Origin of the sequence: Escherichia sp. E4742 (assembly GCF_005843885.1) — a bacterium.
Taxonomy (GTDB): Bacteria; Pseudomonadota; Gammaproteobacteria; order Enterobacterales; family Enterobacteriaceae; genus Escherichia.
Map to the genome: position 1 here is coordinate 1,667,381 of NZ_CP040443.1, position 115,343 is coordinate 1,782,723.

Consider the following 115,343-nt stretch of genomic DNA (forward strand, 5'->3'; position numbering starts at 1 on the left):
TCTGAACATACATGTAAAACCTGCATTATCGCTCCTGTTTATACCCTAACTTCCGTAGCATTTCGCGCGTAACCAGCACAATGCCTTCTTCTGAACGATAGAAACGACGTGCATCCTCTTCTGCATCCTCACCAATCACCATTCCTTCCGGAATGACACAAGCGCGGTCAATGACGCAGCGACGCAGACGGCACGAGCGACCTACCCACACTTCCGGTAGCAATACGGCGGAATCAATGTTGCAGAATGAATTCACGCGAACGCGTGAGAACAGAACGGACTGCACCACCACCGAACCAGAGATCACACAACCGCCGGAAACCAGTGAGTTAAGGGTCATCCCGTGGCTACCGGAGCGATCCTGAACGAATTTCGCTGGCGGCAATGATTCATTGTAGGTGCGAATCGGCCAGTTGCGATCGTACATATCCAGTTCCGGCACGACAGAAGCCAGATCCAGGTTCGCTTTCCAGTAAGCCTCCAGTGTCCCGACATCACGCCAGTACGGCTCGGCGTCCGGGTCGGACTGTACACAAGAGAGCGGGAATGGATGCGCGTAGGCGAGGCCTGCTTCGGTAATTTTTGGAATCAAATCCTTACCAAAGTCGTGGCTGGAGTTTTCATCACGATCGTCTTCTTCCAGCAGTTCATACAGGTACTCTGCGTCAAAGACGTAGATCCCCATACTCGCTAAAGATTTGCTCGGATCGTTTGGCATTGACGGCGGGTTAGCTGGTTTTTCAACAAATTCGATAATTTTATCGTTCTCATCAACCGCCATAACGCCAAATGCAGAGGCTTCTTCAATCGGTACAGGCATACAAGCAACGGTACAGCGCGCACCTTTTTCGACGTGGTCGATAAGCATTCGCGAATAGTCTTGCTTGTAGATATGGTCACCGGCCAGGATCACCACATACTCCGCTTTATAGCGGCGGATGATATCGAGGTTTTGAGTGACCGCATCTGCGGTACCACGATACCAGTTCTCCCCTTTCATTCTCTGCTGCGCAGGCAGCAGATCGACAAACTCGTTCATTTCTTCATTGAAGAACGACCAGCCGCGCTGAATATGCTGCACCAGAGTGTGAGACTGGTACTGGGTGATCACGCCCATACGACGGATCCCAGAGTTGATGCAGTTGGACAGCGCAAAGTCGATAATGCGGAACTTACCGCCGAAGTGTACGGCAGGCTTTGCTCTCTTATTGGTTAAATCCTTCAGGCGGGTACCACGTCCTCCCGCCAGTATCAGGGCAACAGATTTCAATGGCAGCTGGCGCGCCAACATTAAGTGATCGTTCTTCTCTAAACTAATCATGACTAACTCCTTTTTTATCATCTCTGGAACACACACAGTCCGTGTGCAGGTCCCGGCCAGACAGCCGTAATCACTGGGTTATCCTCTCCAGCGAATGGGGGAATGGCACGCCACTCCCCAGCAGGTAAAACAATCTCTGTTACCTCAAGCGTGGCGTTTATTGCGATCAAAAAACGATCCGAAAGCAAAATTTGCAGCTGCTTTGGCCCGTTTTGCCACTCATCCGAGCTTAAAGGTTGAGCATATCGATTCAGCCAACGGACGTTGCCATCGCCTTCTTCCCACCAGCGATCCTCTACCAAAGCAGGAATGCGCTTGCGCAGATGGATTAACGCGGCGGTAAACGCGGTTAAACCACTACTTGCTTGCGACCAGTCTAACCACGTTAGTTGGTTATCCTGACAGTAAGCATTGTTATTGCCATGCTGGCTGTGACCGTGTTCGTCACCGGCCAGTAACATCGGCGTACCCTGGGAGAGCAACAACGTTGTTAACAGGGCGTGAATGCTGTCGCGCCGCCGTTCAACCAGATCAAGAGTTCCGCCTAACCCTTCTTTACCATGATTGTTACTGTAATTGTTGTTGGTCCCGTCGCGATTTTCTTCTCCGTTTGCTTCATTGTGTTTATGGTTAAAACAAACGCAGTCGCGAAGCGTAAAACCGTCATGCGCTGTGACCAGATTAATCGCGGCACTCGGCTGACGGCCATTACGTTTAAAAACATCGCTGGAGGCGGCAAAGCGTCCGGCAAACTCTCCCAGAGGCAAATCATAATGCAGCCAGAAACGGCGGGCGGCGTCGCGGAAATGATCATTCCACTCGGCAAACAGCGGCGGGAAATTCCCCACCTGATAGCCACCGGGCGCGATATCCCACGGTTCAGCAATCAGCTTCACCTGCGAAAGCACCGGGCAATTCTGGATAGCCGTAAACAGCGGCGCATCCTGACGAAACTCCGGTGTTCGTCCCATGACTGCTGCGAGATCGAAGCGGAAGCCATCAACGTGGCAGGTTTCTACCCAGTAGCGTAGACAGGCGCTGGCGTACTCCACCACAGCTGGATGACTCAAATTGAGCGTATTGCCGCAACCGGTCCAGTTGTGATAATCGCCGTCTTCTCTTATCCAATAATAGCTACGGTTGTCGATCCCGCGCAGTGAGAATAGCGGGCCGTCGAGATCCAGTTCCGCACTGTGGTTGAGCACGATGTCAAGAATGACTTCAATGCCCGCTTTGTGCAGGGCTTTGATTACATCGCGGAACTCATCCAACGCCGTTTCGGGTGAGCATGCATACGCTGGGTGCAGCGCAAACAGCGCCACCGGGTTGTAACCCCAGTAGTTGCTCAACCCCATGCGTTGCAGGCGCGGTTCACTGGCAAACTGCGCCACTGGCAACAGTTCCAGTGCGGTAATGCCCAACTGTTTTAAATAGTTGATCATCACCGGATGACCGAGCGCTTTATAGGTCCCACGGATCTCGACCGGGATCTCCGGGTGCAAGTAGGTTAAGCCTTTGACATGGGCTTCATAAATGATGGTACTGCCCCACGACGTGCGCGGCGGGGCATCATCTTCCCAGTCATAGTGATCCACGACCACTACGCATTTCGGCGCAATAGCAGCGTTGTCGCGATAGTCAGGTTCACTATGCCCGGCGTGCAGCAGCGGGTTATCTTTAAATTCCCCGACAATTTGCCGCGCGCAAGGATCAATCAACAACTTCGCCGGATTAAAGCGATGTCCCATGGCGGGTTGCCATGGGCCATGAACGCGATAACCATAATGCAACCCCGGGCGCGCATCCGGTAGATAACCGTGCCAGATGTCACCGCTTCGTCCTGGCAAATCATACCGATGTTCGATGCCCTGGGCGTCAAACACACACAGCTCTACCCGTTCGGCATGAGCGGAGAAGAGCGTGAAGTTAACGCCCTGGCCGTCGTAATGCGCGCCAAGAGGAGCGGGATTGCCAATGGCAAGTTGTGTCATTATCCCTCCCGGACCAGCCAGATAGTGGCCAGCGGCGGTAGCGTAAGGCTTAATGAATGCTGGCGACCGTGGCTGGCGATCTCATCACTGTGTACCGCGCCGCCATTACCGGTATTGCTACCGTGATAGTGCATGGAATCAGTGTTGAGGATTTCTCGCCATTTACCCGGCTGATTAATGCCAAAGCGATAATCATGACGCGGCACCGGCGTAAAGTTACTGGCAACGATAATTTCATTACCCTCTTTATCACGGCGAACAAAAATCAGCACCGAACGCTCATGATCATCCACCACCAGCCATTCAAAGCCGTAGCCGTCGAAATCCAGCTCATGCAGAGCTTTGTGGTGACGATAAGTATGGTTCAGATCGCGTACCAGTCGCTGGACACCGTGATGCCAGTTGTCGCCACCTTCCAGCAGATGCCAGTCGAGGCTGGCATCGTGGTTCCACTCACGCCCTTGGGCAAATTCGTTACCCATGAACAACAGTTTCTTGCCCGGGAACGCCCACATCCAGGCATAGTAGGCTCGCAGATTGGCAAACTTCTGCCATGCATCGCCTGGCATCCTGTCGAGAATCGATTTTTTGCCGTGCACCACTTCGTCATGAGACAGCGGCAGGACGAAGTTTTCAGTGTAGTTGTAGAGCATCCCGAAGGTGAGTTTATTGTGGTGGTATTGACGATAAACCGGGTCGAGCTTCATGTAATCCAGAGTGTCGTGCATCCAGCCGAGGTTCCACTTGTACCAGAAGCCCAGACCACCAATATCCTGCGGGCGGGAAACGTTCGGGAAGTCGGTAGACTCTTCCGCCATCGTCACCGCGCCCGGTACTTGCTCACCGATAATACGGTTGGTATTGCGTAAAAATTCAATCGCTTCCAGATTCTCGCGCCCACCAAACTCGTTCGGGATCCACTCGCCCTCTTTACGGCTGTAATCACGATAAATCATCGAAGCAACCGCATCGACGCGCAGCGCATCGATACCAAAACGCTCGATCCAGTACAGCGCGTTACCAACGAGGAAGTTACTGACTTCACGGCGGCCATAGTTGTAAATCAGGGTGTTCCAGTCCTGATGGTAGCCTTCACGCGGATCGCTGTGTTCATACAGATTTGTGCCGTCAAATTCGGCAAGTGCAAAGTCATCTGTCGGGAAGTGGCCCGGCACCCAGTCGAGAATCACGTTCAAACCTGCTGCGTGGGCGGCATCAATGAAATAGCGGAAATCATCGCGAGTGCCAAAACGGCGAGTTGGCGCATACAAACCTGTCGGCTGATAGCCCCAACTGCCATCGAATGGATGTTCGTTAATTGGCAGCAGTTCGAGGTGGGTAAAGCCCATCCATTTAGCGTAAGGCACCAACTGATCGGCAAGTTCGCGGTAGCTTAACCAGAAGTTGTTGTCGGCGTGACGACGCCATGACCCCAGGTGAACTTCATAGATAGAAATTGGCGCATCAAACTGATTCGCTTTTTTGCGCTCTTCGGTCTGCACGACCTTTTCAGGCAGTCCGCAAATAAGAGAAGCGGTTTCCGGGCGCATCTGCGCTTCGAAGGCATAAGGATCAGACTTCAAACGCAGATTGCCATTGGCATCAATCATTTCGTATTTATAGAGCTGACCGTTATGCGCGCCAGGGATAAACAGTTCCCAGATGCCGCTCTCTTTACGCAGGCGCATCGGGTGACGACGACCATCCCAGTAGTTGAATTGCCCAACAACCGAGACACGGCGGGCATTTGGCGCCCAGACAGAAAAACGCGTGCCGGTAACGCCATCCATAGTATCTGCGTGCGCACCTAAGGTTTCATATGGGCGCAGGTGGGTACCTTCAGATAACAGCCAGGCGTCCATTTCCTGGATTAAAGGGCCAAAACGGTAAGGATCATCAATCAGATTCTGCTGGCCATGCCAGACAACCGCCAACTGATAGCGGAAAAAATTTTTACGCCGAGGAACGACGCCGCTGAAGAATCCACGAGAGTCGAGACACTCCAGTTTAGCGACTTTGCGTCCAGTTTTTGGTTCAATTACCCACACATCTGTGGCGTCAGGTAAAAGGGCACGGACTTCCAGTCCCGCTGTGGTTTTATGCATTCCAAGTACGGAAAAAGGATCCGCAAAATGACCTGCAATTAGCGCGTTAATCACGTCTCTATCGATACGATCGGACATGCTTGTCTTCCTGTTTTATTGTGTCACCCCATCCAACTAATTTTTGACATCTGGTTGTGACATTTTTTTGACCTGAACGGCGCAGCACTCTGTGCATCCTCTCTACGCCGTCCTCACTTCAGGTAAGGCATTGAATACGTATGTATCCCGCCACCCTTAAAGAATAGCCAATGCTCTATTTAACTCCCGGTAAATCATGAAACATCTGCGCTTACTCCTGTACTACGCACTAAAAGGGGCAGCATTACGCCCCAAATTTAATGAATAAACATTACGCCAGTTGACGAAGCATCCGGCGTAGCGGCTCCGCGGCCCCCCACAGCAGCTGGTCGCCCACGGTAAAGGCTGACAGGAACTCAGGTCCCATATTCAGCTTACGCAGACGGCCTACCGGCGTGGTCAGCGTACCGGTGACGGCAGCTGGGGTTAGCTCACGCATAGTGATTTCGCGATCGTTTGGAACCACTTTTGCCCACGGGTTATGGGCCGCCAACAGTTCTTCCACGGTCGGAATAGACACATCTTTTTTCAGTTTGATGGTGAATGCCTGGCTGTGGCAGCGCAACGCCCCGACACGCACACACAAACCATCTACCGGAATAACGGAAGATGTGTTGAGAATCTTGTTGGTTTCCGCCTGCCCTTTCCATTCTTCGCGGCTCTGACCGTTATCAAGCTGTTTGTCGATCCACGGAATCAGGCTGCCCGCCAGCGGCACGCCAAAGTTATCCACTGACAACTCGCCGCTGCGGGTTAAGGTCGTGACTTTGCGTTCAATATCGAGAATAGCAGAGGACGGTGTCGCGAGTTCATCCGCCACATGGCCATACAGTTGGCCCATCTGGGTTAACAACTCACGCATATGTCGCGCACCACCGCCGGAAGCCGCCTGGTAGGTTGCAACGGAAACCCAATCAACAAGATCATTGGCGAATAAACCGCCCAACGACATCAACATCAGGCTTACGGTACAGTTACCGCCAACAAAAGTCCTGATGCCTTTATTTAATCCATCAGTAATGACGTCCTGATTGACTGGGTCAAGAATGATGATGGCGTCATCTTTCATGCGCAGAGACGATGCTGCGTCAATCCAGTAACCTTGCCATCCGCTCTCACGGAGCTTTGGATAGATTTCGTTGGTATAATCGCCGCCCTGACAGGTTACGATGATATCGAGAGCCTTCAGCGCCTCCAGATCAAAGGCATCCTGAAGTGTGCCAGAAGCACCGCCGAAGGAAGGCGCAGCCTGACCAGACTGTGAAGTCGAAAAGAAGACAGGGCGAATGGCGTCGAAGTCGCGCTCTTCAACCATGCGTTGCATGAGAACGGAGCCGACCATACCGCGCCAGCCGATAAAACCAACATTTTTCATAAGCGTTTTTTTCCTGCAAAGATGTGTGCTGTATATATGTGCCGGTGTCCTCATGGCACATCTTTCACCATACAAAAAGCAGCCAAAGTCGCAAGTGAAATTAATCAATGATAGCGAAGCCATCAGTAATGCGACTTATCCTGCTTTCGTAGCACGCAGAAAGTCCACGGCAATTATCAGGGAACTTGAGTTATGAATGAAATCATTTCTGCAGCAGTTTTATTGATCTTGATTATGGATCCGCTCGGAAACCTACCTATTTTTATGTCCGTACTGAAACATACAGAACCGAAAAGACGTCGGGCAATCATGGTGCGAGAGTTGCTTATTGCTCTCATGGTGATGCTGGTGTTCCTGTTTGCGGGTGAGAAAATTCTGGCATTTCTTAGCCTGCGGGCGGAAACCGTCTCCATTTCTGGCGGCATCATTCTATTTCTGATCGCCATTAAGATGATTTTCCCCAGTGCTTCAGGCAATAGCAGTGGGCTTCCGGCAGGTGAAGAGCCGTTTATTGTGCCGCTGGCAATCCCATTAGTTGCAGGGCCGACTATTCTCGCCACATTAATGTTGCTGTCTCACCAGTACCCGAATCAGATGGGGCATCTGGTGATTGCGCTGCTGCTGGCCTGGGGCGGCACCTTTGTCATCCTGCTACAGTCATCGCTATTTTTACGTCTGCTGGGCGAGAAAGGAGTGAATGCGCTGGAACGCCTGATGGGATTGATTCTGGTGATGATGGCAACCCAGATGTTCCTCGACGGCATTCGAATGTGGATGAAGGGGTAACGAGGAGAGTTTTTCGAAAAGAGCCCGGTAGCGTCAGAACTACCGGGCGAACAAACTTAACTCAACAGCTGGAACGCAATCATCCCAACGATGGCACCGACAGTGCCGAGGATGGTTTCCATCATGGTCCAGGTTTTCAGCGTTTCGGCTTCGGTCGCGCCGGTAAATTTACCGAACAACCAGAAGCCAGCGTCGTTAACGTGGCTGACGACAATCGAACCACCGGCGATACAAATCGACAGCGCCGCCATTTGCGCACCGGAATAATTCAGCTGTTCAATAACCGGCATCACCAGTCCTACCGCCGTTAAACAAGCAACGGTGGCAGACCCCTGAATGATGCGCACTGCAGCTGCCAGCACGAAGCAGGTGATGGCAATCGGCAGCCCCATCCCGGTTAACGCTTCGCCCAATGCCGGACCTACGCCAGAGTCAACCAGCACCTGTTTGAACACGCCGCCTGCACCAATCACCAGCAGAATGATCCCCGCCGGTTGCAGCGCGTGACCGCAAATCTCCATCACTTTGTCTTTTGGCATGCCCTGACGCATTGCCAGGCCGTAAATTGCCACCAGGCAAGCAACCAGAATCGCAGTAAACGGATGACCGATGAACTCAAACCATTCGTAAGCAGTTGATCCTTCTGGTACAAAACGCGCAGCAATGGTTTTAAGACCTACCAGCACCAGCGGCAGCAGGATCAGCGACAGGCTGAATCCGAAGGATGGCATTTTGCCTTCACCGAGATGCGGTTCGCTGATGTCGTCAGGAATGTGCAGCTCAACGTAACGACTGATGAAGTTACCCCACAGCGGCCCGGCAATAATCATCCCCGGAATTGCCGCACACAGGCCAATCAGGATCATCCAGCCAAAGTCGGCATTCATCTGCGATGCCAGCAGCATCGGCGCTGGTCCAGGCACCAGAAATGCCGCCGCTGCCGCCACGCCTGCGAACAACGGGATCACCAGTTTCACCAGATTCGTGCCGGTATGGCGCGCCATCGAGAAGGCAACGCTAATCAGCAGAACAATCGCCACTTCAAAGAACAGCGGCAGCGCACAAACCAGACCCGCAAGGCCAATGGCATAATGCGCGCGGCTGTGACCGAAGGATTTGAGCATTTTGACGGCAATCTGATCGACTGCGCCGGTTTCATGTAAGATCTTGCCAAACATGGCTCCCAGGGCGACAACCACCGCCAGGAAGCCGAGGGTGCCTCCCATCCCTTTTTCCATCGTCGCTGCGATTTTATCGAGCGGCATACCGGAAAAAAGGCCAGCCCCCATAGACACCACCATCAAAGCCAGGAAAGCGTGCATACGCGCCTTCATGACTAAAAACAGCAGCAGTAAAACAGACCCTACTGCTGTTAAAACAAGCGTTAATGTAGTCACTACTTATTTGCCTTTTTTTATAACCTCAATGGTGCTTGCCACAACACCTTCCAGCGGTTGATCGATATCCACCACCAGTACATCGGTTTCGTCCGCACCCGGCTCCTGCAGCGTTTCAAACTGCGTCACCAACATTTGGGTCTTAAAGAAATGGCCTTTGCGCGCTTTCAGGCGGCTTTCAATCACATCAAAATCGCCTTTCAGGTAGATGAAAGAGAGATTCGGATTACCTTCACGCAGCAGGTCGCGATAGTGTTTTTTCAGTGCAGAGCAGACGATCAGCGACACTTTATTGGTACGCTGCATAGCAAACGCGGCGTCGTTCAGCGCCTGCAACCACGGTTTGCGATCGTCATCATTCAACGGTTCGCCAGACGCCATTTTTTCGATATTGCGGCGCGGATGGAGGAAATCGCCATCAAGAAACGCGGCATGAAGTTGATGCGCCACTTCACTGGCGACCGCAGATTTGCCGCTGCCCGATACGCCCATTAAGACGTAAATGTGGTGATCATGATTAGTCGTGCTCAAAGTGGTGCCCCCACAGTACAAGAATTAAGAATGTTACGGGTAACTGTTATCGGTAACATTCTCCAGCCGGACAAAAACAGAAGCAATATCCATCCGTGCCTTAAGTGTATAAGTGTGAGCTACTTCAAATTTGTAGGCTTAAATAGATCCACCTGGTGACAAGGTGAAACCTAAATCTAACATTTTCGGCGTCACCGCTTCGCCACGAATACGCGCCAGCAGGCGTTCAGCGCCAATGCTGCCCATCCGCTCACGCGGCGTCAGCACACTTGCCAGCCGTGGCTCCATCACCTGACCAATGTCATGACCGTGGAAACCGGCAATCGCCATATCGTCAGGAACTTTCAACCCCAGACGCTGACATTCAAACGCCGCGCCGACCGCCAGGTCATCGTTGGTACAGAACACGCCATCCAGTTGCGGATATTCCCGCCGCGCCTGACGAATCAGTTCAATACCGGAAGAGTAAGAAGAAGATTGTTCAACCATCACGCTATATGGCACCAGGCCTGCATCCAGCATCGCCTGCTCATATCCCTTCTGTTTGATGATAGTACGTTCGTCGAGACGTGCGCCGAGATAAGCAATGTGTCGATGCCCGCGAGCAATAATGGCAGCAGTCATCTGGCGTGCCGCTTCAAAGTTATTAAAACCGACAGCGATATCGAGGCACGGCGACTGGCTGTCCATCAGCTCCACCACCGGAATACCCGCCACTTCAATCATCTTTAAGGTGCGTGGCGTGTGGGTGCGTTCGGTAAGGATCAGGCCATCGATATTCCATGAGAGCATCGATTCAAGGCGTTCTTGCTCCATTTCCGGCTTATAACCGTAGTGCGCCAGCATCGTCTGATAACCGTGCGCGTCGGTGACGCTTTCGATACCGCGTAAAACCTCAGCGAAAACCTGGTTGGTGAGAGAAGGTAACAGGACGCCAATCGCCCGGCTGGTGGCGTTAGAGAGGATATCGGGCGCACGATTGGGAATATAACCCAGTTCATCAAGAGCGGCGGCAATCTTGCCACGTAGAGCGACGGAAACCTGCTCCGGGTTACGCAAAAAACGGCTGACCGTCATCTTGGTCACGCCTACACGGTCAGCCACATCCTGAAGTACGGGTCTTTTCTTTTTCATCGTCCTGAAAGGTACAAAAGGGATAGATTCCTTTAGTTTACCACGGACGCATCACAACCTTCCTGATTCCTCAGGAAGGTTTGTGAGATAAATTTAGACTGGCGGTAAATCGAACAGCAGGATTTCACTGTCGCTATCAGCGTGGACGGAAATCGCCTGCTCATCCCAAATCGCCAGACCATCGCTGGTCGAGGCTTTTACGCCGTTAATAGTGACATTACCTTTCACCACCTGGATCCAGATGCGGCGTTCAGCGGCAATCTGATGTATCGACTGCTCATCTTTTACCAGCGCCCAGCGGTACAGTTCCATATCCTGATACACTTTCAGCGAACCGTCACGCGCATCCGGCGAGAGCACCAGTTGTTTGCCCTGCACGGCATCGAAGCGACGCTGTTCATAACGCGGCGTAATACCGTTTTCTTCTGGCATGATCCAGATCTGATACAGATGCAGACGCTCGGTGCTGCTTGGGTTGTACTCTGAGTGGCGAATCCCCGTACCCGCACTCATAATCTGAAACTCGCCCGCCGGAACCTGCTCTTTATTGCCCATGCTGTCCTGGTGCTCAACAGTACCTTCCAGCACGTAGGTCAAAATTTCCATATCTTTATGCGGGTGAGTGCCGAAGCCCTGCCCTGCTTCAATCACGTCGTCGTTAATCACGCGCAGCGCGGAGAAGCCCATAAAGTTCGGATCGTAATAATTGGCAAAAGAGAAAGTATGCCAGGAGTCCAGCCAGCCATGATTAGCATGACCGCGTTCATTTGCTTTGCGTAAGTAGATCATTTGTATTCGCCCCCTGAATGATTTCGATGGGCTTAGTGTGGACCCGATCTGCCTGGGATGATAGAGGGTGAAAATTGACCCCTCTGTTCAAAAAAATTGAACTATTCGAGGGGCCATCAAACTTACTTCGCGAGAGTCACTGTGGAGGGAGAAGCTTGTTCAAAACCGCGCTCAAGGATTTCCAGATTAGTAAGAACTTCAGATTCCTTGACGTAATTTGGCACCCCGCTGGTGATGGTTTTGTACAACGCATCATACACATGTCCATAGTCGCCCATCTCCGGCTTCATCTCTTCTCTGACCGTAACGCCCTCGTCATTGACATACTCCAGCACACCGACCGAATCATCCGCTGCGAATCCCGGTTCGCCCGGCATAATATTAGCCTTCAGGCTGGTTTCCTGCTGGTCGATGCCGTATTTAATAAATGTACCTTTCTTACCGTGAACGATAAATTTCGGATAATCGATTTTCACCAGATGACTGGTTTTAACGATGGCTTTCAAATCGCCATAAAACAGCTGCGCTTCAAAGGTGTCGTCCGGATTGGCTTTATTACGCAGGCTGCGAATGTCGTAAGCCACATGATCCGGGCGACCGAACAGCGAGATAATCTGGTCGAGGGTATGCACGCCAAGGCCATAAAATGCACCATCTTGCGGCAGCCCCGGTTTAGTTTCTGCCACCGGGCGGTAGTAGTCAAAATGGCTCTCCACTTCGACAATCTCTCCTAGCTTGCCGCTTTCAATCGCTTTTTTCGCTGTCAGGAAGCAGGAGTCAAAGCGACGATTCTGATACGGCGTGACGGTCAGCCCTTTACTTTTCGCCAGCGCAAACAGCTCTTTCGCCTGCGCAAGCGTCGGGGTGAACGGTTTTTCGACCAGTACATTTTTCCCGGCTTCCAGCGCGCGCTTCGCGTACTCGAAGTGGCTGTCCGCATGGGTGCAGACAACAACCAGCTTAACATCGGGATCGTTTAACACTTCGTCGAGATCGCTGGTGAAATGGATATGAGAGTAAATGGGGGCCTGTTCTTCCGGCTTCGCATGGCGGCGAAAAATATGCGCGACATGCCAGCTATCCTTGCGGTTAAGTACATACGGCAGATGGTAACGGGTGGTGCTTTTGCCGAAGCCAATAAAGGCGCAGTTGATGACCATGATTTCATCCTTTTTAAGGTGGTTATTTACACCTTAGCGCAAAGCGGACGCGGTTCCTATGCCTGGGCTTCAGTACGTCAGATTGTTGGCAAAGTGCACTTTGATCATGCCGGATGCGGCGTGAACGCCTTATCTGACCTACGGTTCAGGACTATTTGTAGGCCTGATAAGCGTAGCGCATCAGGCGATTTTGCATTTGTCTCAACACGAGGAACACTTCCCGTGGACAAAATGACAAGCAAAAAAAAGCCAGCACCCGGCTGGCTAAGTAATACTGGAAGCAATGTGAGCAATGTCGTGCTTTCAGGTTCTCCGCGAGGGTCTTCCTGATCGCGAGACAATAATAATCATTCTCATTCGCACTTGTCCAACACTTTTTGCAAAAAAATGCATTTGACTCGTATTTGAAAGTCAATGATGTTGAAAGGGACATTTACCCTAAAGAGGACAGAGGAATGAGTGAGATAGTGATACGCCACGCTGAAACGCGCGATTACGAGGCCATTCGGCATATCCACGCCCAGCCGGAGGTGTATTACAACACGCTACAGGTGCCTCATCCGTCAGAGCCAATGTGGCAGGAGCGACTCGCCGATCGTCCCGGCATCAAGCAACTCGTCGCCTGTATTGATGGAACTGTAGTAGGCCATCTCACCATTGATGTACAGCAACGCCCACGCCGCAGTCATGTTGCCGATTTTGGTATCTGTGTCGACGCCCGCTGGAAGAATCGCGGTGTCGCCAGCGCCCTGATGCGAGAGATGATTGAAATGTGCGACAACTGGCTGCGGGTAGATCGTATTGAGCTAACGGTGTTCGTCGATAACGCGCCAGCAATTAAGGTCTATAAAAAATTTGGCTTTGAGATTGAAGGGACTGGCAAGAAGTACGCGCTGCGTAATGGTGAATATGTCGATGCGTATTATATGGCGCGGGTGAAGTAAGATAGTGCCCTTTTTCTGAGATGGAAAAAGGGTGTCATTCAAAATCGGCATACCTTCCTTTAATGTATTTATTTTCCCAATAAATATATGAGATTTACCTCATAATTACTTCCTAAAGTGTAATATTTTATTTTTTAATATATACGCCTACAATTTCCTGGAGTAAATAAATAACAATTAACAAGCATAATAGTGCCATTGATAAAATAGCATGCCATAAAAGGACTTTTCAGGGATGAGTAATATTGTTTATCTGACAGTAACGGGAGAACAACAAGGAAGCATCTCCGCAGGTTGTGGGACTACTGAATCTATAGGTAATCGCTGGCAGAGCGGGCATGAGGATGAAATATTTACATTCTCACTCTTAAATAGTATTACTAATACGGGGCTTGGTTCACAGTTCCATGGTATAACATTTTGTAAATTAATTGATAAAAGCACTCCATTATTTATTAATTCCATTAACAATAATGAACAATTATTTATGGAATTTGACTTCTATCGAATAAATAGATTTGGTAGATGGGAAAAGTATTATTATATACAACTAAGAGGCGCTTTTTTATCGGCTATTCATCACCAGATCTTTGAAAACCAACTGGATACAGAAACAATAACTGTTAGTTATGAATTTATCCTCTGCCAACATCTTATCACTAACACCGAGTTCAGCTATTTGGCACTCCCTGAAAATTATAACCGCTTGTTTTTACCAAATTCAAAAAACAAAACAAATAATGGTTTAAAAACGTTAAACAGCGAAGCTGTTGGCAGGCTACTTGCTGCTGGTGGCGTATACAATGGGAACATTGAAGGATTCAGAGATACTGCGGAAAAACTGGGTGGAGATGCAATCAAAGGCTATGATCAAATACTAAATGAAAAAACAGCGGGCATAGCGATAGCAACAGCATCTATTCTTTTAACAAAGCGTTCTAATGTTGATACATATACAGAAATAAATAGTTACTTAGGCAAACTTAGAGGTCAACAAAAACTTCTTGATGGTATAGACATAATAGAAATAATATACATTAAGAGACCTTCAAAAGACTTAGCTAACTTACGAAAGGAGTTTAATAAAACTGTAAGAAAAAATTTTCTTATCAAACTTGCAAAAACCTCCGAAGCATCTGGAAGATTCAACGCCGAAGACCTTTTAAGAATGAGAAAGGGCAATGTTCCTCTAAATTATAATGTTCACCATAAACTATCTCTAGATGATGGTGGTACTAATGATTTCGAAAATTTAGTATTAATCGAAAACGAACCATATCATAAAGTTTTTACTAACATGCAATCACGAATAGCTAAGGGAATATTAGTAGGTGAAAGCAAAATCACTCCTTGGGCCATTCCATCTGGCTCAATTTATCCTCCCATGAAAAATATTATGGAACCCACAAAATGATGACTAAAACCCAAATAAATAAATTAAAAAAAATGATGAATGATTTAGACTATCCATTTGAAGCACCGCTCAAGGAATCATTTATTGAAAGTATAATCCAAATAGAATTTAATTCTAATTCAACTAATTGCCTGGAGAAGTTATGTAATGAAGTTAGTATTCTCTTTAATAATCAACCTGATTATCTTACTTTTTTAAGAGCAATGGATGGATTCGAAGTTAATGGATTACGATTATTTAGCCTTTCGATTCCAGAACCTTCAGTTAAAAACCTTTTTGCCGTAAATGAATTTTATAGAGATAATGATGATTTCATAAATCCTGACTTACAAGAACGGTTAGTGATCGGGGATGATAGCATTTCAATATTTACTTATGACATTAAAAGTAACTTTTTTGAAATTAGAGATAATATTGGCACAGAAAATATATTCAGTTCGTTTAGTGATTTCTCTTCATTCTTAAACGAAATCATGGACAGTTGTTCATAATAATAAAAAGGTAACCAAAATCATTGTAAACCATGCCATCTTTTTAGAGTTTACCAGCAGTAAATTTCTTGATCGAAATTTATCAATACAAGCTATGGAAAAACTTACAACGGAACTACACTCCTTAAGTGAGATGGACCGAAGACATGTAGTCGCTATTTAAACTGAAATAGCTAATGGCGATGATGATCTTAGTGACATGTTGATTTGGTTAGAATTTTACCAGAATCATAAGATTCTGATATCTTAAATGAGCAAATCCGGTTCGACGTTCTGGAAAATAAATCACAAAATATTAGCAGATACTTATTTTGTGACTATACCTTATCCGATGAACTCTTTTCAAAACCAGCATTTAATAATATCTTTGACGAAGATGAACGCGTCTTTGCTCAATGTATAACGCAGGAATAATAATATAACGCTCAACAATAATATTTATTATAATTATGATTACTTATCACGACGCATTCGCGAAAGCGAACAATTACCTTGATGATGCAAATCTCCCGGTCGTCATTACTCTACATGGACGCTTTAGCCAGGGCTGGTATTTCTGTTTCGAAGCACAAGAATTTCTTGAATCTGGTGATGAGGCCGCGCGTTTAGCTGGTAACGCGCCTTTTATTATTGATAAAGACAGTGGTGAAATTCATTCTCTGGGAACGGCAAAGCCGCTGGAAGAATATCTACAGGATTATGAAATAAAAAAGGCTACCTTCGGCTTGCCTTGACAATACGGCCCTCTTCCCACGAAGAGGGCCGCTAACCTTAATACCCCGCAGTTAAATCATCCACCGAGCGCGGGTCGGATGCGCCGTACAACTCGCCGTCCGGCGCAACCATAATGCTTTGTGTACTGCCCATCGCCTCTTTCAGCGCCACTTTCTGACCTTTTGCTTCCAGCAGCTTGAGCGTATCCGGGCTAAACCCCTTCTCGACTCGCAGCTCGTCCGGCAACCACTGATGGTGGAAACGCGGCGCATTGGTCGCTTCGGCAACGTTCATTCCATAATCGATGCTATTCACCACCATTTGCAGCACGGTGGTGATAATCCGGCTCCCGCCAGGGCTTCCGGTGACCAACCAGGTTTTACCGTCTTTCACCACAATAGTTGGTGACATCGACGACAGCGGACGTTTGTTCGGCCCGACGGCGTTAGCATCACCGCCCACCAGCCCGTAAACGTTCGGCACGCCCGGTTTGGCGGAAAAATCATCCATCTGGTTATTAAGCAGAATACCGCTCTCGCCCGCGACAATACCCGTACCGAAGGTGGTGTTCAACGTATAGGTCACCGCTACCGCGTTACCGTCTTTATCCACCACTGAGTAATGGGTAGTTTGATTACTCTCATAAGGCGCAAGTTTGCCTGGGCGGATTTCGCTGGACGGCTTCGCTTTGTTGATATCAATTTGGTCAGCAATGGATTTGGCATAGGCTTTATTGGTCAGCGCCTGCCACGGGACTTTGACAAAATCCGGGTCACCAAGATATTCCGAGCGGTCGGCGTAGGCGTATTTCTCAGCTTCTGCCATGATTTGCATCGCATCAGCACTACCAAAGCCGTATTTCTGCATATCGAAGTTTTCCAGAATATTGAGGATCTGTACGATATGGATCCCGCCGGAAGATGGCGGTGGCATGGAGTAAACCTGATACCCGCGATAATCGCCGCTTATCGGCGTGCGTTCGACCGCTTTATACGCTGCTAAATCTTCTTTCGTGATCAAGCCGCCGTTTTTCTGCATCTCCTGGGCAATCTGCTCCGCTATCGTGCCTTTATAGAATTCATCCGGGCCGTTTTCAGCAATCATCTCCAGGCTCTTTGCCAGGTTCGCCTGCACCAGTTTGTCGCCCTTTTTCAGCGGCTCGCCCTCTTTCCAGAAGATAGCTTTGCTGTTTTCGTGATTCGGCAACACTTCGCTACCGTAGGTTTTGAGATCGTCTGCCAAAGCGTCGTTAACGATAAAACCATCGCGTGCCAGTTTAAACGCCGGTTGCACCACTTTGTTCAGCGGCATGGTGCCGTATTTATCCAACGCCAGCGAGAAACCTGCTACCGTACCGGGCGTGCCGGAAGCCAGATGCGAAGTGAGTGATTTTTTGCTGTCCGGGTTGCCCTGATCATCAAGGAACATATCGCGGGTCGCTTTGGCGGGCGCCATTTCGCGGAAATCGATAGCCGTGGTATTGCCATTTTTCGAGCGGATTAACATAAAACCACCGCCGCCCAGATTCCCCGCCTGCGGATGCGTTACCGCCAGCGCGTAGCCCACCGCCACAGCAGCATCAACGGCATTACCACCTTCTTTAAGGATATCCACTCCCACCTGAGTGGCAGTAGCATCCACAGAAGCCACCATCCCCTGCTTTGCGCGTACCGGATGGAAGACATCTTCCTCCACACCATAAGAAACAGGTGGCGCGGCTGCCGCACTAAAACAACATCCTGAAAGCAAAGCTGTAATCGCCGCCCGGCGTAAAAACGTCGGTTTTATCATCGTTATTCTCCAGTTATGTGTGGGGCAACCCCAGCTAAGCCTGGTATATAACTCTGAATTAATCATCGTTTTGCTGGGAAGCGAGTAAACTTAAAGGATATCTTCAGAGGAGGATACGCGATGAAACGACTTCTGCTTTTGACGGCACTCCTGCCGTTTGTCGGCTTTGCACAGCCCATTAATACTCTGAACAACCCTAACCAGCCTGGGTATCAGATCCCCAGTCAGCAGCGGATGCAAACCCAGATGCAGACTCAGCAAATCCAGCAAAAAGGGATGCTGAATCAGCAACTGAAAACACAGACGCAATTGCAGCAGCAGCATCTAGAGAATCAGATTAACAGCAACTCGCAGCGGGTATTGCAGTCGCAGCCGGGGGAGCTAAATCCCGCCCGGCAGCAAATGCTGCCCAACACCAACGGCGGGATGTTAAACGGCAGCCGTAATCCGGATAGTTCGTTGAATCAGCAGCATATGCTGCAAGAGAGGAGAAACGGCGACATGCTGAATCCGCCCAGCACGTCGCAGCCTGACATTCCGTTGAAAACTATTGGGCCGTAAAGTTCGGACCAATCACATCAATCGCATCGGTACAGATGCAATCCACGCCCCAGCGCAGCAACTCTGCCGCGCGCTGGGGTTTGTTGACGGTATACACCAGAATCCGTAATCCGGCGTCTTTCAACTGCATCACTCGCGCTTTATCGAGCAACTTATGATTGAGATGAATAGAGACGCAGCCCAGCCGCGTGATCAGTTCGCGCCAGTCGTCGCGCCACTCATCAAGCAATAAACCACGCGGCAGTTCCGGTGCCGCCAGTTGCGCAGCTTCTAAAGCATCAATCTCAAACGATGACAGCAGCGGCGGCGTCATACCGGCCCACAGTTCGCGTGCCGCCAGCGCCACCATTTTTCCCGTTAATGGCCCGGTGCCAGTGGTGGGCTTGATTTCGATATTCGCCATCATCCCATGTTCGCGACAGCGTTCCGCCACCTGCGAAAGCAACGGCAGCGGCTCACCTTTAAACGCTTTGCTGTACCAACTGCCTGCATCCACGCGCAGTAAATCCTGCCAGTTTAGTTCGCCCGCAACGCCCCAACCGTTGCTGGTACGCTCGAGATTATCGTCATGGAGCAGGAAGATCTCGCCATCTTTCGATAATTTCGCGTCAAATTCGATCATCTTATGACCGTATTTTGCCCCCACATCGATTGCTGCCAGGGTGTTTTCCGGCGCCAGTTTACCGCCGCCACGGTGGGCGACGATGCGGGGATAAGGCCAGTTACTCATACTCGTTGTCCTGTTTCACCATCAAAAAGATGTAGCTGGTTTTCCGGCAGATGCAGCCACAGCGTGCTGCCTGCCGTCGGGCGCTCCTGATGCGCCAGTCGCACCACCAGCTTCTGCTCGCCCCAGCGCCCGTGTGCCAGATTATCAGCGCCGAGGATCTCCAGCGTGTCCATCACCAGCGGAACGCCACCTTCTGCCTGCGAGCTTAGCGCTATATGTTCCGGGCGAATGCCGAGAGTCATTTTACGCCCGGCATACTGACGGTAGCCACCGTTTAGCGGCAGCACAATACCGCCGTCCAGTTCGAAGTACGTGCCTTCGTTATTCACGCGGCCTGTCAGCAGGTTCATCGCCGGACTGCCAATAAAACTCGCCACAAACAGGCTGGCGGGCTTTTCGTACACTTCAACCGGTGTGCCAATCTGTTCGGCAACGCCGCCGTTCATCACCATTACTCGCTGGGCAAGCGTCATCGCCTCAACCTGATCGTGAGTGACATATAAAGAGGTCGTTTTCAGGCGACGGTGCAGTTGTTGTAGTTCAAGCCGCATCTGCACGCGCAGCTTGGCATCGAGGTTAGAGAGCGGCTCATCAAACAAGAACACCGCCGGATCGCGCACAATCGCGCGGCCCATCGCCACGCGCTGCCGCTGACCGCCGGAAAGCTCGCGCGGTCGGCGTTTAAGTAGCCCGTCCAGTTCAAGAATACGTGCCGCCTCTTTGACGCGCTCGGCTATTTGCTGCTTGCCCATGCCACGAATTTTCAGCCCCCACGCCATGTTTTCTTCAACACTCATATGCGGATAAAGCGCGTAGTTCTGGAACACCATCGCAATCCCGCGATCTTTTGGCTCCATTTCGGTCACGCGCTGGTCGTTGATCCAGATATCGCCTTCCGTCACCCGCTCCAGCCCGGCAACCATGCGCAATAACGTCGATTTCCCGCAGCCAGACGGCCCGACCATCACGATAAATTCGCCATCCGCCACATCAAGGGTCAGCGGTTTAATGACCTGGGTTTTGCCATCCCAGCTTTTGGTTACTGCCTGTAATTTCAGTCCTGCCATCTTATTTCTCACTATCGACCAGGCCGCGCACAAAGGCACGCTGCATCACTAAAACAATCACTACTGGTGGGATCAGGGTTAACAACATCGCAGCCATCACCGAGTTCCATTCCGTGGTGCCTTCGCCAGTGGCGATCATCCCTTTGATCCCTGCAACGGTGGTGCCGAGATCAACGTCGGTAATAATCAACAACGGCCACAAATACTGGTTCCAGCCGTAAATAAAGGTGATCACAAACAGCGCCGCCAGATTGGTTTTGGACAACGGAAAGACAATGTCGCAAAAGAAGCGCATTGGCGATGCGCCATCGATCCGCGCCGCTTCCACCAGCTCATCCGGCAGCGTCATAAAGAACTGGCGGAAAAGAAACGTGGCGGTCGCCGAGGCCATCAGCGGCAGCGTTAAACCGGCGTAGCTGTCGAGCATCTTCAGGTTGGCGATGACTTCCACCGTCGGGAAGATACGCACTTCAACCGGCAACATCAGGGTGATAAAAATCATCCAGAAGAAGAGGTTACGTAGCGGAAAACGAAACCAGACAATGGCAAATGCCGAAAGCATCGAGACGGTAATTTTGCCGAGCGTAATGCTGAACGCCATCACGAAGCTGTTAAGCAACATCCGCCAGAACGGCGCGCTATTCGTGCCTACCCCGTTCACCCAGATGTTGTGGATGTTTTCCAGCAGATGCGTGCCGGGAATAAGCGTCATCGGCGCGGCGTAGACGGCTTGTTTATCCAGCGTCGCCGCGACAAACGCCACGTACAGTGGGAAGAGGATCACCGCGATCCCGAGGATCAGCATGGTATGGCTGAATATTGTCAGCCACGGACGGTTCTCAATCATTGGTAACGCACCTTGCTTTCAACATAGCGGAACTGCACCACCGTCAGCACGATGACGAGGAACATCAACACTACCGACTGCGCGGCAGACGAAGCCAGATCCAGTCCGGTAAAGCCTTCGCGGTAGATCTTATAAATCAGCGTCGTGGTAGCCTGAACGGGTCCACCGGACGTGGCGGCGTCGATCACCGGGAAGGTATCGAAGAAGGCGTACACCAGGTTCACCACCAGCAGGAAAAAACTCACTGGGGCGATAAGCGGCAGCGCAATCTTAAAGAAGCGGCGAATCGGCCCTGCGCCGTCGATGGCTGCAGCTTCGATCAACGAACGGGGAATGGATTGCAGCGCGGCATAGAAGAACAGGAAGTTGTAGCTGATTTGCTTCCACACCGAGGCAAACACCACCAGGAACATCGCCTGACCGCTGTTTTGCGCGTGGTTCCAGTCGTAGCCGAACTCGGCGAGAAAATGGGTGATCAGCCCGCGACCAGGGTTAAACAAAAATATCCACAATACGGCGGCAACGGCGGGAGCCACGGCGTAAGGCAGCAGCATTAAGGTTTGATAGAAACGGCTGCCGCGCACGATGTACTCCACCAGCGCCGCAAAGAACAGCGACACCAGCAAACCGCTGACGGTGACAAAGGTGCTGAATTTTATCGTCGTCCAGAAGGAGTCGAGATAATAGCTGTCATGGAACAGCGTGACGAAGTTATCCAGGCCGACAAACTGGCTGGAAAAACCAAACGGATCGACGCTTTGTAGCGAGTACCACAACGCCTCGCCCGCAGGCCAGATAAAAAAGATAACGGTGATGATGAGCTGCGGCGCGACCAGCAAATAAGGCAGCCAGCGCGAGCGAAACACCGGACGGGATGATGACATTACGGTTAATTCCTGAACTGTGCCGGATACGCTTCGCTTATTCTGCCTACACACGATGGCAGGTCGGATAAGCGAAGCGCACCCGACATTTCACTGGTTAAGACTTCGTCGATTTCTCAAAGCGGCGCAGCAACTGATTCCCACGCTCAACGGCGGTATCCAGCGCCTGCTGTGGCGTCTTCTTACCGGTCCACACGCTCTCCAGCTCTTCATCCACAATCACGCGGATCTGCGGCATGTTGCCCAGACGCAGCCCTTTGGTGAACGGCAACGGCGGCTTGTTCAGCATCTGACGCGTCGCGGTATCCGCCCCTGGGTTTTTCTCGTAAAAGCCCTGCTCACGCGTCAGGTCATACGCCGCTTTGGTGATTGGCAGATAACCGGTTTTCTGATGCCACTCAGCAGCGTTTTCTGGCCTGGCGAGGAAGTCGAGGAACTTCGCCACACCGGTATACGTTTCTTTATCTTTGCCCTGCATTACCCACAGGCTGGCTCCGCCGATAATGGCGTTTTGTGGCGCATCTTTCGCATCGGCGTCGTAAGGCATCATCCCTACGCCGTAGTTGAATTTGGCGTACTCGCGAATGTTGGCAAGAGAACCAGAAGAGGCAGTCGTCATTGCGCAATCACCGTTATAGAACTTCTCGGTGGATTCATCCTTACGCCCGACGTAGCTGAAATCGCCCTTCTTGTTCATCTCTTCGAGCATGGCGATGTGTTTCACCTGCTCCGGCTTGTTGAACTCAAGCACCGCGTCTGTGCCGTCAAAGCCGTTGTTTTTGCTGGCAAACGGCAGACCGTTCCAGGCGCTAAAGTTTTCCAGTTGGATCCAGCCCTGCCAGCCGCTGGCGTAGCCACACTTCATGCCGGAGGCTTTCAGTTTCGCGGCATAGTCAGCCAGATCCTGCCAGGTTTTCGGCGGCTGTTCCGGGTCTAACCCAGCTTTCTTGAAGGCGTCTTTGTTGTAATAGAGAATGGGAGTCGAGCTGTTGAACGGCTGGGAGAGTAAGTGGCCCGTTTTGCTATCGGAGTAGTAACCTGAAACCGTCGGCACAAACTGAGACTCATCGAATTGAATCCCCGCCTCTTTAAACACGTCATACACCGGTTTAATGGCTTTCGACGCCATCATGGTGGCGGTGCCAACTTCATAAACCTGCAAAATAGCCGGAGCGTTGCCGGTACGAAATGCGGCAATCCCCGCACTTAAATTCTGTTCGTAGTTGCCTTTATAGGTCGGTACAATTTTGTAATCCGGGTTTTCGGCGTTAAAACGTTGAGCCAGAGAATCAACCTCTTTACCCAGTTCCCCTTCCATAGAATGCCAGAAGGGAATAGTTGTCACTGCCTGCGCATTGCCCATTAACGCCAGTCCGAGCGCCAGTGCTGAAGCTGTATAATGTAACGGTTTCATCGTTTATCTCTCTTGTTGTACCGAATGCGCGAATTCACGCGTTTTATGCTCGCGGGGTAACATGACATGCTCGAATTACAGAAAAATAACTTTTTTGTTACATTTGTAAGATAGTAAGGTGTCAGAAAGATGACAAGGCAGTGACGGCGTGGGTGAGGGAAAATGGGAGATGGGACACGGATAAGCGGGAAAAATAGAAGGTCTGTGCCAAAATCTACAGATTGTAGATAATGTGCTCATCGTTTCATGCTGGATGCGGCGTAAACGCCTTATCTGGCCTACAAGATCGTGCAAATTTAATATATTGCAACTCACCCAGTAGGCCTGATAAGCGCAGCGCATCAGGCATTTTTACATTTACACCTGTCTCGAAGGGGTCTTTTGACTCCTTATCAATCAACGTGTTATTACCCGCCTAAATACGCACTCCTCACTGCTTCATTCGCCAGTAGTGCGTCGCCGGTATCGGAGAGCACCACATGACCGTTTTCCAGCACGTAGCCGCGATCAGCGAGCTTTAGCGCCTGGTTGGCGTTCTGCTCGACGAGGAAGATGGTCATCCCCTGCTCGCGCAGTTGCTCGATGGTGTCGAAAATTTGCTGGATGATTATTGGTGCCAGTCCGAGCGATGGCTCATCAAGCAGTAGCAAACGCGGATTGCTCATCAGCGCACGACCAATCGCCAGCATCTGCTGTTCACCACCGGACATAGTACCTGCCCGCTGAATACGGCGCTCATGCAGACGCGGGAACAGCTCATACACCCACTTTATGCGCTCCTGAAACTGGTCACGTTCGGCAAAGAAGCCGCCCATTGCCAGGTTCTCTTCCACCGTCATTCGCGAGAAGACGCGACGTCCTTCCGGGACAATCGCCACTGCTTCGCGCATGATTTTCGCCGTCTGCCAGTCGGTAATGTCTTTATCATCAAACACAATTCGCCCGCTGGTGGCGCGCGGGTCGCCGCATAACGTGCCGAGCAAGGTGGTTTTCCCTGCGCCGTTCGCGCCAATCAGCGTAACAATTTCGCCCTGATTGATATGCAGGCTCACCTCATGCAGCGCCTGGATTTTGCCGTAGTGGGCGCTGACTTTGTCAAAAGACAACATGACTTTTTCCATCTTATGCCTCACCTAAATAGGCACGGATCACGTCCGGGTTATTACGGATTTGCTCCGGCGTGCCGTTTGCTAGTGGCGTACCCTGATTGACCACGTAAATTCTGTCTGAAATCCCCATCACCAGCTTCATATCGTGTTCAATCAACAAGATAGTGGTGTTGTGATGGTTACGCAGTTCGGCAATCAGCTCATCCAGCTCTTTCGTCTCTTTCGGGTTAAGACCTGCTGCCGGTTCGTCGAGCATTAAAATCTCCGGCTGCGTCACCATGCAGCGGGCGATCTCCAGACGGCGCTGGTCACCGTAGGCCAGGTTACTCGCCTGACGGTTAGCGTGTTCCAGCAAACCAATGCGCTCAAGCCAGGTTGCAGCGCGGTCGAGCGCCTCACTCTGGGCGCGACGGAAAGAGGGCGTTTTCAACAGGCCGGAGAACAGCCCGGTTTTCAGTTGCTGATGCTGCGCCACCAGCAGGTTTTCAATCACCGTCATTTCACGGAACAGACGCACATGCTGGAAGGTGCGCACCACGCCCATGCGGGCAATTTGCTGACCGGGCAAACCTTCCAGGTGCTGATCGCGCAGTAAAATGGTGCCGCCAGTGGGTTTGTAGAATCCGGTCAGGCAATTGAAGACCGTGGTTTTTCCGGCACCGTTAGGGCCGATTAACGAGACGATCTCCTGCGGGTACAGCTCGAGATTGACGTTGTTCACCGCCAGCAGGCCGCCGAAGCGCATCATCAGGCCGTTAACAGATAATAATGGCTGATTCATGCCTGCTCTCCTTTCGTTTCGCCGTTTTTCAGCTTGAGTTGCGGGCGCGTCATGGGCAGCAAGCCCTGCGGACGCCAGATCATCATCAGCACCATCAAACCACCGAGCATTAACATGCTGTATTCATTGAAATCACGCATCAACTCGCGCGACACCACCAGCAGAACAGCCGCCAGAATCACTGCGAATTGCGAGCCCATACCGCCGAGCACCACTATCGCCAGTACAAAAGCTGATTCGGCAAAGGTGAAGGATTCCGGGCTGACAAAGCCCTGACGCGCCGCGAACAGCGTTCCGGCAAAACCGGCAAACGCGGCACTGATGGTAAAAGCGGTCAGCTTGATACGACGCGGGCTTAAGCCCAGCGAACGGCAGGCGATCTCGTCTTCACGCAACGCTTCCCACGCGCGACCCAGCGGCATCCGTAGCAGGCGGTTAATGACGAACAAAGAAAACACCACCAAAAGCAACGCCACCAGGTAGAGGAAAATGACGCGATCGGAGGGATCGTATTTCAGGCCAAAGAAATTACTGAAGGTGTCCCAGCCACCTTCACGGGCGGTACGGCTAAACTCAAGGCCGAAGAAGGTCGGTTTCGGGATCTGACTGATACCGTTCGGACCACCGGTAATTTCGGTGTTATTGAGCAACAATATGCGCACAATTTCGCCGAAACCGAGGGTAACGATCGCCAGATAATCACCGCGCAGACGCAGCACCGGGAAGCCGAGCAGGAAACCCGCCGCCGCTGCCATTAACCCAGCAATCGGCAGACAGGTCCAGAAGCCCAGGCCGTAATAGTGATTGAGCAGCGCAAAGGTGTAAGCGCCGATGGCGTAAAAGCCGCCGTAACCCAGCACCAGCAGGCCAGAAAGCCCCACCACCACGTTCAACCCGAGGCCGAGGATAATGTAGATCATGGTCAGAGTGGCGATATCCACCGTCCCGCGCGACACCATAAACGGCCACGCCACCGCAAGCACCAGCAGCGCCACGAGGAACAGCTTTTGCTTCACCGTGGAGCCATCAATCGCTGGCAGAATAAACTTCGGCCCGGAAACGCTTTTCAACCCCTTCTGGAAAGCAGGTCGCACCAGCTGGAAGAAAAAGACCACCGCCGTACCGATAAATACCCACTGCCAACGGATGCCTGAAGCACTGTCGACCACCAGTTTGGTGCCATCCAGTTCCAGTTGCACGCCCATAAAGATGCCCGCCAGAACAAAGAACATAGCGGCAGAAAGCAGCGCCATTGCAATATGCATCGGTTTCATACTTTCTCTACCTCCGGGCGACCCAGAATACCAGTCGGCATCACCAGCAGTACCAGGATCAGCAGGGCAAATGAGACCACATCTTTATATTCCGTACTCAAATAAGCCGAAGAGAGCGCCTCCGCAATCCCCAGAATCAGCCCACCAATCATCGCCCCTGGAATGCTGCCAATCCCGCCGAGTACCGCTGCGGTAAAGGCTTTCATCCCAGCCATAAAGCCGATGTAGGGGTTAATAACGCCGTAGAACTGACCGAGCAGCACACCTGCCACCGCCGCCATCGCCGCGCCAATCACAAAGGTCAGCGCAATCACCCGGTCAGTGTTGATGCCAAGCAGGCTTGCCATTTTCAGATCTTCCGCGCAGGCACGACAGGCGCGCCCCATGCGGGAATAGCGAATGAAAATCGTCAGCGCCAGCATGGCGAGGAAGGTAACAATCCAGATCACCGCCTGCATGGTAGTAATGGAGGCAGAGAAGTTTTCACTATGGCCCACCACCCACTGACCGTTAAACAGGCTGGGCAGCGCCACGTCGCGCGAACCTTCGGTCAGGCTGACGTAGTTTTGCAGGAAGATGGACATACCGATTGCGGAAATAAGCGCAATCAGGCGTTTTGAGTTGCGCACCGGGCGATAAGCCACCCGTTCGATACTCCAGCCGTAGGCGCTGGCAATGACGATTGCGCCGACGAATCCCGCCGCCACCAGCAGCCAGCCGGTATCAATGCCCATCATCATCAGCGCAGCGATGATCATAAAGGAGACATAGCTGCCAATCATGTAAACCTCGCCGTGGGCGAAGTTGATCATGCCGATAATGCCGTAAACCATGGTGTAGCCGATGGCTATCAGCGCGTAGGTACTGCCCAGCGTGACGCCGTTAAACATCTGCTGCAAGAAATACAAAAACTGCTCAGACATAAGGTAACCTTTCTAAATCTGCCCGCTTTTCACGGGCAGAGGGATTTTCACTTGGCTGCCGTGGATGAACCGTCGGCGTGCCACTGGAAGACACCAAAATCAAATCCCTTCAGATCGCCTTTTTCATCCCAGTTCAGCGGCCCAATCACGGTGTTTGCACCGTTAGCTTTTAAATCTTTCACCAATGTCAGCGGCTCATCACTGCCGGTACGCTCAAGGGCAGTTGCCAGAGATTGCACCGCCGCGTAGGTGATCCAGACATAAGGCCCGGACGGATCTTTCTTATCCGCTTTCAGTGCATCGACGATGCCCTGGTTTGCCGAATCCTGGTCATAGCGTTTTGGCATGGTGACCAACATGCCTTCGGCGGCATCGCCGGCAATGTTCGACAGCGACGCATTACCTACACCTTCCGGCCCCATAAACTGAGTTTTCAGGCCAACGGAACGCGCCTGGCGCAGCATCTGCCCCATTTCCGGGTAGTAACCGCCGTAGTAAACGAAGTCGATGTTTTCTTTTTTCAGGCGGGCGATCAGCGCGGAGAAATCTTTTTCCCCGGCGGTAATGCCGTCGAAGAAGACGACGTTAGCGTTAGCCGCTTTCAGCCCGTCCTGCACCGAACGCGCCAGCCCTTCGCCATACTGTTGTTTGTCGTGAATGATGGCGATGCGCTGGGGCTTCACCGTCTCAAGAATGTATTTTGCCGCCGTTGGCCCTTGGGAAGAGTCCAGCCCGGCAGTACGCATGATGTGTTGATAACCGCGTTGGGTCAGCTCCGGGTTGGTCGCTCCCGGCGAGATCATCAGGATACCTTCGTCTTCATAGATATCTGACGCAGGTTGGGTAGAAGAGGAACACAGATGACCAATAACGTATTTAATGCCGTCGTTAACGATTTTGTTGGCGACCGCAACGGCTTGTTTTGGGTCGCAGGCGTCGTCATATTCCACGCCAACCAGTTTATTGCCCTTAATTCCCCCTTTGGCATTAATGTCTTTAATCGCCTGACGCGCGCCGTTAAATTCCATATCGCCCCACTGGGCAATCGGGCCGGACATCGCGCCGACAACGGCAACTTTAATATCGTCGGCTAAAGCGGTGTGTGAAATTGCCAGTGCAATCATCCCTGCGATGATAGTTTTCGCATTCCGTTTCATAGTCAAAAATCCCCACTCGTAATGTTGTGTTGCTTTGTTTTTATGTGTTAACAAATCAGACTGTTCTTTTTTATACTGCGCTGTTTTTGCCTGTCCGATTAAGGGTTTAGCGCAGTATTTTATGATGATAGTGATTAAAACCCCTATTTTTCAGTCGATTAAGAACAGATAATATTCTGAATTAATTGATAGATAAACAGAAAAAAGCGTCGTTGTCAGCATAAAATAACGGTACAAAGGGCGGAATAATTCACTACCATTCAGGGGATTATGCTGGACAATTTTCATTCTATAATGTTTTTAATTTGTAATTATTGCTGAAAAAAAATTAATCACCTGCCAAAAGAAATAAAAAAGAGAAAGCCTCCGATTAAATTATTTCGCTACACTGGTTCCACTTTTGTGATTTGTACGGGTTCCCCATGAAGCTGACCATCATTCGATTAGAAAACTTTAGCGACCAGGACCGGATTGACCTGCAAAAGATCTGGCCGGAGTATTCCCCTTCCTCTTTACAGGTTGACGATTCCCACCGTATTTACGCCGCGCGTTTTAACGAGCGCCTGCTCGCTGCCGTGCGAGTAACCTTAAGCGGAACTCAGGGAACACTGGATTCCTTACGCGTGCGGGAAGTCACCCGCCGTCGTGGTGTGGGGCAATATCTGCTGGAAGAAGTGTTACGTGATAATCCCGGCGTTTCATGCTGGTGGATGGCGGATGCAGGCGTGGAGGATCGCGGCGTGATGACGGCATTTATGCAGGCACTGGGGTTTACGGCACCGCAGGGCGGCTGGGAAAAGCGTTAATCGTCAAGTTTGATTTCAAAAGTGATGACCAACGAGAAATTGCCTGATGCGCTACGCTTATCAAGCCTACAATGTGTGTTGCAATTTACTGATTTCTTTGGATCTTGTAGGCCGGATAAGGCGTTTACGCCGCATCCGGCATGAAGCAACGTACTCGATATTAGCAATTTGGCGGCAACCCAAAGTTGCCGATTAATGATTACTTCGCATCGGTCGCCGTGCCGTTGGCGTGCCAGTCAAATACGCCGAACTCAAAACCTTTCAGATCACCTTTCTCATCCCACGTCAGCGGCCCCATCACGGTATCCACCGAGTTCGCTTTCAGGTATTTCGCGATCTCCGCCGGATCGTCAGACTGATTCAGCCCCGCCTGCAAAGATTGCAGCGCGGCGTAGGTGGTCCAGACGAACGCGCCGCTTGGGTCCTGTTTTTTCGCTTTGATGGCATCAACAATCGGTTTGTTCGCCGGAACCTGATCGTAGTTCTTCGGCTTGGTCACCAGCAGTCCTTCCGCTGACTCGCCCGCGATATTAGACAGCGAGACGTTAGCCACACCTTCCGGCCCCATAAACTGAGTTTTCAACCCTGCCGCGCGTGCCTGACGCAGGATTTGCCCCATTTCCGGGTGGTAACCGCCATAGTAAACGAAGTCGATATTCTCTTTCTTCAGACGCGCCACCAGCGTTGAGAAATCTTTTTCCCCGGCGGTGATGCCATCAAAGAACACCACGTTAGCATTACCTTTTTTCAGGCCGTCCTGCACCGCACGCGCCAGACCTTCGCCGTACTGTTGTTTGTCGTGGACGATAGCAATACGCTGCGGTTTCACTTTCTCAAGAATATATTTTGCCGCCGTCGGCCCCTGGTCGGAGTCCAGGCCGGTGGTGCGCATGATCAACTGATAGCCACGCGCGGTCAGCTCTGGTGCGGTTGCCGCTGGGGTGATCATTAAAATGCCTTCGTCTTCGTAGATGTCAGACGCTGGCTGCGTTGATGAAGAACAGAGGTGACCAATAACGTATTTAATGCCGTCGTTAACGACTTTGTTCGCCACCGCGACCGCCTGTTTCGGGTCACAAGCATCGTCGTATTTTACGATTTGCAGTTTGTTACCTTTAACGCCGCCTTTGGCGTTGATATCCGCTACCGCCTGCTCTGCGCCAGTAAACTCCTGGTCACCGTACTGGGCCACCGGACCAGACATCGCGCCCACGACCGCAACTTTAATATCTTCCGCCAGAGCCATATTGCTGAATGCCAGCGCGATACATCCTGCCAGTAACGCTTTACCCTTTATATTCATCCTGAGAATCCCCATTCTTCTGGTTATTACGTGTGTTGTGGTGTTGTGATTCAGCACTTTATTTCGTTTTATGCATGACTACCCGTGCTTTAGCAGCATACTCTGCTAAAACATACCCCATTTTTATGATATTGGAATAGCTATTTTGACAATTTATTAACAAACTGCACGGGGGTTGGCTTTTGCCAGAAGAGAAAATTGATTATTGCAGAGACCCAAAAAACAAAAACCCCGGATTCTCATCCAGGGTTCTCTGCTTAATAGCGGAAATTACGCTTCAATAGCAGCGCGAAGTTTTTTCATCGCATTCTTTTCAAGCTGACGCACACGCTCAGCGGAAACACCGTAGCGGTCAGCCAGTTCCTGCAACGTGGACTTGTTGTCTTCGTCCAGCCAGCGAGCGCGGATGATGTCCTGGCTACGTTCGTCCAGACCCTGCATTGCGTCGGTCAGGCGGTTTGCCGCCTGCTCTTCCCAGTTATCATCTTCAATGCCGTCGGCAAAGTTGGATGATTTATCCTGCAGATAGAGCACCGGAGCCATCGGCTGGCTGTCAGAATCGTCGTCGGAAGACATGTCAAAAGTCATGTCCTGTGCCGCCATACGCGATTCCATTTCACGCACGTCTTTGCTGGTTACGCCCAGTTCGCGAGCCACCATTTCGACTTCATCCTGGTTAAACCAGCCCAGACGCTGCTTGGTTTTACGCAGGTTAAAGAACAGCTTGCGCTGCGCTTTGGTGGTCGCAACTTTGACGATACGCCAGTTACGCAAAACGTATTCGTGGATCTCTGCTTTGATCCAGTGGACGGCGAAGGAGACCAGGCGCACACCCACTTCCGGGTTGAAACGGCGCACTGCTTTCATCAGGCCGATGTTACCTTCCTGAATCAAATCCGCCTGTGGCAGGCCATAGCCCGCATAATTACGAGCAATATGAACAACAAACCGCAGGTGAGACAGGATCAGCGTTTTAGCTGCTTCCAGATCGCCATGGTAATGCAGCTTTTCAGCCAGCGCCCGCTCCTCGTCAGCCGACAACATCGGCCACGCGTTAGCTGCCCGGATGTAGGAATCCAGGTTGCCAACAGGGGCTAAAGCTAAACTTTGCATTTTGTCAGTCATTCAAATCCTCTCAATCGATATCTTCTGGCGCCTCAGTGGTAGCAACAACTGTGCCAGAGCTTAAGAGCAATGAGGTTATCATTCACTGTTTTATCAGACCGTGATTTTATCCACAAGTTCAATGCAACGCTGTGAATAAATTACGCACAAAATGTGACATAGAGATGAAATACCGGGAAGAGACAACGGGGTCTCTTTCCCTGCTACGGAACCCATTGCAGGGAAAGAGTATAACACGCTTTTATTATTCAGGCGTAAAGTGCCGTAAATGTTGTACCGTGGCAAGCCAGGCTGCCACCCAGCCAATCATCGAACACACCAGCAGCAAAAGCAGACATTCATCGAAAGATAAGCCATTGATATCAAACTTAGTTCCGAAAACCTGCGCCACTTCCGCCACCGCTGACGACAAACGCAGTACCAGAATTTCTGACAAAATTAATGACAACAATGCGCCAGAAAATCCCAGCAGCGCGCCACCGTACAGGAACGGGCGAAGGATGAAACCATCCGTCGCACCAATCAGTTTCTGCACGTTGATGGAGTCACGGCGAGCAAATATGCTCAGACGCACGCTGTTGCCGATGACGAGGAACACAGCCGCCACCATCAATACGCCGATCATCGCCGAAACGCGCCCGACCAGCCCGGTCAACGCCGCCAGACGGGCAAACCAGCTGTCATCCATCCGCACTTCGTCAATGCCGTTAATCTGAGTGATACGATCGCGCAGCGTATTCAGTGACTCCGTCCCCTGAAAATCGAGTTTCGGGATCACCACTGCCACTGCCGGAAGCGGGTTTTCTTCCAGCATATCCAGCGCACCACCAAAACCAGACCAGTTACGGAACTCGCCCAGTGCGTCTTCACGAGAAAGATAGTTCACTTTCTCCACGCCCTGCTCGGCCTGTAGCTGCGCCACCACGCCCGCAGCGGCGTCATCATCCAGCGTTTTTTGCAAGTAAACGGTAATTTGCGGTGACGGATAATACTGCGTCGCCGCCTGGTTAACGTTTTTGTACACCATATAGCAGACGCTTGGCAGCGTCAGGGAGATGGCGATGACCATCACGGTTAGAAACGTGGCGAACGGTTTGCTTTTCAGATCCTGCAAAGCGCCGTGGAACGCATAGCGCACCTGTTCGTTGAAAACGTTGGTTTTGCGATTTGCCGGTTTTGGCGAGGACTTCGCGCGTTTCGGCGCGTTACGCCCACCGTCGCCAGAGCCGCCAGCCGATTTACGGAAGCGATCAAGACGCCCGCCAAACTGCCGGATATGATTGATTGCATCGCGCTTATTCATGGCCCACGCCTCCATGCAAGTGACCATCGCTCAGGGTGAGCATGCGATAGGAACGTCGTGAAATCAGGTTGATGTCGTGTGTTGCCATCAATACTGTTACCCCAACGCGATTAAACTCTTCAAACAGACGTAAAATCCCTTCTGACAACGCATCATCCAGGTTACCGGTCGGTTCGTCCGCCAGCAGTACCGCAGGTTTGTTCACCACCGCGCGGGCAATGCCAACGCGCTGCTGTTCACCGCCAGAAAGCTGTATTGGAAAGTTTTTCGCTTTGTCCAGTAGCCCGACTTTGTCCAGCGCCGCCGATACACGACGACGAATATCGTCACCGCTGGCACCGGCGATAATCAACGGGATCGCCACGTTATCATAGACAGTACGGTCCATCAGTAGATGGTGATCCTGGAAAATCATGCCGATCTGGCGGCGCAGAAACGGAACTTCACGGTTTTTCAGACGCGTGATGTCATGGCCGCTAAACCAGATTTTCCCGGCGCTTGGCCGCTCAATCCCACAGATCAGCTTCAGGAGGGTACTTTTCCCTGCACCGGAATGACCGGTCAGAAACGCCATCTCACCCGGCTGCATATGAAACGTAACGCCCTGCAGCGCCTGTCTCCCACCGAGATAAGCCTTGCTGACATGTTCAAAGCGAATCATTGTTAATCCTCTCGGGCAAAAAGTGCCTCTATAAAGTCGTCCGCTTTAAACGGACGCAAATCCTCAATACGTTCGCCGACACCAATATAGCGGATAGGAATACCAAACTGGTCAGCCACCGAGAAAATTACCCCGCCTTTCGCCGTGCCGTCCAGTTTCGTTAACGTGATGCCGGTTAAGCCAACCGCTTCGTGGAACAGTTTGGCCTGGCTTACCGCGTTCTGCCCGGTGCTGGCGTCGATAGTCAGCATAACTTCATGTGGAGCTTCAACGTCGAGTTTCTTCATCACGCGGACGATTTTCTTCAGCTCTTCCATCAGGTGCGATTTGTTCTGCAGGCGTCCGGCGGTATCGGCAATCAGAACGTCAACATTACGCGCCTTCGCTGCCTGAATGGCGTCGAAGATAACAGAGGCGGAATCTGCACCTGTATGCTGGGCAATCACCGGGATATTGTTGCGCTGACCCCAGACCTGAAGCTGCTCAACCGCTGCCGCACGGAAAGTATCGCCCGCCGCCAGCATCACCGATTTACCCTGCTGCTCAAATTGACGTGCCAGCTTACCAATCGTCGTGGTTTTACCCACACCGTTGACACCCACCATCAGTATCACAAACGGAGCTTTGCCTTCGACGTTCAGTGGTTCATCGACTTTCGCCAGAATCTCGCCCATCTCTTCTTTCAGCAGGCCATAGAGCGCCTCGGCGTCACGAAGCTGCTTGCGGGATGCGCCTTCTGTCAGATTGGTGATGATTTTACGCGTGGTTTCCACACCCACATCGGCGATCAAAAGCTGCTCTTCCAGCTCCTCAAACAGATCATCGTCGATTTTTTTACCGCGGAACAGGCTGATAAATCCGGAACCGAGATTTTCTTTGGTTTTTAACAGGCTGCGTTTCAGGCGCGCGAAGAAACCTTCTTTGGTCGGTTTTTCTTGCTCCTGGGCAATTTCTTCAACCGGCTGCTCTTCTTCTGCCGGAGGAACCACCATCACCGCCTCTTCTGCCGCTTCGGCAGCCAGCGCCTGTGCTTCCAGTTCTTCGTCGGTGATTTCTTCTTTAGCCGCTTCTTCTTGCGCCGCTTCGACAATCTCTACGATTTCCGCTTCTGCCTGCCATTCTTCTGGCGAAACCTCTTCGGCGTTGACGTCTTCCGGCAACGGCAGCTCTTCACGTTCAATAGCCACTGGCTCCGGCGTAACTTCAGGTTCAACTACCGGTGCTGGCGATTCTTCCACTACGGGTTCTGGCTGCGCACTGACTTCCGCTTCGATAACAGCTTCAGGCTGCACTTTCTCGCTTTCGGCAACCTGTTCAGTCACTTCCACCACTTCGGCAGCAAAAGTTTCCGCCTCGGCTTCAGTATGGGCCTGCGGCAACTCCTCAACAGGTTGTTCAGCAACCTTCGCAGGCTCTTCTGCCTGGACTGTTTCTTCTACAACCGATTGATCATTTTGGACTTCTGTCTCTTTTTCCGGGGTCTGCTCTTTTTGACCAAAGCCCAGCCAGGAAAAAAAGCCACGTTTTTTTTCTTTCGCCATCTGCGACTACACTCCTCGCTGTTGCTTCATGGCACAGCGTTAACGCTATGTACATAGCAGCTAAAAAAATGATGAAATAGTCTATCACTTAACTGAATACACATCACCGCCTGCAATTATGTGTTATCTGGCGGATTGAGCAATTTATCATGAAAAAACCGAATCATTCCGGTAGCGGCCAAATCCGCATTATTGGCGGGCAGTGGCGAGGCCGTAAACTCCCGGTTCCGGACAGCCCAGGCCTGCGCCCCACCACCGATCGCGTGCGCGAAACGTTATTTAACTGGCTGGCTCCGGTTATCGTCGATGCGCAATGTCTGGATTGCTTCGCCGGTAGCGGCGCGCTGGGGCTGGAAGCCTTGTCTCGCTACGCTGCGGGCGCCACGCTGATTGAGATGGATCGTGCGGTGCATCAGCAATTAATCAAGAATCTGGCAACCCTGAAAGCAGATAATGCGCGGGTGGTTAACAGCAATGCAATGTCATTCCTGGCGCAAAAAGGCACACCGCATAATATCGTGTTTGTCGATCCGCCATTCCGCCGAGGCTTGTTGGAAGAAACCATTAATTTACTGGAAGACAACGGCTGGCTGGCTGACGAAGCCTGGATATATGTCGAGAGTGAAGTCGAAAACGGTCTGCCTACTGTTCCGGCAAACTGGTCGTTATATCGGGAAAAAGTGGCGGGGCAAGTTGCTTATCGGTTGTATCAGCGTGAAACACAAGGAGAAAGTGATGCTGATTAATATTGGACGTTTGTTAATGCTTTGCGTATGGGGATTTTTAATCCTCAATCTTGTTCAGCCATTTCCGCGACCGCTGAATATTTTCGTTAACGTGGCGCTGATTTTTACCGTGCTGATGCATGGTATGCAGCTGGCGCTATTGAAATCCACTTTGCCGAAGGATGGTCCGCAGCTTACCACCGCCGAAAAGGTGCGTATTTTCCTTTTCGGCGTGTTTGAACTGCTGGCCTGGCAGAAGAAATTTAAAGTTAAAAAATAACCTTATTGTTCGCCAACAAAGCTGACAAAACGCGTGCCTTTATAGCTCAGCGTACCTTTATCGCCCACTGTCAGGGCGTGGTACTGCTGGGCATCTAGACGGAACGTCTGCTCCAGTCCACCGCTTTGCGGTTTGAAGCTTGCCTCATAGCGCATACTGGTGCCAGCCGGAGTCACTTCCTGCTGGCGCGAACGGCGATCGTTAATTGGTTTTCCCGCTTGTTACTCACCACCACCAGCTTTTGCTGGAGCGGTGCCATATCATTATCAGCTTTTTCCCGCCGCTGCTGCATAAAGCGAAACGATGCAGCGACAACAATTAAGCCAATGATAACAATAAAGAAAAGAGGTGGTTTACTCATCTTTGTACCTTATCGGAAAATGCGGAAATAAGCATACCCTGCCCGTTATGGTGTTGTCATCTGTCCGCCCTCGCCACTAAACTGAATAGCAAGACTGTAGGCATTCCGCTTACTAAATAATAACGAATTCAAGGAACTAAGATGCTTTGGTCGTTTATCGCTGTCTGTCTTTCCGCATGGCTATCTGTGGATGCCTCCTATCGTGGTTCAACCTGGCAACGCTGGGTGTTTAAACCGTTAACTCTTCTGCTACTGCTGTTGCTGGCCTGGCAAGCGCCGATGTTCGACGCCATTAGCTATCTGGTGCTGGCGGGGCTATGTGCGTCGCTGCTGGGCGATGCGTTAACCCTGTTACCACGCCAGCGTCTGATGTACGCCATCGGTGCGTTTTTCCTCTCACACTTGCTGTACACCATCTATTTTGCCAGTCAGATGACGCTCTCCTTTTTCTGGCCGTTGCCGCTGGTACTGCTGGTTCTTGGCGCGCTATTGCTGGCCATTATCTGGACGCGTCTGGAAGAGTTCCGTTGGCCTGTCTGTACTTTTGTCGGTATGACGCTGGTGATGGTGTGGCTGGCAGGTGAACTGTGGTTCTTCCGTCCGACCGCTCCGGCGCTCTCTGCGTTTGTCGGCGCGTCGTTGCTGTTTATCAGTAACTTTGTCTGGCTGGGTAGTCACTATCGCCGCCGCTTCCGGGCCGATAACGCCATTGCCGCAGCTTGTTATTTTGCCGGTCACTTCCTCATCGTCCGCTCGCTGTATCTCTGATAAAACTTGACTCTGGAGTCGACTCCAGAGTGTATCCTTCGGTTAATGAGAAAAAACTTAACCGGAGGATGCCATGTCGACTCCCGACAATCACGGCAAAAAAGCCCCTCAATTTGCCGCGTTCAAACCGCTAACCACGGCACAGAACGCCAACGACTGTTGCTGCGACGGCGCATGTTCCAGCAAGCCTACACTCTCTGAAAAAGTCTCCGGCACCCGCTATAGCTGGAAAGTCAGCGGCATGGACTGTGCCGCCTGTGCGCGCAAGGTAGAAAATGCCGTGCGCCAGCTTGCAGGCGTGAATCAGGTACAGGTGTTGTTCGCTACCGAAAAACTGGTGGTGGATGCCGACAATGACATCCGTGCACAAGTTGAATCTGCGGTGCAAAAAGCAGGCTATTCCCTGCGCGATGAACAGGCCACCGACGAACCGCAAGAATCACGCCTGAAAGAAAACCTGCCGCTGATTACGCTTATCGTGATGATGGCAATCAGCTGGGGACTGGAGCAATTTAATCATCCGTTCGGTCAACTGGCCTTTATCGCCACCACGCTGGTTGGGCTGTACCCAATTGCTCGTCAGGCATTACGGCTGATCAAATCCGGCAGTTACTTTGCCATTGAAACGTTAATGAGCGTAGCCGCCATTGGTGCGCTGTTTATTGGCGCAACGGCTGAAGCTGCGATGGTGTTGCTGCTGTTTTTGATTGGCGAACGACTGGAAGGCTGGGCCGCCAGCCGCGCACGTCAAGGGGTCAGCGCGTTAATGGCGCTGAAACCAGAAACCGCCACGCGCCTGCGTAACGGTGAGCGGGAAGAGGTGGCGATCAATAGCCTGCGCCCTGGTGATGTGATTGAAGTTGCGGCAGGTGGGCGTTTGCCTGCCGACGGTAAACTGCTCTCACCGTTTGCCAGTTTTGATGAAAGCGCCCTGACCGGAGAATCCATTCCTGTGGAGCGCGCGACGGGCGATAAAGTTCCTGCAGGCGCCACCAGCGTAGACCGTCTGGTAACGCTGGAAGTGCTGTCAGAACCGGGTGCCAGCGCCATTGACCGCATTCTGAAACTGATCGAAGAAGCCGAAGAGCGCCGCGCACCCATTGAGCGGTTTATCGACCGTTTCAGCCGTATTTACACGCCAGCGATTATGGCCGTCGCCCTGCTGGTAACGCTGGTGCCGCCGCTGCTGTTTGCCGCCAGCTGGCAGGAGTGGATTTATAAAGGGCTGACGCTGCTGCTGATTGGTTGCCCGTGTGCGTTAGTTATCTCCACGCCCGCGGCGATTACCTCCGGGCTGGCGGCGGCGGCACGTCGTGGGGCATTGATTAAAGGTGGCGCGGCACTGGAACAGCTAGGTCGCGTTACCCAGGTGGCGTTTGATAAAACCGGAACGCTGACCGTCGGGAAACCACGCGTTACCGCCATCCATCCGGCAACGGGTATTAGCGAATCTGAACTGCTGACACTGGCAGCGGCGGTCGAGCAAGGCGCGACGCATCCGCTGGCACAAGCCATAGTTCGTGAAGCGCAGGTTGCTGCACTCGCCATTCCCGCCGCCGAATCACAGCGGGCGCTGGTCGGGTCTGGCATTGAAGCGCAGGTTAACGGTGAGCGCGTATTGATTTGCGCTGCTGGGAAACATCCCGCTGATGCATTTGCTGGTTTGATTAATGAACTGGAAAGCGCCGGGCAAACGGTAGTGCTGGTAGTGCGTAACGATGATGTGCTGGGTGTCATTGCATTGCAGGATACCCTGCGCGCCGATGCCGCAACTGCTATCAATGAACTGAACGCGCTGGGCGTCAAAGGAGTGATCCTCACCGGCGATAATCCACGCGCAGCGGCGGCAATCGCCGGGGAACTGGGGCTGCAATTTAAAGCGGGCCTATTGCCGGAAGATAAAGTCAAAGCCGTGACGGAGTTGAATCAGCATGCGCCACTGGCAATGGTCGGTGATGGTATTAACGACGCGCCAGCGATGAAAGCTGCCGCCATCGGGATTGCTATGGGCAGCGGCACAGACGTGGCGCTGGAAACCGCCGACGCAGCATTAACGCATAACCACCTGCGCGGCCTGGTGCAAATGATTGAACTGGCACGCGCCACTCATGCCAATATCCGCCAGAACATCACCATTGCGCTGGGGCTGAAAGGGATCTTCCTCGTCACTACGCTTTTAGGGATGACCGGTCTGTGGCTGGCAGTGCTGGCAGATACAGGTGCGACGGTGCTGGTAACGGCGAATGCGTTAAGGTTGTTGCGCAGGAAGTAAAGGTGTTGCCTGATAGCCTCTGGCTATCAGGCTTAGCGCTGGGCCGGGAACGGCGGCATGGTCAGGAAAGCATAATAAAGCGCTAACATCAGAATGACGGAGATAACACTAAATGCAGCAACCAGGCGGGATGTTAATGATGGCCTTTTGAACATCAACCACAGGGCATAAGCAAGCCCGACACCGTTAAGTAAAGGTAAAAAAATCATTAGCCAGAGCCACCCCCAGCCAAATAACCCCAGCCATCCCACCGCAACGATAAAAACAGGGAGCAGCCAATTGGGGGTGAATATCGCGAGTAATCCCAGTAATGCCAGACAAACTGGAATTAAATAATCCATTTGTGCATTCCTTTGCATTCCATAACGCTGGCAATCATTGCCCTTACGTGCCCACATGCCGGATGCGGCGTGAACGCCTTATCCGGTCTACAAGCCGATCACAACATTGAGCGTGTTCGATGCAACGAAGGTTACAGACCGTATCAACGTAGGCCTGATAAGACGCGCCAGCGTCGCATCAGGCTGCCCCATCAACCACCTTTGCGAATCAAATAACGATAAGGCAGTCCATCCGTCTCTTTAGCAACCAGTTCATGTTCCATAAAAGTACAAAACCCAGGAATATCGCGGGTCGTGGCTGGATCATCGGCAATAATCAGCAATGTTTCGCCAGGCTGCATATTGCGCACGGTTTTGCGCACCATCATCACCGGTTCCGGGCAGCGCAGGCCAAGCGCGTCGAGTGTGTGGTCAGGGCTGGAAAAGAGATCGGTCATTTTCTTCTCACCATATAAAAAAACGGCGCTAGTTTACGCCCTGTGAGTCCGTTAGCAAACAAGGTTAACGATTGCGTGAAAATTAACCATTGCATTGTCAACATAAAGCAGTATCATGCGGCGGCTCGAAAAAAGGGTAAGCACGTTATTATGTTAAGGTAACAGACGTGTCGTACGTATTGGGTTCCCTCACCCCAATGGCTAATCAAAAAGGTACAATATGAACGCTTTCTCACAAACTCAACGCTACAAGGCGTTGTTCTGGTTATCGTTATTTCATCTTCTGGTGATCACCTCCAGCAACTATCTGGTTCAGCTTCCGGTCTCTATTTTCGGTTTTCATACCACCTGGGGCGCGTTTAGCTTTCCGTTTATTTTTCTTGCTACCGACCTGACCGTGCGTATTTTTGGCGCACCGCTGGCTCGTCGCATCATCTTTGCGGTGATGATCCCTGCGTTGCTGATCTCCTACGTCATCTCGTCGCTGTTCTATATGGGTTCATGGCAGGGATTCGGCGCTCTCGCCCACTTCAACCTGTTTGTCGCTCGTATCGCTACTGCCAGCTTTATGGCCTACGCGCTAGGGCAGATCCTCGACGTGCATGTCTTTAACCGCCTGCGCCAGAATCGCCGCTGGTGGCTGGCACCGACGGCGTCCACACTGTTCGGTAACGTTAGTGACACGCTGGCCTTCTTCTTCATTGCTTTCTGGCGTAGTCCGGATGCCTTTATGGCCGAACACTGGATGGAAATCGCGCTGGTTGATTACTGTTTCAAAGTGTTAATCAGCATCGTTTTTTTCCTGCCAATGTATGGCGTATTACTCAATATGCTATTGAAAAGACTGGCAGATAAATCCGAAATCAACGCTTTGCAGGCCAGTTAAAGGTTCGTTATCAGACTTGTGATAAGATGGATGAATGAGCCGTTATGGCCGTTTATCGAAAGGAAGATGTCAATGCGCAATCTGGTTAAATATGTCGGAATTGGCCTGCTGGTTATGGGGCTTGCGGCCTGTGATGATAAAGACACTAACACTACAGCGGAAGGTACAGTCGCGGAAAGTAACGCTACCGCGAATCCCGTCAACCTGCTTGATGGCAAGTTAAGCTTCTCGCTGCCAGCGGATATGACCGACCAGAGCGGTAAGCTGGGAACACAGGCCAATAACATGCACGTCTGGTCCGACGCCACCGGGCAGAAAGCGGTGATTGTTATTATGGGCGATGATCCGAAAGAAGACCTGGCTGTGCTGGCGAAGCGTCTGGAAGATCAGCAACGTAGCCGCGATCCACAGCTGCAAGTGGTGACCAACAAAGCCATTGAGCTGAAAGGTCACAAAATGCAGCAGTTAGACAGCGTTATCTCTGCTAAAGGCCAGACGGCATACTCTTCCGTCATTCTGGGTAACGTGGGCAACCAACTGCTGACAATGCAAATCACACTGCCTGCTGACGATCAGCAAAAAGCGCAGACCACCGCAGAAAACATCATTAACACGCTGGTTATTCAGTAAGTTTTAAGATGACGAAACGGCCTCAGGTGCTTCCACCGGAGGCCGTTTTTTTAATCGCCACGTCAGCAATAACGCGATTGCGACCAGCCCCGCCGCCGCCAGATAAATCACCGGTACGCCCGCCCAACTCATCACCAGCCCTGCCAGTGGTCCGGTCACGCCAAGCGATAAATCCATAAATACGGTGTAGGTTGCCAGCGCCGCCCCCTGATTCTGCTGCGGCACCGCTTTGACCGCCACTACGCCCAATGCCGGGAACACCAGCGAAAAGCCCGCCCCCGCCAGTAAGACGCCGATTTTCGCCATCCACGGCATAGTCGCCACGCCAACCAGCAGCAGGCCGATTATCTCAACGCTAAAGCAGAGCATCGCCACGTTTAAGCCACCAATGCGGTTTATGCCGTTAGGGAATAACAATCGCGTTCCAACAAACGCACAGCTAAACAACGTCAGCGCGAAGGCCGCACCGTCCCAGCCTTTAGCGTCATAAAACAGCGTGATAAAGGTGGCGATAACGCCAAACCCGGCGGAAGCCAACGCCAGCGCCATACCGTACAGCCAGACGCGCCCAAGTACCGCGCGAAACGGCAGAGGTTTGCCTTTACTGGCTTTCACCGTCGGACGCGGTATTGCCAACAAAATAGCCACCAGCGCCACGCCCATAATGATTAATGCTAACGCCTGCAAACCGCCCCAGTGATAAAACACCACACCTAACGGCGCGCCCATCGCCATCGCCCCGTAAGTGACAATGCCATTCCACGAAATCACTCGTCCGATATGCAGCGAACCGACCACGCCAACGCCCCACAGTGTCGACCCCGTTCCGGCAAAACTTTGCCCAATCCCAAGAATCACGCGCCCCAGGCAAAGTAATAACAGACTGATAATTGGCAGACTGGCGGTTAACCCAGCCACCAGATAACCCAGCCCGCTCAAAAAGCAGCCGCACAAACCGAAGACGACAATCTTTTTTGGCCCCAGCAAATCAGCATAACGCCCGGCATGAGGACGACTCAGCAACGTGGCGAAATATTGCAGACTGATAACCAACCCCGCCCAGAAGGCGCTAAAGCCCATCACATCATGGACATAGCCCGGTAGCACGGCGAGCGGTAATCCGATGGTCAGATAGCTGGCGAAGTTAAACATCACAATGGAGACAATGCGCAAATTCAGGCGCATTCCGTTAAGCGCCGGTTCGGCAACAGGTACGGGCATGAGGAGCACCACATTTTTACAACAGTGTTTCATTTTTACCACGTGGTGGCGTGTAAATCAGCAAGAAGAATCAGAATATTGCTGGCGTGACTCCCGCTACACTTAATACAAAAAGTCATAAGGAAGCCCCAATGGAAACATCTCAACCCGATAAAACGGGCATGCACATTCTACTCAAGCTGGCTTCACTGGTAGTAATCCTCGCGGGTATTCACGCAGCGGCAGATATCATTGTGCAATTGTTACTGGCGCTGTTTTTCGCCATCGTCCTCAATCCACTGGTGACCTGGTTTATTCGTCGCGGAGTTCAGCGTCCCGTTGCCATTACGATTGTAGTCGTAGTGATGTTGATTGCGCTTACTGCGCTGGTCGGCGTACTGGCGGCATCGTTTAACGAATTTATCTCTATGCTGCCGAAGTTTAATAAGGAGCTGACGCGCAAGCTTTTTAAATTGCAGGAGATGCTGCCTTTTCTTAATTTGCATATGTCGCCGGAACGAATGTTGCAGCGGATGGATTCAGAAAAAGTTGTCGCCTTCACCACTGCGCTGATGACCGGGCTTTCCGGGGCAATGGCGAGCGTACTTCTGCTGGTTATGACCGTTGTTTTTATGCTGTTTGAAGTACGCCACGTCCCTTACAAAATGCGCTTTGCGTTGAATAACCCACAGATTCACATCGCCGGATTACACCGCGCATTAAAAGGCGTTTCGCATTATCTGGCATTAAAAACACTGCTAAGTTTATGGACGGGCGTTATCGTCTGGCTGGGGCTGGCGCTGATGGGCGTGCAGTTTGCGCTGATGTGGGCAGTACTGGCGTTTTTACTCAACTACGTCCCCAATATCGGCGCGGTAATTTCCGCCGTACCGCCAATGATTCAGGTGCTGCTGTTTAATGGTGTTTACGAATGTATTCTGGTCGGCACATTGTTTTTAGTTGTCCATATGGTCATCGGCAATATTTTAGAACCACGGATGATGGGCCATCGCCTGGGGATGTCCACGCTGGTGGTGTTTCTTTCGTTGTTGGTTTGGGGATGGCTGCTCGGTCCGGTAGGAATGCTACTCTCGGTACCATTAACCAGCGTCTGTAAAATCTGGATGGAAACCACCAAAGGTGGTAGCAAACTGGCGATTTTACTGGGACCGGGAAGGCCGAAAAGTCGGTTACCAGGTTAATAGCGCATCCTGATCAGGCAATGGCTGCTGTTTATCTAACGGTGGCCATTTGATTTGAGGAAATGATGAAATATTATTCAGAAAATTAATTTATAAAAACCACTCCTTAAGCCAAATATATATAAACACCGAATAATTATTAAATTCCCATCCCAGAGAACGCACTGATTATATTGTGTTATTTTTATTGCCTCATTTTTCTCACTCACTTATAGTTGGTCCCCGCTGGCAGTAATTTAGTCATCTCAAAATGATTTGTTCTGATGTGCACTTACTGACTTATCTCATAAGTAAATTTTTCTCTAAATAAAGAATAGTGATACCAGCAATTATAGTTAAATCCTGCTTTACTCGTAAAAACAATACTTTAATGGGGTTCTAATGAAACACTACATGAAATGGTTTGCTGCTATTGCTGTTGTGGGCGCTTTAGCGGGTTGTGCGCGTACTGCACCAATTGATCAAGTTCACTCAACCGTCAGCGCTGGTCATACCCAGGATCAAGTAAAAAAAGCGATTCTGAAAGCTGGCGTTGAACGCAAATGGATTATGTCCGAAGCCGGACAAGGCGTAATTAAAGCACGTCAACAATCACGCGATCATTCAGCAGAAATTCGCATTAACTACACAGCATCCAGCTACGATATCAATTATGAAAATAGTCAGAACCTGCAAGCATCAGGCGGACAAATTCATAAAAACTATAATCGCTGGGTCCGTAATCTCGACAAAGATATTCAACTGAATTTGTCGGCTGGCGCAGATTTGTAATTTCCCCTAAAGTCGGGCCGCTTCGGTCCGATAATAATTTAATTCCCTCTTAACAGGTTGTGCCCAACATGTACGAACAGGATTCTCTTAGCGCACTGGATGCGATTACCGAAGCTCAACGCATTGCCTTTGCCCCCATGCTTTTTCAAACAGCTCTCTGCCTGCGTAATGCGGGTGTGCTTTCTTATCTGGATCGACAAGGCAAACATGGCGCAACGCTGGCTGATATCACCGAAAATAGTCATATCAACGAATATGCTGCCAGCGTTCTGTTAGATATGGGCTTAAGCGGGCGAATTATTACCTGCAAAGAGGGAATTTATTACCTGGCGAAAATCGGTCATTACCTCCTGCATGACACCATGACGCGCGTGAATATGGATTTCACCCAGGATGTCTGTTATCAGGGGCTATTCTTCCTCGCCGATTCACTCAATGAAGGCAAACCTTCCGGGTTAAAAGTATTTGGCGACTGGCCGACGATATATCCGGCACTTTCACAATTACCTGACGCCGCCCGTGAAAGCTGGTTCGCGTTTGATCATTACTATTCAGATGGCGCATTTAACGCCGCACTGCCTTATGTATTCGCCAACAACCCCACAACCTTGTACGATGTAGGCGGCAATACCGGTAAGTGGGCTTTGCGCTGCTGTAAATACAACGAAAACATCACCGTTACGTTATTAGATCTGCCACAACAAATCGTGCTCGCCAAAGAAAATATCGCGAATGCAGGCTTTTCTGATCGTATAGATTTCCATGCTGTGGATATGCTAAGCGATGCGCCGTTACCGGGCGAGGCTGATATCTGGTGGATGAGTCAATTTTTAGACTGTTTTTCACCCGAACAAATAATTAGCATACTCAGCAAAGTTGCCAGCGTAATGAAGCCCGGCGCAAAACTTTGCATTATGGAGTTGTTCTGGGATGCACAGCGGTTTGAAGCGGCATCGTTTAGCCTGAATGCCTCCTCACTTTATTTCACCTGCATGGCAAACGGTAACAGCCGTTTCTATAGCGCAGAGAAATTTTACGACTATCTGAATAATGCAGGATTTCAGGTAGCAGAGCGCCACGATAATTTAGGCGTTGGGCATACATTATTGATATGCCAAAAGAAATAATCGTCACTTAATAATTTTGGTTTACCGCGGGCGCGCGTTGATGAAATTTACATTAAATATTACCGACTGGAAGGCACTGGCGCCTGGACTTAGCGAAGCCCAGCAATGGCAAGCATGGTCGCGCCAGCCGTGGGCGATTGACCCTGCTGCACCGTTTGCAAAATTATGCGAATTGCCAATGATGACCGCCCGCCGTCTCAGTTCTGGCAGCAAACTGGCCGTGGAGTGCGGTCTGGCAATGCTACGCCGCCATCAAATAGACGCCGTTTTGTATACCAGTCGTCATGGCGAACTGGAACGCAATTACCGCATTGTTCATGCACTGGCAACCGAACAGGCACTCTCTCCGACCGACTTCGCGCTCTCCGTACACAACTCTTCCGTGGGTAACCTGACCATTGCGGCCAAACAACCGATCGTTTCGTCATCGCTTTCGGCTGGTCGCGACAGTTTCCAGCAAGGTTTGTGTGAAGTGCTTAGCCTGTTACAAGCGGGATACCAGCGCGTGTTGATGGTCGATTTTGATGGCTTTCTGCCTGAGTTCTATCACCCACAACTGCCAGCAGAAATGCCGACCTGGCCGTACGCCGTCGCGCTGGTGATTGAAGCTGGCGATGACTGGCAATGTGAAACACAGCCAGTCATTGCGGGCAATGAAACATCACTGCCGCAAAGCATGTTGTTTTTACAGCACTTTTTACAAAATGTTGATAAGTTTTCACTGCCTGGCGAGCGCGTGCAATGGCGCTGGAACCGCAGATGAGTAAGCTGATGTCGCGCCTGGAGTGGACATGGCGACTGGTTATGACCGGGTTGTGTTTTGCCCTGTTTGGCCTCGGCGGACTACTGCTCTCTGTAGTGTGGTTTAACGTATTGTTGGTTTTGGTGTGGGATACTTCCCGCCGCCGTCGTTTGGCGCGTCGCAGCATTGCCGCCAGTTTTCGCCTGTTTTTAACAGTCGCAAAAGGGCTTGGCGTGCTGGATTATCGGATTAATGGGGCTGAAATCTTACGTCAGGAACGCGGTTGCCTCGTCATAGCCAATCATCCCACGCTGATCGATTACGTACTACTGGCATCTGTCATGCCAGAAACTGACTGCCTGGTAAAAAGCGCGCTGTTGAAAAATCCTTTTCTTGGCGGCGTCGTGCGGGCGGCAGATTATTTAATCAACAGCGAAGCTGAAACCCTCTTACCCCGTTGCCAACAGCGACTGGCACAGGGCGACACTATCCTGATTTTCCCCGAAGGCACGCGAACGAAGCCCGGTGAAAAAATGACGTTGCAGCGCGGGGCAGCGAATATTGCCGTGCGCTGCGCCAGCGATTTACGCATCGTGACGATCGGCTGTAGCGAGCATCTGCTGGATAAACAAAGTAAATGGTATGACGTTCCGCCTGCCAGGCCGTTTTTTACGGTTGAAGTCCGTGGGCGGGTAGAAATCAATAAATTTTACGATGCAACTTCACAAGAACCGGCGCTGGCAGCAAGGCAGCTAAACCGGCATCTTTTGCTTCAATTACAACAAGGTTGTTTACCTCTCTCAGGAATAAATAATGCAAGCGCTTTATCTGGAAATTAAAAATCTCATCATCAGCACCCTCAATCTGGACGAGTTGACTCCTGATGATATCGATACCGATGCGCCGCTGTTCGGCGACGGTTTAGGGCTGGATTCCATCGATGCCCTGGAACTGGGGCTGGCAGTGAAAAATGAGTACGGCATCGTGCTCTCCGCGGAAAGTGAAGAGATGCGTCAGCACTTTTTCTCCGTCGCCACTCTGGCCTCTTTCATTGCTGCGCAACGCGCCTGAGGAAAGCCATCATGACACAACAACAAACCGTCTATCAGGAAGTCTCAGCCCTGCTGGTCAAGCTGTTTGAAATCGATCCGCAGGACATCAAACCTGAAGCGCGCCTGTACGAAGATCTGGAACTGGACAGCATCGACGCCGTTGACATGATTGTGCACCTGCAAAAGAAAACCGGTAAGAAAATCAAGCCGGAAGAGTTTAAAGCAGTGCGTACAGTCCAGGATGTCGTAGAGGCCGTAGTACGCCTGCTACAAGAAGCCTGATCTGATGTCGGGCATTCGCTCGCTACCGATTATTAAGCTGCTGACCGGATTATTGCTGCTCGCCTGGCCGTTTGTGATTTGGCTTGGTTTGGCACATAACGGCCTGCATTGGCTGTTGCCGCTGATGGCGCTGCTGCTTTTGTTGCGCCTGCGCCAGCCCCGTCGCCAGGCGGGGCCACTACAAGCCGTCACACAAATCGTCGCTGTCGTAGGCATCGCCTTGTGTGTCGCCAGCTTTCTGTTGAAAACGCACCAGCTACTGCTGTTTTACCCGGTAGTGGTTAATACGGTAATGCTGGCGGTTTTTGGCGGTTCGCTGTGGTCGGCAATGCCGATAATTGAGCGGTTGGCGCGTTTGCAGGAGCCAGACCTTCCGGAAAAGGGCGTGCGCTATACCCGCCACGTTACGCAAGTCTGGTGCGGCTTTTTCATCATCAACGGCGGAATTGCCCTCTTTACCGCGCTGCATGGCGATATGTCGTTATGGACTGCATGGAACGGCATGATTGCTTATTTGTTGATGGGGACGTTAATGGCTGGTGAATGGCTGGTGCGCCGTCAGGTGATGAAAAGAGATCGCTCATGAAGCAGACCTTACCGCTTGCACGCTGGCTGACTGCGCCACGCCCTGATGACACGCCCATTGCGTGGCTGGACGAAAGCTCCTGGACGCTGGGCGATTTGCGTCACGATGTCGCGCAACTTATCTGCCGTTTGCAGCAACGGCCCGGGAAACGCTGGGCGCTATGCTTTGAGAACAGCTATCTGTTTATCGTTGCCCTGCTGGCGACGCTACACGCTGGAAAAACGCCGGTGCTTCCGGGGCATAACCGTGTTAACCAGCTTAATGAGCAACGTGAACTGTTCGATGGTGTACTTAGCGACAGCGAACTTAACTGGCAAGGTTCATTACTGTTGGTAGCAAGTTCCCCACAAGTCGCGACACAATCATTCACCTTTGCCGCCATAGCACCAGATGCTTATATCGAGTTGTTTACCTCCGGTTCTACAGGGCAGCCGAAGCGGGTGATTAAACCTGTTTATTTGCTGGACCGTGAAGCACAACTGCTGGCTGAACGATTAGGCGCACGTCTGGCGGGTTGTCGGGTGGTCGGTTCCGTATTGCCACAGCATTTGTACGGCCTGACTTTTCGCGTTTTCCTGCCAATGGCGCTGGGATTACCGCTGCACGCCGCCATGCTCTGGTATGTCGAACAGTTTGCCGCGTTGAGTCACCAGCATCGCTATATCTTCATCAGCAGCCCGGCATTTTTGAAGCGTCTGGATGCTCAGCTATCCCCGCCGCCTGTTCAGGTGCTTCTGTCTGCTGGCGGTGAGCTACCGTGGCAGGACGTACAACACACTGCGAGCTGGCTGCGCGTCTGGCCTGATGAAATCTACGGCAGCACGGAAACCGGCGTTATCGCCTGGCGTTACCGCGAACAAGAGCAACGCCGCTGGCTACCCTTCCCAGGTATGCAGTTCCAGGCAGAAGGTGATGTTTTTCGCCTCTTTTCACCGCTGATGGCGGATGATAACGGCCTGTTACTCGACGATATCTTGCAGTTTACCGAAGACGGTCAGTTCCATCTGATGGGACGTCGCGGACGCATCGTTAAGATTGAAGAAAAACGTATTTCTCTGCAGGAAGTGGAACAACGTCTGCTGGCGCTGGACGGTATTCGCGAGGTGGCGGCAGTTCCCGTTATGCGCGGCGGGCGTCAGCGCATTGCCGTTTTGCTGGTGCTGGATGACGAAGCTCATCTGCAATGGCAGAACGGCGGCGGGCATCGCCAGGAAATGACCTGGCGGCGATTACTGCGCCCGACGCTGGAGCCAGTTGCCATTCCGCGTTACTGGCGCGTTATTGATGAAATGCCAGTAAACAGTATGAACAAGCGTGTCTATGCGCAATTACAGGAGTTATTTCATGAAGCCCCATGAAATCGAGCGCCATCAGGCACAAGCGAATCACCTTGAGATTGTTTTGCATCTCAGGGCAGATCTGTTCTGGTTTCGCGGTCATTTTGCCGTGCAACCATTACTCCCCGGCGTGGCGCAAATCGACTGGGCGATGAGCTACGCGCTCACTCTGCTCGCGCCCGGCTGGCGTTTTCACTCCATTCAGAACATAAAATTCCAGTCTCCGTTGCTGCCAGATAACCGCGTCACGCTCACGCTTAACTGGCAGGAAGATCGTCAGATTCTGAGCTTTAGCTATCAACGTCACGACGGTGACGCCCGCCACACCGCCAGTAGCGGGAAGATCCGTCTATGTCGGTAAACTTTTCTCCCTGCGTGTTGATCCCCTGCTACAACCACGGCGCGATGATGCCAGGCGTGCTGGCGCGTCTTAAGCCATTTAATCTGCCCTGTATTGTGGTGGATGACGGCAGCGATGCCGCCACGCAACAGCAACTGGATAAGCTGGTTAACGAACAGCCTGGCGTGACCTTAATTCGCTTAGCAGAAAACGCAGGTAAAGGCGCGGCGGTGATGCGTGGCTTACAGGCGGCGGCAGACGCAGGGTTCAGCCATGCGGTACAGGTGGATGCTGACGGTCAGCACGCGATTGAAGATATCCCCAAACTGCTAACACTTGCCGAACAGCACCCTGCGGCGCTGATCTCCGGCCAGCCAATTTACGATGACTCAATCCCCCGCTCACGGCTGTACGGGCGCTGGGTCACCCACGTATGGGTATGGATCGAAACGCTCTCCCTGCAACTGAAAGACAGCATGTGCGGCTTTCGCGTTTATCCGGTTGCGCCAACGCTGCAACTGGCAAAACACGCCACCATCGGCAAGCGGATGGATTTCGACACCGAAGTGATGGTGCGCCTCTACTGGCAGGGAAATACCAGTTATTTCGTGCCGACCCGCGTCACCTATCCGCTGGACGGGCTTTCGCATTTTGATGCCCTGAAAGATAACGTCCGCATCTCGCTAATGCACACGCGTCTGTTTTTCGGCATGTTGCCGCGTATTCCTTCGCTGTTAATGCGCCGCTCTTCCAGCCACTGGGCGCGGCAGAGTGAGGTGAAAGGGTTATGGGGAATGCGCCTGATGCTGCTGGTCTGGCGTCTGCTGGGAAGAACGGCGTTTGGCGCGCTGCTTTACCCGGTGGTGGGCGTCTACTGGCTCACCGCCAGCCGGGCGCGTAAAGCGTCGCAAGACTGGCTCGCCCGTGTGCGCCAACAGCAACCACAGGCAGCAAAACTCAACAGCTATCAGCACTTTCTACGTTTCGGCAACGCCATGCTCGACAAAATCGCCAGCTGGCGCGGCGAGCTGCAACTGGGGCGCGATGTGCTGTTTGCGCCAGGCGCAGAAGCGGCGCTTGACGTCCGCGATCCGCGCGGCAAATTGCTGCTGGCCTCGCATCTTGGCGATGTGGAAGTGTGCCGGGCGCTGGCAAAAATTCAGGGCTACAAAACCATTAACGCGCTGGTGTTTAGCGAAAACGCCCAACGCTTTAAACAGATAATGCAAGAGATGGCCCCGCAGGCAGGCATCAACCTGCTCCCGGTAACAGATATCGGCCCGGAAACCGCCATCCTGCTGAAAGAGAAGCTGGATAATGGCGAATGGGTGGCGATTGTCGGTGACCGCATCGCCATCAACCCGCAACGCGGCGGCGACTGGCGCGTCTGCTGGAGTCCATTTATGGGCCAGCCTGCGCCCTTCCCACAGGGGCCGTTTATTCTCGCGTCCATTTTGCGCTGCCCGGTGAATCTGATTTTCGCCCTACGCCAGCACGGCAAGCTGCATATTCACTGCGAAACCTTTGCCGACCCGCTGCTGTTGCCGCGTGGCGAACGCCAGCAGGCGCTGCAAAACGCTATCGGCCACTACGCCGCGCGTCTGGAACATTACGCGCTCCAGTCGCCCCTCGACTGGTTTAATTTTTTCGATTTCTGGCAACTGCCGGAAGTCCAGGACAAGGAGTAAAGGGTGCTTAACGATCCCCGATTTACCGCTGAAGTCGAGCTGACCATTCCATTTCACGACGTCGATATGATGGGCGTGGCCTGGCACGGTAACTATTTTCGCTACTTTGAAGTGGCCCGCGAGGCGCTGCTCAACCAGTTCAATTACGGCTATCGGCAGATGAAAGAGTCCGGTTATTTGTGGCCAGTGGTCGATGCGCGGGTGAAATATCGCCACGCCCTCACCTTTGAGCAACGCATCCGCGTGCGTGCGCATATCGAAGAGTTCGAAAACCGTCTGCGGATTGGCTATCAGATTTTCGATGCCGAAACGGGAAAACGCGCCACCACCGGATACACCATCCAGGTCGCGGTAGACGAGCAAAACCGCGAACTGTGCTTTGTCAGCCCCGATATTCTGTTTGAACGCATGGGAGTCAAACCATGAAATTTTTGCCGCTGCTGGCGCTGCTGATTAGCCCGTTTGTAAGCGCCCTGACCCTGGACGATCTTCAGCAACGCTTTACCGAACAGCCGGTGATCCGCGCCCATTTCGATCAAACCCGGACGATTAAAGATCTGCCGCAGCCGCTACGATCTCAGGGCCAGATGTTGATCGCCCGCGACCAGGGGCTGTTGTGGGATCAAACCTCACCGTTCCCCATGCAGCTATTGCTCGACGATAAACGCATGGTGCAGGTGATCAACGGTCAGCCGCCGCAAATCATCACGGCAGAAAATAACCCGCAGATGTTCCAGTTTAACCACCTGCTGCGCGCGCTGTTCCGGGCCGATCGCAAAGTGCTGGAACAAAACTTCCGCGTCGAATTTGCCGACAAAGGCGAAGGCCGCTGGACACTGCGCCTGACGCCGACCACCACGCCGCTGGATAAAATTTTCAACACCATCGATCTCGCCGGGCAAACCTATCTGGAGAGCATTCAGCTTAATGATAAACAGGGCGATCGCACCGATATCGCTCTTACCCAACATCAACTGACGCCAGCGCAACTGACCGATGACGAACGCCAACGTTTTGCCGCCCAGTAAACGCCCCGCGCTGTTATGGGGGATCGTCTGCCTGGTCATGGCGGCGGCGTTGCTGAACCTGCTGCCGCAATCACGGCTGAACAGTAGCGTGCTGGCTATGTTACCCAAACAGGCGATGGGCGATATTCCCCCAGCGCTGAATGACGGCTTTATGCAGCGTCTGGACCGTCAACTGGTGTGGTTAGTCAGCCCCGGTAAAGAGGCTAATCCCAGGGTGGCTCTGGAGTGGCTGACGCTACTGCAAAAATCCGCAGCGCTCGGCGACGTTAAAGGGCCAATGGATGTCGCCAGCCAGCAAGCGTGGGGAGCGTTTTTCTGGCAGCACCGCAACGGCCTGATTGACCCCGACACCCGCGCCCGCCTGCAAAACGGCGGCGAAGCGCAGGCGCAGTGGATCCTCTCCCAGCTTTATTCCGCGTTCTCCGGGGTAAGCGGCAAAGAGTTACAAAACGATCCGCTGATGTTAATGCGCGGCTCGCAGCTGGCGATGGCGAAAAACGGCCAGCGTTTGCGGCTGATGGATGGCTGGCTGGTGACTCAGGATCCACAGGGCAACTACTGGTATTTGCTGCACGGCGAACTGGCGGGATCGTCGTTTGATATGCAGCAAACCCACCAGCTCATCACGACCCTGAATACGCTGGAAAAGGATCTGAAAACGCGTTACCCGCAGGCTCAGTTGCTCTCACGCGGCACGGTGTTTTACAGCGATTACGCCAGCCAACAGGCGAAGCAGGATATCTCCACCCTGGGCGTGGCAACGCTGCTGGGAGTGATATTGCTGATTGTGGCGGTGTTTCGCTCTTTACGCCCGTTGCTGCTTTGCGTAATTTCCATCGGCATCGGCGCGCTGGCGGGAACGGTCGCCACCTTGTTGATTTTCGGCGAATTACACCTGATGACGCTGGTGATGAGTATGAGCGTTATCGGCATTTCCGCTGACTACACGCTCTATTACCTCACCGAGCGGATGGTGCACGGCAACGACGTTTCGCCGTGGCAAAGCCTGGCGAAAGTGCGTAATGCCTTACTACTGGCGCTGCTCACCACCGTGGCGGCATATCTGATTATGATGCTCGCCCCTTTCCCCGGTATTCGCCAGATGGCGATTTTTGCCGCCGTCGGGTTGAGCGCCTCCTGTCTGACCGTCCTGTTCTGGCATCCGTGGCTGTGCCGTGGCCTGCCGGTACGTCCGGTTCCGGCGATGGCGATGATGCTGCGCTGGCTGGCAGCGTGGCGGCGTAATAAAAAACTGTCGCTGGGTCTGCCCGTCGCGTTGGCGCTGTTTTCGCTGGCGGGGATGTCAATGCTACGCGTCGATGACGATATCTCGCAGTTACAGGCGCTGCCGCAGCATATTCTGGCGCAGGAAAAAGCCATTACCGCCCTGACCGGACAAAGCGTCGATCAAAAATGGTTTGTGGTTTACGGCGACTCCCCACAGCAAACATTGAGGCGGCTGGAGAAATTTACCACCTCACTGGAGAATGCGAAAAAAGACGGGCTTATCAGCAACTACCGCACTATTCCGCTGAACTCCCTGCCGCGGCAGGAGGAAGATTTAGACCTGCTGAAAACGGCTGCCCCGACGGTAACGAAAGCGCTGCAAAACGCCGGGCTGACGGCGGTGAACCCGGATCTCAATGCCATGCCAGTGAAGGTCGATGAATGGCTGGCAAGCCCCGCCAGTGAAGGCTGGCGTCTGCTGTGGCTGACGTTGGAAAACGGCGCAAGCGGCGTACTGGTGCCGGTTGAAGGGGTTAAAAGTAGCGAGTTGTTGCAGGAAATCGCCAGCTATTACCCTGGCGGCATTGCCTGGGTTGATCGCAAAAGTACCTTTGATGAATTGTTCGCACTTTACCGCTACGTCTTAACCGGCTTGTTGCTGGTGGCGCTGGCAGTGATTGCCTGCGGCGCAGTGGCCCGCCTCGGCTGGCGAAAAGGGCTTATCAGCCTTGTACCTTCGGTGCTTTCGCTGGGCTGCGGTCTGGCGGTGCTGGCGATTAGCGGGCAGGCGGTGAATCTCTTTTCGCTGCTGGCGCTGGTGCTGGTGCTTGGCATCGGCATCAACTACACGCTGTTTTTCAGTAATCCGCGCGGTACACCGTTAACTTCACTACTGGCGATCACGCTGGCAATGCTCACCACCTTGCTGACGCTGGGAATGCTGGTATTCAGCGCCACCCAGGCCATCAGCAGTTTTGGCATTGTGCTGGTGAGCGGTATTTTCACCGCCTTCCTGCTTTCGCCGCTGGCTATGCCCGATAAAAAGAGAACAAAAAAATGATCAAACACACATTCTGGCGGGCGCTCGCCCTGACCGCTACGCTTATCCTCACCGGCTGTAGCCACTCGCAACCAGAACAGGAAGGCCGTCCGCAGGCGTGGCTGCAACCTGGCACGCGCATCACGCTGCCTGCGCCGGGGATTTCACCCGCCGTCAATTCCCAGCAACTATTGACCGGCAGCTTCAACGGCAAAACCCAGTCGCTGTTGGTGATGCTTAATGCCGACGACCAGAAAATCACCCTTGCCGGGCTATCGTCTGTCGGTATTCGTCTGTTTCTGGTGACCTACGATGCAAAAGGGCTACGTGCCGAGCAATCCATCGTCGTCCCACAGTTACCGCCCGCAAGTCAGGTGCTGGCTGACGTGATGCTCAGCCACTGGCCGATTAGCGCCTGGCAACCGCAACTTCCCGCAGGATGGACACTTCGCGACAACGGTGACAAACGCGAACTGCATAACGCCAGCGGCAAACTGGTCACGGAAATCACCTATCTGAATCGCAAAGGCAAACGCGTGCCAATCAGCATTGAACAGCATGTCTTTAAATACCACATCACCATTCAATACTTAGGTGACTGATATGATTTATATTTCCGCCGTCGGCATGATCAACGCCCTGGGAAATAACCTTGACGAAATCGCAGCCAACCTGACTCGCGGTGTCGCTCCCGGAATGCGCCCACGCGCAGGCTGGTTGCAGGGGCATCCGCAGGCGGTCCTGGCTGGCGTGGATGGCGAGCTTCCGCTTATCCAGGAAAAATTCGCTGCGCACCGCTCGCGCAACAATCAGATCCTGCTGGCGGCGCTGGCGCAGATCCAGCCGCAGGTTGATGACGCTATAGCGAAATATGGTCGCGAGCGCATCGCGATTGTACTTGGCACCAGCACCTCCGGCCTGCATGAGGGCGACACGCACGTTAACCTGCGCACCAACGGACAGCCGAGCACCACATGGCACTACGCGCAGCAGGAACTCGGCGATCCGTCGCGTTTTCTCAGCCACTGGCTGGCGCTCGACGGCCCGGCCTATACCCTTTCAACCGCTTGCTCTTCCAGCGCCAGAGCGATGATCAGCGGGCGCAGGCTTATCGAAGCGGGGCTGGTCGATGCAGCCATTGTGGGTGGCGCAGATACCCTGAGCCGAATGCCGATTAACGGTTTTCACAGCCTCGAATCACTGTCGCCAACCTTATGTCAGCCGTTTGGTCGTGACCGCGCAGGTATCACCATTGGTGAAGGAGCGGGGCTAATGCTGCTGACCCGCGAACCGCAGCCCATCGCGTTGCTGGGCGTTGGTGAATCAAGCGACGCTTACCATATTTCGGCCCCGCATCCGCAGGGGGAAGGGGCGATCCTCGCTATTAATCAGGCGCTGACCGATGCGCAGCTTACGCCAGATGACGTCGGCTATATCAACCTGCACGGCACCGCCACACAACTCAACGACCAGATTGAATCAATGGTGGTTAACGCCCTGTTTGGCGAACGTGTACCGTGCAGCTCCACCAAACATTTGACCGGACACACGCTGGGCGCGGCGGGCATTACCGAGGCGGCAATCAGCATGTTGATTTTACAGCGTGATTTACCGCTGCCCGCCCAGGATTTCAGCCTGTCGCCGCGCGATCCCACGCTGCCACCGTGCGGCATTATCGAAAAACCGCAGCCGCTGGCACGTCCGGTGATCCTGTCCAATTCCTTCGCCTTTGGCGGCAATAACGCCAGCATTCTGCTCGGGAGAGTTTCGTGAGCCACTATTTATCACCCGGCGCTTATCTGCCCCACGACGCGCCCATGTTACTGCTGGAAGAAGTGGTGAGCGTCAGCGATGACAGCGCGGTCTGCCGCGTAACGGTCTCGCCCAGTGGCGTACTGGCACCGTTTCTCGACCCGGACGGCAATCTCCCTGGCTGGTTTGCCCTTGAACTGATGGCGCAGACCGTCGGCGTCTGGTCTGGCTGGCATCGCCACCAGCAGGGCAAAAACAGTATTGCATTAGGGATGGTACTGGGCGCGCGTGAATTGCTTTGCGCCGCTGGCATTCTGCCCGTAGGCCAGACGCTGACCATTACCGTCAAACTGCTGATGCAGGACGATCGCTTCGGCAGTTTTGAGTGCAGTATCAACAACGGTACGGCGACGGGCCGTATTAATACCTTCCAGCCTACGGCAGAAGAACTTTCCTCACTATTTCAACAAGGAGCGTCCTGATGAGTCGTTCAGTTCTGGTAACCGGTGCCAGCAAAGGCATTGGTCGCGCCATCGCCTGCCAACTGGCGGCAGACGGCTTTAACATTGGCGTTCACTTTCACCGTGACGCCCCAGGCGCTCAGGAAACGCTGAATGCCATTATCGCCAACGGTGGTAACGGGCGTTTGCTCAGTTTCGACGTCGCAAACCGCGAACAGTGTCGGGAAGTGCTGGAGCACGAGATCGCGCAACACGGTGCCTGGTACGGCGTGGTTAGTAACGCAGGGATCGCCCGCGACGCCGCTTTTCCGGCTTTAAGCGATGACGACTGGGATGCGGTGATCCACACCAATCTCGACAGTTTCTACAACGTCATTCAGCCGTGCATTATGCCGATGATCGGCGCACGCCAGGGGGGGCGCATCATCACGCTGTCCTCGGTTTCCGGCGTAATGGGCAATCGCGGCCAGGTGAATTACAGCGCTGCCAAAGCCGGAATTATCGGCGCAACGAAAGCACTGGCTATCGAACTCGCGAAGCGCAAAATCACCGTCAATTGCATCGCGCCGGGGCTTATTGATACCGGGATGATCGAAATGGAAGAGAGCGCCCTGAAAGAGGCAATGTCGATGATCCCCATGAAACGCATGGGCCAGGCGGAAGAAGTTGCCGGGCTTGCCAGTTATTTAATGTCTGATATTGCGGGTTACGTCACCCGCCAGGTTATTTCCATCAACGGAGGGATGTTATGACACGTCGCGTAGTGATTACAGGAATGGGCGGCGTGACTGCCTTTGGTGAAAACTGGCAGGACGTTTCCGCGCGTCTGCTGGCGTATGAAAATGCGGTGCGCAAAATGCCGGAGTGGCAGGTCTACGATGGTCTGCACACCCTGCTTGGCGCGCCTGTTGATGATTTCACGCTACCGGAGCACTACACCCGCAAGCGTATCCGTGCGATGGGCCGCGTGTCGCAAATGTCGACCCGCGCCAGCGAGCTGGCGTTAGAGCAGGCAGGGTTGATTGGCGATCCGATATTAACCAGCGGCGAAACGGGCATTGCGTACGGTTCATCGACCGGCAGTACCGGCCCGGTAAGCGAATTCGCCACCATGCTGACTGAAAAGCACACCAATAACATCACTGGCACCACCTATGTGCAGATGATGCCGCACACCACCGCCGTTAATACTGGCCTCTTTTTCGGCCTGCGCGGGCGGGTGATCCCAACCTCCAGCGCCTGTACCTCCGGCAGCCAGGCGATCGGTTATGCGTGGGAAGCCATTCGCCACGGTTATCAAACGGTGATGGTTGCCGGTGGTGCCGAAGAGTTATGTCCTTCAGAAGCTGCGGTATTTGATACCCTTTTTGCCACCAGCCAGCACAATGATGCGCCGAAAACCACACCTTCACCGTTCGATGAAAACCGCGACGGACTGGTGATTGGTGAAGGCGCAGGTACGCTCATTCTCGAAGAACTGGAGCACGCCAAAGCGCGCGGCGCGACCATTTACGGTGAAATCGTCGGCTTTGCGACTAACTGCGACGCGGCACATATCACCCAGCCGCAGCGCGAAACCATGCAGTATTGTATGGAGCAATCGCTGAAAATCGCCGGGTTGAGCGCACAAGATATCGGCTATATTTCGGCGCATGGCACGGCGACTGATCGCGGCGATGTGGCAGAAAGTCTGGCGACAGCAACCATTTACGGTGATAATGTGCCGCTCTCCTCGCTGAAAAGTTATTTTGGTCATACGCTTGGTGCCTGTGGCGCGCTCGAAGCCTGGATGAGTCTGCAAATGATGCGCGAAGGTTGGTTTGCGCCTACGCTAAACCTGAATAAACCAGACCCGAATTGTGGCGCGCTGGATTACATCATGCATGAAGCCCGCAAGGTTGATTGTGAGTTTTTGCAGAGTAACAACTTTGCCTTTGGCGGCATTAATACATCCATCATCATTAAACGTTGGCCCTGATATGTATCGGATAGTTCTGGGGAAAGTTTCGACCTTAAGCGCAGCTCCACTGCCACCGGATTTACGCGATCAAGCACCGCAAGGTCCACGACGCGAACGCTGGCTGGCGGGGCGTGCATTGCTTTCGCACATGCTTTCCCCGCTACCGGAGATCATCTATGGCGAACAAGGCAAACCTGCATTCGCGCCGGAAACGCCGCTATGGTTCAACTTAAGCCATAGCGGTGACGATATCGCCCTGCTGTTGAGCGATGAAGGCGAAGTCGGCTGCGATATCGAAGTGATTCGCCCGCGCGCCAACTGGCGCTGGCTGGCGAACGCCGTGTTCAGCCTCGGGGAACACGCTGAGATGGACGCCGTGCATCCTGATCAGCAACTGGAAATGTTCTGGCGCATCTGGACGCGCAAAGAAGCCATCGTTAAACAACGTGGCGGCAGCGCCTGGCAGATCGTCAGCGTAGACAGCACCTATCAGTCCTCGCTGTCAGTCAGCCATTGCCAGCTCGACAATTTAAGTCTGGCAATCTGCACCCCTACCCCCTTTACGCTCACCGCCGACAGTGTGCAATGGATCGATTCAGTTAACTGATCCGCCCGTCCGACTGTCCATCTATTGATCCAGAACAGGTAATCAGTATGACGAATACTTAAAATCGTCATACTTATTTCCGCCATTTATACTCTAAATAATTCGAGTTGCAGGCGACAAGCGAGTGAATCCCCAGGAGCTTACTAAAGTAAGTGACTGAGGTGAACGAACGTGGTCGCAGCACATGCAACTTGAAGTATGACGAGTATATTTTAATCCATTGGGGTTACCATGCTCTCCACACTCCGCCGCACTCTATTTGCGCTGCTGGCTTGTGCGTCTTTTATCGTCCATGCCGCCGCGCCAGATGAAATCACCACCGCCTGGCCGGTGAACGTCGGGCCACTAAACCCGCACCTTTACACGCCTAACCAGATGTTCGCCCAGAGCATGGTTTATGAACCGCTGGTGAAATATCAGGCAGACGGTTCGGTGATCCCGTGGCTGGCAAAAAGCTGGACTCATTCAGAAGATGGCAAAACCTGGACCTTCACCCTGCGTGATGGTGTGAAATTCTCTAACGGCGAACCGTTTGATGCAGAGGCGGCGGCAGAAAACTTCCGCGCAGTGCTCGATAACCGTCAACGTCACGCCTGGCTGGAGCTGGCAAACCAGATTGTTGATGTCAAAGCACTCAGTAAAAACGAGCTGCAAATCACCCTGAAAAGCGCCTACTATCCTTTCCTGCAAGAACTGGCCCTGCCACGCCCTTTCCGCTTTATCGCCCCCTCGCAGTTTAAAAACCATGAAACCATGAACGGGATTAAAGCGCCGATTGGCACCGGGCCGTGGGTTTTGCAGGAATCGAAACTGAATCAGTACGATGTCTTCGTCCGTAACGAAAACTACTGGGGCGAAAAGCCGGCGATTAAAAAGATCACTTTTAACGTGATCCCGGACCCGACTACCCGCGCGGTAGCGTTTGAAACTGGCGATATCGACCTGCTGTACGGAAACGAAGGGTTATTACCGCTCGATACCTTCGCCCGCTTTAGCCAGAATCCGGCTTACCACACCCAACTGTCACAGCCGATCGAAACCGTGATGCTGGCGCTCAACACCGCCAAAGCCCCCACCAACGAGCTGGCAGTACGTGAAGCTCTCAATTACGCGGTAAACAAAAAATCGCTGATCGATAACGCGTTGTATGGCACCCAGCAGGTCGCCGACACCCTGTTTGCCCCTTCTGTGCCCTACGCCAACCTCGGCCTGAAACCGCGCCAGTACGATCCGCAGAAAGCGAAAGAGTTGCTGGAAAAAGCAGGCTGGACGTTGCCTGCGGGAAAAGATATCCGCGAGAAAAACGGTCAGCCGCTGCGCATTGAACTGTCGTTCATCGGCACCGATGCGCTAAGCAAATCAATGGCGGAAATCATTCAGGCCGATATGCGCCAGATTGGTGCAGATGTCTCGCTGATCGGCGAAGAAGAGAGCAGCATCTACGCACGTCAACGCGACGGTCGTTTTGGCATGATTTTCCACCGTACCTGGGGAGCGCCTTACGATCCACACGCCTTTCTGAGTTCGATGCGCGTACCGTCGCACGCTGACTTCCAGGCTCAGCAAGGATTAGCTGACAAGCCGCTGATTGATAAAGAGATCGGCGAAGTGCTGGCGACCCATGACGAAACACAACGTCAGGCGCTGTATCGCGACATTCTGACCCGTCTGCATGACGAGGCGGTTTATCTGCCTATCAGTTACATCTCAATGATGGTGGTATCAAAACCGGAGCTGGGCAACATCCCCTACGCGCCGATCGCCACCGAAATTCCGTTCGAACAGATTAAACCGGTGAAACCTTAATGTTGCGTTACGTATTACGCCGCTTTCTGCTGCTGATCCCGATGGTGCTCGCCGCCTCGGTGATCATTTTTCTGATGCTGCGCCTCGGCACCGGCGACCCGGCGCTCGATTATCTGCGTCTGTCTAACCTGCCGCCGACGCCGGAGATGCTGGCCTCTACCCGCACCATGCTGGGACTGGATCAGCCGCTGTACGTCCAGTACGGCACCTGGTTGTGGAAGGCGCTGCATCTTGACTTTGGTATCTCATTCGCCAGCCAACGCCCGGTGCTGGACGATATGCTGAACTTCCTGCCCGCCACGCTGGAACTGGCGGGCGCGGCGCTGGTATTAATTTTGCTCACTTCCGTGCCGCTCGGCATCTGGGCGGCGCGCCACCGCGATCGTCTACCCGATTTCGCCGTGCGTTTTATCGCGTTTCTTGGTGTGTCGATGCCTAACTTCTGGCTGGCGTTTTTACTGGTGATGGCGTTTTCGGTGTATCTGCAATGGCTACCCGCGATGGGCTACGGCGGCTGGCAGCACATCATTTTGCCTGCGGTTTCTATTGCCTTTATGTCGCTGGCGATTAACGCGCGTCTGCTGCGCGCCAGTATGCTGGACGTCGCCGGTCAGCGTCACGTCACATGGGCGCGGCTGCGCGGCCTGAACGACAAACAGACCGAACGCCGCCATATCCTGCGTAATGCGTCGCTGCCGATGATTACTGCCGTGGGGATGCACATTGGCGAACTGATTGGCGGGACGATGATTATCGAAAACATCTTTGCCTGGCCGGGCGTCGGGCGCTATGCGGTGTCGGCGATTTTCAACCGTGACTATCCGGTGATTCAATGCTTTACGCTGATGATGGTGGTGGTTTTTGTGGTCTGTAATTTGATTGTCGATTTGCTCAACGCCGCGCTGGACCCGCGCATTCGTCGTCATGAAGGAGCGCACGCGTGAACTTTTTCCTCTCTTCCCGCTGGTCGGTACGCCTGGCGCTGATCATTATCGCCCTGCTGGCGCTGATTGCGCTCACCAGCCAGTGGTGGCTGCCGTACGATCCACAGGCAATTGATTTGCCGTCGCGCCTGCTCTCGCCGGATGCGCAGCACTGGCTGGGCACCGATCACTTAGGGCGTGATATTTTCTCGCGGCTGATGGCAGCGACCCGCGTGTCGCTCGGTTCGGTAATGGCCTGCCTGCTGCTGGTGCTGACATTAGGGCTGGTTATTGGCGGCAGCGCCGGACTGATTGGCGGACGCGTTGATCAGGCCACCATGCGCGTCGCCGATATGTTTATGACCTTCCCGACCTCGATTCTGTCGTTCTTTATGGTTGGCGTGCTCGGCACCGGGCTGACCAACGTAATTATCGCCATCGCCCTGTCGCACTGGGCTTGGTATGCGCGCATGGTGCGCAGCCTGGTGATTTCACTGCGCCAGCGCGAGTTTGTGCTGGCGTCACGGCTTTCTGGCGCGGGCCATGTGCGGGTGTTTGTTGATCATCTGGCAGGCGCGGTGATCCCCTCGCTGCTGGTGCTGGCGACGCTGGATATCGGCCATATGATGCTGCACGTCGCGGGGATGTCCTTCCTCGGCCTCGGCGTGACCGCGCCGACCGCCGAATGGGGCGTGATGATTAACGACGCGCGTCAGTATATCTGGACCCAGCCGCTGCAAATGTTCTGGCCGGGGCTGGCGCTGTTTATCAGCGTGATGGCCTTTAACCTGGTGGGTGACGCACTGCGCGATCATCTGGACCCTCATCTGGTGACGGAGCACGCACACTAATGCCGCAACAGATTGAACTACGTAATATCGCGCTACAGGCCGCGCAGCCGCTGGTGCACGGCGTATCGTTAACCCTACAACGCGGGCGTGTGCTGGCGTTAGTCGGCGGTAGCGGCAGCGGGAAATCATTAACCTGCGCCGCGGCGCTGGGCATTCTGCCCGCAGGCGTTCGCCAGACGGCGGGGGAAATTTTAGCCGATGGCAAACCGGTTTCCCCCAGCGCGCTACGCGGTATCAAAATTGCCACCATCATGCAGAACCCGCGCAGCGCCTTTAATCCGCTGCACACCATGCACACCCACGCGCGGGAAACCTGCCTGGCGTTAGGGAAACCCGCCGATGACGCCACGCTTATTGCTGCCATAGAAGCGGTAGGGCTGGAAAACGCCGCGCGCGTGCTTAAGCTGTACCCGTTCGAAATGAGCGGCGGTATGTTGCAGCGCATGATGATTGCGATGGCGGTGCTGTGTGAATCACCGTTTATCATCGCCGATGAACCGACCACCGACCTTGATGTAGTAGCGCAGGCGCGCATCCTCGATCTGCTGGAAAGCATTATGCAAAAACAAGCGCCGGGGATGTTGCTGGTCACCCATGATATGGGCGTGGTGGCGCGTCTGGCGGATGACGTGGCGGTGATGTCTCACGGTAAGATTGTCGAACAGGGCGATGTAGAAACGCTGTTTAACGCCCCCAAACATGCGATGACGCGCAGCCTGGTTTCCGCTCATCTCGCCCTCTACGGTATGGAGCTGGCATCATGACTTTACTTAACGTCTCCGGCCTTTCCCATCACTATGCGCACGGTGGATTTAGCGGCAAACATCAACACCAGGCGGTGCTGAATGACGTTTCTCTGACCCTGAAAAGCGGTGAAACCGTCGCTCTGCTGGGGCGCAGCGGCTGCGGCAAAAGCACCCTCGCGCGGCTATTGGTAGGCTTAGAATCGCCCTCACAAGGGAATATTAGCTGGCGTGGCGAACCGCTGGCGAAACTTAATCGCGCCCAGCGTAAAGCCTTCCGTCGCGATATTCAGATGGTGTTTCAGGACTCCATCAGCGCCGTTAACCCGCGCAAAACCGTGCGCGAGATCCTGCGTGAACCGATGCGCCATCTGCTATCGCTGAAAAAATCCGAACAACTGGCGCGCGCCAGTGAAATGCTGAAGGCGGTCGATCTCGACGACAGCGTGCTCGACAAACGCCCACCGCAGTTAAGCGGCGGCCAGCTCCAGCGCGTCTGCCTGGCGCGCGCGCTGGCGGTCGAACCGAAACTGCTGATTCTGGATGAAGCCGTTTCTAACCTTGATCTCGTGTTACAGGCGGGCGTCATTCGTCTACTGAAAAAGCTGCAACAACAATTTGGCACCGCCTGCCTGTTCATCACCCACGACTTACGCCTGGTGGAACGCTTTTGTCAGCGAGTGATGGTGATGGACAACGGACAAATCGTCGAAACCCAGGCGGTGGGAGAGAAATTAACTTTTTCCTCTGACGCCGGACGTGTGCTACAAAACGCGGTATTACCCGCATTCCCCGTGCGCCGTCGCGCCACTGAAAAGGTTTAACGCAAATGCAACGAGTCACCATCACGCTTGATGACGATTTACTGGAGACGCTGGACAGCCTGAGCCAGCGTCGTGGCTATAACAACCGTTCCGAAGCTATCCGCGATATTCTGCGCAGCGCCCTGGCGCAGGAAGCTACTCAGCAGCACGGCACGCAAGGTTTCGCAGTGCTGTCGTATGTGTATGAACACGAAAAACGCGACTTAGCCAGCCGTATTGTTTCTACGCAGCATCACCACCACGACCTCTCGGTCGCCACGCTGCATGTGCACATCAACCACGACGACTGTCTGGAAATCGCCGTGCTGAAAGGTGACATGGGCGATGTGCAGCATTTTGCCGATGACGTTATTTCCCAGCGCGGCGTACGGCACGGGCATTTGCAGTGCTTGCCGAAGGAAGATTGAGTCTATTATTGGGTCCTTTGTTGAACGATCAACAAAGGATCACCAGCACACCTGATTCCTCTCTAAATACCCTATCTGAACCTTCTCTTTTGTAACGTTCTAAATATATTCCTAAAAATCTTCAATTCATTGGGACCACAAGTTTTTCTTCGCTTTTTCGTATGAAGATACGGCCATCAAAATAGTAGAAAAGGATTTTACGATGAGCGGAAAACCGGCGGCGCGTCAGGGCGACATGACGCAGTATGGCGGTAGCATTGTCCAGGGTTCAGCCGGGGTGCGCATTGGCGCCCCCACCGGCGTGGCCTGTTCGGTGTGCCCCGGTGGGGTGACATCCGGTCATCCGGTCAATCCGCTGCTCGGTGCAAAAGTCCTTCCCGGCGAGACGGACCTTGCCCTGCCCGGCCCGCTGCCGTTCATCCTCTCCCGCACCTACAGCAGTTACCGGACTAAAACCCCCGCGCCGGTGGGACTCCCCGGCCCCGGCTGGAAAATGTCTGCGGATATCCGCTTACAGCTGCGCGATAACACACTGATACTCAATGATAACGGCGGCAGAAGCCTGTATTTTGAGCACCTGTTTCCCGGTGAGGACGGTTACAGCCGCAGCGAATCACTGTGGCTGGTGCGCGGCGGCGTGGCGATACTGGAGGAAGGCCACCGGCTGGCCGCACTCTGGCAGGCGCTGCCGGAAGAACTCCGCTTAAGTCCGCATCGTTATCTGGCAACGAACAGTCCGCAGGGACCGTGGTGGCTGCTCGGCTGGTGTGAGCGGGTGCCGGAGGCGGATGAGGTGCTGCCCGCGCCGCTGCCGCCGTACCGGGTACTGACCGGGCTGGTGGACCGCTTCGGGCGCACACAGACGTTCCACCGCGAAGCCGCCGGCGAATTCAGCGGCGAAATCACCGGCGTGACGGATGGGGCCGGGCGTCACTTCCGGCTGGTACTGACCAGCCAGGCACAGCGGGCAGAAGAGGCCCGGCAGCAGGCCACTTCCGGCGGGGCGGAACCGTCCGTTTTTCCTGATACCCTGCCGGGCTACACGGAATATGGCCGGGATAACGGTATCCGTCTGTCTGTCGTGTGGCTGATGCACGACCCGGAATACCCGGAGAATTTACCTGCCGCACCGCTGGTGCGCTATGGCTGGACGCCGCGCGGCGAACTGGCGGCGGTGTATGACCGCAGCGGCACACAGGTGCGCAGCTTTACTTACGATGATAAATACCGGGGCCGGATGGTGGCGCACCGTCACGCAGGCCGACCGGAAATCCGTTACCGTTACGACAGCGACGGGCGGGTGACAGAACAGCTAAACCCGGCAGGCTTAAGCTACACGTATCAGTATGAGAAAGACCACATCACCATCACCGACAGCCTGGACCGCCGTGAAGTCCTGCATACCGCAGGCGAAGGCGGGCTGAAGCGGGTGGTGAAAAAGGAACACGCGGACGGCAGCGTCACGCAGAGTCAGTTTGACGCCGTGGGCAGACTTAAGGCACAGACAGATGCCGCAGGCCGGGTAACAGAATACAGCCCGGATGTGGTGACGGGGCTTGTCACACACATCACCACGCCGGATGGCAGGGAATGGGTGTTTTACTATAACCACCACAACCAGTTAACGTCAGCCACCGGGCCTGACGGGCTGGAAATACGCCGGGAATATGATGAATTCGGCCGTCTGATTCAGGAAACTGCCCCTGACGGCGATATCACCCGCTACCGTTATGATAATCCACACAGTGACTTACCCTGCGCAACGGAAGATGCCACCGGCAGCCGGAAAACCATGACGTGGAGCCGTTACGGTCAGTTGCTGACCTTCACCGACTGTTCCGGTTATGTAACCCGTTATGACCATGACCGCTTCGGGCAGGTGACGGCGGTGCACCGCGAGGAAGGCCTGAGTCAGTACCGCGCATACGACGGCCGTGGACAGTTAATTGCGGTGAAAGACACGCAGGGCCATGAAACGCGGTATGAATACAACACAGCCGGTGACCTGACCGCCATCATCGCGCCGGACGGCAGCAGAAACGGGGCACAGTACGATGCGTGGGGAAAGGCCATCCGCACCACGCAGGGCGGGCTGACGCGCAGTATGGCGTACGATGCTGCCGGACGGGTCATCCGCCTGACCAGTGAAAACGGCAGCCACACCACCTTCACTTATGATGTCCGCGACCGCCTGATACAGGAAACCGGCTTTGACGGTCGCACACAGCGTTATCACCACGACCTGACCGGCAAACTTATCCGCAGCGAGGATGAGGAGCTTATAATCCTCTGGCATTACGATGACGCTGACCGCCTCACGCACCGCACCGTGAATGGCGAAACCGCAGAGCAGTGGCAGTATGACGAACGCGGCTGGCTGACAGACATCAGCCATATCAGCGAAGGGCACCGGGTGGCGGTGCATTACGGATATGATGAGAAAGGCCGCCTGACCGGTGAGCGTCAGACGGTGCATCACCCGCAGACGGAAGCACTGCTCTGGCAGCATGAGACCAGACATGCGTACAACGCGCAGGGACTGGCGAACCGCTGTATACCGGACAGCCTGCCCGCCGTGGAGTGGCTGACCTACGGCAGCGGCTGGCTGTCCGGCATGAAACTCGGCGACACACCGCTGGTGGACTTCACCCGCGACCGCCTGCACCGGGAAACGCTGCGCAGCTTCGGCCGTTATGAACTCACCACCGCTTACACCCCTGCCGGGCAGTTACAGAGTCAGCACCTGAACAGTCTGCTGTCTGACCGCGATTACACCTGGAACGACAACGGCGAACTCATCCGCATCAGCAGCCCGCGCCAGACCCGGAGTTACAGCTACAGCGACACCGGCAGGCTGACCGGCGTCCACACCACCGCAGCGAATCTGGATATCCGCATCCCTTACGCCACGGACCCGGCAGGTAACCGCCTGCCCGACCCGGAGCTGCACCCGGACAGCACCCTCAGCATGTGGCCGGATAATCGTATCGCCCGTGACGCTCACTACCTTTACCGGTATGACCGTCACGGCAGGCTGACGGAGAAAACCGACCTCATCCCGGAAGGGGTTATCCGCACGGATGATGAGCGGACCCACCGGTACCATTACGACAGCCGGCACCGGCTGGTGCACTACACACGGACACAATATGCAGAGCCGCTGGTCGAAAGTCGCTATCTTTACGACCCGCCGGGCCGCAGGGTGGCAAAACGGGTGTGGCGGCGTGAACGGGACCTGACGGGCTGGATGTCGCTGTCACGGAAACCGGAAGTGACCTGGTACGGCTGGGACGGCGACCGGCTGACCACGATACAGAACGACAGAACCCGCATCCAGACGGTATACCTGCCGGGAAGTTTCACGCCACTCATCAGGGTTGAAACCGCCACCGGTGAACTGGTGAAAACGCAGCGCCGCAGCCTGGCGGATGCCCTTCAGCAGTCCGGCGGTGAAGACGGTGGTGATGTGGTGTTCCCGCCGGTGCTGGTGCAGATGCTCGACCGGCTGGAAAGTGAAATCCTTGCTGACCGGGTGAGTGAGGAAAGCCGCCGCTGGCTGGCACAGTGCGGCCTGACGGTGGAGCAGATGCAAAACCAGATGGACCCGGTGTACACGCCGGCGCGAAAAATCCACCTGTACGACTGCGACCATCGCGGTCTGCCGCTGGCGCTTATCAGCCCTGACGGGGCAACAGCGTGGTACGCAGAATACGATGAATGGGGCAACCTGCTGAGTGAGGATAACCCGCATCAGCTGCAGCAGTTTATCCGTCTGCCGGGTCAGCAGTATGACGAGGAGTCCGGCCTGTATTATAACCGCCACCGCTATTATGACCCGCTGCAGGGGCGGTATATCACTCAGGACCCGATTGGGCTGAAGGGGGGATGGAATTTTTATCAGTATCCGTTGAATCCTATCATAAATGTAGATCCGCAAGGTTTGGTTGATATAAATTTATACCCCGAAAGTGATCTTATCCATTCTGTAGCTGATGAGATTAATATCCCAGGCATTTTCACAATCGGGGGGCATGGTACCCCCACATCTATTGAATCCGCAACGCGCAGTATCATGACAGCTAAAGATCTGGCATATCTAATTAAATTTGATGAGAATTATAAAGATGGGATGACAGTTTGGTTATTTTCTTGTAATACAGGTAAAGGACAAAATTCATTTGCTAGCCAATTAGCTAAAGAGTTACATACAAATGTAATTGGACCTGACACGCTATGGACGTGGTGGGGGCGAGGAACTAATGGTAAGTTAAAAATGGATACAGTGCTAACAGCACCAACGAATCTTAATTCAAATAAGGATCTAATGGCTATAACAACAAAAGACCTTGGTAATTGGATAACATATGGGCCATCTGGGCACCCCATTTCTAATATGCAAGGTACGCCAGAAAAACCCAGTGATATAAGATAGGTTGTAGATGTATGAAAGCATACTTGTTACTATTTTTTTATTTTTCTCTTATTTATCAATTGCATGGTGCTGATGTGAAAATAAAAGAAAACGAAAGTATGATGGGATCTACAGCAATGACCTATGATTTAAGTGAAGAAAAGTTGATGAAACTGAAGTATAAATCACAACATGGTGATTCAGAGGCATCATTTCGACTATATCAATATTACTGCTTTACTAAAAATAATATTGATAAACAATTGCGATACTTAGAAAGATCAGCATCTCAGGGGAATGTTACAGCGCAGTTTAATTATGGTGTTTTTTTATCAGATACAAATCCAACATTATCAGAATATTATGATTTGAATAGAGCTACTTATTGGATGGAATTCGCTGTAAATAACGGTAATATTGATGCAAAGAGCAAACTTCAAGAGCTCAAAAAGCTAAAGCGAATGGATAGAAGGAAGAATAAGGAGAATCCGTAAAAGCAATAATTCATCAGACTGCTGCAGCAGTAGTATGATGATGAATCAGGGCTGTACTATAACTATTATCGGTAACATTAACCAGGGAAAGATCATCAGAAGTACACTTTCTGTACTAAATAATTCGCATTTTATGTTTAAAAATTGAGACATTCCTCATTACCTAAAGCTGTTTTTTATTGCTTATACATGATCAAATACTCCTTACATAATTAAGGAGAACAAAATGGAACTTAAAAAATTGATGGAACATATTTCTGTTATCCCCGATTACAGACAAGCCTGGAAAGTGGAACATAAATTGTCGGATATTCTACTGTTGACTATTTGTTCCGTTATTTCTGGTGCAGAAGGTTGGGAAGATATAGAGGATTTTGGGGAAACTCATCTCGATTTTTTAAAACAATATGGTGATTTTGAAAATGGTATTCCTGTTCACGATACCATTGCCAGAGTTGTATCCTGTATCAGCCCTGCAAAGTTTCATGAGTGCTTTATTAACTGGATGCGTGATTGTCATTCTTCAGATGATAAAGACGTCATTGCAATTGATGGAAAAACGCTCCGGCACTCTTATGACAAGAGTCGCCGCAGGGGAGCGATTCATGTCATTAGTGCGTTCTCAACAATGCACAGTCTGGTCATCGGACAGATCAAGACGGATGAGAAATCTAATGAGATTACAGCTATCCCTGAACTTCTTAACATGTTGGATATTAAAGGAAAAATCATCACAACTGATGCGATGGGTTGCCAGAAAGATATTGCAGAGAAGATACAAAAACAGGGAGGTGATTATTTATTCACTGTAAAAGGAAACCAGGGACGGCTAAATAAAGCCTTCGAGGAAAAATTCCCACTGAAAGAATTAAATAATCCAGAGCATGACAGTTACGCAATTAGTGAAAAGAGTCACGGCAGAGAAGAAATCCGTCTTCATATTGTTTGCGATGTCCCTGATGAACTTATTGATTTCACGTTTGAATGGAAAGGACTGAAAAAATTATGCGTGGCAGTCTCCTTTCGGTCAATAATAGCAGAACAAAAGAAAGAGCCAGAAATGACGGTCAGATATTATATCAGTTCTGCTGATTTAACCGCAGAGAAGTTCGCCACAGCAATCCGAAACCACTGGCACGTGGAGAATAAGCTGCACTGGCGTCTGGACGTGGTAATGAATGAAGACGACTGCAAAATAAGAAGAGGAAACGCAGCAGAATTATTTTCAGGGATACGGCACATCGCTATTAATATTTTGACGAAGGATAAAATATTCAAGGCCGGGTTAAGACGTAAGATGAGAAAAGCCGCTATGGACAGAGACTACCTCGCGTCAGTCCTTGCGGGGTGCGGGCTTTCGTAATCTTGCCCTGTCGTGATGGATTTTTAACACATAGTTGTTTAAACGCTTTCGGTCCGTCTTTAGGACCTCGATTCTGTTCCGAGGGTTGTATAACTGGTTCATCTAATGACATGCAAAAATTAAATGAGTTAATATTTTCAGAACCAGATAGCACATTAACAGTTACGGACTAAAAAATATGGCAAGGTTATTAACAATTGTATTTTTTTTCTCTATTTCTGCGAGTGCAGTTACTGCAAGACAATTTCAGAGAGAGTTAGATTTGGCAGACAAATCAATATTATGGGCACTAATATCAGCCAGTACTAAAGAGGGACGAAAAGCGTGTTCACTTAGCTATTTTGCCTGTAAGGCCGCAGAGGCTGAACTCGGACTGGCATATATGGCTGCGAATGATAACAAGGAATTTCTCACATCCTTATCTAATATAATGAGGTACAAAATAGATGCTGGACTTTCCGAATCCTATACATGCTATTTATTAAGTAAGGGAAAGATCATAAGACCATATCTGAAAAACCTAAATCCACACCAACTTGCCGCTGATTGCATTGAAACTGTAAATAAAATAAAAGATAAGAATAAAAAAATCATTGATATAAATTCAGTTAATATTTGTAGTGATGATAAAAATATAAAGTGGAGAGTTAATAGTACTATTATGGCCATTGATGATTCTATAAAATGCATCGATGAATAATAAGTTGATTGTATTTAACTATATATTAATCATGGAAAGATCACGTAACGCTGCTTTTTTGCACTAAATGTTCAATAATTGAGACATTCCTTATTATCTAAAGCCGTTTTCCATTGCTTATACATGATCAAATACTCCTTACATAATTAATGAGAACAAAATGGAACTTAAAAAATTGATGGAACATATTTCTCTTATCCCCGATTACAGACAAGCCTGGAAAGTGGAGCATAAATTGTCAGATATTCTACTGTTGACTATTTGTGCCGTTATTTCTGGTGCAGACGATTTGGAAGATAAAGAGGATTTCGGGGAAACACATCTCGATTTTTTGAAGCAATATGGTGATTTTGAAAATGGTATTCCTGTTCACGATACTATTGCCAGAGTTGTATCCTGTATCAGTCCTGCAAAATTTCATGAGTGCTTTATTAACTGGATGCGTGACTGCCATTCCTCAAATGATGACGACTGCAAAATAAGAAGAGGAAACGCAGCAGAATTATTTTCAGGGATACGGCACATCGCTATTAATATTTTGACGAATGATAAGGTATTCAAGGCAGGGTTAAGACGTAAGATGCGAAAAGCAGCCATGGACAGAAACTATCTCGCGTCAGTCCTTGCGGGGAGCGGGCTTTCGTAATCTTGCCCTGAATACCGGACTGAGTATCAAAAAGCCGGTTAACTGAAACTGTCCAGGTTTTGGTGGTCAGTTCATAAACGCCTTATCCGGCCTAAAAACAACTAAAATTCAATAAATTGCACCGATGCGTAGACCCTATAAGCTTACGCATCGGGCAACTGTAATCACGCCATTGTCCCAATCGTCTTCCTGAATCGCAGCAGCGCGATGGTGAAAAACGCGCCGCCAATTGCCATCAGTGTCAGGAACTGCGGCCAGACGATTTCGAATCCGGCGCCACGGTAGAGTATGGCCTGCGCGAGGCTGACAAAGTGTGTCGTCGGCATGGTCAGCATAATGTCCTGCACCATCTGCGGCATACTTTCACGCGGCGTGGATCCACCGGAAAGCATTTGTAACGGTAGCAATACCAGAATCACCAGCAGCCCCAGTTGCGGCATTGAACGCGCGATCGTCCCCATAAAAATGCCGATTGACGTGGTGGCAAACAGACTGAGCGCCACGCCCAGCATAAACAGCGGGATCGAACCTTCAATCGGTACGCCCAGCACGCCTTTCACCATCAGCACCAGCGATAATCCCGATACCACCAGCACCACCAGCCCCATCGACCAGACCTTCGCCATCATGATCTCAAACGGCGTTATCGGCATAACCAGTAAATGTTCCACCGTGCCGTGTTCACGCTCGCGGATCAGCGCCGATCCGGTCAGCACAATCGCCAACATGGTAATGTTGTTGATGATCGCCATCACCCCGCCAAACCACGCGGGATCGAGGTTCGGGTTAAAGCGCATCCGGGTTTCCAGCGATACCAACGGTTCGCTGTTATCACGGTAGCGCGCGACAAAGCTGTTCACTTCACCGTTGATAATATTCTGGATATACCCGTTGCCAGTGAATGCCTGGCTCATGCGCGTGGCATCGACGTTCACCTGAATATCCGGCTGGCGTCCGGCGAGGACATCACGCTGAAAATTAGGCGGAATATTTATCGCGAAGGTATAGCGTCCGGCGTCCAGTCCGGCATCCATCTCATCGGCGGTGATCATCTCCGGCGGCAAAAACCACGGGCGGTAGAAGCTGTTAACGATCCGGTTCGACAACTGCGATTGATCCATATCGGCAATGGCGATCGGCGCGAGGTTCAACGATCCTGGCGTGACGGTCGCTGACGAATACACCGACACCGTAAACGAGAAGACAATCAGCGTCAGCATCGCTTTATCACCGAGCAGACTGCGCAACTCTTTGATACCCAGATTAAAAATATTGCGTAAATGGCGCATCATCCCTCCTGTTTTTTCAGCAGCAGGATGCTTAAGCCCATCACCAGCGGTATGGCTATCAGCAACGGGATAAAAAGTTGCCACAAATCAGTCAGATCAAGCGCCTTCGAGAACGTCCCGCGGGCGATAGTCAGAAAATGACTGGTAGGGTAAACCTCGCCGATCCAACGCCCCGGCCCTTCCAGCGAAGCTACCGGATCGATCATCCCGGAAAACTGCGTCGCCGGAATCAACGTGATAATCGCCGTACCGAAAATGGCGGCAATCTGGCTTTTCATAAAGGTAGAGATCAGCAGCCCCATTCCGGTGGCAATGATGATATACAGCAGCGCCGCCAGGGTGAGCGTCAGAAAACTGCCTTTATGCGGTACGCCAAACACAAACACTGACAGGGCGCAGAGCAGGAAAAAGTTCAGCATCCCCAGCGCGATGTACGGCAGTTGTTTGCCAAGCAAAAATTCGCTACGGGTGGTGGGGGTCACGTAAAGGTTGATAATCGACCCCAACTCTTTTTCCCGCACCACGCTAAGGGCGCTTAGCATTGACGGGATCATCATCAGCAACAGCGGGATCACTGCCGGAACAATCGCTGGCAGGCTTTTTACATCCGGGTTATAGCGGTAGCGCGTCTCAATATTCATCAGCCCGCTTTGGCTGGCGGGCGTCGATTGCCGACTCGCCACATCCTGTAGCCAGCTCTGGTGCATCGCCTGCACGTAACCTTTTACCGTTTCGGCACGGCTGGGCATCGCACCGTCGATCCAGACACCGAGTTCCACAAGCGTACCGCGCGCGATATCGCGCCCGAAATTGGGTGGGATCTCAATCGCCACCGTGATATCGCCCGCACGCATCCGGCGATCAAGCTCGTCATAACTGGTGAGCGGCGGCTGTTCGATAAAGTAACGGGAACCGGAGAGATTGAGCGTCCACGCCTGGCTACTGACGGTCTGGTCGCGGTCGAGCACCGCAAAGCGCAGGTTTTCCACATCCATACTGATGCCGTAACCCATTATCAGCATCAGGATCACCGTTCCCATCAGCGCCAGCGTCGAACGCACCGGATCGCGACGCAGTTCCAGTGCTTCGCGGCGGCTGTAGCTAAACAGACGGCGCAGGCTAAATCCCTGACGCGGCGCGTGGGTGGTGTCATGTACCACGGGCGGCGCTTCGGTTTCGTTGCTCTGCCCTGCCGCTTCCTGCAAACAGGCGATAAATGCCTCTTCCAGACTGGCGGCTCCGCGTTTCTCAACCAGCTCTTGCGGTGTACCGCTGGCGAGCACTTTTCCGGCGTGCATCAGTGAGATACGGTCGCAGCGTTCCGCTTCGTTCATAAAGTGGGTGGAGATAAAAATGGTTACTTTGTCCTGGCGCGAGAGATCGACCATCAACTGCCAGAACATATCCCTCGCCACCGGATCGACACCAGAAGTAGGCTCATCGAGGATTAACATCTCCGGGCGATGAATCACCGCCACCGCCAGCGAAAGGCGCTGACGAATGCCGAGCGGCAATGACTCAGGCAGCACATCTTCAACGTCGTTGAGCTTAAAACGCTCGCTCATTTCAGCCACTCGCGCGGGAATTTCCGCTTCCGGGATGTGAAACAGACGAGCATGTAACTCCAGGTTTTGCCGCACGGTGAGTTCGTTATAGAGCGAAAACGCCTGCGACATATAGCCCACCCGACGGCGAGTATCGATATCTTTTGGATCAACCGGTTGTCCGAACAGCCACGCCTCACCTTCGCTGGCGGGCAGCAGTCCGGTAAGCATTTTCATGGTGGTGGATTTACCGCAGCCGTTCGAACCGAGGAAGCCAAAAATCTCCCCGCGTGGAATGCGGAAATTGACGTGATCAACGGCAACGAAGGAACCAAAACGCATGGTCAGATCGCGCGCTTCGATGGCAATCTCTGCGTTTTCAGGTTGATATGGTGGGATCACTACCGCCTGATGCGCCTGGCGTTGCGCTTGCGGTAACAGATTAATAAATGCTTCTTCCAGCGTGGCGCTTTGCGTTTGCTGCCGCAGCTCTTCGGCGCTGCCAGTTGCCAGCACTTCTCCGGCATTCATCGCTACCAGCCAGTCGAAGCGTTCGGCCTCTTCCATGTAGGCGGTGGCGACCAACACGCTCATGTTGCTTTGTCGCTGGCGAATGCTATCGATCAGATCCCAGAACTGGGCGCGGGAGAGCGGGTCAACCCCCGTTGTTGGCTCATCAAGAATCAACAGTTCCGGGTCGTGGATTAACGCGCAGCATAACCCAAGTTTTTGCTTCATCCCGCCGGAGAGCTTCCCCGCAGGACGATCGCGAAACGGTGCTAACCCGGTGCTGGTCAGCAGCTCATTGATTCGGACTTCCCGCTCCGCTTTGTCGTGACCGAACAGGCGGGCGAAAAAATCGACGTTTTCATACACCGACAAAGTGTGGTAGAGGTTTTTGCCCAGCCCTTGCGGCATCCAGGCGATGCGCGGGCAGACGTCGCGGCGATGCTTCGGGTCGCGCATATCGCCGCCCAGTACCATCACGTTGCCCTGCTCAATGACGCGGGCACCGGAAATCAGCGATAACAAACTCGACTTCCCGACGCCGTCCGGGCCAATCAGCCCGACCATGCAGCGTGCCGGAATATCGAGAGTGATATTGTTCAGCGCAACGGTTTTTCCATAATGCTGGCTCACGTCCGCCAGTTGCGCGACAGGCGGGACGGGAACCAGTTCCAGATGCGTCATTGCGGCAACCTCACCACCAGGTCTTCAGGCCACGGACGTTCTTCGTTCACCCGCACCCACGCCACGCCCGGCAAACCCGTTTTGACATATTCCAGATGTTGCTGGAGTAATTCCGGTGGGATACGCGCTTTGACACGGAACATCAGTTTCAGCCGCTCATCGCTGGTTTCGACGGTTTTTGGCGTGAACTGGGCGACGCTGGCGACAAAACTGATGGTCGCAGGAATACGCAAATCTGGCGCGGCATCGAGGATCAACCGGGCTTCACCACCCAGTTTCAGCGTGCCCGCCTGTTCGGTTGGCAGGAAGAAGGTCATATAGACGTCGCTGAGATCGACCATATTCAGCACCCGACCGCCTGCCGCCAGCACTTCGCCTGGCTCGGCAACCCGATACTGCACGCGTCCGTCACGCGGGGCTTTCAGTTCACTGTCATCGATATCTGCGGCAATGCGCCGCTCAGTGGCTTGTGCCGCTTCGACGCGTGTTTGCGCCTGAATGATATTGGTGCGTGCCGCCTCTATAGCGGCTTTAGAAGCCGAAACCTGGGCTTTTGCCGATTCCAGCGCAGCACGGGCGCTTTCGGCGGCGGCGCGGTCATCATCCAGTTGTTGCGCAGAAATAGCTCCACTATGGGCGAGCGAGCGGGAACGCGTATGACGTTTGGCTACGGAGTCCAGTTCAGCCTGGCGTTGATTAACCAGCGACTGTGCGGCACGAGTTTCACTTTGCCGCTGCTCCAGCAAAGCCTGCGCGGCAGCAACGGCACTTTGCGCCTCTTTGATTTGCGCGATGGCTTCCAGTCGCTGCTCCTGCAACACGCGAGTATCCATCTTCGCCAGCACTTCACCTTCACGGACAAACTGCCCCTCTTTCACCAGAATGGTGTCAATACGCCCGGCAATTTTACTGGCGATATCCACTTCCGTCGCTTCAATACGACCATTACTGACGGCAAAGCCTTCCGGCACACCTGCCGGACGCAATAACCACCACGCCACGGCGACTGCAACCGCCAGTAACCCTACAACCCACCATGCCAGATGGCGCTTAATATTATCCATAATCGACCCGCCATAATCCCTGTAAGCAATCGACGCGTGTTACAACTGCCACCGAACGACGTTCAGTGAATTATTCCATCCGGGATAAGAAGGAAACGGCAAAGGCGGCCAGGGCGCAGAAAACTGAGCGCCAACGGGGAAGGCTTAGTGAAAACGGGTAGTAATGTTGTCATCATCAGCATTCCTGGCCGTAAATGAAACACGCATACTCATAAGTGAAATCAATTAAATACTAACAGTTATATTCATGTTGTCTATTTGATTACCATCAGCTTGTGATACATCGCGATGTTCTTCTGTTCGATAGCGTTTTTAACCAAAAATCTTCTGCACAGGTTCTCAGGTACTACTGCGCAGGTTTCCGTAACAGAAAACCCGATGACTATCACATAGCGTTATTATCGCCGAGGTGCAAATATCTACCGAAAGTGAAATATTTTTTGAAAAGATGATAGATGATAAATGCTTGTGTATTAAATAAAGCAATCTCGAACAAGGTCGTTTAAAGCAACAAAATAAAAATAGGATAAAGATATTAACTCGGAATTTACCTTAGGATAAATATTTATTTGTCAGCATTAACTCACATCTAAAACTTAACACTCAGGGCAATAAATCCGGCTATAGTAAAGTTACTTGTTACATTTGGTGGTATCTCATTGTTATATTTAACTGACTAAAAATACTACTGATACGCTTTCTTATATTAGCAGAAAGTACACATGGAGTTTAAAATGAATATATATATCGGATGGCTATTTAAATTAATTCCTTTAATTATGGGGATAATATGTATTGCATTGGGTGATTTTGTATTAGCAGGTTCCGGGCAAAGTGAGTATTTTGTGGCGGGGCATGTGCTTATTTCGCTTTCTGCAATATGCCTGGCGTTGTTCACTACGGCATTTATTATTATTTCGCAGTTAACGCATGGTGTGAATAAGCTCTACAACACACTTTTTCCTGTTATTGGTTACGCTGGGTCTGTCGCAACTATGATTTGGGGATGGTTACTGCTGGCAAGTGATAATGTCATGGCCGATGAATTTGTTGCCGGGCATGTTATTTTCGGTGTTGGGATGATTGCTGCCTGCGTATCAACCGTGGCGGCGTCTTCTGGGCATTTTCTGCTGATCCCCAAAAACGCCTCGGGCAGTAAGAGTGATGGTACGCCGTTGCAGGCTTATTCTTCAACAATCGGTAACTGCTTAATTGCCATTCCCGTTCTGCTTACTCTCTTTGGTTTCATTTGGTCAGTTGCGCTGTTACGTAGTGCAAATATTACAGCGCATTATGTTGCAGGCCATGTACTACTGGGGCTAACCGCAATTTGCGCTTGTCTTATTGGCCTGGTCGCCACCATTGTTCATCAAACGCGGAACACATTCTCAGCGAAAGAACATTGGCTGTGGTGTTATTGGGTTATTTTGCTCGGCTCACTTACCGTTATTCAGGGGATCTACGTTTTAGTCAGTTCTGATGAAAGTGCCAGACTGGCACCCGGCATTATTCTCATCTGTCTGGGGATGATCTGCTACAGTATTTTCTCCAAAGTGTGGCTGTTGGCGTTGGTATGGCGACGCACCTGTTCGTTAGCCAACAGAATACCCATGATTCCGGTATTTACCTGTCTGTTTTGCCTGTTCCTCGCAGCGTTCCTTGCTGAAATTGCGCAAACCGATATGGCTTATTTTATTCCTTCGCGAGTTTTGGTTGGCTTAGGTGCAGTGTGTTTTACACTGTTTTCCATCGTTTCTATATTAGAAGCGGGTTCTGCGAAAAAATAATCACTCTCGCCGGATTGTGGTTATGCTACAGCCCGGCGAATATTAATACTTCCCGTTATTCACGCAGCACTCTTCACGCAGAAAGCTAATAATCCCTTCCAGAACATCATATTGCGAGACACACATCAACGTGCGACTTTCGCGGTTTTGCTTAACCAGACCAACGGAGACCAGCGCCGAGATATGGTGGCTCAAGGTCGATGCGGGGATCGCAAGTTCCTTCTGTAACTCGCCTACCGGCATCCCGCGTTCTCCCGCTTTGACCAGATGACGAAAAATAAACAAACGGGTCGGATGACCTAATTCTTTCAGTGCCTTAGCGACATCTTCCAGTTCCATAAGTAGTTTCTCCGGCTAATTGATATTTCGATAATACCAGAAATATCTTGCTCACCGCTCGTTATTTCGATAATTTTAGAAATATAGTTTTAGCGAGGGTATAAAATGTTTGAATGGTTACCAGGGCTGCGCGACGCCGCCGGGATGTTCCTGTTCTTAGCCGTAGAGCTATCGTTACTTTTTCTTCTTATCAGTGCTGGTGTTAGCGTAATCCGTCAGAAAATCCCGGATCATAAGATCCAGAAAATGATGGGTGCGCGTAAAGGGCGTGGTTATTTGCTGGCAGCAATGTTAGGTGCAGTGACTCCGTTTTGCAGTTGCTCAACCATTCCCATGCTTCGCGGTCTTCTTTCTGCAAAAGCGGGATTTGGCCCAACGCTCACCTTTTTATTTGTTTCACCATTACTCAACCCGATTATCGTCGGGCTAATGTGGGCAACATTTGGCTGGAAGGTAACGTTGCTGTACGCCGTTATTGCGTGCGGCGTTTCGCTGGCCGCCAGTTTGTTACTGGATTTTGTTGGCTTCGAACGATACGTCATACCGGCGAAGGGGAGCAACGCGAGCTGCTGCAAACCAGTGTCCGATAAACCCGTTATTAACTTGCGCTCCGCGACGTTTACACCACAAACCACATCTTGCTGTACCGCAGAACCTGCTGTTAATTGCTGTAGTGCAGCCAAAACGACGCCCCCCAGCCTGCTGACTCAGGCAATAAAGGATGCATGGCTGCAATTTAAAGAAGTGCTTCCCTACCTGTTAATTGGGGTGCTAATTGGCTCATTTATTTACGGCTTTATTCCAGCACAATGGATTGCAGCACATGCCGGAACGGATAATCCACTGGCTATCCCCTTGAGCGCGGTTATAGGTATCCCGCTCTATATACGTGCAGAGGCCGTCATTCCCCTCGCGTCGGTATTAATGACCAAAGGCATGGGGATGGGAGCCGTAATGGCACTCATCATCGGCAGCGCGGGTGCCAGCTTAACAGAAGTTATTTTGCTGAAATCGATGTTTCGCACGCCGATGATTATTGCCTTTCTGATGGTAATTTTAGGAATGGCCGTGGTTATGGGATATGTAACGCAAGCGTTATTTTGAGGCCAAATCCTGCGCACAAGCCCATGCGCTCGACCACGCCCACTGGAAGTTATAGCCCCCCAGCCAGCCGGTGACGTCCATCACTTCACCGATGAAGTACAGCCCCGGCACTTTGCGCGCTTCCATTGTCCGTGATGAGAGTTCGTTGGTGTCCACGCCGCCGAGCGTCACTTCGGCGGTGCGATAGCCTTCGGTGCCGTTGGGTTGTACGCGCCAGTCGGTCAATGTGGTAATCAACACCTGTTGATCACGCACGTTGAGCTGTTTTAGCGGGACGTCCGGGATTTGCCCAAGTTGTTGTAACCGTTCAACCAACCGTTTCGGCAGATGAACCGCCAGCGTGTTTTTCAGGCTCTGATTCGGATGCGCGTTACGCTGTTCATTAAGAAAGGCTTCCAGATCGACATCCGGTAGCAGATTGATGCTGACAAATTCACCCGGTTGCCAGTAGCTGGATATCTGCAATACCGCAGGGCCAGACAAGCCGCGGTGGGTGAAGAGTAAGTTCTCGCGGAATACGGTGCCGTTTTCAGCGGTGATCACCGAAGGCACCGCCACGCCCGCCAGCACCTGTAACTCTTCCAGCAACGGTTTATGCAGGGTGAATGGCACCAGGCCTGCGCGGGTTGGCAACACGTTGAGGCCAAATTGTTCGGCAATCTTATAACCGAACGGCGATGCGCCCAGACCAGGCATCGAGAGACCTCCGGTGGCAATGATCAGTTTATCGCAGCCGACGGTCATACCGTTCAGTTCAAGCGTAAACCCCGTTTCATCCTTTGCCACACTCAGCACTTCGCTGCGCAATCGGAAGGTCACATTACCCTTTTCACACTCATCCACCAGCATGTCGACAATCTGCTGAGCGGAGTCATCACAGAAGAGTTGCCCTAACGTTTTCTCGTGCCAGGCGATGCCGTGTTTATTGACCAGATCAATGAAATCCCACTGGGTAAAACGCGCGAGTGCAGACTTACAAAAATGCGGATTTTGGCTCAGATAGGCGCCTGGCTCGACATAAAGGTTGGTAAAGTTGCAGCGTCCACCGCCAGACATGAGGATTTTGCGCCCGGGTTTTTTACCATTATCAATCAGCAAAACTCTGCGCCCTGCCTGACCTGCCAGCGCAGAACAGAACATACCCGCCGCACCAGCGCCTATAATAATGGCATCAAACCTTTCCACGTTGCGCTCCTCTTAGAAAAAATGGGCGTGAATTGTAAAGATTCCTCAGTGGCCGCACCAGCAGCAATATTACTTAGGGGAAGTATTTGTCTGAATTATATAAGATAATTATTTTTTGAGCGAAATTCATACAGGAGGCAAATCAAAAAAATCTATATTTCACTTTGCCCGCGCCGCGAAAGTCACTGATAATGCGCCGCGTTCATGTCCTCAAAATGGCGTAACGTCCTATGCTACATTTGTTTGCTGGCCTGGATTTGCATACCGGGCTGTTATTATTGCTTGCACTGGCTTTTGTGCTGTTCTACGAAGCCATCAATGGTTTCCATGACACAGCCAACGCCGTGGCAACTGTCATCTATACCCGCGCGATGCGTTCTCAGCTCGCTGTGGTTATGGCGGCAGTGTTCAACTTCTTGGGTGTTTTGCTGGGTGGTCTTAGTGTTGCCTATGCCATTGTGCATATGCTGCCGACGGATCTGCTGCTTAATATGGGATCGTCCCATGGTCTTGCCATGGTGTTCTCTATGTTGCTGGCAGCAATTATCTGGAACCTTGGTACCTGGTACTTTGGTTTACCTGCATCCAGCTCCCATACGCTGATTGGCGCGATCATCGGTATTGGTTTAACCAATGCGTTGATGACCGGGACGTCAGTGGTGGATGCACTCAATATCCCGAAAGTATTAAGTATTTTCGCATCTCTGATCGTTTCCCCTATTGTCGGCCTGGTGTTTGCTGGCGGTCTGATTTTCTTGCTGCGTCGCTACTGGAGCGGCACCAAGAAACGCGCCCGTATCCACCTGACCCCAGCGGAACGTGAAAAGAAAGACGGCAAGAAAAAGCCGCCGTTCTGGACGCGTATCGCGCTGATCCTTTCTGCTATCGGCGTGGCGTTCTCTCACGGCGCGAACGATGGTCAGAAAGGCATTGGTCTGGTTATGTTGGTTCTGATTGGCGTCGCACCAGCGGGCTTCGTGGTGAATATGAATGCCACTGGCTACGAAATCACCCGTACCCGTGATGCCATCAACAATGTGGAAGCTTACTTTGAGCAGCATCCTGCGCTGCTTAAACAGGCGACCGGTGCCGATCAGTTAGTACCGACACCAGAAGCAGGCGCAACACAACCTGCGGAGTTCCATTGCCATCCGTCGAATACCATTAACGCGCTCAACCGCCTGAAAGGCATGCTGACCGCCGATGTGGAAAGCTACGACAAGCTGTCGCTTGACCAACGTAGCCAGATGCGCCGCATTATGCTGTGCGTTTCTGACACTATCGACAAAGTGGTGAAAATGCCTGGCGTCACTGCGGATGATCAGCGTCTGTTGAAGAAACTGAAGTCCGATATGCTGAGCACCATCGAGTATGCTCCGGTGTGGATCATCATGGCGGTCGCGCTGGCGTTAGGTATCGGTACGATGATTGGCTGGCGTCGTGTGGCGACCACTATCGGTGAGAAAATCGGTAAGAAAGGCATGACCTACGCTCAGGGGATGTCTGCTCAGATGACGGCAGCGGTGTCTATCGGTCTGGCGAGTTATACCGGGATGCCGGTTTCCACCACTCACGTACTCTCCTCTTCCGTAGCGGGGACGATGGTGGTTGACGGCGGCGGCTTACAGCGTAAAACCGTAACCAGCATTCTGATGGCCTGGGTGTTTACCCTCCCGGCTGCAGTTCTGCTCTCCGGTGCGCTGTACTGGATCTCCTTGCAGTTCCTGTAATCGCACGCATAAAAACGAGCGGGTCAGTTTACTGGCCCGCTTTTTTTATGCGTTATTACCGTGGCGCTTAATGCCAAATCATCAACGCAATCAGGCTTACCACCACCAGGCCACACAATGCGCTGGTCAGAATAAACTGACGACGCACGCGCTCGCAGCGACGGATAAACTCATCATCGTGATGATCGCGATAACGTTGGGCATAGATATACCAAACGAGACGCACCTGTTTGTTGGGTTGGCCATGTGAGGTAAAAAAGCCCCCTCCATCAACATATTGATAGAGCAATGGATCGCAATTACGCAGTACCACTAACAACGCGCGTAGTGATGAGAAATAGCGCGCCATGTTAACAATGCAAACGACACATAAAGCCCAAAATAATGCGACGGTGCTTATCATACCCCCTCCCCGGCGACCTGCCCGCGGAGTTCCCCTCCGGGGCTACCGCTCCCGATACGCTGCCAATCAGTTAACACCAGGTCCTGGAGAAACCGCTTTTGTGATGACAAACATCCGAGCGGCTCTATAGATAGTGTAGGAGATCAGGTTGTTTTTTTTCCATAAGGTTAACCACTATCAATACATTCATGTAGAAAATTTGATTATCTGATTGGTAAGCAAGGCGGATTGACGGATCAGCCAGGTCGCTATAAGGTAAGGATGGTCTTTTCACTGAATCTTTACGGCTGGGTTAGCCCCGCGCACGTAGTTCGCAGGACGCGGGTGACGTAACGGCACAAGAAACGCAAGCTGGCCAGTCATCTACAACTTTATGGAAGGAGTAACACTATGGCTTATAAACACATTCTCATCGCGGTCGATCTCTCCCCGGAAAGCAAAGTTCTGGTAGAGAAAGCAGTCTCTATGGCTCGCCCCTACAATGCGAAAGTTTCTCTGATCCACGTAGATGTAAACTACTCTGACCTATACACCGGACTTATTGATGTAAATCTGGGTGACATGCAGAAACGCATTTCCGAAGAGACTCATCATGCATTGACCGAACTCTCCACCAACGCAGGATACCCCATCACTGAAACCCTTAGCGGCAGCGGCGATTTGGGTCAGGTTCTGGTTGATGCGATCAAGAAATACGACATGGACCTGGTTGTTTGTGGTCACCACCAGGACTTCTGGAGCAAACTGATGTCTTCCGCGCGTCAGCTGATCAACACCGTTCACGTTGATATGCTGATTGTTCCGCTGCGCGACGAAGAAGAATAATATCTCCCCTACTTGCTCCTGAACGCCCGCTTATGCGGGCGTTCTGCTTTTTGTGTTGTACCCGAATGCGACGTGCGAGTACAAACACGGGAGCGCTCAATCAAGCCGGTGTTCATCCGCAGTCAGAAAGTTCCACTACGCATCGAATAATTCAAATTCACACCCCAACAAAATAGCATTTAGCGCCATCATATCTCAAACAACCAGCATGATTAGCTGGTTGTTTTTTGCTGTGATAGTGCATTAATGCATTCATTACATCAATATTAAGAATTTTAGACGTGTGTAAACTCTTTCGCACGCAATCACTTACGCGTTCATACTTTTCATGATGGTATTGAAAGGCTAAAAATTATGAATACAACAACACCCACTGGGATGCTGCAACAACCTCGCCCATTCTTCATGATCTTTTTTGTCGAACTATGGGAGCGATTCGGTTACTACGGCGTGCAAGGCGTCCTAGCCGTTTTCTTCGTTAAACAGCTCGGTTTCTCGCAAGAACAGGCTTTTGTCACCTTTGGTGCCTTCGCTGCGCTGGTCTATGGCCTTATCTCGATCGGCGGTTATGTTGGCGACCATCTGTTAGGAACTAAACGCACCATTGTCCTTGGGGCAATTGTTCTGGCGATGGGCTACTTCATGACCGGGATGTCGCTACTCAAGCCAGACCTGATATTCATCGCGCTGGGAACAATCGCCGTCGGCAACGGCCTGTTTAAAGCCAACCCGGCAAGCCTGCTTTCGAAGTGCTATCCACCGAAAGATCCACGTCTCGATGGCGCTTTCACCCTGTTCTATATGTCGATCAATATCGGCTCGTTGATTGCGCTGTCGCTAGCACCGGTTATCGCTGACAGATTTGGCTATTCCGTAACCTATAACTTATGCGGAGCAGGATTGATTGTCGCGCTACTGGTTTACATCGCCTGTCGCGGAATGGTGAAAGATATTGGTTCTGAACCAGATTTCCGACCGATGAACTTCAGCAAATTGTTGTACGTGCTACTTGGCAGCGTGGTGATGATTTTCGTTTGCGCATGGCTGATGCACAACGTGGAAGTCGCCAATCTGGTACTGATTGTTCTCTCTATCGTCGTGACCATTATCTTCTTCCGTCAGGCATTCAAGCTGGATAAAACCGGGCGCAATAAGATGTTTGTCGCCTTTGTGCTGATGCTTGAAGCGGTAGTGTTTTACATCCTCTACGCCCAGATGCCAACGTCGCTGAACTTCTTTGCTATCAACAACGTGCATCATGAAATTCTCGGTTTTTCCATCAACCCGGTGAGCTTCCAGGCGCTTAACCCGTTCTGGGTGGTGCTCGCCAGCCCAGTTCTGGCAGGCATTTACACGCATCTGGGTAACAAAGGCAAAGACCTCTCCATGCCGATGAAATTTACCCTCGGTATGTTTATGTGCTCGCTGGGCTTTTTGACAGCCGCCGCAGCGGGAATGTGGTTTGCGGATGCCCAGGGGCTGACATCGCCATGGTTTATCGTGCTGGTTTACTTATTCCAGAGCTTAGGTGAACTGCTTATTAGCGCCCTGGGCCTGGCAATGATTGCCGCTCTGGTGCCACAACATTTGATGGGCTTTATTCTCGGGATGTGGTTCCTTACGCAGGCTGCCGCGTTCTTGCTGGGCGGCTATGTGGCAACATTTACCGCAGTACCAGACAACATTACCGACCCGCTTGAGACGCTGCCTGTCTATACCAACGTGTTTGGTAAGATTGGTCTGGTTACACTGGCCGTTGCAGTAGTGATGCTGTTGATGGTGCCGTGGCTGAAACGAATGATTGAGACGCCGGAAAACCATTGATTATTCTTGCAGAAAACAGGGTAGCGATAACGCTACCCTGTTTTACTTTTACGCCGGTGTACCTGCATAAATATCAAAACGATGCCCTTTGGTGACAACCGCGTTTGGCGTAGCAACATTCGCCAGCGGCGGCGCGTAGTCCGGGCGCTTTACCACCACGCGTTTGGTCGCCAGCAGCCGCGCAGGCTCCAGCAACCCATCGGCGTCGAGATCCGGTCCCACCAGCGACTGAAACACGCGCATCTCTTTTTTCACCAGCGCGCTTTTCTGCTTATGCGGGAACATCGGATCGAGATAGACCACCTGCGGGCGCGGGGTAATATCAGTCAGCGCCGTCAGGCTGGAGGCGTGAATTAACTGCAAACGCTCCTGCAACCAGCCGCCGATCTCCGCATCCGCATAACCACGCGCCAGGCCATCGTCGAGCAATGCAGCAACCACTGGATTACGTTCCAGCATCCGTACGCGGCAGCCGACCGAAGCCAGCACAAAGGCATCGCGACCAAGTCCTGCGGTGGCGTCCACCACGTCCGGCAGATAATCGCCTTTAATGCCCACCGCTTTCGCCACCGCCTCACCGCGGCCACCGCCGAATTTGCGACGGTGCGCCATTGCCCCGCCGACAAAATCAACGAAAATGCCGCCAAGTTTCGGCTCATCGCGCTTGCGCAGTTCCAGATGCTCCGGCGTTAACACCAGCGCCATCAGGTTGTCTTCATCGTGCTCCAGCCCCCAACGGGTCGCCAGAACAGATAAGGCACCGTCTCCGGTGCCTGTTTCATCAATTAAGCAGATTTTCACTGAATGATCAGCCCTTAATGCCGTAATGCTCCAGCATCGCATCCAGTTGCGGTTCACGACCACGGAAGCGTTTGAACAGCTCCATCGGCTCTTCTGAACCGCCACGGCTCAGAATGTTGTCGAGGAACGACTGTCCAGTATCACGGTTGAAAATCCCCTCTTCCTCAAAGCGAGAGAAGGCATCAGCCGCCAGCACATCGGCCCACAGGTAGCTGTAGTAGCCTGCTGCGTAACCACCAGCGAAAATATGGCTGAAAGCGTGCGGGAAGCGGCCCCATGACGGAGACGGTACCACGGCAACCAGTTTCTTGATTTCTGCCAGAGTTTCGAGGATTTTCGCTCCCTGATCCGGGCGGAACTCTGCATGGAGGCGGAAATCGAACAGGCCGAACTCCAGCTGACGCAGAATAAACAGCGCCGCCTGGTAGTTCTTCGCCGCCAGCATTTTATCCAGCAACTCTTTCGGCAGCGGTTCGCCAGTTTCATAGTGACCGGAGATAAACGCCAGCGCCTCCGGCTCCCAGCACCAGTTTTCCATAAACTGGCTCGGCAGTTCGACCGCATCCCACGGCACCCCGCTGATCCCGGAAACACCAGCGGTTTCGATGCGGGTCAGCATATGATGCAGGCCGTGACCGAACTCATGGAACAGAGTAATCACTTCGTCATGGGTAAACAGCGCCGGTTTACCATTTACCGGGCGGTTGAAGTTACAGGTCAGATACGCGACCGGTTTTTGCAGCGAACCGTCTGCTTTACGCATCTGGCCTACGCAGTCATCCATCCACGCCCCGCCGCGCTTGTTTTCACGGGCATACAGGTCGAGGTAGAAGCTGCCACGCAGTTCGTTGTTCTCGTCATACAGTTCGAAGAAACGTACATCCGGATGCCAGACATCAACATCTTTACGCTCTTTAGCGGTGATGCCGTAAATACGTTTCACCACTTCAAACAGGCCGTTAACCGCTTTGTTTTCCGGGAAGTACGGACGCAGCTGTTCGTCACTGATGCTGTAAAGATGCTGTTTTTGTTTTTCGCTGTAGTATGCGATATCCCACGGTTGCAACTCATCGACGCCAAATTCGGCTTTGGCGAAGGCGCGCAGTTGCGCCAGCTCTTTTTCGCCCTGCGGACGCGCGCGTTTTGCCAGATCGGTTAAGAAATCAAGCACCTGCTGCGGGTTTTCTGCCATTTTAGTGGCAAGGGATTTAAAGGCGTAGTTTTCAAAGCCCAGCAGTTGCGCCAGTTCGTGACGCAGCGCGAGGATCTCTTCCATCACCTTGCTGTTATCCCACTTACCGGCATTCGGGCCTTGATCGGAGGCGCGGGTGCTGTAAGCGCGATACATCTCTTCACGCAGGGACTGATTGTCGCAGTAAGTCATTACCGGCAGGTAGCTTGGGATATCCAGCGTCAGCAGGTAGCCTTCCAGTTCTTTCGCTTCGGCCTGGGCTTTTGCCGCAGCCAGCGCGCTTTCTGGCATCCCCGCCAGTTCCGCTTCGTCGGTGACGAGTTTAGTCCAGCCCATCGTCGCATCGAGGACGTTGTTGCTGTACTGGTTGCCCAGCTCAGAAAGACGGGTGGCAATTTCGCCGTAACGCTGCTGTTTCTCTTTCGGCAGACCGATGCCAGAGAGTTCGAAGTCGCGCAGTGCGTTATCAACCGCTTTCTTCTGCGCCGTGTTCAGCGTGGCGTAATGATCACCATCGCGCAGGTCGCGGTATGCTTTATACAGCCCTTCATGTTGCCCTACCCAGGTGCTGTATTCCGACAGCAGCGGCAGGGTTTGTTCGTACGCTTCACGCAGTTCCGGGCTATTTTTCACCGAGTTCAGGTGGCTGACCGGGGAGAAAATACGCCCCAGCACATCGTCCACTTCCGCCAGCGGCTGGCAGAGATTTTCCCAGGTGTACGGTGCCCCTTGCGCTACTACGCGCTCCACATTTTCGCGGCAGTCGTTTAGCGCCTTCGTCACGGCTGGAACGACATGTTCCGGAAGAATTTTAGAAAACGGAGGCAATTCAAAGGGAGTCAGTAACGGATTCGTCATTAGCGCAGTCCTGGTTAAAGAGGTTAAGGAAGCGCTCAACAGGCGCTTTACATAATGTGTGTAGCATGGGGTTAAGTGTAGTGAATTTCAATGAGAAACGTTACGCTTTCGCGGCGGCGGCCTCTTTTCGGTATACTGTCCTGATAGGCTTTTGTGCGCCCCGAATACGGGCCGATTTTTACTTACCGGAACACCTTTACCCATGCTCAGTTATCGCCACAGCTTTCACGCTGGCAACCACGCCGACGTCCTTAAACATACCGTTCAGAGCCTGATCATCGAGTCGCTGAAAGAGAAGGATAAACCGTTTCTCTATCTCGATACCCACGCGGGTGCCGGGCGTTATCAGTTAAGCAGCGAACACGCCGAGCGTACTGGCGAATATCTCGAAGGCATCGCCCGTATCTGGCAGCAGGACGATTTGCCTGCGGAGCTGGAGCCGTACATCAATGTGGTTAAACACTTCAACCGTAGCGGTCAGTTGCGTTACTACCCCGGTTCACCGTTGATTGCTCGCCAGCTACTCCGCGAACAAGACAGCCTGCAACTGACCGAGCTGCACCCGAGCGATTACCCGTTGCTGCGTTCTGAATTTCAGAAAGACAGCCGTGCGCGCGTGGAAAAAGCCGACGGTTTCCAGCAGCTTAAGGCAAAACTGCCGCCGGTTTCCCGCCGTGGTTTAATCCTTATCGACCCGCCGTATGAAATGAAAACCGACTATCAGGCGGTGGTCAGCGGGATAGCAGAAGGCTACAAACGTTTCGCCACTGGCACTTACGCATTGTGGTATCCAGTGGTGCTGCGTCAGCAAATTAAGCGCATGATCCACGACCTGGAAGCAACCGGCATTCGCAAAATTCTGCAAATTGAACTGGCGGTACTGCCAGACAGCGATCGCCGCGGCATGACCGCTTCCGGCATGATTGTGATTAACCCACCGTGGAAGCTGGAACAGCAGATGAATAACGTGCTGCCGTGGCTGCACAGCAAACTGGTTCCGGCTGGCACCGGGCACGCCACCGTAAGCTGGATCGTGCCGGAGTAATTGCAGCCATCGCTGGCACCTATTACGTCTCGCGCTACAATCGCGGTAATCAACGATAAGGACACTCTGTCATGACTAAACACTATGATTACATCGCCATCGGCGGCGGCAGCGGCGGTATCGCCTCCATCAACCGCGCGGCTATGTACGGCCAGAAATGTGCGCTGATTGAAGCCAAAGAACTGGGCGGCACTTGCGTGAATGTTGGCTGCGTGCCGAAAAAAGTGATGTGGCACGCGGCGCAAATTCGTGAAGCGATCCACATGTACGGCCCGGATTATGGCTTTGATACCACCATCAATAAATTCAACTGGGAAACGTTGATCGCCAGCCGTTCTGCCTATATCGACCGTATTCATACTTCCTATGAAAACGTACTCGGTAAAAATAACGTCGATGTAATCAAGGGCTTTGCTCGCTTCGTTGATGCCAAAACGCTGGAAGTTAACGGTGAAACCATTACGGCCGATCATATTCTGATCGCCACCGGTGGTCGTCCAAGCCACCCGGATATTCCGGGCGTGGAATACGGCATTGATTCCGATGGTTTCTTTGCCCTTCCTGCTTTGCCAGAGCGCGTGGCGGTTGTTGGTGCGGGTTACATCGCCGTTGAACTGGCTGGCGTGATTAACGGCCTGGGCGCGAAAACGCATCTGTTTGTGCGTAAACATGCGCCGCTGCGCAGCTTCGACCCGATGATCACTGAAACGCTGGTCGAAGTGATGAACGCTGAAGGCCCACAGTTGCATACCAATGCCATCCCGAAAGCGGTGGTAAAAAATGCCGACGGCAGCCTGACGCTGGAGCTGGAAGATGGTCGCAGTGAAACGGTGGATTGCCTGATTTGGGCGATTGGTCGCGAGCCTGCCAATGACAACATCAACCTCGAAGCCGCTGGCGTTAAAACCAACGAAAAAGGCTATATCGTCGTCGACAAATATCAAAACACCAACGTTGAAGGTATTTACGCGGTAGGCGATAACACGGGTGCAGTGGAACTGACACCGGTCGCGGTGGCGGCAGGTCGCCGTCTCTCTGAACGCCTGTTTAACAACAAGCCGGACGAGCATCTGGATTACAGCAACATTCCGACCGTGGTCTTCAGCCATCCGCCGATTGGTACTGTCGGTTTAACGGAACCACAGGCGCGCGAGCAGTACGGCGACGACCAGGTGAAAGTGTATAAATCCTCTTTCACCGCGATGTATACCGCAGTCACCACTCACCGCCAGCCGTGCCGCATGAAGCTGGTATGCGTTGGGCCAGAAGAGAAGATTGTCGGTATTCACGGCATTGGTTTTGGCATGGACGAAATGTTGCAGGGCTTCGCGGTGGCGCTGAAGATGGGCGCAACCAAGAAAGACTTTGACAACACTGTCGCCATTCACCCAACGGCAGCAGAAGAGTTCGTGACCATGCGTTAAATGTTAAAGGGCTAAGAGTAGTGTGCTCTTAGCCCTTAGCTACGTTTCCGCTATCAGTTCAGAAGCTGAAGCAGAAAGCGGATCAGTTCCAGCAGCGCAATTAACGCCCCAAGAACGACGATTGCTTTATCAATCACCCGTTTTCTCCATGCGATGGAGTGAGAATGCATCCGCTTACTCATCCATTGCCTGTCACGGTGCATGTCCCATTGTTAGATGACAACTATCTCACTCCGGCCAGAGCATCAGTTAACGGCACCACCCGTACTTCTGACCAGGACTTTGAAAGCGTTTATGCGCATTGCCAGAGTGAAAATGTCTCAGAGCTAACTGGATAATCATACAGTACATGCAGGTTATAAAACCAGCACGTCCTTGCAATAGTTTCAGTATGGTATTAGCATTGATGCGTTAGATGATGACTATCTCGCTCCAGCCAGAGCCACCAACTCTGGGCTGGAAAGTAAAAAACCGACGACAAGTCGGTTTTTTTACGTCCTGATTCGGACAAGGCTTAGTACGGCGGCGACCCGATGAAAGTATATAAATCGTCTTTCACCACCATGTATAGCAAACTGTCCCTTCGCCAGCTAAAGAAATCGCTAACGCTTGCAATGTCAGCCACTGGCTAATAGTATTAAACTGTTAGATAAGAGCTCTCTCACTCCGGCCAGAGCCACCAACTCAGGCTGAAGAGTAAAAAACCGACGCAAAGTCGGTTTTTTTACGTCCTGATTCAGATCTCCTTTCAAATGAATACCCAACTCTTAATTCATACCCATACCTTTCTCTGCACTTACATATTCGATAAACCATATATGTTTTTGACTTATCCGTTTTGAAGAGAGACACTACCTGCAACAATCAGGAGCGCAATATGTCATTTCTGTTACCCATCCAACTGTTCAAAATTCTTGCCGATGAAACCCGCCTGGGCATCGTTTTACTGCTCAGTGAGATGGGTGAATTATGCGTGTGTGATCTCTGTACTGCCCTGAATCAGTCACAGCCCAAGATCTCACGCCACCTGGCATTGCTGCGTGAAAGCGGGTTATTGCTGGATCGCAAGCAAGGTAAGTGGGTTCATTACCGTTTATCGCCGCATATTCCTTCCTGGGCTGCGAAAATTATTGAGCAGACCTGGCGATGTGAACAGGAAAATGTTCAGACTGTTATCCGTAACCTGGCTCGACAAAATTGTTCCGCAGACAGTAAGAACATTTGCAGTTAAAAAATTTAGCTAAACACATATGGATTTACATATGTGTTTTATCCGGGAGGCATTATGTTACTGGCAGGCGCTATATTTGTCCTGACCATCGTATTGGTTATCTGGCAACCGAAAGGTTTAGGCATCGGCTGGAGTGCAACGCTCGGCGCGGTACTGGCGTTAATAACGGGTGTGGTACATCCGGGCGATATTCCGGTGGTGTGGAATATCGTCTGGAACGCGACGGCTGCATTTATTGCCGTTATTATCATCAGTCTGCTGCTGGATGAGTCAGGCTTTTTTGAATGGGCGGCGCTGCACGTCTCACGCTGGGGCAATGGACGCGGTCGCTTGCTGTTTACCTGGATTGTCCTGCTCGGCGCTGCCGTTGCGGCCCTGTTTGCTAATGATGGCGCGGCGCTTATTTTGACGCCGATTGTCATCGCCATGCTGCTGGCTTTAGGTTTCAGTAAAGGCACTACGCTGGCGTTCGTTATGGCGGCCGGGTTCATTGCCGATACCGCCAGCTTGCCGCTTATTGTCTCCAACCTGGTGAATATCGTTTCGGCAGATTTCTTTGGCCTCGGCTTTCGCGAATACGCATCGGTGATGGTGCCGGTGGATATCGCCGCAATTGTTGCCACGCTGGTGATGCTGCATCTCTATTTCCGCAAAGATATTCCGCAGAACTACGATATGGCGCTGCTGAAATCTCCCACCGAAGCGATTAAAGATCCTGCGACGTTCAAAACTGGCTGGGTTGTTTTACTGTTTCTGCTAGTGGGATTTTTCGTCCTGGAACCGCTCGGTATTCCGGTTAGTGCCATTGCAGCTGTGGGTGCGCTGATTTTGTTTGCGGTCGCTAAACGCGGTCACGCGATTAATACGGGTAAGGTGCTGCGCGGTGCGCCCTGGCAGATTGTCATCTTCTCGCTCGGCATGTATCTGGTGGTTTATGGCCTGCGCAATGCAGGACTAACGGAATATCTTTCTGGCGTACTCAACGTGCTGGCAGATAACGGCCTGTGGGCCGCGACGCTCGGCACCGGATTCCTCACCGCCTTCCTCTCTTCTATTATGAACAATATGCCGACGGTGCTGGTTGGCGCGTTGTCCATTGATGGCAGCACGGCATCTGGCGTTATCAAAGAAGCGATGGTTTATGCCAACGTGATTGGCTGCGATTTGGGACCGAAAATTACCCCAATTGGTAGTCTGGCAACGCTGCTCTGGCTGCACGTACTTTCGCAGAAGAATATGACAATCAGTTGGGGATATTACTTCCGTACAGGGATTATCATGACCCTGCCTGTGCTGTTTGTGACGCTGACCGCGCTGGCGCTACGCCTCTCTTTCACATCGTAATGAGATACTGATATGAGCAACATTACCATTTATCACAACCCGGCCTGCGGCACGTCGCGTAATACGCTGGAGATGATCCGCAACAGCGGCACAGAACCGACCATTATCTATTATCTGGAAACACCGCCGACGCGCGATGAACTGGTCAAACTCATTGCCGATATGGGGATTTCCGTACGCGCGCTGCTGCGTAAAAACGTCGAACCGTATGAGGAACTGGGCCTTGCAGAAGATAAATTTACTGACGATCGGTTAATTGATTTTATGCTGCAATATCCCATCCTGATTAACCGCCCGATTGTGGTGACGCCGCTGGGAACTCGCCTGTGTCGCCCTTCAGAAGTCGTGCTGGAAATTCTGCCAGATGCGCAACAAGGCGCGTTCACCAAGGAAGATGGCGAGAAAGTGGTTGATGAGGCGGGTAAGCGATTAAAATAAACAAAGGGGGCGGCTACGCCCTCTCATTATTGACAAAAAATACATAATTTCGATCGTGCAATTTCAGTAAATTATTGATATCCACGCAGGACGGATAAACAATGTTTTTTAATGAACAGATAAAATGAGTCATATAATAAGCGTTTTAAAATTGAAGATCCCCAAAGTTAAAATTACGAATGGCTTGCATATCTAACATTTATAAACCATTATCATCACATCAATAACAACTTTTACGCCATGTGCCATTAGAAATAAGATCCTCCTTATAATATCCCATATTATAAGGAGACACATAATAACATCACACATCAATGCTTTCCGGAACTCATCTGCAAGGATATAAATATCAGACAGGTTTACGTTACTATCAGGCATATCACCTGAAAATCAGATGAAAACTATAAAGAAATATCTATTATGGTTTTAACATTTGTTGATAAGGATAGTAACATGAACAAGACAAAAGGTGCACTCATCTTCAGCCTTTCATTTTTTCTTGCCGCATGTAGTTCGATTCCGCAAAATATCAAAGGCAATAACCAACCTGATATTCAAAAAAGTTTTGTTGCTGTTCATAACCAACCGAATTTGTATGTTGGCCAACAGGCACGCTTCGGCGGGAAGGTTATCAACGTTATCAACGGTAAAACAGATACGTTGCTAGAAATCGCCGTATTGCCGTTGGATAGCTATGCAAAACCTGACATTGAGGCCAACTATCAAGGGCGACTGCTCGCCAGACAAAGCGGCTTCCTTGACCCAGTGAACTACCGTAACCACTTTGTCACCGTTCTCGGCACCATTCAGGGCGAACAACCTGGATTTATCAATAAAGTCCCATATAACTTCGTTGACGTAAATGTGCAGGGGATTCAGGTATGGCATTTGAGAGAAGTGGTCAATACCACCTACAACTTGTGGGATTACGGCTACGGCGCATTCTGGCCTGAACCCGGCTGGGGCGCACCGTACTACACCAATGCAGTTAGCCAGGTAACGCCAGAACTGGTGAAATAATTTGGTTTAAAGATGCAGATATTTTTCAAATATCTGCATCTTCAATAAAATCATTTCTATATAACTATAATTACAAGCCCTGACCTTTTTATTACCTTTGGCGACCTGATTATAAAGTTAATGTTCGCAACGGGAGTCGGTTATGTTTCTTATAATTACCAAAGACACCATGTTTTTCACCGCGATGAAAAATATTATAAGTAAAGGTAATGTCGTTCATATACAGAACGAAAAAGAGATTGACTTAACGTTGCATCAGAATGCCTTAGTGATTATTGATACATTAATGAATAATGTATTCCACTCATCAATGCTCAACAAAATTGAACGCCTGCGGCCTGTTCATGTCATTGTTTTCTCGCCGTTTAATATTAAGCGCTGTCTGGGGAAAGTTCCGGTAACCTTTGTCCAGAGAAACATTACGATTATTGACTTCGTCGCGCTGCTCAATGGCAGTTATTGCTCTGTACCAGAAGCGGACGTGTCACTCTCGCGCAAACAGCATCAGGTTCTGAGCTGCATTGCGAATCAAATGACGACAGAAGATATTCTGGGGAAACTCAAAATATCGCTGAAAACATTCTACTGCCATAAACACAATATTATGATGATCCTCAATCTTAAGCGGATCAACGAACTGGTACGTCATCAACATATTGATTATCTGGTCTGAAATCTCCAGCTGATATTTATAAAGAGGCCCGGCGACAGCCAGACCTCCGGACAATGACTCGTTATGCAGCAACGCCTTCCTGCGTCAGCGCCGCAATCTGTTTACGCCATTGCGCCTGCTCCTGTTCCCCTTCAGTACGCTGACCATAAAGTTGCGCAATCTGCGTACCATCATGAGCAAACAGTTCCAGGCTGGTTACGTAGCCATTGCTGGTCGGTTTACGGGTAACCCAGGCTTCAGCAATGCTCTCTTCTAATAGATGAAGAGTAAACGTCGGGTTGAAAATATTCAGCCAACCTTTCATTGGCACCACTTTTTCTACCATACCCGTGAAAATCTGTACGCAGCCACGGTTGCCAACAAACACCATGATTTCATTGCCATCCTGCTGTGCAGATTCCAGAATCTGCGCCAGCGCACTACCAGATACTTTGCAGGCCAAATCGTCTGCCACCAGATTGAACGCCTGCTGACGAGTCAGGTTGTGGCGCTTGAGCAACGTAAAAAACTGATGGACATCCGTCATCGCACGCCACTCTTGTTCTACAACACTGGCATCGACATCGGTTTGTGCGGTAGGCGCATCAATCGTTGTTAACTCAAGCGGCGTATTTTCCTCGACGATAAAGCGTGCCAGAAGCTCATTCCATGCCGCCATATCGGTATTGTCGGTAGGATAAACTTTCAGTAATGCATCGCCCTGATGATCAAAGAACTGAATACTCTGACGTTCACCGCGAGCCGTGTTTTCTTTTATATGGAAAACACTGGCCCACTGATTAAGAAACAGTCGCAAATCCAGCGCGCGCGGGTTGAGTATTAATCCGGCATGACCGTTCAAATGCTGGTTTGTGAACGAGCCAACTTGCTCATGGACTGCATATTCATTACGACAAATACATTTGGTTTCACCAACGCTTTCCAGCGCCGCCAGAATTTCACGAATATCGCCGCGCATCCGCCACGCGTCGTGCGTGACGCGCGCAAATGCCAGTTCTGCTTCGCTGATATTCATTAAACCTGCGATGTCACGCGCGTACTTTCCGGGATTTTGTTCTTTTAACTCAAGCCAGCGTGTGTAGTGGTTCATTGTCTCTCTTCCTTCCAGATAAATGCCCCGAAATATCGGGGCTGATGATTACCATTGATAACTCACGAAAATTTTGCCGTTACGTCCATCCTGTGGGATGCCCTGCGGCGACCAGTACTCTTTATCGAAGGCGTTGCCCAATACCAGAGTCGTGGTCATGCCTTTGAGCGCCTGCTGCCCTTGATAACTGACGTAGAAATCATTCACGCCGTAGCCAGGTTGTTTGCTGTAACTGCTGCTGATATGTGTTGAGCGATCGGCAAACGTACCGACCCAACCAACAGAGAAGCCACTGTGAGCGATCGGAATATTCAGGGTACTGGTAACGGTATCCGGGTTAATGCTGGAGATATATTCCCCGGTATCGGTGTCTTTGCCGCGGGTACGGTTATAGGCCACATCAAGGCTAAACAGATCAGTGGTATATTTCGTCATCACATCCCAGCCCCAGATTTTGGCGTTCGGGACGTTATAAGACATGGTTGTCGCCGCCGCGAAATCGACGGTTGTGGAGATGTAATCCTTCGCTTTGGTATCAAAGTAGCTGGCTTTAAATTCCAGGGCATCATTGGACAACATCAGGTCATCAAAACGCAGCCCAAAGCCGTACTCCTGAGTTTCGTTGGTTTCCGGACGTAAATTCGGGTTTGGCACCCAATAGTTGGTATAGAAGCGACCAATCGAGAAGTGCTTTGAATCGTTGTACATTTCGCCCATCGTCGGCGCGCGGAATGCCTGGGCATATGAACCAAATAACATCAGCCAGTTGGTCGGATTGATAGTCATCCCTGCACGAGACGACCATTTGTCGGCTTCAACATCTTTGTAGCCGTCGCTGCTACCGCGATAGCTGTCATAGCGGGTTCCGCCAAGCAGGGTAATCGGCAGATCGCGTAAGGTGATCTCATCCTGTAGCCAGCCGGAACTGAAATCAATTTTTGCTTGCGGGAAGCCCGTCGTCGCGCCGCCCGGATGCTGTTCCTGACGATAATACTCACCGCCATACGTCAGCAGGTGAGAGGCAAAACTCTCGGCAAACAGAGTGGAACGGTTCTCCAGTTTGGCACCTTTTGTTGTCTGTTCGCGGTACTCACCGGAACTTCCCGTGTTTTGCGCATTAATACGAACTTCCGACCAGTAAACTTTTGCATCAGCATTTAACCAGTCGTTGCCCACTGGAGAGAGTTTATAAGAAAGCTGAGCATCACGTTGAATCGTTGAACGATCAACCATCGGATTACTGCTGTCAGACGCTTCAACGGTCTGCGGATTTTTTGGTTCACGCGCGTCGTTATTGTAATAACGCACTAATCCGCTCAGAGCCTGGGCAGAATCAATTTGCCAGGTTCCTTTCGCCAGCATGTTATTAATAGCCTCATCATTCGGCGCGGTTTCGCCATTGCTCTGGCGTAAATCACCACGATCGCGACTGGACCAGGCCACAATACCATCCAGATTTTCCGTTCGCCCAAACGCGCTCGCGCCTAATCCCAGGCTATGGTCCCCCGTGCCACCGGTGCCAAAAACGCGAAAACCGCTGCTTTGTCCTTCCTGCAATAAATCTTTTGCATCGACCGTATCGTAGGAGATAACACCACCCAGCGCGCCACTGCCATACAGTAATGCCGAAGGTCCACGGACAATCTCGACACGTTTGATCAGCGCCGGATCGAGGAAAGTCCCATTCAGGTGTCCGGTATCCGTTCCCTGACGAACGCCATCGACAAGAACCAGCACGCCGCGATGGTCATAACCACGCATATTCACATCCTGACCGTTGGTTCGTCCGGTACCATCAAGGGTAATTCCAGGAACATGACGCAGCAGATCGGTGGCTGAAGTCGCCGTTTGGTTTTCAGGAGCGGAAGTGTCGAGGACGCTGACCATCATTGGTGCTTCGAAGGAACTACGGGCATTCCCCGTTGCCGTAACGGTCATGGTTTCAGTAGCAAAAGCAAACGTTGGCAAGGTGGCAGAAACAGCCAAAGCCAACAAACTCAAGCGCAACGAGGTAAATTGCGGACGTGACATAGCGATTCTCCATGAGGAAAATAAAAAATGCTGGCTACCTGGATTAATACCTGGATGGCTGGCGAAAAATAAATTTATTTACAATTCAAAGCGATAATATTCGCCGGGTGAGTTAACGGGCGTTTATATCCGGTGAAATTGCCTGGTATCCCGGACAATTCGCCCTCTTTGTCAGGCAAAGCGATATGCCGCATCTGGAGTGAAGAGAGCTGTGCGCTATCCCTTGCAAAAGCTATGATTTTGTTATCCATATAGTCATATTTTGTTAAAGCCAGACGTGATAATGAGAATTATTATCGATCAATTTTTTATGATCAAGCTTTTTTTTAACCGCCATTAACACAATAAACAGAGGGTTATGAAAGCTATCCTGTATCCAGAAAACCATTTTTTTCTTGTGGCAGTCCCCCACGATCTCATAACGAAACGTTGTCGTTAACCGCGATAATTTTCTCTTCTCTTTGCTATGCAAGCCGCGATATCTCTGAGATCTCAGCTTTTTCCCGCCCTGAAATTTTGTCGGTAACAAGAACGTTAGCTGACGAAGCATCTTGATAAAAATCAAAAATAAATACGCTTGTAACGCCTTGCGTATTGAATCGACGGTTGTGTTTCATATATAACTCAAATGATAATCATGATCATTCTCAATTCGATAAGAGTTCTCATATGATGCCAAGGATCACCAACAGGCCGTATCTTTTTTCCCCACTAACGTTATGTATTTCAGCCGTGGCCTCTGCCGCGAAGACTGCGGTAAAACGAAAAAAATTGTTTACGGCAGTACTGGCTCTTAGCTGGGCTTTTAGCGCAACGGCTGCCGAACGCATTGTGGTCGCAGGAGGATCACTGACGGAGCTAATCTACGCGATGGGCGCTGGCGAGCGCGTGGTGGGTGTCGATGAAACGACATCTTATCCACCAGAAACCGCCAAACTGCCGCATATTGGTTACTGGAAACAACTCAGCAGCGAAGGCATTTTGTCACTTCGCCCGGATAGCGTAATTACCTGGCAGGATGCAGGACCGCAAATTGTGCTCGACCAGCTGCGGGCGCAAAAGGTCAACGTCGTCACTCTGCCGCGTGTACCAGCCACCCTTGAGCAGATGTACGCCAACATTCGCCAACTGGCAAAAACGCTACAGGTTCCTGAACAAGGCGAGGCGCTGGTGACACAAATCAGCCAACGCCTGGAGCAAGTACAGCAAAGCGTGGCGGCCAAAAAAGCCCCGGTTAAAGCGATGTTTATTCTCTCTGCTGGCGGCAGCGCGCCACAGGTTGCCGGGAAAGGCAGCGTCGCGGATGCCATTCTGTCGCTTGCCGGAGCAGAAAACGTCGCTACCCACCAGCAGTACAAAAGCTACAGCGCGGAATCGCTGATTGCGGCTAACCCTGAAGTGATTGTCGTAACCTCACAAATGGTCGATGGGGATATTAATCGGCTACGTTCTATTGCCGGAATTACCCACACCGCCGCCTGGAAGAACCAGCGCATTATCACCGTTGATCAAAACCTGATTCTGGGAATGGGCCCGCGTATTGCTGATGTCGTTGAGTCTTTACACCAGCAACTTTGGCCGCAATAAACGGATTTAAATCAGACGTATGAACATGAAAAACACCCTGGATCTCACGCCTCATTTTGCTTTAGACGGTGACCAGCCATTTAAAGACAGGCGTGCCATGATGCCGTTTCGTGGGGCCATTCCGGTCGCCAAAGAACAACTGGCACAGACCTGGCAAGCGATGATCAGTCAAACAACCTCACCTCGTAAGCGACTGGTTTATCTTCATATTCCTTTTTGCGCGACACACTGCACGTTTTGTGGTTTTTATCAGAATCGTTTTAATGAAGATGCGTGTGTTCATTATACCGATGCCCTGATTCGAGAAATCGAACAGGAGGCAGACAGCGTATTGCATCAGTCCGCGCCCATCCATGCGGTCTATTTCGGTGGCGGTACGCCTTCCGCACTCTCCGCGCGCGATTTGGCAAGAATCATCACCACACTACGAGAGAAATTACCACTGGCACCCGATTGTGAAATCACCATTGAAGGCCGGGTACTGAATTTTGACGCTGAGCGAATCGACGCTTGCCTTGATGCGGGAGCAAACCGCTTCTCAATTGGTATTCAGTCGTTTAACAGCAAAATCCGCAAGAAAATGGCTCGCACTTCGGATGGCCCAACCGCCATTGCGTTTATGGAAAGCCTGGTCAAACGCGACCGTGCTGCGGTGGTGTGCGATTTGCTGTTTGGCCTGCCAGGCCAGGATGCGCAAACCTGGGGAGAAGATCTGGCTATTGCCCGCGATATCGGTCTTGACGGCGTCGACCTCTATGCGCTCAACGTCCTGCCCAACACGCCACTGGGCAAAGCCGTGGAAAATGGGCGCACTACCGTGCCCTCTCCGGCGGAGCGTCGCGATCTTTACCTGCAAGGGTGTGATTTTATGGACGATGCCGGTTGGCGCTGTATCAGTAACAGCCACTGGGGCCGTACCACACGCGAACGCAATCTCTATAACCTGCTGATAAAACAAGGTGCCGATTGTCTGGCCTTTGGTTCCGGCGCCGGCGGTTCGATTAATGGTTACTCCTGGATGAATGAACGCAATCTGCAGACCTGGCATGAATCCGTCGCGGCAGGCAAAAAACCGCTGATGATGATCATGCGTAACGCCGAACGTAACGCGCAATGGCGTCATACCTTGCAGTCGGGCATTGAAACGGCGCGTGTACCGCTGGACGAACTTACGCCACATGCCGAAAAACTCGCACCATTACTGGCCCAGTGGCACCAAAAAGGCTTAAGCCGCGATGCTTCAACGTGCTTGCGATTGACCAATGAAGGTCGTTTCTGGGCAAGCAACATTTTGCAGTCTCTTAATGAACTGATTCAGGTACTTAATGCGCCAGCGATTGCGCTTGAAAAACCATAACAGGAGTGATTTATGAGCCATGTCTCGTTACAGGAATTTTTGAAAACGGAGCCAGACGGTACGCTGGAGGCGATCGCCGAACAATACAACACCACGCTGCTGGAGGTAGTGAAAAATCTGCCCTCTCCGACAGTTGTGTCAGGCGATAAATTCGATACTGTCTGGGATACCGTCTGCGAATGGGGCAACGTCACCACGCTGGTGCATACTGCCGATGTGATCCTCGAATTTAGCGGCGAACTGCCTTCGGGTTTCCACCGCCACGGCTATTTCAATCTGCGTGGAAAGCACGGCATGTCCGGGCATATCAAAGCAGAAAACTGCACGCATATTGCCTTAATCGAACGTAAATTTATGGGCATGGACACCGCATCCATTCTCTTTTTCAACAAAGAAGGCAGCGCCATGCTGAAAATCTTCCTCGGCAGGGATGACCATCGTCAGCTCCTGAGTGAACAGGTCAACGCCTTCCATGCTCTGGCAGCATCGTTAAAGGAACACGCCTGATGACACCGTGGCTACTCTTTGGCGCGGGCGGAAAAGGTGTGGGCGCCAGAACGCTTGAACTGGCGCTGGCGGAACAACGTCCGGTCGTCGCTGTCGTTCGCCGCGCAGACTCTGCGGCTCAACTGGTGCAACAAGGTGTGCAGGTTTTTACTGGCGACGCTTGTGACGCCAGCGTAGTCGCAGCCGCCTGCCGCGCGGCTGGTCCGCAAGCACTTATCATCTCAACAATGGGCGGCGCACAGGATTATCTGGCCCACAGAACGGTGATTGATGAGGCCGAAAAGGCAGGCATCAGTCGCATGATTCTGGTGACTTCTTTGGGATGCGGCGATAGTTGGCCGTTCTTATCGGATCGGGCAAAAGCCGCGTTTGGTCAGGCGGTGCGCGAAAAGACACTGGCGGAAAGCTGGCTGCAAACCAGCCAGCTAGACTACGCCATTCTCCGCCCTGGCGGTCTGCTTGACGGCGCAGCAACAGGCAAAGCACAACGGATACAAAATCAGGAGTGTCATGGTTTTGTCCGCCGTGCCGATGTCGCCGCACACATTCATGAACTGGCAAACGCGCCAGCACTCAACAAGCAGATCTACAGTCTGATTGAATCTGACCTGAAACCAGCGTAATCCCATGCGGCGCAGACTCTCCGCGCCGCAACGTCATAACGGAGTTTTGCGTGCTCAAGGATTCATTTTCATCCGCCAGTGTCTTTATGGGGCTATCACTATTATTGCTTGCCCTGGTGCTGTTCGGTGCCAGTCAGGGCGCGTTAAAAATCAGCTTTAGCGCCCTTCTTGATGAGGAATACCGCGATATCTGGCTCAATATTCGTCTGCCACGCGTTTTACTGGCCGTGCTGGTAGGCGCCGCGTTGGCAACCGCCGGGGTGATTATGCAGGGGCTTTTCCGCAACCCCATGGCTGACCCTGGATTGCTCGGCGTCAGTAGCGGTTCGGCATTAATGGTCGGCGTTGCTATTGTACTGCCCTTTTCGTTCCCCGTGGTGCTGGTGCTTTATGAACAAATGGTGTTTGCCATCGCCGGAAGTTTAGTGGTCTGCACCATCATTTTTCTCATCACGCAGCGCCATCGCGATGGCAGCATGATGCAATTGTTACTCGCCGGTATTGCCATCAATGCCCTGTGCGGCGCAGCGATCGGCATACTGAGCTATATCGGCGATGAGCAACAGCTACGACAACTCACGTTGTGGATGATGGGCAATCTCGGTCAGGCGCAATGGCCAACGTTATTGGTTGCCGGTTCCTTCATTCTGCCCGCCATTATGGCAACAACGTGCCTCGCCGGAACGCTGAATTTGCTGCAACTTGGTGATGAAGAAGCCCATTACCTCGGCGTGAACGTAAAGCGTAAACGCCAACAATTACTGTTGATTAGCTCACTGCTCGTTGGCGCTGCCGTATCGGTAAGCGGCATTATCGGCTTTATTGGCCTGGTGATCCCCCATCTGATTCGCATGACAACCGGAGCAAATCATCGCTGGCTAATTCCTTGCTCTGCCCTTGCCGGAGCCTGCTTATTACTGATGGCAGACACGCTTGCCCGCATACTGGTACAGCCAGCAGAAATGCCTGTAGGATTACTAACCAGCCTGCTTGGCGGTCCGTATTTCATGTGGTTGATTCTGCGCAAAGGGAGGATCGCATGATTAGCGCCCGGAACCTGGTTTATAGCCTTCATGGGCGACGCCTGACTGACAATGTCTCGCTGACTTTTCCCGGCGGGGAAATTGTTGCCATTCTCGGCCCTAATGGTGCGGGAAAATCCACGTTGCTTCGCCAGCTCACCGGCTATCTTCAACCTGATAGCGGTGAATGCCGGTTATTTAATAAGCCATTAAATGAATGGTCAATTACCGAACTGGCGAAACACCGGGCCGTGATGCGTCAGAATAGCCATATGGCGTTTCCATTCAGCGTACAAGAAGTGATCCAGATGGGGCGCCATCCGCATCGTAGCGGTAATCAGGGGGATGAAACGGCACAGATAATGGCGCTATGCGACTGTCAGGCGTTAGCAAACCGCGACTATCGGCATTTATCCGGCGGTGAACAACAGCGTGTGCAATTAGCGCGCCTGCTGGTGCAACTCTGGGAACCGGTCCCTTCACCGAAATGGCTATTTCTTGATGAACCAACGTCGGCGCTGGATATTCACCATCAACAACATCTTTTTCGTTTATTACGCCAGTTAGTTCGCGAACGGCAATTTAACGTCTGCTGCGTATTGCACGATCTTAATCTTGCAGCCCGTTATGCTGACCGTGTTGTTTTGATGCAAAAAGGAAAGGTTGTCGCAAATGGCAAACCGCAGGACGTATTGACACAGCAGGCGCTGACTTTGCTCTATGGCGCGGATATTACCGTACTAAAAGATCCTGCCAACCACTCACCACTGATCGTCCTCGATCATTAAACCAACAGGAGTACCGCTCTGGTACTCCTGCCGAATAAATAGCGATACAGATTAGCTAATTGAAACGCCTTTCACCCCTGCCATGCCTTTTAATAATCGCAACAGGTCTTCTATCGACGTCGTGGCATGAAGCTGAATATCAATGGAAACCACCTCATGATCTTCATTTTCTTGCAACGAAACTAAATCAGTTTTTATTTTTTGTTGTTTAAACCAGTCGAGCATCGACAGCGTATTACCGTTCACCAACGTCAGCTGTAAATGGTAATTCTTGTTCATCAGCCGGAAAGTTAATTGATGGAAGACTTCCAGTACCAACAAGGTCATTACAGAACCGTAAATCCCCAGCTCATACATGCCGCTACCAATCACCATACCGATTGCTGCTGTTACCCAGATATCCGCAGCGGTGGTGAGGCCGACAATATTTTGATTACGAACGAGGATATTACCCGCGCCTATAAAACCGACGCCAGTGACAACCTGAGCGGCAATACGGCTGGGATCAAGCCCGACGTGATCCAGCGCCAGCACATCAGCGAAACCATATTTCGACACAATCATAAACAGGGCGCTACCCATACCGATTAAGACATGTGTACGAAGCCCTGCCCCTTTGCCGCGCATTTGCCTTTCCATGCCAATAGCACCACAGGCAATAGCAGCCAGGATTAGACGAATAATAAATTCTGCAGTCATATAAAAATGCAAAAAGGAGCAGCAAGATGGCTCAACTTGCTACTCCTTTTTGCTTTATTCCTGTTAATTCGGCAGGACATTTGCCAATTTATCTTTGAAGGTATACAAATTTTTCTGCGGATTTTTCTTACAATATTCAATCACTTTAGGAATCTGAGTCAGATCAGTTTCATTTAAGGTTACAGTATCACCACCTTTGTAAACCGTTTCCTCATGCAGCATCCACCATGCAACCGGTGTCATCGCTTTTGGATTCAGGTCAATAAATTCCTGACAAGTCATATCTTTAGCAGATTCATTAGCAGCCAGTGCAGATTGTGCATTAACCAGTGAAAGTGCCGCTACAGCGCCAACGAAAATCATGGCCTTACGTAGAGATGAAATATTCATTTTACAACCCATTCAACAAATAAAGTATATATGAACAGGAGGATTATCTGCTTTTAACGCGAGGTATTCCTGCCTGTTCAATATTCAAGGAAATACGATGCAACGCATTCCATGAATTACATATCTTTCTTAATCTTGTCCCATTCGCCTTTAACTTTATCTTTAAAGCTGGCTTGTTTATCCTGAGTACAAGCCTGAACGATAGCTGGGGTTACGGTTGCAATGCCCTGAACATCCATAACCGCATCTTCTGGTTTATCTTTGTTATTCAGTGCTTCAGCAAAACCGACTGCAGTCGGCTGGAAGGATTCGTCCACAGCCAGGAAATCTTCACAGGTCCAGGAGTTGACAGGTTTTTTATTGTCAGCTGCTTTTTGTGCATCCGCGGCATTGCTCACAACTGGCAGAAGAAGCAGGCCACCAAGAATTACACCTAATACTTTTTTCATCGTAATATCCTCAACTATAAAGTGAAAGAGCCGTCACGAATCAATTTCGACATTGAGGTTATAACCTGGTTTTTTGGGTATGTCATGTTGAGATAAAATATCAAAATCAGATATTTTTATTTAAATACAACAAGTTACATGGGTGTTAGACACATTAATTAGGAAATTTTTATTAAATCACATGCATTCCTGGATGCATTTTTGGCATAGATTGATAGTAGGGGTTTTTCTTCTTAAATTTATAGGGTGGTTCTATGTTATATATAGATAAGGCAACAATTTTGAAATTTGACCTGGATATGCTTAAGAAGCATCGAAGAGCAATCCAGTTTATTGCTGTGCTACTGTTTATTGTCGGTTTGCTGTGTATAAGCTTCCCGTTTGTCTCTGGCGATATCCTTAGCACGGTCGTTGGCGCATTATTAATCTGCTCAGGTATTGCGCTTATTGTTGGTTTATTCAGCAACCGGAGTCATAATTTCTGGCCTGTATTATCCGGCTTCCTTGTCGCTGTCGCCTATTTGTTGATCGGCTATTTCTTCATCCGCGCACCAGAACTGGGAATTTTTGCTATTGCGGCGTTTATCGCTGGCTTGTTTTGTGTCGCTGGGGTTATTCGCTTGATGAGCTGGTATCGCCAGCGTTCAATGAAAGGCAGCTGGCTACAGCTAGTCATTGGTATCCTGGATATCATCATCGCATGGATATTCCTGGGTGCAACGCCAATGGTTTCTGTAACACTAGTTTCTACACTGGTGGGGATAGAATTAATATTCAGCGCTGCCAGCTTGTTTAGCTTCGCGAGTTTATTCGTTAAAAAATAATCAATATCAGACCGTCGACACAGTATTTCCCACACCGCCTCATAATCACTCATAGTGACTATGAGGCATGTAACACTCTCACTTCATATAGCCACCAGGGCAAAACATAAACCATCGTTGAAATAATTACCGTGCGACTCATTAAACAACTCGCTGAAACCTTTATGGTTTTATAAATTTCACAACAAATTAGCCATTTCAAACATTATCATGGCTGATATTTTCTGTAGTCAGGTTTAATGTTTAAAAGTGCAGTGGGAAAATGAAATCAAGATTTTGCAGGCATTGGCTCAATAAGAAGGTAATTAATGCAGTTGATGTTAATTTTCCTGAAAAATTAAAAAGAAAGCTGGCAATCCAATTGCCAGCTTAAGTAGAAACAAGGAGACTCGATATTTAAATCGGATTACTTTTTTATTTTAGTTTTATCATTCAGAAATCACAAACTTTAAATTGATAACTTATTCTTGGTAAAAATATGGGAGTTGTTAATTTCCTGTTAGTACTAACAAATTTATAACAACCAGGAATGTTACCTAGGATCAATATATGGAGTGCGTGATGGATAAATCTCAAGTTTTGATTAGTGTTAATAGACGTATTAGTTCACGAAGGGCAGCGTTCTTATAGGCGTTTACTATATTGAACAACGAATTCGGACATGGATGTAAATAATGAAAAGGATGACATGTTCGAAACAATAACGGCTAAGGAGCAAGTTATGATTTTTCTCATGACGAAGGATTCTTTTCTTTTACAGGGCTTTTTGCAGTTGAAAGATAATCACGAAATGATAAAAATCAATTCCCTGTCAGAGATAAAAAGCATAGGTAACAAACCATTCAAGGTGATCATTGATACCTATCATAATCATATCCTTGATGAAGAAGCGATTAAGTTTCTTGAGAAGTTAGATGCTGAAAGAATCATTGTTCTGGCACCTTATCACATTAGTAAACTTAAAAGTCAGTCGCCTATCTTTTTTATCAGCCGTAAAGAAAGCATTAAAAATCTGATTGATATTACTTATGGAAAACACTTGCCTCATAAGAATTCTCAATTATGTTTCTCGCATAATCAATTCAAAATTATGCAATTAATCCTGAAGAACAAAAATGAAAGTAATATCACGTCAACACTGAAAATTTCGCAGCAGACATTAAAGATCCAGAAATTCAATATTATGTACAAGCTGAAACTTAGACGTATGAGCGACATCGTGACTCTGGGGATCTCTTCTTATTTTTAAGAAGGAGTTGATGTGGCCCAGCGATAAGTGCCTGAAATTGACGGCTGGCATGACGAGGGATGCAAATGCTGACTCCATTACTCCCGGTGATAACCAAAGGAGAAGCAAAAACGAACTTATTCCCCTGGTTTATGTATCCACCAGTAGAAACATTCGTTGCCCGGACGCAGGCAGAGACTGTCAGCAGAACGGCAACATTTTTTTTGCCATCTAAATCGCCACATTGGTCACTCGGCCTGCATGCGCCATCACAGGCATACATCCCCATGGCTTGCACTATGCAGCAGGTCTGTAAATCCCTCATGCCTCTCCCCGCACACATTCAAAAAATCCGTAATTTTTCACGAATTTTCAGGGAATAAAATGAACAGAAAAAGAAAACTGTTAATACCGTTGTTATTCTGCGGCGTAATACTCACCGCATGCGACGACAAATCAGCGCAAAATGCTGCTTCCATGCCACCAGAAGTGGGCGTGGTGACGCTCTCTCCAGGCTCAATCAATGTCCTGAGCGAATTGCCCGGCAGAACTGTTCCTTATGAAGTTGCTGAGATTCGCCCGCAGGTGGGTGGCATCATCATTAAACGCAATTTTATCGAAGGCGATAAAGTTAACCAGGGCGATTCGTTGTATCAGATTGACCCTGCGCCCTTGCAGGCAGAGCTGAACTCAGCCAAAGGTTCGCTGGCGAAAGCCCTCTCTACCGCCAGCAATGCCCGCATTACCTTTAATCGCCAGGCATCGTTGCTGAAAACCAACTACGTCAGCCGTCAGGATTACGACACCGCGCGCACCCAGCTGAATGAGGCGGAAGCCAATGTCACCGTTGCCAAAGCGGCTGTTGAGCAGGCGACCATCAATCTGCAATACGCGAATGTCACCTCGCCCATTACGGGCGTCAGCGGGAAATCATCAGTGACCGTCGGCGCACTCGTTACTGCTAATCAGGCAGATTCGCTGGTTACCGTACAGCGTCTGGACCCGATTTATGTCGATCTCACGCAGTCAGTGCAGGATTTTTTGCGCATGAAAGAAGAGGTCGCCAGTGGGCAAATCAAACAGGTTCAGGGTAGTACACCAGTACAGCTCAATCTGGAAAATGGTAAACGTTACAGCCAGACCGGTACGCTAAAATTCTCTGACCCGACGGTGGATGAAACCACGGGTTCCGTCACGTTGCGCGCGATTTTCCCCAATCCAAATGGTGACTTACTGCCAGGCATGTACGTCACAGCATTAGTGGATGAAGGTAGTCGCCAGAATGTGTTACTGGTGCCGCAGGAAGGCGTTACCCATAACGCTCAGGGTAAAGCAACGGCGCTCATTCTTGATAAAGATGATGTCGTGCAGTTACGCGAAATTGACGCGACCAAAGCCATCGGCAACCAATGGGTTGTTACCTCTGGCTTGCAAGCTGGCGATCGGGTGATCGTTTCCGGTTTGCAACGCATTCGCCCAGGTATCAAAGCACGCGCAATTTCCTCCAGCCAGGAAAACGCCAGCACCGAATCGAAACAATAACGTTGCAGGCTTAAGGGGACTTTCATGGCTAACTATTTTATTGATCGCCCGGTTTTTGCCTGGGTACTTGCCATTATTTTGATGCTCGCAGGCGGGCTGGCGATCATGAACTTACCGGTGGCGCAATATCCGCAGATTGCACCACCGACCATCACCGTTAGCGCCACCTATCCGGGGGCTGATGCGCAAACGGTAGAAGATTCAGTCACTCAGGTGATTGAGCAAAATATGAATGGACTTGATGGCCTGATGTATATGTCATCAACCAGTGATGCGGCGGGTAATGCGTCCATCACACTGACCTTTGAGACAGGAACGTCGCCCGATATTGCGCAGGTTCAGGTGCAGAATAAACTGCAACTTGCTATGCCATCACTCCCCGAAGCAGTACAGCAACAAGGGATTAGCGTCAATAAATCGAGCAGCAATATCCTGATGGTGGCAGCGTTTATCTCTGAAAACGGCAGCCTCAACCAGTACGACATTGCTGACTATGTGGCTTCTAATATTAAAGACCCATTAAGTCGTACCGCAGGTGTCGGTAGCGTGCAGCTCTTTGGTTCAGAGTACGCCATGCGTATCTGGCTGGACCCGCAAAAACTCAATAAATACAACCTTGTTCCTTCCGATGTTATTTCCCAAATCAAGGTACAGAACAACCAGATTTCCGGCGGTCAACTGGGCGGAATGCCACAGGCGGCAGACCAACAACTGAACGCCTCGATCATTGTGCAGACACGTCTGCAAACACCGGAAGAATTTGGCAAAATCCTGCTGAAAGTTCAGCAAGATGGTTCACAAGTGCTGCTGCGCGACGTTGCCCGCGTCGAGCTGGGGGCGGAAGATTACTCCACCGTGGCGCGCTATAACGGCAAACCTGCCGCCGGTATCGCCATCAAACTGGCTACCGGAGCAAACGCGCTCGATACTTCGCGGGCGGTAAAAGCAGAGCTCAACCGCTTATCAGCGTATTTCCCCGCCAGCCTGAAGACGGTTTATCCTTACGACACGACACCATTTATTAAAATTTCAATCCAGGAAGTTTTCAAAACGCTGGTTGAGGCCATCATCCTCGTCTTTCTGGTCATGTATCTGTTTTTACAAAACATTCGCGCTACGATTATCCCGACTATTGCCGTTCCGGTCGTTATTCTCGGCACATTTGCGATTTTGTCGGCGGTCGGTTTTACCATCAACACCCTCACCATGTTCGGGATGGTGCTGGCGATAGGGTTGCTGGTTGATGATGCTATCGTGGTGGTAGAAAACGTCGAGCGCGTGATAGCAGAAGATAAGCTGCCGCCGAAGGAAGCGACGCATAAATCGATGGGGCAAATCCAACGTGCGCTGGTCGGGATTGCCGTTGTGCTTTCCGCGGTGTTTATGCCAATGGCCTTTATGAGCGGCGCGACCGGGGAAATTTATCGTCAGTTCTCCATTACGCTGATCTCCTCCATGTTGCTTTCGGTGTTTGTGGCGATGAGTCTGACACCTGCCCTTTGCGCCACCATTTTGAAAGCCGTTCCAGAAGGCGGTCACAAACAGAATGCGTTATTTGTGCGATTTAACCATCTGTTTGAAAAATCAACTCAACACTATACCGACAGTACCCGCTCACTGCTGCGCTGCACGGGTCGCTATATGGTGGTTTACCTGCTGATTTGTGCCGGGATGGCAGTGCTGTTTCTGCGTACACCGACCTCCTTCTTGCCGGAAGAGGATCAGGGGGTATTTATGACCACTGCACAGCTACCATCAGGTTCCACGATGGTTAACACCACTAAAGTGCTGCAGCAGGTGACCGATTACTATCTGACAAAAGAGAAAAATAATGTTCAGTCGGTGTTTACCGTTGGCGGCTTTGGTTTCAGCGGCCAGGGGCAAAACAACGGTCTGGCGTTTATCAGCCTGAAGCCGTGGTCTGAACGCGTCGGCGAGGAAAACTCGGTGACTGCAATCATTCAGCGAGCAATGGTGGCTCTGAGTAGTATCAATAAAGCGGTGATTTTCCCGTTCAACTTACCGGCGGTAGCGGAGCTGGGTACAGCATCAGGTTTTGATATGGAACTCCTGGACAACGGCAACCTGGGGCATGAAAAGCTGACCCAGGCGAGAAACGAGTTGTTGTCGCTGGCAGCACAATCACCTGATCAGGTAACAGCGGTTCGCCCGAACGGCCTGGAAGATACGCCGATGTTCAAAGTGAACGTCAACGCCGCGAAAGCCGAAGCGATGGGCGTGGAACTGTCTGATATCAACCAGACACTCTCTACCGCCTTCGGCAGTAGCTACGTTAACGACTTCCTTAACCAGGGACGAGTGAAAAAAGTGTATGTCCAGGCGGGAACACCGTTCCGTATGCTGCCGGACAACATCAACCAATGGTATGTACGCAACGCCTCTGGCACGATGGCGCCGCTTTCTGCCTACTCTTCAACAGAATGGACCTACGGCTCACCACGTCTGGAACGCTACAACGGTATTCCAGCAATGGAGATTTTAGGTGAAGCGGCGGCAGGAAAAAGTACTGGTGACGCAATGAAATTTATGGCGGATCTGGTCGCTAAACTTCCGGCGGGTGTCGGCTACTCCTGGACCGGGCTGTCATATCAGGAAGCGTTATCCTCCAACCAGGCTCCCGCACTGTATGCCATTTCACTGGTCGTAGTGTTCCTTGCCCTCGCCGCACTTTATGAAAGCTGGTCGATTCCATTCTCGGTAATGCTGGTCGTACCGCTTGGGGTAATTGGCGCGTTACTGGCTACAGACCTGCGCGGCTTAAGCAATGACGTCTACTTCCAGGTTGGTCTGCTAACCACCATTGGGCTTTCCGCCAAGAACGCCATCCTGATTGTCGAGTTTGCGGTTGAGATGATGCAAAAAGAAGGGAAGACACCGATGGAAGCGATTATCGAAGCGGCACGGATGCGCTTACGCCCAATCCTGATGACCTCTCTGGCCTTTATTCTCGGCGTGCTGCCGCTGGTTATCAGTCATGGCGCAGGCTCCGGTGCGCAAAACGCAGTAGGTACAGGCGTTATGGGGGGGATGTTTGCAGCAACGGTGCTGGCGATTTACTTCGTTCCGGTCTTTTTCGTTGTGGTGGAACATCTCTTTGC

111 protein-coding genes and 2 pseudogenes (2 of these 113 running past the window's edge) are annotated in these 115,343 nt (G+C 51.6%); 68 read left to right on the forward strand and 45 right to left on the reverse strand.

Annotated elements, in window-relative coordinates; all coding sequences use genetic code 11:
- The 5 genes from glgA to asd all read right to left on the reverse strand — a co-directional run.
- Positions 1-26: the 5' portion of a glycogen synthase GlgA gene (glgA, locus tag FEM44_RS08115; RefSeq protein WP_135522483.1), read on the reverse strand. It extends 1,408 nt beyond the left edge of the window; only the first 26 of its 1,434 coding nucleotides appear in the window; it begins with the start codon at positions 24-26; its stop codon lies beyond the left edge, outside the window.
- The gene (gene glgC / locus FEM44_RS08120; RefSeq protein ID WP_064527654.1) at positions 26-1,321 is read right to left on the reverse strand and encodes a glucose-1-phosphate adenylyltransferase; all 1,296 of its coding nucleotides are present in this window, start codon (positions 1,319-1,321) and stop codon (positions 26-28) included. Before glgC ends, glgA begins: the two co-directional genes overlap by 1 nt.
- Positions 1,322-1,338: 17 nt before the next feature.
- Positions 1,339-3,312, reverse strand: coding sequence for a glycogen debranching protein GlgX (gene glgX / locus FEM44_RS08125; RefSeq protein ID WP_135522482.1), 1,974 nt, complete (start codon positions 3,310-3,312; stop codon positions 1,339-1,341).
- Positions 3,312-5,495 (reverse strand): 1,4-alpha-glucan branching enzyme, encoded by a 2,184-nt coding sequence (gene glgB / locus FEM44_RS08130; RefSeq protein WP_135522481.1) that lies wholly within the window; start codon positions 5,493-5,495, stop codon positions 3,312-3,314. Before glgB ends, glgX begins: the two co-directional genes overlap by 1 nt.
- A gap of 271 nt (positions 5,496-5,766) precedes the next feature.
- The gene (gene asd, locus FEM44_RS08135) at positions 5,767-6,870 is read right to left on the reverse strand and encodes an aspartate-semialdehyde dehydrogenase (RefSeq protein ID WP_064527660.1); all 1,104 of its coding nucleotides are present in this window, start codon (positions 6,868-6,870) and stop codon (positions 5,767-5,769) included.
- Positions 6,871-7,062: 192 nt separating this feature from the next.
- Between asd and yhgN the strand changes: the two genes are divergently transcribed.
- Positions 7,063-7,656 (forward strand): NAAT family transporter YhgN, encoded by a 594-nt coding sequence (gene yhgN / locus FEM44_RS08140; RefSeq protein WP_130217718.1) that lies wholly within the window; start codon positions 7,063-7,065, stop codon positions 7,654-7,656.
- Between the two features lie 56 nt (positions 7,657-7,712).
- Here the strand turns inward: yhgN and gntU are convergent, their stop codons facing one another.
- The 5 genes from gntU to FEM44_RS08165 form a co-directional block, all read right to left on the reverse strand.
- A complete protein-coding gene (gene gntU / locus FEM44_RS08145; protein ID WP_000210111.1) occupies positions 7,713-9,053 on the reverse strand; it encodes a gluconate transporter in 1,341 nt (446 codons plus the stop codon).
- A gap of 3 nt (positions 9,054-9,056) precedes the next feature.
- The gene (gene gntK / locus FEM44_RS08150) at positions 9,057-9,584 is read right to left on the reverse strand and encodes a gluconokinase (protein ID WP_000108330.1); all 528 of its coding nucleotides are present in this window, start codon (positions 9,582-9,584) and stop codon (positions 9,057-9,059) included.
- 138 nt (positions 9,585-9,722) lie between these two features.
- The gene (gene gntR, locus FEM44_RS08155; RefSeq protein WP_130209047.1) at positions 9,723-10,718 is read right to left on the reverse strand and encodes a gluconate operon transcriptional repressor GntR; all 996 of its coding nucleotides are present in this window, start codon (positions 10,716-10,718) and stop codon (positions 9,723-9,725) included.
- Between the two features lie 93 nt (positions 10,719-10,811).
- Positions 10,812-11,507 (reverse strand): quercetin 2,3-dioxygenase, encoded by a 696-nt coding sequence (gene yhhW / locus FEM44_RS08160; RefSeq protein WP_135522480.1) that lies wholly within the window; start codon positions 11,505-11,507, stop codon positions 10,812-10,814.
- Between the two features lie 122 nt (positions 11,508-11,629).
- Positions 11,630-12,667 (reverse strand): oxidoreductase, encoded by a 1,038-nt coding sequence (locus FEM44_RS08165; RefSeq protein WP_135522479.1) that lies wholly within the window; start codon positions 12,665-12,667, stop codon positions 11,630-11,632.
- Between the two features lie 455 nt (positions 12,668-13,122).
- Here FEM44_RS08165 and yhhY point away from each other — a divergent pair, with 455 nt between their 5' ends.
- The 5 genes and pseudogenes from yhhY to FEM44_RS08195 all read left to right on the forward strand — a co-directional run bounded on the left by yhhY (position 13,123) and on the right by FEM44_RS08195 (position 16,250).
- Positions 13,123-13,611, forward strand: a complete 489-nt coding sequence (gene yhhY / locus FEM44_RS08175; protein WP_135522478.1) for an N-acetyltransferase — start codon at positions 13,123-13,125, stop codon at positions 13,609-13,611.
- 235 nt (positions 13,612-13,846) lie between these two features.
- The gene (gene tssD / locus FEM44_RS08180) at positions 13,847-15,025 is read left to right on the forward strand and encodes an Hcp1 family type VI secretion system effector (RefSeq protein ID WP_138158961.1); all 1,179 of its coding nucleotides are present in this window, start codon (positions 13,847-13,849) and stop codon (positions 15,023-15,025) included.
- Entirely contained in the window at positions 15,022-15,516 is a 495-nt protein-coding gene (yrhA, locus tag FEM44_RS08185) for a protein YrhA (protein ID WP_135522477.1), read from the forward strand. Before tssD ends, yrhA begins: the two co-directional genes overlap by 4 nt.
- A 94-nt stretch (positions 15,517-15,610) precedes the next feature.
- Positions 15,611-15,766: pseudogene (locus tag FEM44_RS08190) on the forward strand (protein YrhD).
- Positions 15,767-15,965: 199 nt separating this feature from the next.
- Complete coding sequence (locus FEM44_RS08195; RefSeq protein WP_135522476.1) at positions 15,966-16,250, forward strand: YrhB family protein; 285 nt, start codon at positions 15,966-15,968, stop codon at positions 16,248-16,250.
- Positions 16,251-16,287: 37 nt separating this feature from the next.
- Here the strand turns inward: FEM44_RS08195 and ggt are convergent, their stop codons facing one another.
- A complete protein-coding gene (gene ggt / locus FEM44_RS08200; RefSeq protein WP_135522475.1) occupies positions 16,288-18,021 on the reverse strand; it encodes a gamma-glutamyltransferase in 1,734 nt (577 codons plus the stop codon).
- 120 nt (positions 18,022-18,141) lie between these two features.
- Between ggt and FEM44_RS08205 the strand changes: the two genes are divergently transcribed.
- Complete coding sequence (locus FEM44_RS08205) at positions 18,142-18,582, forward strand: DUF2756 family protein (RefSeq protein WP_135522474.1); 441 nt, start codon at positions 18,142-18,144, stop codon at positions 18,580-18,582.
- Here FEM44_RS08205 and ugpQ read toward each other — a convergent pair.
- The 10 genes from ugpQ to livK all read right to left on the reverse strand — a co-directional run bounded on the left by ugpQ (position 18,569) and on the right by livK (position 28,768).
- Positions 18,569-19,312, reverse strand: coding sequence for a glycerophosphodiester phosphodiesterase (gene ugpQ / locus FEM44_RS08210; protein WP_135522473.1), 744 nt, complete (start codon positions 19,310-19,312; stop codon positions 18,569-18,571). The two genes, FEM44_RS08205 and ugpQ, sit on opposite strands and share 14 nt — an antisense overlap.
- Positions 19,309-20,379 carry a sn-glycerol 3-phosphate ABC transporter ATP binding protein UgpC gene (gene ugpC / locus FEM44_RS08215; RefSeq protein WP_135522472.1) on the reverse strand — a complete coding sequence of 357 codons (1,071 nt, stop codon included), beginning with the start codon at positions 20,377-20,379 and terminating at the stop codon, positions 19,309-19,311. Before ugpC ends, ugpQ begins: the two co-directional genes overlap by 4 nt.
- Before the next feature lies 1 nt (position 20,380).
- Complete coding sequence (ugpE, locus tag FEM44_RS08220) at positions 20,381-21,226, reverse strand: sn-glycerol-3-phosphate ABC transporter permease UgpE (protein ID WP_000572164.1); 846 nt, start codon at positions 21,224-21,226, stop codon at positions 20,381-20,383.
- Entirely contained in the window at positions 21,223-22,110 is an 888-nt protein-coding gene (ugpA, locus tag FEM44_RS08225; protein ID WP_000099289.1) for a sn-glycerol-3-phosphate ABC transporter permease UgpA, read from the reverse strand. The genes ugpE and ugpA overlap by 4 nt, the downstream gene beginning before the upstream one ends.
- Before the next feature lie 97 nt (positions 22,111-22,207).
- Positions 22,208-23,524, reverse strand: coding sequence for a sn-glycerol-3-phosphate ABC transporter substrate-binding protein UgpB (ugpB, locus tag FEM44_RS08230; protein WP_135522471.1), 1,317 nt, complete (start codon positions 23,522-23,524; stop codon positions 22,208-22,210).
- 407 nt (positions 23,525-23,931) lie between these two features.
- Entirely contained in the window at positions 23,932-24,645 is a 714-nt protein-coding gene (gene livF, locus FEM44_RS08235; protein WP_000416891.1) for a high-affinity branched-chain amino acid ABC transporter ATP-binding protein LivF, read from the reverse strand.
- A gap of 1 nt (position 24,646) precedes the next feature.
- Positions 24,647-25,414, reverse strand: coding sequence for a high-affinity branched-chain amino acid ABC transporter ATP-binding protein LivG (gene livG / locus FEM44_RS08240; RefSeq protein WP_001075510.1), 768 nt, complete (start codon positions 25,412-25,414; stop codon positions 24,647-24,649).
- The gene (gene livM, locus FEM44_RS08245) at positions 25,411-26,688 is read right to left on the reverse strand and encodes a branched chain amino acid ABC transporter permease LivM (protein ID WP_135522470.1); all 1,278 of its coding nucleotides are present in this window, start codon (positions 26,686-26,688) and stop codon (positions 25,411-25,413) included. Before livM ends, livG begins: the two co-directional genes overlap by 4 nt.
- Entirely contained in the window at positions 26,685-27,611 is a 927-nt protein-coding gene (gene livH / locus FEM44_RS08250; RefSeq protein ID WP_001295111.1) for a high-affinity branched-chain amino acid ABC transporter permease LivH, read from the reverse strand. The genes livM and livH overlap by 4 nt, the downstream gene beginning before the upstream one ends.
- A gap of 47 nt (positions 27,612-27,658) precedes the next feature.
- Positions 27,659-28,768: a high-affinity branched-chain amino acid ABC transporter substrate-binding protein LivK gene (livK, locus tag FEM44_RS08255; protein WP_135522469.1), complete on the reverse strand. Its 1,110-nt coding sequence runs from the start codon at positions 28,766-28,768 to the stop codon at positions 27,659-27,661.
- A gap of 422 nt (positions 28,769-29,190) precedes the next feature.
- Here livK and panM point away from each other — a divergent pair, with 422 nt between their 5' ends.
- A complete protein-coding gene (gene panM, locus FEM44_RS08260) occupies positions 29,191-29,574 on the forward strand; it encodes an aspartate 1-decarboxylase autocleavage activator PanM (protein WP_135522468.1) in 384 nt (127 codons plus the stop codon).
- 199 nt (positions 29,575-29,773) lie between these two features.
- On the opposite strand, the gene livJ is transcribed toward panM, so the two are convergent.
- The 5 genes from livJ to ftsY form a co-directional block, all read right to left on the reverse strand.
- Positions 29,774-30,877, reverse strand: coding sequence for a branched chain amino acid ABC transporter substrate-binding protein LivJ (gene livJ / locus FEM44_RS08265; RefSeq protein WP_130258727.1), 1,104 nt, complete (start codon positions 30,875-30,877; stop codon positions 29,774-29,776).
- Positions 30,878-31,147: 270 nt separating this feature from the next.
- Positions 31,148-32,002, reverse strand: a complete 855-nt coding sequence (rpoH, locus tag FEM44_RS08270) for an RNA polymerase sigma factor RpoH (RefSeq protein WP_000130220.1) — start codon at positions 32,000-32,002, stop codon at positions 31,148-31,150.
- A gap of 244 nt (positions 32,003-32,246) precedes the next feature.
- On the reverse strand, positions 32,247-33,305 hold the full coding sequence (gene ftsX, locus FEM44_RS08275) for a permease-like cell division protein FtsX (protein ID WP_130209080.1): 1,059 nt from the start codon (positions 33,303-33,305) through the stop codon (positions 32,247-32,249).
- Positions 33,298-33,966: a cell division ATP-binding protein FtsE gene (ftsE, locus tag FEM44_RS08280; RefSeq protein WP_000617723.1), complete on the reverse strand. Its 669-nt coding sequence runs from the start codon at positions 33,964-33,966 to the stop codon at positions 33,298-33,300. The genes ftsX and ftsE overlap by 8 nt, the downstream gene beginning before the upstream one ends.
- A 2-nt stretch (positions 33,967-33,968) precedes the next feature.
- Positions 33,969-35,507, reverse strand: coding sequence for a signal recognition particle-docking protein FtsY (gene ftsY, locus FEM44_RS08285; protein ID WP_138158963.1), 1,539 nt, complete (start codon positions 35,505-35,507; stop codon positions 33,969-33,971).
- 149 nt (positions 35,508-35,656) lie between these two features.
- On the opposite strand from ftsY, the gene rsmD reads away from it, so the two are divergent.
- On the forward strand, positions 35,657-36,253 hold the full coding sequence (gene rsmD, locus FEM44_RS08290; RefSeq protein WP_130209084.1) for a 16S rRNA (guanine(966)-N(2))-methyltransferase: 597 nt from the start codon (positions 35,657-35,659) through the stop codon (positions 36,251-36,253).
- The gene (locus FEM44_RS08295; protein ID WP_089635439.1) at positions 36,243-36,512 is read left to right on the forward strand and encodes a DUF1145 family protein; all 270 of its coding nucleotides are present in this window, start codon (positions 36,243-36,245) and stop codon (positions 36,510-36,512) included. Before rsmD ends, FEM44_RS08295 begins: the two co-directional genes overlap by 11 nt.
- Before the next feature lie 2 nt (positions 36,513-36,514).
- Here the strand turns inward: FEM44_RS08295 and FEM44_RS08300 are convergent.
- A pseudogene (locus FEM44_RS08300) lies at positions 36,515-36,873 on the reverse strand (DUF2500 domain-containing protein).
- Positions 36,874-37,014: 141 nt separating this feature from the next.
- Between FEM44_RS08300 and FEM44_RS08305 the strand changes: the two are divergent.
- Together FEM44_RS08305 and zntA are read left to right on the forward strand one after the other, a co-directional pair.
- Positions 37,015-37,641, forward strand: coding sequence for a lysoplasmalogenase (locus FEM44_RS08305; protein WP_135522466.1), 627 nt, complete (start codon positions 37,015-37,017; stop codon positions 37,639-37,641).
- Positions 37,642-37,714: 73 nt separating this feature from the next.
- On the forward strand, positions 37,715-39,913 hold the full coding sequence (gene zntA / locus FEM44_RS08310; RefSeq protein WP_135522465.1) for a Zn(II)/Cd(II)/Pb(II) translocating P-type ATPase ZntA: 2,199 nt from the start codon (positions 37,715-37,717) through the stop codon (positions 39,911-39,913).
- Between the two features lie 32 nt (positions 39,914-39,945).
- Here the strand turns inward: zntA and FEM44_RS08315 are convergent, their stop codons facing one another.
- Both FEM44_RS08315 and tusA read right to left on the reverse strand, forming a co-directional pair.
- Complete coding sequence (locus FEM44_RS08315) at positions 39,946-40,254, reverse strand: hypothetical protein (protein ID WP_135522464.1); 309 nt, start codon at positions 40,252-40,254, stop codon at positions 39,946-39,948.
- 191 nt (positions 40,255-40,445) lie between these two features.
- The gene (gene tusA, locus FEM44_RS08320; protein WP_000130621.1) at positions 40,446-40,691 is read right to left on the reverse strand and encodes a sulfurtransferase TusA; all 246 of its coding nucleotides are present in this window, start codon (positions 40,689-40,691) and stop codon (positions 40,446-40,448) included.
- 220 nt (positions 40,692-40,911) lie between these two features.
- Here tusA and FEM44_RS08330 point away from each other — a divergent pair, with 220 nt between their 5' ends.
- Both FEM44_RS08330 and dcrB read left to right on the forward strand, forming a co-directional pair.
- Positions 40,912-41,577 carry a 7-cyano-7-deazaguanine/7-aminomethyl-7-deazaguanine transporter gene (locus FEM44_RS08330; protein WP_135522463.1) on the forward strand — a complete coding sequence of 222 codons (666 nt, stop codon included), beginning with the start codon at positions 40,912-40,914 and terminating at the stop codon, positions 41,575-41,577.
- Positions 41,578-41,649: 72 nt separating this feature from the next.
- A complete protein-coding gene (gene dcrB, locus FEM44_RS08335; protein WP_130221346.1) occupies positions 41,650-42,207 on the forward strand; it encodes a phage sensitivity protein DcrB in 558 nt (185 codons plus the stop codon).
- A gap of 3 nt (positions 42,208-42,210) precedes the next feature.
- Here the strand turns inward: dcrB and FEM44_RS08340 are convergent, their stop codons facing one another.
- Complete coding sequence (locus tag FEM44_RS08340) at positions 42,211-43,461, reverse strand: MFS transporter (RefSeq protein WP_130209098.1); 1,251 nt, start codon at positions 43,459-43,461, stop codon at positions 42,211-42,213.
- Between the two features lie 98 nt (positions 43,462-43,559).
- Here FEM44_RS08340 and FEM44_RS08345 point away from each other — a divergent pair, with 98 nt between their 5' ends.
- The 31 genes from FEM44_RS08345 (at position 43,560) to FEM44_RS08500 (ending at position 73,776) form a co-directional block, all read left to right on the forward strand.
- Complete coding sequence (locus tag FEM44_RS08345) at positions 43,560-44,609, forward strand: AI-2E family transporter (RefSeq protein WP_135522462.1); 1,050 nt, start codon at positions 43,560-43,562, stop codon at positions 44,607-44,609.
- 393 nt (positions 44,610-45,002) lie between these two features.
- Entirely contained in the window at positions 45,003-45,380 is a 378-nt protein-coding gene (locus FEM44_RS08350) for a hypothetical protein (protein WP_130209208.1), read from the forward strand.
- A gap of 68 nt (positions 45,381-45,448) precedes the next feature.
- Positions 45,449-46,507, forward strand: a complete 1,059-nt coding sequence (locus FEM44_RS08355) for a methyltransferase (RefSeq protein ID WP_135522461.1) — start codon at positions 45,449-45,451, stop codon at positions 46,505-46,507.
- Between the two features lie 40 nt (positions 46,508-46,547).
- A complete protein-coding gene (locus tag FEM44_RS08360) occupies positions 46,548-47,270 on the forward strand; it encodes a beta-ketoacyl synthase chain length factor (protein WP_135522460.1) in 723 nt (240 codons plus the stop codon).
- Positions 47,267-48,088 (forward strand): lysophospholipid acyltransferase family protein, encoded by an 822-nt coding sequence (locus FEM44_RS08365; RefSeq protein WP_135522459.1) that lies wholly within the window; start codon positions 47,267-47,269, stop codon positions 48,086-48,088. Before FEM44_RS08360 ends, FEM44_RS08365 begins: the two co-directional genes overlap by 4 nt.
- Complete coding sequence (locus tag FEM44_RS08370; RefSeq protein ID WP_001148684.1) at positions 48,063-48,320, forward strand: phosphopantetheine-binding protein; 258 nt, start codon at positions 48,063-48,065, stop codon at positions 48,318-48,320. The genes FEM44_RS08365 and FEM44_RS08370 overlap by 26 nt, the downstream gene beginning before the upstream one ends.
- Positions 48,321-48,331: 11 nt before the next feature.
- Positions 48,332-48,583, forward strand: a complete 252-nt coding sequence (locus FEM44_RS08375) for an acyl carrier protein (RefSeq protein ID WP_135522458.1) — start codon at positions 48,332-48,334, stop codon at positions 48,581-48,583.
- A gap of 4 nt (positions 48,584-48,587) precedes the next feature.
- Positions 48,588-49,169, forward strand: a complete 582-nt coding sequence (locus FEM44_RS08380) for a hypothetical protein (RefSeq protein WP_135522457.1) — start codon at positions 48,588-48,590, stop codon at positions 49,167-49,169.
- Positions 49,166-50,527 carry an AMP-binding protein gene (locus FEM44_RS08385; RefSeq protein ID WP_135522456.1) on the forward strand — a complete coding sequence of 454 codons (1,362 nt, stop codon included), beginning with the start codon at positions 49,166-49,168 and terminating at the stop codon, positions 50,525-50,527. The genes FEM44_RS08380 and FEM44_RS08385 overlap by 4 nt, the downstream gene beginning before the upstream one ends.
- Positions 50,514-50,867, forward strand: a complete 354-nt coding sequence (locus FEM44_RS08390) for a 3-hydroxyacyl-ACP dehydratase FabZ family protein (protein ID WP_135487109.1) — start codon at positions 50,514-50,516, stop codon at positions 50,865-50,867. The genes FEM44_RS08385 and FEM44_RS08390 overlap by 14 nt, the downstream gene beginning before the upstream one ends.
- Positions 50,858-52,534: a glycosyltransferase family 2 protein gene (locus FEM44_RS08395; protein WP_135522455.1), complete on the forward strand. Its 1,677-nt coding sequence runs from the start codon at positions 50,858-50,860 to the stop codon at positions 52,532-52,534. The genes FEM44_RS08390 and FEM44_RS08395 overlap by 10 nt, the downstream gene beginning before the upstream one ends.
- Positions 52,535-52,537: 3 nt before the next feature.
- A complete protein-coding gene (locus FEM44_RS08400; protein ID WP_135522454.1) occupies positions 52,538-52,960 on the forward strand; it encodes an acyl-CoA thioesterase in 423 nt (140 codons plus the stop codon).
- The gene (locus FEM44_RS08405) at positions 52,957-53,562 is read left to right on the forward strand and encodes a LolA family protein (RefSeq protein WP_135522453.1); all 606 of its coding nucleotides are present in this window, start codon (positions 52,957-52,959) and stop codon (positions 53,560-53,562) included. Before FEM44_RS08400 ends, FEM44_RS08405 begins: the two co-directional genes overlap by 4 nt.
- Positions 53,531-55,849: an MMPL family transporter gene (locus FEM44_RS08410; protein WP_135522452.1), complete on the forward strand. Its 2,319-nt coding sequence runs from the start codon at positions 53,531-53,533 to the stop codon at positions 55,847-55,849. The genes FEM44_RS08405 and FEM44_RS08410 overlap by 32 nt, the downstream gene beginning before the upstream one ends.
- Positions 55,846-56,430 carry a DUF3261 domain-containing protein gene (locus FEM44_RS08415; protein WP_135522451.1) on the forward strand — a complete coding sequence of 195 codons (585 nt, stop codon included), beginning with the start codon at positions 55,846-55,848 and terminating at the stop codon, positions 56,428-56,430. Before FEM44_RS08410 ends, FEM44_RS08415 begins: the two co-directional genes overlap by 4 nt.
- Position 56,431: 1 nt before the next feature.
- Positions 56,432-57,601, forward strand: coding sequence for a beta-ketoacyl-[acyl-carrier-protein] synthase family protein (locus FEM44_RS08420; protein WP_135522450.1), 1,170 nt, complete (start codon positions 56,432-56,434; stop codon positions 57,599-57,601).
- A complete protein-coding gene (locus FEM44_RS08425) occupies positions 57,598-58,062 on the forward strand; it encodes an ApeP family dehydratase (RefSeq protein WP_135522449.1) in 465 nt (154 codons plus the stop codon). The genes FEM44_RS08420 and FEM44_RS08425 overlap by 4 nt, the downstream gene beginning before the upstream one ends.
- Positions 58,062-58,793, forward strand: coding sequence for a 3-ketoacyl-ACP reductase FabG2 (locus FEM44_RS08430; protein WP_135522448.1), 732 nt, complete (start codon positions 58,062-58,064; stop codon positions 58,791-58,793). Before FEM44_RS08425 ends, FEM44_RS08430 begins: the two co-directional genes overlap by 1 nt.
- Positions 58,790-60,019, forward strand: a complete 1,230-nt coding sequence (locus FEM44_RS08435) for a beta-ketoacyl-ACP synthase (RefSeq protein WP_135410743.1) — start codon at positions 58,790-58,792, stop codon at positions 60,017-60,019. The genes FEM44_RS08430 and FEM44_RS08435 overlap by 4 nt, the downstream gene beginning before the upstream one ends.
- 1 nt (position 60,020) lies before the next feature.
- Complete coding sequence (acpT, locus tag FEM44_RS08440) at positions 60,021-60,608, forward strand: 4'-phosphopantetheinyl transferase AcpT (protein WP_135522447.1); 588 nt, start codon at positions 60,021-60,023, stop codon at positions 60,606-60,608.
- A 231-nt stretch (positions 60,609-60,839) separates the two neighbouring features.
- Positions 60,840-62,414, forward strand: a complete 1,575-nt coding sequence (gene nikA / locus FEM44_RS08445) for a nickel ABC transporter substrate-binding protein (protein ID WP_135522446.1) — start codon at positions 60,840-60,842, stop codon at positions 62,412-62,414.
- Positions 62,414-63,358, forward strand: coding sequence for a nickel ABC transporter permease subunit NikB (nikB, locus tag FEM44_RS08450; RefSeq protein ID WP_000947068.1), 945 nt, complete (start codon positions 62,414-62,416; stop codon positions 63,356-63,358). The genes nikA and nikB overlap by 1 nt, the downstream gene beginning before the upstream one ends.
- Positions 63,355-64,188 carry a nickel ABC transporter permease subunit NikC gene (nikC, locus tag FEM44_RS08455; protein WP_001008963.1) on the forward strand — a complete coding sequence of 278 codons (834 nt, stop codon included), beginning with the start codon at positions 63,355-63,357 and terminating at the stop codon, positions 64,186-64,188. The genes nikB and nikC overlap by 4 nt, the downstream gene beginning before the upstream one ends.
- On the forward strand, positions 64,188-64,952 hold the full coding sequence (gene nikD, locus FEM44_RS08460) for a nickel import ATP-binding protein NikD (protein WP_135522445.1): 765 nt from the start codon (positions 64,188-64,190) through the stop codon (positions 64,950-64,952). The genes nikC and nikD overlap by 1 nt, the downstream gene beginning before the upstream one ends.
- Complete coding sequence (gene nikE, locus FEM44_RS08465; RefSeq protein ID WP_135522444.1) at positions 64,949-65,755, forward strand: nickel import ATP-binding protein NikE; 807 nt, start codon at positions 64,949-64,951, stop codon at positions 65,753-65,755. The genes nikD and nikE overlap by 4 nt, the downstream gene beginning before the upstream one ends.
- Before the next feature lie 5 nt (positions 65,756-65,760).
- Positions 65,761-66,162, forward strand: a complete 402-nt coding sequence (nikR, locus tag FEM44_RS08470; RefSeq protein ID WP_024257312.1) for a nickel-responsive transcriptional regulator NikR — start codon at positions 65,761-65,763, stop codon at positions 66,160-66,162.
- Between the two features lie 202 nt (positions 66,163-66,364).
- Positions 66,365-70,594, forward strand: coding sequence for an RHS element core protein (locus FEM44_RS08475; RefSeq protein WP_138158965.1), 4,230 nt, complete (start codon positions 66,365-66,367; stop codon positions 70,592-70,594).
- An 11-nt stretch (positions 70,595-70,605) separates the two neighbouring features.
- A complete protein-coding gene (locus FEM44_RS08480) occupies positions 70,606-71,067 on the forward strand; it encodes a sel1 repeat family protein (RefSeq protein ID WP_135523853.1) in 462 nt (153 codons plus the stop codon).
- 226 nt (positions 71,068-71,293) lie between these two features.
- Positions 71,294-72,430: an ISAs1 family transposase gene (locus FEM44_RS08485; RefSeq protein WP_138158968.1), complete on the forward strand. Its 1,137-nt coding sequence runs from the start codon at positions 71,294-71,296 to the stop codon at positions 72,428-72,430.
- Positions 72,431-72,608: 178 nt separating this feature from the next.
- Complete coding sequence (locus tag FEM44_RS08495; protein ID WP_240726908.1) at positions 72,609-73,130, forward strand: Imm57 family immunity protein; 522 nt, start codon at positions 72,609-72,611, stop codon at positions 73,128-73,130.
- Between the two features lie 160 nt (positions 73,131-73,290).
- Positions 73,291-73,776, forward strand: coding sequence for an ISAs1 family transposase (locus FEM44_RS08500; protein WP_138158970.1), 486 nt, complete (start codon positions 73,291-73,293; stop codon positions 73,774-73,776).
- Positions 73,777-73,940: 164 nt separating this feature from the next.
- Here the strand turns inward: FEM44_RS08500 and FEM44_RS08505 are convergent, their stop codons facing one another.
- The 4 genes from FEM44_RS08505 to FEM44_RS25270 form a co-directional block, all read right to left on the reverse strand.
- Positions 73,941-75,065 carry an ABC transporter permease gene (locus tag FEM44_RS08505; RefSeq protein ID WP_001314210.1) on the reverse strand — a complete coding sequence of 375 codons (1,125 nt, stop codon included), beginning with the start codon at positions 75,063-75,065 and terminating at the stop codon, positions 73,941-73,943.
- Positions 75,065-77,800 (reverse strand): ribosome-associated ATPase/putative transporter RbbA, encoded by a 2,736-nt coding sequence (gene rbbA, locus FEM44_RS08510; protein WP_135523883.1) that lies wholly within the window; start codon positions 77,798-77,800, stop codon positions 75,065-75,067. The genes FEM44_RS08505 and rbbA overlap by 1 nt, the downstream gene beginning before the upstream one ends.
- Entirely contained in the window at positions 77,797-78,864 is a 1,068-nt protein-coding gene (locus tag FEM44_RS08515; protein ID WP_135523882.1) for an HlyD family secretion protein, read from the reverse strand. The genes rbbA and FEM44_RS08515 overlap by 4 nt, the downstream gene beginning before the upstream one ends.
- A 62-nt stretch (positions 78,865-78,926) precedes the next feature.
- Positions 78,927-79,040 (reverse strand): hypothetical protein, encoded by a 114-nt coding sequence (locus FEM44_RS25270; RefSeq protein WP_217496768.1) that lies wholly within the window; start codon positions 79,038-79,040, stop codon positions 78,927-78,929.
- Between the two features lie 558 nt (positions 79,041-79,598).
- On the opposite strand from FEM44_RS25270, the gene FEM44_RS08525 reads away from it, so the two are divergent.
- Positions 79,599-80,651: a DUF2776 family protein gene (locus tag FEM44_RS08525; RefSeq protein ID WP_135523881.1), complete on the forward strand. Its 1,053-nt coding sequence runs from the start codon at positions 79,599-79,601 to the stop codon at positions 80,649-80,651.
- Between the two features lie 42 nt (positions 80,652-80,693).
- On the opposite strand, the gene FEM44_RS08530 is transcribed toward FEM44_RS08525, so the two are convergent.
- Positions 80,694-80,990: an ArsR/SmtB family transcription factor gene (locus FEM44_RS08530; protein WP_000418114.1), complete on the reverse strand. Its 297-nt coding sequence runs from the start codon at positions 80,988-80,990 to the stop codon at positions 80,694-80,696.
- 105 nt (positions 80,991-81,095) lie between these two features.
- Here FEM44_RS08530 and FEM44_RS08535 point away from each other — a divergent pair, with 105 nt between their 5' ends.
- Positions 81,096-82,094, forward strand: coding sequence for a permease (locus FEM44_RS08535; RefSeq protein ID WP_135523880.1), 999 nt, complete (start codon positions 81,096-81,098; stop codon positions 82,092-82,094).
- On the opposite strand, the gene FEM44_RS08540 is transcribed toward FEM44_RS08535, so the two are convergent.
- A complete protein-coding gene (locus tag FEM44_RS08540; RefSeq protein WP_135523879.1) occupies positions 82,086-83,279 on the reverse strand; it encodes an NAD(P)/FAD-dependent oxidoreductase in 1,194 nt (397 codons plus the stop codon). The genes FEM44_RS08535 and FEM44_RS08540 overlap by 9 nt on opposite strands.
- A 230-nt stretch (positions 83,280-83,509) precedes the next feature.
- On the opposite strand from FEM44_RS08540, the gene pitA reads away from it, so the two are divergent.
- On the forward strand, positions 83,510-85,009 hold the full coding sequence (pitA, locus tag FEM44_RS08545; protein ID WP_130217812.1) for an inorganic phosphate transporter PitA: 1,500 nt from the start codon (positions 83,510-83,512) through the stop codon (positions 85,007-85,009).
- A gap of 67 nt (positions 85,010-85,076) precedes the next feature.
- Here pitA and uspB read toward each other — a convergent pair whose 3' ends face one another.
- Positions 85,077-85,412 carry a universal stress protein UspB gene (gene uspB, locus FEM44_RS08550; protein ID WP_000626187.1) on the reverse strand — a complete coding sequence of 112 codons (336 nt, stop codon included), beginning with the start codon at positions 85,410-85,412 and terminating at the stop codon, positions 85,077-85,079.
- 390 nt (positions 85,413-85,802) lie between these two features.
- On the opposite strand from uspB, the gene uspA reads away from it, so the two are divergent.
- Positions 85,803-86,237 (forward strand): universal stress protein UspA, encoded by a 435-nt coding sequence (gene uspA / locus FEM44_RS08555; RefSeq protein WP_000323571.1) that lies wholly within the window; start codon positions 85,803-85,805, stop codon positions 86,235-86,237.
- Between the two features lie 354 nt (positions 86,238-86,591).
- The gene (gene dtpB / locus FEM44_RS08560; RefSeq protein WP_135523878.1) at positions 86,592-88,061 is read left to right on the forward strand and encodes a dipeptide/tripeptide permease DtpB; all 1,470 of its coding nucleotides are present in this window, start codon (positions 86,592-86,594) and stop codon (positions 88,059-88,061) included.
- Positions 88,062-88,109: 48 nt separating this feature from the next.
- Here the strand turns inward: dtpB and rsmJ are convergent, their stop codons facing one another.
- Together rsmJ and prlC are read right to left on the reverse strand one after the other, a co-directional pair.
- Positions 88,110-88,862, reverse strand: coding sequence for a 16S rRNA (guanine(1516)-N(2))-methyltransferase RsmJ (rsmJ, locus tag FEM44_RS08565; protein ID WP_135523877.1), 753 nt, complete (start codon positions 88,860-88,862; stop codon positions 88,110-88,112).
- Between the two features lie 7 nt (positions 88,863-88,869).
- Complete coding sequence (gene prlC, locus FEM44_RS08570) at positions 88,870-90,912, reverse strand: oligopeptidase A (protein ID WP_135523876.1); 2,043 nt, start codon at positions 90,910-90,912, stop codon at positions 88,870-88,872.
- Positions 90,913-91,114: 202 nt separating this feature from the next.
- On the opposite strand from prlC, the gene rlmJ reads away from it, so the two are divergent.
- Both rlmJ and gorA read left to right on the forward strand, forming a co-directional pair.
- Positions 91,115-91,957, forward strand: coding sequence for a 23S rRNA (adenine(2030)-N(6))-methyltransferase (gene rlmJ / locus FEM44_RS08575; protein ID WP_135523875.1), 843 nt, complete (start codon positions 91,115-91,117; stop codon positions 91,955-91,957).
- A gap of 71 nt (positions 91,958-92,028) precedes the next feature.
- A complete protein-coding gene (gorA, locus tag FEM44_RS08580; RefSeq protein ID WP_135523874.1) occupies positions 92,029-93,381 on the forward strand; it encodes a glutathione-disulfide reductase in 1,353 nt (450 codons plus the stop codon).
- Positions 93,382-93,434: 53 nt separating this feature from the next.
- Here gorA and dinQ read toward each other — a convergent pair whose 3' ends face one another.
- The gene (gene dinQ, locus FEM44_RS08585) at positions 93,435-93,518 is read right to left on the reverse strand and encodes a damage-inducible type I toxin DinQ (RefSeq protein WP_135523889.1); all 84 of its coding nucleotides are present in this window, start codon (positions 93,516-93,518) and stop codon (positions 93,435-93,437) included.
- A 27-nt stretch (positions 93,519-93,545) separates the two neighbouring features.
- On the opposite strand from dinQ, the gene FEM44_RS25140 reads away from it, so the two are divergent.
- The 6 genes from FEM44_RS25140 to FEM44_RS08610 all read left to right on the forward strand — a co-directional run bounded on the left by FEM44_RS25140 (position 93,546) and on the right by FEM44_RS08610 (position 98,087).
- Positions 93,546-93,719: a hypothetical protein gene (locus tag FEM44_RS25140; RefSeq protein WP_167850687.1), complete on the forward strand. Its 174-nt coding sequence runs from the start codon at positions 93,546-93,548 to the stop codon at positions 93,717-93,719.
- A gap of 539 nt (positions 93,720-94,258) precedes the next feature.
- The gene (gene arsR / locus FEM44_RS08590; RefSeq protein WP_135523873.1) at positions 94,259-94,612 is read left to right on the forward strand and encodes an As(III)-sensing metalloregulatory transcriptional repressor ArsR; all 354 of its coding nucleotides are present in this window, start codon (positions 94,259-94,261) and stop codon (positions 94,610-94,612) included.
- 54 nt (positions 94,613-94,666) lie between these two features.
- Positions 94,667-95,956 (forward strand): arsenite/antimonite:H(+) antiporter ArsB, encoded by a 1,290-nt coding sequence (arsB, locus tag FEM44_RS08595; RefSeq protein ID WP_135523872.1) that lies wholly within the window; start codon positions 94,667-94,669, stop codon positions 95,954-95,956.
- Positions 95,957-95,968: 12 nt separating this feature from the next.
- Positions 95,969-96,394, forward strand: a complete 426-nt coding sequence (gene arsC / locus FEM44_RS08600) for a glutaredoxin-dependent arsenate reductase (RefSeq protein WP_130221302.1) — start codon at positions 95,969-95,971, stop codon at positions 96,392-96,394.
- Positions 96,395-96,847: 453 nt separating this feature from the next.
- Positions 96,848-97,414, forward strand: a complete 567-nt coding sequence (gene slp / locus FEM44_RS08605) for an outer membrane lipoprotein Slp (protein WP_135487091.1) — start codon at positions 96,848-96,850, stop codon at positions 97,412-97,414.
- A gap of 142 nt (positions 97,415-97,556) precedes the next feature.
- Positions 97,557-98,087 (forward strand): helix-turn-helix domain-containing protein, encoded by a 531-nt coding sequence (locus FEM44_RS08610; RefSeq protein ID WP_130217826.1) that lies wholly within the window; start codon positions 97,557-97,559, stop codon positions 98,085-98,087.
- Between the two features lie 61 nt (positions 98,088-98,148).
- On the opposite strand, the gene chuS is transcribed toward FEM44_RS08610, so the two are convergent.
- Both chuS and chuA read right to left on the reverse strand, forming a co-directional pair.
- Positions 98,149-99,177 carry a hematinate-forming heme oxygenase ChuS gene (gene chuS, locus FEM44_RS08615; RefSeq protein ID WP_135523871.1) on the reverse strand — a complete coding sequence of 343 codons (1,029 nt, stop codon included), beginning with the start codon at positions 99,175-99,177 and terminating at the stop codon, positions 98,149-98,151.
- Positions 99,178-99,225: 48 nt separating this feature from the next.
- Positions 99,226-101,208, reverse strand: a complete 1,983-nt coding sequence (chuA, locus tag FEM44_RS08620; RefSeq protein ID WP_135523870.1) for a TonB-dependent heme/hemoglobin receptor ChuA/ShuA — start codon at positions 101,206-101,208, stop codon at positions 99,226-99,228.
- Between the two features lie 672 nt (positions 101,209-101,880).
- Here chuA and shuT point away from each other — a divergent pair.
- The 6 genes from shuT to FEM44_RS08655 are packed head-to-tail and all read left to right on the forward strand — an operon-like array spanning position 101,881 to position 107,092.
- Entirely contained in the window at positions 101,881-102,795 is a 915-nt protein-coding gene (shuT, locus tag FEM44_RS08630) for a heme ABC transporter substrate-binding protein ShuT (protein ID WP_135523887.1), read from the forward strand.
- A gap of 19 nt (positions 102,796-102,814) precedes the next feature.
- The gene (gene hutW / locus FEM44_RS08635) at positions 102,815-104,152 is read left to right on the forward strand and encodes a heme anaerobic degradation radical SAM methyltransferase ChuW/HutW (protein WP_135523869.1); all 1,338 of its coding nucleotides are present in this window, start codon (positions 102,815-102,817) and stop codon (positions 104,150-104,152) included.
- Between the two features lie 12 nt (positions 104,153-104,164).
- The gene (gene hutX / locus FEM44_RS08640) at positions 104,165-104,659 is read left to right on the forward strand and encodes a heme utilization cystosolic carrier protein HutX (protein ID WP_021550030.1); all 495 of its coding nucleotides are present in this window, start codon (positions 104,165-104,167) and stop codon (positions 104,657-104,659) included.
- Complete coding sequence (gene chuY, locus FEM44_RS08645) at positions 104,659-105,282, forward strand: anaerobilin reductase (protein ID WP_135523868.1); 624 nt, start codon at positions 104,659-104,661, stop codon at positions 105,280-105,282. Before hutX ends, chuY begins: the two co-directional genes overlap by 1 nt.
- Positions 105,283-105,332: 50 nt before the next feature.
- Entirely contained in the window at positions 105,333-106,325 is a 993-nt protein-coding gene (gene shuU, locus FEM44_RS08650; protein ID WP_217496769.1) for a heme ABC transporter permease ShuU/ChuU, read from the forward strand.
- Positions 106,322-107,092, forward strand: a complete 771-nt coding sequence (locus FEM44_RS08655; protein ID WP_135523867.1) for a heme ABC transporter ATP-binding protein — start codon at positions 106,322-106,324, stop codon at positions 107,090-107,092. Before shuU ends, FEM44_RS08655 begins: the two co-directional genes overlap by 4 nt.
- A 51-nt stretch (positions 107,093-107,143) precedes the next feature.
- Here FEM44_RS08655 and FEM44_RS08660 read toward each other — a convergent pair whose 3' ends face one another.
- The 3 genes from FEM44_RS08660 to hdeA form a co-directional block, all read right to left on the reverse strand.
- Complete coding sequence (locus FEM44_RS08660) at positions 107,144-107,791, reverse strand: MgtC/SapB family protein (RefSeq protein ID WP_135523866.1); 648 nt, start codon at positions 107,789-107,791, stop codon at positions 107,144-107,146.
- 63 nt (positions 107,792-107,854) lie between these two features.
- Positions 107,855-108,181 carry an acid-activated periplasmic chaperone HdeB gene (hdeB, locus tag FEM44_RS08665; protein WP_130209187.1) on the reverse strand — a complete coding sequence of 109 codons (327 nt, stop codon included), beginning with the start codon at positions 108,179-108,181 and terminating at the stop codon, positions 107,855-107,857.
- 116 nt (positions 108,182-108,297) lie between these two features.
- Positions 108,298-108,630, reverse strand: coding sequence for an acid-activated periplasmic chaperone HdeA (gene hdeA, locus FEM44_RS08670; RefSeq protein ID WP_130209189.1), 333 nt, complete (start codon positions 108,628-108,630; stop codon positions 108,298-108,300).
- A gap of 254 nt (positions 108,631-108,884) precedes the next feature.
- Between hdeA and hdeD the strand changes: the two genes are divergently transcribed.
- The 4 genes from hdeD to mdtF all read left to right on the forward strand — a co-directional run.
- A complete protein-coding gene (gene hdeD / locus FEM44_RS08675; protein ID WP_130221293.1) occupies positions 108,885-109,454 on the forward strand; it encodes an acid-resistance protein HdeD in 570 nt (189 codons plus the stop codon).
- Positions 109,455-110,175: 721 nt separating this feature from the next.
- The gene (gene gadE, locus FEM44_RS08680) at positions 110,176-110,703 is read left to right on the forward strand and encodes an acid resistance transcriptional activator GadE (RefSeq protein WP_064527778.1); all 528 of its coding nucleotides are present in this window, start codon (positions 110,176-110,178) and stop codon (positions 110,701-110,703) included.
- 411 nt (positions 110,704-111,114) lie between these two features.
- Entirely contained in the window at positions 111,115-112,224 is a 1,110-nt protein-coding gene (mdtE, locus tag FEM44_RS08690) for a multidrug transporter subunit MdtE (RefSeq protein WP_339379002.1), read from the forward strand.
- Between the two features lie 24 nt (positions 112,225-112,248).
- A protein-coding gene (gene mdtF / locus FEM44_RS08695) for a multidrug efflux pump RND permease MdtF (RefSeq protein ID WP_135523863.1) crosses the window boundary here: on the forward strand, positions 112,249-115,343 show its 5' portion. The gene runs 19 nt beyond the window's last position; the window shows 3,095 of its 3,114 coding nt (coding positions 1-3,095); the start codon lies at positions 112,249-112,251; its stop codon lies beyond the right edge, outside the window.

Excerpts from the sequence above, each read along its gene's own strand:
- tusA (WP_000130621.1), bottom strand. The coding sequence starts at position 40,691 with ATGACCGATCTCTTTTCCAGCCCTGACCACACACTCGACGCGCTTGGC.
- shuT (WP_135523887.1), top strand. The coding sequence starts at position 101,881 with ATGCCAAGGATCACCAACAGGCCGTATCTTTTTTCCCCACTAACGTTA.
- prlC (WP_135523876.1), bottom strand. The coding sequence starts at position 90,912 with ATGACGAATCCGTTACTGACTCCCTTTGAATTGCCTCCGTTTTCTAAA.
- FEM44_RS08530 (WP_000418114.1), bottom strand. The coding sequence starts at position 80,990 with ATGGAACTGGAAGATGTCGCTAAGGCACTGAAAGAATTAGGTCATCCG.
- chuA (WP_135523870.1), bottom strand. The coding sequence starts at position 101,208 with ATGTCACGTCCGCAATTTACCTCGTTGCGCTTGAGTTTGTTGGCTTTG.
- FEM44_RS08505 (WP_001314210.1), bottom strand. The coding sequence starts at position 75,065 with ATGCGCCATTTACGCAATATTTTTAATCTGGGTATCAAAGAGTTGCGC.
- uspB (WP_000626187.1), bottom strand. The coding sequence starts at position 85,412 with ATGATAAGCACCGTCGCATTATTTTGGGCTTTATGTGTCGTTTGCATT.
- hdeA (WP_130209189.1), bottom strand. The coding sequence starts at position 108,630 with ATGAAAAAAGTATTAGGTGTAATTCTTGGTGGCCTGCTTCTTCTGCCA.
- FEM44_RS08345 (WP_135522462.1), top strand. The coding sequence starts at position 43,560 with ATGGAAACATCTCAACCCGATAAAACGGGCATGCACATTCTACTCAAG.
- FEM44_RS08305 (WP_135522466.1), top strand. The coding sequence starts at position 37,015 with ATGCTTTGGTCGTTTATCGCTGTCTGTCTTTCCGCATGGCTATCTGTG.
- nikA (WP_135522446.1), top strand. The coding sequence starts at position 60,840 with ATGCTCTCCACACTCCGCCGCACTCTATTTGCGCTGCTGGCTTGTGCG.
- FEM44_RS08485 (WP_138158968.1), top strand. The coding sequence starts at position 71,294 with ATGGAACTTAAAAAATTGATGGAACATATTTCTGTTATCCCCGATTAC.
- FEM44_RS08395 (WP_135522455.1), top strand. The coding sequence starts at position 50,858 with ATGTCGGTAAACTTTTCTCCCTGCGTGTTGATCCCCTGCTACAACCAC.
- ftsX (WP_130209080.1), bottom strand. The coding sequence starts at position 33,305 with ATGAATAAGCGCGATGCAATCAATCATATCCGGCAGTTTGGCGGGCGT.
- uspA (WP_000323571.1), top strand. The coding sequence starts at position 85,803 with ATGGCTTATAAACACATTCTCATCGCGGTCGATCTCTCCCCGGAAAGC.
- yrhA (WP_135522477.1), top strand. The coding sequence starts at position 15,022 with ATGATGACTAAAACCCAAATAAATAAATTAAAAAAAATGATGAATGAT.
- zntA (WP_135522465.1), top strand. The coding sequence starts at position 37,715 with ATGTCGACTCCCGACAATCACGGCAAAAAAGCCCCTCAATTTGCCGCG.
- FEM44_RS08655 (WP_135523867.1), top strand. The coding sequence starts at position 106,322 with ATGATTAGCGCCCGGAACCTGGTTTATAGCCTTCATGGGCGACGCCTG.
- FEM44_RS08405 (WP_135522453.1), top strand. The coding sequence starts at position 52,957 with ATGAAATTTTTGCCGCTGCTGGCGCTGCTGATTAGCCCGTTTGTAAGC.
- pitA (WP_130217812.1), top strand. The coding sequence starts at position 83,510 with ATGCTACATTTGTTTGCTGGCCTGGATTTGCATACCGGGCTGTTATTA.
- rsmD (WP_130209084.1), top strand. The coding sequence starts at position 35,657 with ATGAAAAAACCGAATCATTCCGGTAGCGGCCAAATCCGCATTATTGGC.
- FEM44_RS08365 (WP_135522459.1), top strand. The coding sequence starts at position 47,267 with ATGAGTAAGCTGATGTCGCGCCTGGAGTGGACATGGCGACTGGTTATG.
- FEM44_RS08375 (WP_135522458.1), top strand. The coding sequence starts at position 48,332 with ATGACACAACAACAAACCGTCTATCAGGAAGTCTCAGCCCTGCTGGTC.
- rpoH (WP_000130220.1), bottom strand. The coding sequence starts at position 32,002 with ATGACTGACAAAATGCAAAGTTTAGCTTTAGCCCCTGTTGGCAACCTG.
- tssD (WP_138158961.1), top strand. The coding sequence starts at position 13,847 with ATGAGTAATATTGTTTATCTGACAGTAACGGGAGAACAACAAGGAAGC.
- livF (WP_000416891.1), bottom strand. The coding sequence starts at position 24,645 with ATGGAAAAAGTCATGTTGTCTTTTGACAAAGTCAGCGCCCACTACGGC.
- arsR (WP_135523873.1), top strand. The coding sequence starts at position 94,259 with ATGTCATTTCTGTTACCCATCCAACTGTTCAAAATTCTTGCCGATGAA.
- nikB (WP_000947068.1), top strand. The coding sequence starts at position 62,414 with ATGTTGCGTTACGTATTACGCCGCTTTCTGCTGCTGATCCCGATGGTG.
- chuY (WP_135523868.1), top strand. The coding sequence starts at position 104,659 with ATGACACCGTGGCTACTCTTTGGCGCGGGCGGAAAAGGTGTGGGCGCC.
- nikR (WP_024257312.1), top strand. The coding sequence starts at position 65,761 with ATGCAACGAGTCACCATCACGCTTGATGACGATTTACTGGAGACGCTG.
- ugpB (WP_135522471.1), bottom strand. The coding sequence starts at position 23,524 with ATGAAACCGTTACATTATACAGCTTCAGCACTGGCGCTCGGACTGGCG.
- FEM44_RS25140 (WP_167850687.1), top strand. The coding sequence starts at position 93,546 with ATGCATCCGCTTACTCATCCATTGCCTGTCACGGTGCATGTCCCATTG.
- FEM44_RS08195 (WP_135522476.1), top strand. The coding sequence starts at position 15,966 with ATGATTACTTATCACGACGCATTCGCGAAAGCGAACAATTACCTTGAT.
- glgX (WP_135522482.1), bottom strand. The coding sequence starts at position 3,312 with ATGACACAACTTGCCATTGGCAATCCCGCTCCTCTTGGCGCGCATTAC.
- nikD (WP_135522445.1), top strand. The coding sequence starts at position 64,188 with ATGCCGCAACAGATTGAACTACGTAATATCGCGCTACAGGCCGCGCAG.
- acpT (WP_135522447.1), top strand. The coding sequence starts at position 60,021 with ATGTATCGGATAGTTCTGGGGAAAGTTTCGACCTTAAGCGCAGCTCCA.
- yhgN (WP_130217718.1), top strand. The coding sequence starts at position 7,063 with ATGAATGAAATCATTTCTGCAGCAGTTTTATTGATCTTGATTATGGAT.
- glgB (WP_135522481.1), bottom strand. The coding sequence starts at position 5,495 with ATGTCCGATCGTATCGATAGAGACGTGATTAACGCGCTAATTGCAGGT.
- yhhY (WP_135522478.1), top strand. The coding sequence starts at position 13,123 with ATGAGTGAGATAGTGATACGCCACGCTGAAACGCGCGATTACGAGGCC.
- hutX (WP_021550030.1), top strand. The coding sequence starts at position 104,165 with ATGAGCCATGTCTCGTTACAGGAATTTTTGAAAACGGAGCCAGACGGT.
- FEM44_RS08165 (WP_135522479.1), bottom strand. The coding sequence starts at position 12,667 with ATGGTCATCAACTGCGCCTTTATTGGCTTCGGCAAAAGCACCACCCGT.
- FEM44_RS08430 (WP_135522448.1), top strand. The coding sequence starts at position 58,062 with ATGAGTCGTTCAGTTCTGGTAACCGGTGCCAGCAAAGGCATTGGTCGC.
- FEM44_RS08205 (WP_135522474.1), top strand. The coding sequence starts at position 18,142 with ATGAAACGACTTCTGCTTTTGACGGCACTCCTGCCGTTTGTCGGCTTT.
- panM (WP_135522468.1), top strand. The coding sequence starts at position 29,191 with ATGAAGCTGACCATCATTCGATTAGAAAACTTTAGCGACCAGGACCGG.
- ugpQ (WP_135522473.1), bottom strand. The coding sequence starts at position 19,312 with ATGAGTAACTGGCCTTATCCCCGCATCGTCGCCCACCGTGGCGGCGGT.
- arsB (WP_135523872.1), top strand. The coding sequence starts at position 94,667 with ATGTTACTGGCAGGCGCTATATTTGTCCTGACCATCGTATTGGTTATC.
- ugpA (WP_000099289.1), bottom strand. The coding sequence starts at position 22,110 with ATGTCATCATCCCGTCCGGTGTTTCGCTCGCGCTGGCTGCCTTATTTG.
- asd (WP_064527660.1), bottom strand. The coding sequence starts at position 6,870 with ATGAAAAATGTTGGTTTTATCGGCTGGCGCGGTATGGTCGGCTCCGTT.
- FEM44_RS08500 (WP_138158970.1), top strand. The coding sequence starts at position 73,291 with ATGGAACTTAAAAAATTGATGGAACATATTTCTCTTATCCCCGATTAC.
- gadE (WP_064527778.1), top strand. The coding sequence starts at position 110,176 with ATGATTTTTCTCATGACGAAGGATTCTTTTCTTTTACAGGGCTTTTTG.
- rbbA (WP_135523883.1), bottom strand. The coding sequence starts at position 77,800 with ATGACGCATCTGGAACTGGTTCCCGTCCCGCCTGTCGCGCAACTGGCG.
- FEM44_RS08390 (WP_135487109.1), top strand. The coding sequence starts at position 50,514 with ATGAAGCCCCATGAAATCGAGCGCCATCAGGCACAAGCGAATCACCTT.
- livJ (WP_130258727.1), bottom strand. The coding sequence starts at position 30,877 with ATGAATATAAAGGGTAAAGCGTTACTGGCAGGATGTATCGCGCTGGCA.
- FEM44_RS08385 (WP_135522456.1), top strand. The coding sequence starts at position 49,166 with ATGAAGCAGACCTTACCGCTTGCACGCTGGCTGACTGCGCCACGCCCT.
- nikE (WP_135522444.1), top strand. The coding sequence starts at position 64,949 with ATGACTTTACTTAACGTCTCCGGCCTTTCCCATCACTATGCGCACGGT.
- FEM44_RS08340 (WP_130209098.1), bottom strand. The coding sequence starts at position 43,461 with ATGAAACACTGTTGTAAAAATGTGGTGCTCCTCATGCCCGTACCTGTT.
- FEM44_RS08380 (WP_135522457.1), top strand. The coding sequence starts at position 48,588 with ATGTCGGGCATTCGCTCGCTACCGATTATTAAGCTGCTGACCGGATTA.
- hutW (WP_135523869.1), top strand. The coding sequence starts at position 102,815 with ATGAACATGAAAAACACCCTGGATCTCACGCCTCATTTTGCTTTAGAC.
- ugpC (WP_135522472.1), bottom strand. The coding sequence starts at position 20,379 with ATGGCAGGACTGAAATTACAGGCAGTAACCAAAAGCTGGGATGGCAAA.
- FEM44_RS08355 (WP_135522461.1), top strand. The coding sequence starts at position 45,449 with ATGTACGAACAGGATTCTCTTAGCGCACTGGATGCGATTACCGAAGCT.
- FEM44_RS08495 (WP_240726908.1), top strand. The coding sequence starts at position 72,609 with ATGGCAAGGTTATTAACAATTGTATTTTTTTTCTCTATTTCTGCGAGT.
- FEM44_RS08315 (WP_135522464.1), bottom strand. The coding sequence starts at position 40,254 with ATGGATTATTTAATTCCAGTTTGTCTGGCATTACTGGGATTACTCGCG.
- FEM44_RS08360 (WP_135522460.1), top strand. The coding sequence starts at position 46,548 with ATGAAATTTACATTAAATATTACCGACTGGAAGGCACTGGCGCCTGGA.
- FEM44_RS08480 (WP_135523853.1), top strand. The coding sequence starts at position 70,606 with ATGAAAGCATACTTGTTACTATTTTTTTATTTTTCTCTTATTTATCAA.
- arsC (WP_130221302.1), top strand. The coding sequence starts at position 95,969 with ATGAGCAACATTACCATTTATCACAACCCGGCCTGCGGCACGTCGCGT.
- dtpB (WP_135523878.1), top strand. The coding sequence starts at position 86,592 with ATGAATACAACAACACCCACTGGGATGCTGCAACAACCTCGCCCATTC.
- livM (WP_135522470.1), bottom strand. The coding sequence starts at position 26,688 with ATGAAACCGATGCATATTGCAATGGCGCTGCTTTCTGCCGCTATGTTC.
- FEM44_RS08330 (WP_135522463.1), top strand. The coding sequence starts at position 40,912 with ATGAACGCTTTCTCACAAACTCAACGCTACAAGGCGTTGTTCTGGTTA.
- FEM44_RS08350 (WP_130209208.1), top strand. The coding sequence starts at position 45,003 with ATGAAATGGTTTGCTGCTATTGCTGTTGTGGGCGCTTTAGCGGGTTGT.
- FEM44_RS08475 (WP_138158965.1), top strand. The coding sequence starts at position 66,365 with ATGAGCGGAAAACCGGCGGCGCGTCAGGGCGACATGACGCAGTATGGC.
- dcrB (WP_130221346.1), top strand. The coding sequence starts at position 41,650 with ATGCGCAATCTGGTTAAATATGTCGGAATTGGCCTGCTGGTTATGGGG.
- hdeB (WP_130209187.1), bottom strand. The coding sequence starts at position 108,181 with ATGAATATTTCATCTCTACGTAAGGCCATGATTTTCGTTGGCGCTGTA.
- ggt (WP_135522475.1), bottom strand. The coding sequence starts at position 18,021 with ATGATAAAACCGACGTTTTTACGCCGGGCGGCGATTACAGCTTTGCTT.
- FEM44_RS25270 (WP_217496768.1), bottom strand. The coding sequence starts at position 79,040 with ATGATGACAACATTACTACCCGTTTTCACTAAGCCTTCCCCGTTGGCG.
- livK (WP_135522469.1), bottom strand. The coding sequence starts at position 28,768 with ATGAAACGGAATGCGAAAACTATCATCGCAGGGATGATTGCACTGGCA.
- FEM44_RS08525 (WP_135523881.1), top strand. The coding sequence starts at position 79,599 with ATGAATATATATATCGGATGGCTATTTAAATTAATTCCTTTAATTATG.
- ftsE (WP_000617723.1), bottom strand. The coding sequence starts at position 33,966 with ATGATTCGCTTTGAACATGTCAGCAAGGCTTATCTCGGTGGGAGACAG.
- FEM44_RS08295 (WP_089635439.1), top strand. The coding sequence starts at position 36,243 with ATGCTGATTAATATTGGACGTTTGTTAATGCTTTGCGTATGGGGATTT.
- FEM44_RS08610 (WP_130217826.1), top strand. The coding sequence starts at position 97,557 with ATGTTTCTTATAATTACCAAAGACACCATGTTTTTCACCGCGATGAAA.
- ftsY (WP_138158963.1), bottom strand. The coding sequence starts at position 35,507 with ATGGCGAAAGAAAAAAAACGTGGCTTTTTTTCCTGGCTGGGCTTTGGT.
- chuS (WP_135523871.1), bottom strand. The coding sequence starts at position 99,177 with ATGAACCACTACACACGCTGGCTTGAGTTAAAAGAACAAAATCCCGGA.
- FEM44_RS08420 (WP_135522450.1), top strand. The coding sequence starts at position 56,432 with ATGATTTATATTTCCGCCGTCGGCATGATCAACGCCCTGGGAAATAAC.
- gntR (WP_130209047.1), bottom strand. The coding sequence starts at position 10,718 with ATGAAAAAGAAAAGACCCGTACTTCAGGATGTGGCTGACCGTGTAGGC.
- livH (WP_001295111.1), bottom strand. The coding sequence starts at position 27,611 with ATGTCTGAGCAGTTTTTGTATTTCTTGCAGCAGATGTTTAACGGCGTC.
- livG (WP_001075510.1), bottom strand. The coding sequence starts at position 25,414 with ATGAATCAGCCATTATTATCTGTTAACGGCCTGATGATGCGCTTCGGC.
- FEM44_RS08415 (WP_135522451.1), top strand. The coding sequence starts at position 55,846 with ATGATCAAACACACATTCTGGCGGGCGCTCGCCCTGACCGCTACGCTT.
- gorA (WP_135523874.1), top strand. The coding sequence starts at position 92,029 with ATGACTAAACACTATGATTACATCGCCATCGGCGGCGGCAGCGGCGGT.
- rlmJ (WP_135523875.1), top strand. The coding sequence starts at position 91,115 with ATGCTCAGTTATCGCCACAGCTTTCACGCTGGCAACCACGCCGACGTC.
- FEM44_RS08535 (WP_135523880.1), top strand. The coding sequence starts at position 81,096 with ATGTTTGAATGGTTACCAGGGCTGCGCGACGCCGCCGGGATGTTCCTG.
- FEM44_RS08515 (WP_135523882.1), bottom strand. The coding sequence starts at position 78,864 with ATGGATAATATTAAGCGCCATCTGGCATGGTGGGTTGTAGGGTTACTG.
- FEM44_RS08410 (WP_135522452.1), top strand. The coding sequence starts at position 53,531 with ATGACGAACGCCAACGTTTTGCCGCCCAGTAAACGCCCCGCGCTGTTA.
- hdeD (WP_130221293.1), top strand. The coding sequence starts at position 108,885 with ATGTTATATATAGATAAGGCAACAATTTTGAAATTTGACCTGGATATG.
- glgC (WP_064527654.1), bottom strand. The coding sequence starts at position 1,321 with ATGATTAGTTTAGAGAAGAACGATCACTTAATGTTGGCGCGCCAGCTG.
- ugpE (WP_000572164.1), bottom strand. The coding sequence starts at position 21,226 with ATGATTGAGAACCGTCCGTGGCTGACAATATTCAGCCATACCATGCTG.
- FEM44_RS08660 (WP_135523866.1), bottom strand. The coding sequence starts at position 107,791 with ATGACTGCAGAATTTATTATTCGTCTAATCCTGGCTGCTATTGCCTGT.
- yhhW (WP_135522480.1), bottom strand. The coding sequence starts at position 11,507 with ATGATCTACTTACGCAAAGCAAATGAACGCGGTCATGCTAATCATGGC.
- slp (WP_135487091.1), top strand. The coding sequence starts at position 96,848 with ATGAACAAGACAAAAGGTGCACTCATCTTCAGCCTTTCATTTTTTCTT.
- FEM44_RS08435 (WP_135410743.1), top strand. The coding sequence starts at position 58,790 with ATGACACGTCGCGTAGTGATTACAGGAATGGGCGGCGTGACTGCCTTT.
- FEM44_RS08370 (WP_001148684.1), top strand. The coding sequence starts at position 48,063 with ATGCAAGCGCTTTATCTGGAAATTAAAAATCTCATCATCAGCACCCTC.